This is a genomic window from Halarchaeum nitratireducens (assembly GCF_017874695.1).
GTDB lineage: Archaea > Halobacteriota > Halobacteria > Halobacteriales > Halobacteriaceae > Halarchaeum > Halarchaeum nitratireducens.
Map to the genome: position 1 here is coordinate 1 of NZ_JAGIKY010000003.1, position 110,915 is coordinate 110,915.

A 110,915-nucleotide genomic window follows, 5' to 3' on the forward strand; every position below is an offset into this window, starting at 1 on the left:
CCGACGACGCGAAATCGCTTCGTATCCAGCGACTGTGTCCCATTGTACGGCCCCCGTTTGAACTCGACTTCGACCTCCACATCGATGTATTTCCGATCGAGATCGTCGAGAACAGCTCGGAGCTGCTTGCCCTCTAAGGGAATGGCGCGACCGCGCCATTCCCGTAACTCCCTCGTAATCAGCGGATTCGCGTTCTGCTTCAGCCGACTCACGAAGTAGCCGTCGTTTTCGTCGATCAGCGCAAACCGGCGGTACTTGAAGTAGGCGAGATCGAACAACACGAGGCGATTCTCAAGCCACGGCCCTGTTTTGAACAAGGTGCTGTCGTGCGTTTTCTCGTTAGCAGTATCGAGCCGTTCAATCGTCTGCTCTGTGGCATTGTGGAGCAGGTGGAGCTTCGCTCCAGCCTGCTCCTCGTGGCGGGCTTCGAACTGATCTGAGAGAAATTCGTGTAACCGCAACACCGTTCCATCAGCGATCATCACGTCTCTAAATCGGTCGATATCAGCGTCAACAGCGTTAGGAACAGCGACCTCGTCGAGACCATGCTCGACGAGGTCGCGGAGATACTCCGCAAGCGTCGGTGTCAACCGCTGATAGAATCCACCCGGAGAGATCGTCTCATCGGCAGTCGAGTTGTAACAGCGTCTAAACCCGGCGAGTGTTCGGCTTTCGCCTGCGGCGAAGCCGAACACGAATGCCCAAACGAAGGCAGGGATCTGGAGTTTGCGGTCACGTTCGACCACGCCGAGTTCCTCGGCGTGCTCTTCGAGGAACTCAGAGGGAAACAGTGTAGTGAGTCGACGCATAATCCGAGATGAGGAGTCCTTGTCGTGCACAGACTGGACTTCCTCATTCCTTCCGAAAGGTGCCTCGATAAGCCGCCGCTATCACGCGGTTTCTCGCTTAACTAAAGACGGATGCTCGGCGGTGTCGGAAGCTAACAGATGCGGGACTGCTACAACGGGCTGACGCCTCAAACTACCGTCTCACTGACCTTGGAGAGCGATTTCTTGCGGGCGAAGCTGATGCTGATGACTTCACACTCGACAAACCGGACTAACAAACGCTGTCTCTCACCGTAGACCGAAGAGACTCGCACGAGAAGCGAGAGGAACAGAGCGCCCCGAGGGATATATCGGAACGAGTGAGGAACCGCAGAGACGCTAGTGTCTTCGGTTGCTGCAATAGGCGACTTAGCGCATCGAATTACGGTACATCTCCTCTCGGGCTCGTTGTCTATCTCGTTCCTCTTTCATCCTCTGCTCATACTCCTCCTGCTTGGCCAGCATCTTCGAGACGTACGCTTCTCTGTCGCATTTGAATGGTGTGCCGTGTCCTTCGGCTCTGGCCTCCCGTTTCAGCTTGGCCTTGTTTTCATCGTAGGTGAGCTCCGGGTCAACGTAATCCAGCCACCCGTCGATATCCCCAGTATCGGCAATTCGTTCTAGATGCCTCAGCAGACGGTCAACAACCATCGGGCGATACGCTCCCACCGCATCAGCCTCTTCCTTGCACGAATCGACTGACGACTGCCGCGCAAACCGCTCATACAATCCCAAACTCATTCTGTGTCTGGGTAAGTGACCAGCACAGAAGTAGTTTACTCAAATATCTGATAGTTTTGATAGCGGATTTTCCCGTAGTCGATTGTAAGCCCCTCGGTTGAGACAGTCCACGAATGATTTCCGTCTATGTTGTGCGATTCCAAACTGCAACCACTGTAGATGCGAAGCTGAAAGAATCCTCGACCAACACGTACCTGTGACGACTGACCCCTACATTCGGTGTTGCAGACTGGTCGATTGACGATTCCGGCGCGTCAAGCGCGGGTACTCTGAAAATATTTTCAGCTTCACGAGACTGGTGGCGAGAAAATGCAGAGCCGTGAGCCGCTAGAACTCGGGGAACGGGACTCCGTCAGGCCAGCGGAACTCCGAGTTCACCTCGACCGCCTTCGTGGTCCCCCCGCGTCCGGTTGTCTCAACGACTTCCCCGAAGCCGAGAGCCACCACGTCGTCAATACGGTCGCGGGCGGTCGGCCGGCTCACGTCCAGAATCGTCTCCACATCGCTTGCGGTGAGTGGGGCGTCCCGGTCCGGGCCGAGGAGCGCCCGGACGATTCCCCGACGTTTCGACGGCATGGTACTCAGGGCAACCCGTCCACATACTTCGACGTCTTCGAGTTCGAGATGGGTGCGACCGTGGATGAGCGCGTGACCACGGGCGAGGTCGTGGAGGAGCTGCCCGATTCGCTTCGGAGCCTCGCGTTGTGACTCTCTATTCGTGATTGAAGCGCGGGCGTAGATGACGACTTTGGCGAGATATTCAATCAGCTCCATGACTTCGTTCGGGCGCTCGTCGTCCCATGTGACGCTTGATGAGCCGCCGTGGAACTCCCAGAGGTCATGTAGGAATTCTTGGACGACATCTTGGCCACGTTCAATGGGTCGCCGTTCACCTCCGTCAACCACAGATGCCAGCCACCCATCATCGTACTCCTCCTCGGGCCACTCGACGAAGAGAAGGCGCTGCCCTACGTTGCCCATCATCCTCCACGCTCGCGGGCTAAGAGGTGTTGTCGCACCGATGAAGTTGAACCGGATATCATCGTACCCGGCCTTACCGTGGGTCGCAGTATGGCGGTAGAAGCCGTCACCGTCCATTATCCGTGCCATCGTCCCCCACCGGCTCTGAATTGTCTGCTCGCTCCCTCCAAATAATGTCTGGGCGTCGCGCACGGCGAGAGTCCGGCCTTCGAGTTGTGGGAGCAAGTCGGTATTAGTCGAGTTGCCTGTCGATTTTGAAGGCCCTGCGCTCACAAACGAGGCAGGAGTGATATCTGAACGACGACAAAACTGCTCGGTGAGCCCCCCGAACGTTTTGAGTAGCATCGTCTTGCCCACGCCCGACTGGCCCTCGACCATCATCGCTCGGGATGATTCGATGTCATCAAGCAGCAACGTCGCGTGGGTTGCCAATAACGGCTTCATCACCGTCCAGCCCTCTTCGTCGAACTCGTCACGGATGACCTCTCGCACGTCGTAGTCCGCAAGAGAAGGCTTCGTCGTCAGTTCGGGAGAGTCGTTTGAATTCCGGGCGCTTTCGCCGTCTGAGCGATTGATTTCAGACGAGCCGGTCGCGGCGCTCGTTGTTGCCGAGGTCGCCCCCTTGGAATTCTTCTTGGCACGCTCGTACCTGCGAGCGAGCTTCTGTTCACGACTCTCGAGTTCCAGACCGCGGGCCCGGTTGACTTCAGCCGTCGAGTACTCCCTGCGTGACGATTCGTACAGCTCTCTGAGTTCGTCGTCAGAATAATTCGAGAATTCCAATGAAAGCAAATTCGCGGGGAGGTCACGGGGCCATCCTCGTGGGCTTTCGTAAATCGGCCCAACCGTCTTTGCATTCTCTTCCTGTGCATCTCGTCCGTCGTAAGATTGGGTTTTAGCCATTTTCGACACCATGTGTGAAGCCTTCCAACGAATCGCTCGTAGCCCAACTGACCATCGAGGCTCCACGCCCGGAAGTGAGTGACCACCCCGGATTACATGTACGAGCCAAAAATGACCCCGTATGTAGGACGAAGGGTTGACACGGTAATCATTAGCAATCTTAATCTCACCCATCAACACCCGGTCAAATCGAGTTTTTTACTAGCTACGTTAGTAGCTAGCTTTTTTAGCTGTATACGAAGGGGAGTAGTGACCAGATTAGCTCATGGAGTTGAACAACGTATTTTCTCTAGCACCTGTCTTCCCCTACGCCGTTAAATAGCTCAAACCCAGTCTAACGCAGATGCTTACAGGCTAAGCAATAGCAGAGTGGAGGCGATGGAACACGGGGACCACAGATAACGAACGCAAGCACACCACCTTGTTCTTCGGTCTCCACGAAGTGAACACAGAGACAACGATTCGGACTAGTGGAGAGACGAGTCACACAGTAAGAAGGAGAATGTCTATATCAGCGATTTGTAGGATTTCGGAATAGAAAATTCGCCACCACACCTACCAACGTCTTCTCCGAGCGCCGTGGCATGCCTGACTACTGCCAACAGTGTGGTGCAAAGCTTGACGACGATGTCTCGTACTGTCCCGAGTGTGGAGTCGCAGTCGGAGACGACTACGAGACGACCGACAACGCGACCTCGACAGAGAACGACTCGTGGGACTGGTCGAATCCCCGTGGTCCGTTCCTGTCACCTCGTCGCGCCGTTGGTTCCCTGAACCTCCTCGGGTTCGTCTCGTTCCTGCTCGCCATCGGGCTCAACGCAGTGGGCCTGCCCATCACTGCGCTCCCGCATCCTCTCGATATAGCCCTCTTTGCGTTCTGGTTCGGCGTTATCGTCGTCGGGTTGCCGTTGTGGGGACTCCTACACGTCTCCGACAACGTGCTCGGATTTCTGAAGTACGAATAATCCCGACCTCAGAGACGTAAGCAGACTCCTCGCTCTGGGGAGGGAGGTTCTATCTGTTACATCGTAGGAGCCGGAGTCACGAACAGGGAGAGCGTTGCGCGTCTTGTCGGAGACTCGAACGCAGGCGTACCGGCGACCCTAGAGTCACGACAGGAACCTCGTTGAGCAGGACTTCAAGCAGAATTTTGCTGAAAGTTCGCCCTGTCAGATGTATCAACCCCTGAGACCGAAGACAATCGGTCGTCTCCACGGTGCAGTAGATGTCCGATAGAACACAGGGACCCGCCCCATCGACTTGCTTCACGACCGCGTCTCTTCGTGTCTCCCCGTATTGCTTCACGAGGGGGAGACTAGAGGTCGAGAGACTCGATGCACTCGAGATATTCTTGTCGGGCGTCGTCACGGTCAACGCGGGTGTAGACGTCCATCGTGCGGCTGTTGGCGTCTCCACGAATGTATTGGAGAACGTGGTCCTTCATGCCTTGATTTCTCATCAACGTCGTGAAAACTGTCCGGAACGTGTGAGGCGTAAATTTGCGGTGAAAGCGTGTCTCGCCGTCGTCCATCACGCCTGCTCTGACCGCAGCATCCCGAACGGCCCGCTGCACCTGCGTCGACTGCACGCGGCTACCCCGCACGCTCAGGAACAGGTACTCAGAGTCATTGTCAGGGCGGACGAGTCGATACCGCTTGATGGCGTGCTTCACCTCCTCGTCAACAGGGACGACCGTCTGACTCCCGCCCTTACGCTCACGGAGGCGAATGAATCCGTCGTCGAGCATCAGGTCGTCCTCTTCGATTTCGAGTGCCTCCCGAATCCGGCATCCGGTCTTTGCGAGAATGACGGCAATCGCCTTGTTTCGTGGGTCAGCGATATTGTGAACGATTTTCTTCGCGTTCTCCCACGTCGCGCAGTCAGGACGCTCACGGTACTTCTGCGGGATTTCTTCAAGGACGACCGCTGCGGGATTGCCGGTGATGTTCTCGAATCGCGGGCGCTTCATCGTCCATCCGTAGAACGAACTCAACGATTCGAGGTATCGCCGCTTCGTGTTCTGCGAGAGGTCGCGGGCGGCAAGCGTGCTGACGTAATCCTCGATATGCTCCGGCGTGACGTCTTCGGGTGCGAGGTCAGGGAACTCCTCATGGAAGAACGATTTCAGGGTTCGGGAGTAGGCGTTGAGCGTCCTCCGACTACGGCCCATGGCCTCCTTACGCTGGATGAAGTCGTTGACAGCATCGTGCTTGTTCTCGTAAATCTTCTCGCGGGTCTTTCCCGTCATGCTTCGACCGCCTCCGCGTCAGCGTCGTCGTGAGCGAGTCGCCAGCCATACCCTTGCTTATATTCGACCTTGTTCTCTTCCGCGAGGTCGAACAGTTGCTCCTCGACAGCATCCTTGACGATTCCGGTGAGGACGCCGCTCTCCGTAACTTCTCGGAGAATGGTTTCGAACTCCTGGTAGCGGTCGGTGAGGAACGCAGTGACGAACTCCTCGTGTTCGATATCGATTTCACCCGGCTCGGAGTTCCGAGCGTCTTCGAGGTCGTCCTGTAACTGCTCGACTTGCAGTTGGAGTTCTTCCACCTTCGACTCGTTCTGACTGTACGCGAGGAACCCTTCTTGACGGGCAGCACGGGCCTCCTGTATCAGTTCGTAGAGGTACTTCGACCGACTCCCGTAGCCTTGCTCTTCGGCCTCTTCCATCCACTCCTCGGCGTGCTTGCGACTCGGGTAGAGGGCGACGTAGGTCGTCTCTTCGGACAAGCCGACCTCGGTCTCCCACTCTGTCTGCTGTGGCTCTTCATCACTCATTCGTGTCTCACAACAGACAATTACGACTGGACGCTCCTAGGCCTATGGATAGCAACGATGGATATGGTGACTGTAGGAGGAAAGCATTTCAACAGAGAATACGGTGGAGGTGCCTTGTTGGTGTTCTTATGAAAGGTTCTATTATATGTGCGTGGGGTTTGTTCGTTATCAACGATGTTCTCGGTTCGGTCAACCCCTATACCCCGAGATGCTGTTTCTCGGTGGTTAGAATTCGAAGACGCAGATTCGTTTTCCCCTATCCGCGGCAACTGGACCCGAGTGTACCAATCAGGGGACAAGAGTCTTGAGACGGATTACGGAAGAGTACGGCAGGCATTCAATGTGCAGCCAGTGTTAGTTGATTTAGACGATATCGATGAATTCCTTGATGGAGACCCGAAATCGCAAGCCCCCCGTTTGGTGTTCCATGGTGGAACTCCTGCTTGGAGTTCTGAAAAAGGCGACCACTGGGACGACGAGTCTACAAAGACCGTTAACGGAGTCGAAGCACATCGTTTTCTAACGAAATTTCGCCATGATGCTCCGAGAGTTGAGCACGGGATTCTAAGCTTTCACACACTCGTCGAAGACGGCCTGAGAAACTTCCACTCCCACGAGACCGATGACCATGTCATTAGATTTGATGAAGAGGCGTGGGAGTCACGAATGGAGCAATCAGGATTTGTCACAGACAATCTACTCTCTATGGACATCCAAACGGGATATCTACTGGACTATCTTGATGCTCGTAATGCAGCTCTCGTGTTAGCATATTTCCAGTCGAGAAGCCTCCGAGAATCAACTATCTCAGTAGACGTTGACGATGACGGGTGGACGGAATGGGAGTTGGATGGATTTCCCGCAAAGAAGCTATCACGTTATGTTGATGGCTTGGAAGAACGGTATCCACATATAGAATTACACTGGTTCCATGCGATTTTGCCCTCGTCATCAAGCCGGAGCGCAGAAGAGGAGGCCAGTCAGAACCGGCAAATCCCATTTAGAACTATTCGAGGAGATTCCTATACCCCGGACGATGTTGAAAATCAGCGTGGATTCGAAGAGGCTGGGTTGAGGCGTCCCGCAGGTGGGGCAGAGAGTCTGGAAGAGGCGATGAGCTTCTACGATTGGGTCTTTTTCGACATGAGCGTATTAGAGAAATACATCAAGTCTGATGACGGGCATGTGAATTGGTGGTCTCGTCAAGGTGCGGATGTAGGTTGGAAGGATATTTTCTCGGAAAGGGTCTATCGGAACGACGAGTTTGAAGTCGCACTGCTGCTCGACGACTTGTCTCATATTCCTGACCAGGAGATACCACACTGGAAAACTCACAATATTGCACCATCTGGTAGTATCCCGGAAGAGGGAATTAAGAACTTTATATTGGCCGAGTTTGTGGATTCCGAGTCATACAGCAATAAGGTCCTGAATGCAATCTCTTCAGTGAATGATGCCGTTGAAGAGAGATACGACACCTCAATCTTTGAGCCCGTAGACGATACCGACCCTGTCCACCACGTAATCATGCCTGCCAGAAATGAGCGGGATGCTCTTTTGGACAGCATGGATGCACTAAACAAAGTGTTCTTTGAACGGATTGATACGGATAGTATTCGAGAAGTCCTCTCCACTGAGAGAGAAGACAATGTAACTGGTTCAAAATCGGCTCTTTTCGAGCTTACGGCTGAACATCTGGATGAAGAAGCAGCGGGAGAGATATTTGACCCAATAAATGGAGTCTATGATTTGAGAGTGGTCGCGGACCATCGTAGCGCAACGAGTAAATGGGACCGAGGGATGCGGTCGTTCGGGATATCAGCAGATGTAGACGATTACCGCGAAGCCTATTGCTATATTATGAATCAATTAGCTGAATCGCTCACCGACATCTGTGAGGCAATAGAATCGACGTAGTCTGCAACTGAAGGAAGTCCAGTATTCGACAACCGAGCAAATCCATCTCAACATCACATTCAGTTCAATCCCTGTGAGTATAACGACTGAACATATAGCAACTGGTCGGCCCAGAGCTTTTGAGACAGGTGTTTGAATCACGGTGTATGCCGAACCCACTCTTCTCGACGTACACACAGGGCGAGAATCGGGTTACATCAACGGTCATCGCCGTCCTTGAGCACGTCAACAATCAGTTAGCAGAGGATATTCTGGAAGCATTGACCGACGAATCGGACCTGTCGCTCGTCTCGTTCGATAATCAAGTGACGGGCGTCGACTCGGTTCCCGATGCTGCGATTAAGAGTTCGACCGCGCTCTGGTTCGAGACGAAGACGAGTCGGGACGCTGTGGACGAAGAACAACTGGAAAATCATCTTCATGCACTCGACGAGGATGAAGCAGAACTACAGCGTCTCATCGTTCTGACCCCTGATGCTCAACTCCCTGACGAGGTGGCTGAAATCGAAGACGAGCGTATCGTATGGGCCAACTTCGACTCACTCATTGATACCATCGAGACAGTTCTTGAACGAGACGTGGGGAATGCCGAGGCGAGTATGTCCGTACCCACAGAACGCGAGGCCTTCCTCCTGCGCGAACTGAGTCGCTTCCTCTACGACGAAGACCTCGTCAGCGGGAAGGAGGACCGCGTGTTGGTCGTCGCGGCTCGCAAGGCGTGGCCTGAGTATCAGGAGCACGGGCTATACTTCTGTCAGACGAATCGGTCGTTCAAGCCTGTCGACCATTTAGCGTTCTACACTGACGGAGAAATCAAAACGGCAGTTCCGACGGTGACGGATGCAATCGGGAGCATCGAACTCAATGAGGACACGGTACGAAGTCACCCGGACCTCTCGCAGTCACAACGTAAGCAACTGCTTGACGCAGTCACGCAGTTTCGCAAGGAGGATTCTGAACGGCATGGTGAGACGGAGAAGGTCATCTTCCTACGGGACGGTATCGAACTCGACCGCCCGGTGAAGAACGACAAGACTGCGAGTGATTCTGACCGAACGGTTGCATTTGTCCAAGGGCATCGATACGTCTCATTATCCGAGCTTCGGGAGAATCCAGAGTACACAACCCAATTGGAAGATGTCTAAGTCCCCGGAGGCGTTCCCGGAACGAAGTCCTGTACGCGCCCCTCTTCCAAGCTACGACTGAAGAACGCGCTCATCTTCTCACGCAGTGTTTCTTTCCGGGAGTCAATCCTGAGCGCGTACGCTTTCGTCTCTCCGACTTCCAAATCCTGCCAATTCTCCGGTTTTGGCTGATTTAGGGGAACGAGAAGACTTCCCGTTGTATCTACTTCTCCTTCGATAATCAATTCTCCCCGAATGACGCCAGCATCTTCCTCGATAAGCTCCAGCTCGACGACGACAATCGAATCCTTGAATCCCTCACCGTCCTCGCCTTCATCGAACATCAGTTCTTTCGCTCGTTCCTTGTCCATGGTCAGACGTTACAGTGAATCGGGCGCAGGTCCTTGTCGTTTGGATTATATCGAGGACGGTTCCCGGCGAACGTCTCGTCCGTAAGTGTCAGATTCCCCATCTTCGCTGTCGTGAAGAGACGCCAAAACGGGACACTCCGAGAGTTGCTCCCACCGGCAATCTGGTACCCCCGAAGTGACTCCTTACCCTTCTTACTTCGACCGTGGCAGTAGGGCTCCACTTTTCGGTAGTGACCGTCGTATCGGAACTCGATAACTCTCTTCTCACGAATCGCTTGGCAGATGATAGAACTCACGAGCTTTCACCAGTTCCAATACTCACCGCCACCGTCATGAATGTCCTCCAACCAGAGTGAAAGTAATAGCTATACCTAGGGCCCAGACAGGCGAGATATGAATATAACTCAGACATTTGTTGTGGAGTGTATGTCCAACAGGAATCGTTCAGTATGGCGTGAGTGTCCTGAGTGTGGTGAGAAACAGAAGGTGAAGCAGGGAGGGTGGGCAACGTGCCAAAGTTGCGGCGAGAGCTTCCACGTATAGCCGTCACCCGACATAATTGAGAGGAAGAGGAAGTTCGAATGACGAATTATTATCGGAGGTGGAGGAAGACAGTACACTATGGACTATAGAACGATACCAGAATTAGAGGATTATTTTGATGATGTGATTGAGACACAAAGGAGCGAGAAGCTGAAAGTTCTCGTGGACTATCTACGCGAGGTTTCTGAACTGATTGAAGACGGTCGTCTGTCAACAACTGACCCTGAGTACATTGCTTACCTCGATAGGTACTGTTCGCAATCAAAGCACGTATCGCGGATTCACAGAGACGACCTACTAGAATTGTTGATTCCCGAGAGTGAAACTTCGTCGCCAATGGATTTGGGCGACTCACCAATGGGACCTTTCCGCAGAGAGGTCGTCTTTGGCGCGTTCTATATGTTAATACGGGTTTCAATGGATGATACGGCTGACTTCTTCACCCTCAAACAATATTTGACTGAGTTCGAAAGAGAATTCTCCGATAGGCCGATTTATCAGTATCTACGTTCGGAAGTCTATCTTCGTGGGTTCAAGACGGAGCACTACCGAACAGCGATATCATCTGGTTATAGCATCATCGATGACTCCTGCACCAATCCAAGATTCTATTCTAACTTTGCGAAGGGGGTGGTATCCTTCTACTATAGCGGCCCAGCCGAACCCCTGAACATACAAACTCTATCAGGGGAACGTAGTGAAGTGCTATCTGTTGCTGAAGCATATTCGCAGAAGGCGGTTACCCTGTCCCCAGATGACCCGGAATTTCACGCAATCAGAAGCGAAATCTTAGAATTGATGGATGACTTTGCAGCCGCAGAAGAGGAAATCAACAAAGCTCTGGAATTACATTCAGGAGATGAGGATTCGGACGCTGGTGACGCCTACAACTACTACAAACAATTGAACAGCTTGAGAGAGGCTCGACGAAATGCTGAACGTGCCGACCGCGCTCTTGAAGAAGCAAAGAGTGAATTAGAGGAGTTCAAGTCTTCAACCGAAGAACTCGAAGGCGAACTCAAGGAGCGAATGGAGCGATTTCGAAATCAGACGCTTCGCTCAATCGGATTCTTTGCCGGCCTTATTGCAGTAGTGGTCACATCGGCACAGGCAATATTGAGTACACTATCTGTTGCCGAAGCAAGTCGGGTGTCTCTTGTTTTGACCGGAGGATTGGTGGTAGCGTTTTCGGGGCTCGGTGTCGTCTTGTCCGAAGAGAACAACTGGGCACGATTAGCCATCGTAGCCATTCTGGGTATTCTCCTCATTGGGGCTGGACTTCTCACGCCTCAGTTGGTCGATGGGACGCTTTCGATTTTAGGATAACCGTCCCGATGTCTGGAATACAATCACGGACTCAGCGGACTCTATAGCCGCGCTAAACACATTCGCTATGGATAGATTGTGAGTCGTGAGTGCCGAGGCCAGCTTTCTATCCATACATTTGCAGGAAGAAGTGTACGAACGTCAGAGAATCGTGTCTACTACCCTCTGAGAGAGGACAGTCGTAGTCAAAAGGCGAATAGAGTACACTCTGAGGCGTCACATAGGCCCCAGTCACTACTATCGAGGTTACGACTCCACTAGTCGAGATATGAGTTTCACAGTGAGAATCGATCACTTCCGTTCTCTCGTTCTTGAACCTCCGGAATAGAAGGTTGTCTAAAATGGCTCGTCCGAGTACGTTCCTTAGAATTGTATGAGTGACCGCTACCAGTGAACTGCAATTGGGTGGACAATGCTCCCTGCAGACTTGATTATGAAATCTTCATCGCTCAATTGCATATTGAATTCCCTCGAAACCTGCTTGAGTATGGTCCGCATCTCTTCTCCGGTCTGTTCCTGTGGAATGTACGTGTCGATAATATCCGTTACTGCTGCGGGGTCCCACTGTTCTTCATCCTGAATGAGGTTTTCTACTCGACCAAACACGGTATACTCCCTATCCTCGAAGAACGCCCTCTCCGGGTTACTTCTCATGTGATTTCGGTCAAGGGGAATACCAAATGGGTGACCGCCCACGTCAACTCGTAACGGAATCTTATCCCCCGCAAATCTCTGTATCAGGTTGAGCATGTTCTTCAACTCCTCAACGTCCTCTTTGGATATCTCTTCTTGCACCTGTTGGTCCTGATAATCAATCTCCTGCAAGTACTGTTGAGTTTCATTATCCATGATGTCGAGAAATGCTTTAAACGCTATCTCGAATTTGAACAGAGACATCGGTTTCAGTTTCCCAGACACCTCTACAACATCGCCTCTGGATAGCTCGTCTGGATTGCTCCCGTCATGTATGGAAATTCCCGCGTCCTCAATCTCGTCACGAAGTTCCTGAAATCGATAAGGGCCAGTAACGGTTATTCTCGTCTCTAAGTTGTCCGAATCGAGGTAGCTCCTTTTTCCGCCTGCCCCGAGACCTACACTCGGGATACCCACTTTCGCATTTCCACTCGTCTCCGTCTCCTCCCCTGATTGCTGTACGACCTCCTCAGGCACACCTCTGCCCATCGATGAAAGATGGTTGTTTATACTCACTTCGTTCAAATAGACAAACTCCTTGAGTTGATTTGTCATAGTTAGCCGGTCAGATGCTAATTGAATAAGGGTTGCTTTGGTACAGACTCATAAGGAATACTCAATCCTGCTCGAACGCCTCACGAGTGTCTCTCGTCGTAGACCCAAGAGACTCCCACGAGAAGCGGGGACAAGGGGGCGCCCCGAGGGATACATCAGAACTAGTGAGGAACCGCAGAGACAGTCAATCTCTCGTGTTAAAGAACTCGCGTGCCTCATCGGGGGTAAACGGCGCTTCATAATCCGGATTGTCTGAGCTCAGCTCCGCCGGTTCACGCCATCGGCCCTCGATGTCCGGGGGTTCCTCAAGTCGTGAATTCGTCCCAGGTTTCTCAAGTTGGTACTTTCGTTCCCCTGTTCTAGTATTTTCCCAGCCATGGCCACCTTGCGACCCGACGTATGGAATCCAAACCCCCGGAGGAGCTGGTTCGTCATTCCCCTCAATGCTCTGAATCAGAACGCCATCTTCCTGCCGCTTCTCCACATATACTGCCGGGTCGTTTTTATATTCGCGCAACTCATCGGCGAATTCACGCTGTTCGGCACGCTTTTTTCTACGCTTTTCCTCGGCTTTTCGAACGTTTGGCGGCTTGTACTCCTTGCCCTCGCGCCGTGCTTTGCGACGAAGATAGGCTTCCTCTTCGTACTGCTCCTGCTTTTGCATCATCTTCCACTTGCTCGAGAGATACTGGTTCCACGAACTCATCAACGGGGGTTAGTGACCACACCTGATTACGTGTACGAGCCAAAAATGCCCCCGCGCTTAGGAAGAAGTCTTACCAAGCTAAAAGATAGCACACTATGTTCTCCACCTCATCGACACCTGGTCAAATCGAGTTTTTTACTAGCTACTTACGTAGCTAGCTTTTTTAGCTGTATGCTGTACCAATAGACGAGAGTGATTGACCCCGTTGAAAGAGTCTCATAACGATATTTTCTCAAACACCTGTCTTCCCACTCGTTGTTAAATATATGATACCCGTCTGACGAGGGTACTTACAGTCTAAGCGATAGTAAAGACGAGAGGTTGGAACATGGGGGTCGGTAGTGACGAACGCAAGCACACCACCTTGCTCCTCGGGCTCCGCGAAGTGAATACAGAGACAACGATTCGGACTAGTGCTGAGACACGTCCCACAGCGAACAGGAGAGTATCTATATCTCTGAGCTGAGGGATTTCGGAATAGAATTTCCTCCACCACACCTACCAACGTCTTCTCCGAGCGCCGTGGCATGCCTGACTACTGCCAACAGTGTGGTTCAGAGCTTGCCGACGCCACTTCGTACTGTCCCGAGTGTGGAGCCGTAGCGGGAGACGACGACGAGACGACCGACAACGCGACCTCGACAGAGAACAACTCGTGGGACTGGTCGAATCCCCGTGGGCCGTTCCAGTCACCTCGTCGCGCCGTTGGTTCCCTGAACCTCCTCGGATTCCTCTCGTTCCTGTTCGCCATCGGGCTCAACGCAGTGGGCCTTCCCATCACTGCGCTCCCGCACCCTCTCGACATAGCACTCTTCAGCTACTGGTTCGGGGTGCTCGTCGTCGGACTACCGCTGTGGGGACTCTTGCATGTCACTGATAACGTCCTCGGATTCCTCAAACCGGATTGAGAAACGCTTCCTTTGAGACGAAGCAGACTCTTCGCTCTTGCAGGGCAGGTTCCATCTGTTACATCGTAGGGGCCGGGGTCACGAACAGGGAGAGCGTTGCGCGTCTTGTCGGAGACGCGAAGGCAGGTACACCGATGACCACTGATTAAGCAATGTGCAGTCGGAAACGGCGATTAGTTTCACTCCGCTCGGACAAGCATTATCTTGACACCCAACAAGTACGATGCATGTGGATTGATGTGCTTCCTGCGGTCGTCATCGAGAATTTGGACGTGATTGCATTGATACTACTCGGATTGCTGGTCGAGAAACAGTACATCAGCCGACCCGCCATCTGGGCGAACGTCGCAGCCATCAACATCCACCTATACGACTACTCATTCGTGAGCAACTGGCTCACCTGGTACGCGAATATCGGGCTTCTCGTTGCTGGCCTCGCCCTCTATACATACGGGTTCGACGAATCCCTTCCAGGATGGTACTACACGCTGTCCTGGGCGTACTCGTCAATCCCGGTCGCAGCCATAGCATACCTAACGTGGAGCGGTGCGCTCTGAGACAGTTAGAAGACACAATGATTCTCGTTTCCCTCAGACCGAAGACGTTCGTCGTCTCTCCCGGTGCAGTGGATGTCCGATAGAACACACCTGCCTACCTCGTCGACCGTTAGACGAACGAGTCTCTTCGCGTCTCCGCGTATTGCTCTACGAAGGGAGGGCTATAGTTCGAGTGACTGGATGCACTCAAGATATGACTGCCTCGCCTCATCCCGCGAGACACGGGTATAGACGTCCATCGTTCGGTTATTGCTGTCTCCTCTGATGTACTGCAATATGTGGTCCGGCATCTCGTTATTGCGCATCAGGGTCGTGAACACCGTGCGGAACGTGTGAGGCGTAAATTTGCGGTGAAAGCGTGTCTCGCCGTCGTCCATCACGCCTGCTCTGACCGCAGCATCCCGAACGGCCCGCTGCACCTGCGTCGACTGCACGCGGCTACCCCGCACGCTCAGGAACAGGTACTCAGAGTTATTGTCAGGGCGGACGAGTCGATACCGCTTGATGGCGTGCTTCACCTCCTCGTCAACAGGGACGACCGTCTGACTCCCGCCCTTACGCTCACGGAGGCGAATGAATCCGTCGTCGAGCATCAGGTCGTCCTCTTCGATTTCGAGCGCCTCCCGAATCCGGCATCCGGTCTTTGCGAGAATGACGGCAATCGCCTTGTTTCGTGGGTCAGCGATATTGTGAACGATTTTCTTCGCGTTCTCCCACGTCGCGCAGTCGGGACGTTCGCGGTACTTCTGTGGGATTTCTTCGAGGACGACCGCTGCGGGATTCCCAGTGATATCTTCGAAGCGTGGCCGCTTCATCGTCCACCCGTAGAACGACGACAGCGATTCGAGGTATCGCCGCTTCGTGTTCCGCGAAAGGTCGCGGTCGGCAAGCGTACCAACGTAGTCCTCGATATGTTCCACCTTGACGTCTTCGGGCGCGAGGTCAGGGAATTCCTCGTGGAAGAATGATTTCAGCGTTCGGGAGTAGGCGTTGAGCGTCCGGCGACTGCGACCCATCGCCTCCTTCCGTTGGATGAAGTCGTTGACCGCGTCGTGCTCGTTCTCGTAAATCTTCTCGCGGGTCTTGCCCGTCATGCTTTGACTGCCTCCGTGTCAGCGTCGTCGTGAGCGAGTCGCCAACCGTACCCCTGCTTATATTCGACCTTGTCCTCTTCTGCGAGGTCGAACAGCTGCTCCTCGACGGCATCCTTGACGATGCCCGTGAGGACGCCGCTTCCCGTGACTTCCCGGAGGATGCTTTCGAACTCCTGGTAGCGGTCAGTGAGGAACGCAGTGACGAACTCCTCGTGTTCGATATCGATTTCACCGGGTTCGGAGTTACGAGCGTCTTCGAGGTCGTCCTGCAACTGCTCGACTTGCAGTTGTAGTTCTTCGACCTTCGACTCGTTCTGACTGTACGCAAGGAACCCTTCTTGACGGGCAGCACGAGCCTCTTGTATCAGTTCGTATAGGTACTTTGACCGACTCCCGTAGCCTTGCTCCTCGGCCTCTTCCATCCACTCCTCGGCGTGCTTGCGATTCGGGTAGAGGGCGACGTAGGTCGTCTCCTCGGACAACCCGACCTCGGTTTCCCACTCGGTCTGCTGTGGCTCTTTGTCACTCATCCATGTCTCACAACAGACAATAACGACTGGAGGCACCTAGGCGTATGGATAGCAACGATGGATATGGCGACTGAGAGACTACAAACACAGGACGTGCTGGACAGACTATCCTGTTAAGTTAACAAGTTCCGAGCATACAATACCCTCCCGTTTGATATTCGAGTATGAAACTACCGAACACTCCTGACCGGAGTTGGCAGGGCATTCGCGAAAACGTCCTCGTCAACAATTCCATCGAGTGGGTTCAACAAGATGAGGTCCCACCGATACCGCCTGAACTAGATGCTCATACGGATGTCCTTCCCGGAGTCAGAGTACATCATCGAAGCTGGGCGAGTACAGATGATATTGCAGTCTGGGAACCGGGAAACACTAACATCTACTTCGTCACCCGATATGAGCTCGTAAAACAACTACTCGAAAACAAAGATGACATCCCGCAAGGAGCAATTGCCATTTTGCTTCTCGCCGGGGGCGCAGTCGTTGTCAAGCTCCTTTGGGATATTATTCAAAACCTCACTGACGGCGACTCGGGGGTAGCGTCCAGTAGTCCGGGAAGTACCACTCAGCGGCCGCCAAGTCCGGAGAATCGTCAGTACAATGTGTTCATCAGCCACGCATGGGACTACAACGACGAGTACGAGCGCGTAGTTGACTTTCTGAATGACTTCGATGAGTTGGACTGGCAGAACCACAGTGTTCCCCTGGATGACCCGCTTGACACAGTGAACGATGCTCACCTTCGGTCTCAACTGCGGGACCAGATACGCACCACTGCCGTCGTCCTCGTGCTCGCGGGAATGTATAGTGCGCACCGTGAATGGATTCAGAACGAGATTGAATTAGCAAATGAGTTTGACAAACCGATTGTAGGGATTCGTCCTCACGGCTCCGAGCAGACACCGAACGTAGTCGAAGACGCAGCAGTCGAGATGGTTGGTTGGCGGCAGAAATCAATCGTAGGGGCAATTGTTGAGCACACAAAATAACCGGTGTCTCACCTACTCACCTGTGTAGTCCCAATATTTCTGAGTCGGGCTTTTTCCTTTGAGTACGAGGAGAGCGTAGATGAGCCAGATGACAGTGAGGATACCGACACCCCACCAGTAGAAACTCAGCTCATCCAGAAGCGAGAGTGCCCCGAAGATTACCAATACTGCATAAAAGAACCCGAAGACACGCGGCCACCAGACCTCAACGGTGGTATGTTTGATATACACGTCTGGCTTTTCGCCCTCCTTGAGACGGTCCCATTCCATCTGAAATGGGTCATACGGAAGGTGTTCAGCCATTTGCCAGAGGACGCGGTACTTCCCGCTGTTCAGTTGTTTGTATGAGAGAATGTGAAAGGTCCAAAGGACGCAGAAGGGGAGGCCGATGGCTCCAATGAACAGTATCCCGACGGGAGTGATGAATCCGAGCTTTCCTCCGATTCCAGCGACACCCAATAGAGCAATGAGCAGCCGGAGATAGAAGCGATTGTTCTTGAGGCGGCGATTGCTTACTTGGTGAGTCGATTGACCGTAGAACTTCCACTGCTCAAGTGCCGTATTCTGGTCAATATCCTCACTTGCCGTCTCGGTACAGTCCTCTGCCTCGTCATCGCTCATGGAGATAAATCACGAATAGCATCAACAATAGAGTCGGTATTCCATCCGACCATCTGGTCCGCATGCCGCTCCACGTAATTTGAGGTGCTGTCACTTCCCCACGGCTCTACTCCCAAGATAGCCTTGTCTTCTTCCTCAGCAATCCGTATCTCTCGGCCAATCCAATCACTATAGGAAGAATAGAGCCCAGCGAGGGCGATAACAACAGAAGCAGGTTTAATCTGTCCTTTACGAAGTGCCTCTTCTAACTCCTCGTCGGTATCTGCATCAATCTCGTCCTCTTCGGGGATGCTATAATTCGTATATTCGAAATGGTTTGCCTCCTCAAGCAGTTCAATCAAATTCTCATATTCATCGCTATAATCCCAGGAGTGGGAGACGAATAGACGGTATTCTGTTCGTCTGTCGTCGCTGCTAAGAGTTATTGTTTCTATGTTCAGTGAATCGTCCGACATAATCCGAGCAAGACAGCCCACTGGTATAGTAGCTTCCCCACGGGTTGAGATAGTAGTGAGGCAGTTCTGACCACGGTATTAATTTAGAAGCCTGCAGTGGTCACGAGTGATGAAACAGAACGTGTTCGTGAGCAAGCCAAATGGCTTGAATGACCGTCAGGAACGATTCTGGGAGGCTATTGAGGCAACGGTGGAAGCCCGAAATATGAATATTCGGTCTATCGGCTATTCCGATTACTCATTCAAAACTCCGCTTCAGAAGGTTCGAGAGGTGATGAAAGAATGTGACGGCGCAATCATTCTGGGGTTTCAGCAGAAACGAGTGAAAGACGGCGAAAATAGAGCGGGGGAACCTCTTGACGAGCAATACTTACCGACACCCTGGAACCAGCTGGAAGCCGGTATGGCGTATATGTTGGACCATCTGATGCTGATAATCCTTGAAACAGGCGTAACAGACGAAGGGATTTTTGATGCAGAGAGTAGCGATAGGTATATTCTCAAAACGGACTGCTCGGTGGAGTGGCTAGAATCGGATGAATTTCTGGGCCCGCTCAATGAGTGGCGGGAAGTCATGCTCTCTCAGCGCGAATGAGACCAACTGCGAGTCTAAAGTACGTGCGAACTTTGATACTTGGAGGTTCGGAATAGTTCCGGATAACATGGCTGAGCGAGCGTTCATGGTTCGCGCCGGGAATGACAATGAGTTAGTCGAGGAATTCGAGTCTCGTTCTCTGGTCGCGGTCGGATGGAAGGAGCTGGGGGACGTTTCGGATATCCGGTCATACGAGGATATGAAGATCCGATTCAATTCGACCGACGAGTATTCCCAGCACAATAGTCGGCGTCTCGCTCAGAATGCGGGGCAAGTGAATCGATTCGCGCTTGAGATGAAGGAGGGGCATCTGGTTCTGAGCTACGACAAAACGGAGCGCGAGTATCTCATCGGCGAGGTCACAAGTGGTTACGAGTGGAAACCAGGCGACCACCCGCCGGGATACCCACACGTCAGGCGTGTCGAGTGGAAAGACACCGTTTCCCGCGACGAGTTCACGACCTCGACGAAGAACACACTCGGAAGCACGCTCACGGTGTTCTCCCTTGACGACTGCATTGATGAAATCACGGACGTTCTAAGCGGCGAGACACCCGATGAGAGCGAGGACGAGGAGGACACTGTACCATTCGTTGACGAAGTGGAGAATCAGGCAGACGAACTCATCTCCGACATTCTGGCGAACATGGACCCGTTCGTCTTCGAGGAGTTGGTCGCCGCAGTCCTACGAGCGATGGGATACCACGCGAAGAAGACGCGGGACAGTCAGGACCGCGGTATCGACGTGGTCGCTCACCCTGACTCGTTGGGATTCGAAGAGCCGTACATCAAGGCACAGGTGAAGCGCCAACAGAAGAAAGTCGGCTCCCCGGATATGAGAGCGTTCACCGGAACCCTCGGGAACGGCGAACGGGGCCTATTCGTCTCGACTGGTGGCTATACCAGCGAAGCGCAGGATGCAGCACGGAACGCCGAACAACGGGTCACACTCATCGACCGGGATGAGTTCATTGACCTCCTGATTCAGCACTACGACGACCTCGAATCCGAGTATCAGGCGACAGTACCGTTGAAGCAGATCTACATTCCCTCTCAAGACCCTCCACTCGAAGAATAACGATGAGTAACGCTGACAGTCTAGGTTTTCCTGGCCTTTATCCAACCACCTTGAGACTGTACTGATATGTCTGATAATCCGGTAAGTGGAATAGATATCCCCGAGATAGATTACGAGAGTATCGCCGGTTCGCTCCCATCACAAGACACTATCGACTCTGCTATCGATGCAATACAAAAGGCCCAGAAACGTCTTGAACGAGCTAAGAAAGAGGCGGAGAAACATATCGACATTGGCCCGCCATGGGACTACGAGCCGAGCGACTATTCCCCATCAAATGAAGCATACTATCACGCCTTCAAGTGGGCTCACGAGGGTCAACTCTCGTTACAAGAGACGGGAGATTCTGACCTAGGAACTATTGCGGAACGAATAGAGTATGGCTCTGAAATGTTTGCTGAAGATTCTAGTGATGACGATATTCAGGACTTCAATTCAGGAATATTGGCTCTAATATCGGCATTGGATGGGCTAATTATCTGGCTATGTGAGCACGACCCGAATATCACCACGAACAGAACCAATGCCAACGGAGAAGACATCTATCACAGTGGCCACAAAAAGGATGCCTTGGAAGACTGGTACGACCAGTACTCTATCTTCGGTGTCGAAAACGACCAGGGAAGTGCTTTCAAAGACAAGTGGGGTGACTTCTGGCAACACCGTCATCGTATAATGCACGGTGAGCCAGACGCATATTACGACGACAATGTTGGAGTCGCAACCCTGTTCTTTGTAGGGTTAACAGCTCACGTCGTTAAGAAGCGGTACGAAGCGTTGAACCCGTGACAATCAACATATAGGTATGAACGAAGAGGAGGTACGGCAAGCGGTATCAGTCGCTCTTGAGAGAGTCATAGATGAGGATACAGATTTACTGAGGTTCGATGTTAACGAGAGGAGCATCACTCATTGTCTCGGGATGTATCTGCAAGAGGCAGTCAGTGACCCTTGGGACGTAGATGTCGAGTACAACCGAATAGGCGAGGGCGGTGATGTGACTAAGCGGCTCCCAGAGGAGATGCTGCAAGACGATAGTCAGGGGACAGTCTATCCTGACGTAATAATCCATCAGCGGGGGTCAGAGGAAAACAATCTCCTCGTGATTGAAGCGAAGAAGTCGGGTAACTCAAGCGACGGTGACCGCCAGAAGATACGAGCATACCTGCAACACTTGGACTACGACTATGGATTGTTTGTGAGGTTCGATACTGGGCAGGATTTCGATGAGCTGGGGTACTCCTGCGAGTGGAGCTATCATGAGCAGTAAATGTCGGCTGTGCGGAGACGATCGTGAGTTACGGCAGAGCCATATTATTCCGAATTTCGTTATCAGGTGGCTCAAAGAGAGCGGAGCGACTCCATTTCTCCGTGGTGTCGATGATCCGGATACGCGTATCCAAGATAAGAAGGAGAAGCTGTTGTGTAGCGAGTGTGAGCAGCGAATAGGAGATTGGGAACAGCAGTTTGCGTCTCGCATCTTCTATCCGGTAATTCGGCAGCAAAAGACGGACTTCGAGTACGACTCTTGGCTGAAGCGGTTTACCATTTCACTCTCGTGGAGGTTCCTCGTCAGTAGCTTCTCGGCGATGGATGCTTGGGACTCGGACGAGCAGACTGCCTTGAGAGAAGCCGAACATCATTGGCGAGCTATTCTAAACGGTGATCAGCCGCTCTCGGCAGCCACTCGCTCTCATCACCTCATTTTACTGGGTGAGACGGAATCTGTACCAAGTGAAGCTCCTGAAGGCTGGGAATTCTACTCTTCGCGGGGTATCGACGCATCCGTCGTGACCGTGGACGATGGGATCTATATCTATAGCAAATTTCCTCAAATGTTCCTCCTATCGTGTGTTGATCCGCCAAGTGTTGACGGGCTTGGCGAGGCACGTATTGAGCAGACTGGGACGATTGAGACCCCGCAGGTAGTGCATTCACCATGGAGCAAGATTCCGTTTCGACGTGCTGAAATTATTACCGAGAATAAGGCCTCTCCACGTGAGCAGGAGAAAATAAAACAGCACATTCAGGAACATCCTGATAGTCTGGTTGACTCGAAAACCATTGAGACGTTCCGGCGCAAACTTGACCGGCAGGGACACAGCGAGCACGATCCAACAGCGTATCTAAATGACGACGAATGCCCAATATGTTCAACAAATCACCGTGTCGTGGACGCACTTCCGGCGCGTCCCTTGTCGCGCTCCGCAATCAACGAACTAAAAGATGCGGACAGGGTTGCATTCGCAAAGGGTGTCTTCATCAGTTTAGATGATTCGGCTGAACAGGATGTCGAAGACACAGGTACGGTTGTGCTGTCAACTTCGGACACAACACAGGTTGTTTCCCTCCTTGATCCAGGCTGGGTTGTCGATCGCGAGATAAATCATGTTGGACAAACAGACCCCTCTGAGTTTGGTTCTGCGATCTGGGAGTTAGTCAGCGACGAATATTCAGCGTGGATGGAAGAGTACGCCTCTGACCGAGATTTCACTATCAACTAAAACGCATGCAGCTGTTCCAAACAGAGTTTATCATTGGATCCTATATGCTACTATGAATATCGGTTGTCCCAGCTTCTCGTGAATTCATGACTTGGACGAACATTGCTAATTATTTGTTTTACCGCTTGTCTATCGGTTTCTGGGCCCCCCGATTCGTGCCAGTACCGCGAGACGATATCATCAAATGAGATCTTCCTGTCTTTTTGCTGGGCGAAACCCACTACAAACGATACAATCTGTTTCAAGGTGATTTCAGATTTCAGCGACATAGAGATCTCATCTGAGTCTCTCATTTCAGAATGGATTTGACACAAGTCCCGGATACGTTGTTGATCATCGTCGTTCAGATCCTCGTAATTTTCGTCCATATCAGCCAACCACTCCTTGACGGTCGATAAGTAGTCAACCGGGGTTACGGGTTCAGTTGGATTATGGGGTGGAGTGACCATCTTACTGGGAGGGATATCTTCTGGCCAAACATCTTCCTCCCAATTGTGGATGATCTCTCTGTATTCATCCTCAACCCAGAGTAATTCCTCCTCAGTAATAGCAAGATCTGGGTCGGAGAAAACAACATCTTCCTTCTGATGGAACCGCCAATTCAATGGGAGATATCCCTCTAAAAGGTCCGGGTGTGCGCCATCGATGAACGCTGCACGTTGGCGTTCAATCCGGGATACGTCGCTTGGAGATATGAATCTGACTTCACCTAGACGTTTCGGCGTACTAGAGCTGTAGCGATCCATCTCGTATGATTTGAATAAGCAAACTCGACCGACGTCCTCCGGATTTGAATTATAGCTTGCAAAGAAACAAGCGACAAGCGGTTCTGTTGTAACATCCAGCAGCCATGACCTGACAGCGGTATTCTCCAGCACTCCAGAATAATGCTTAGCAATGGCTAGTGCATCTTCTTGCGACACTTGAAGCTCAGATTGTAGGTGTCTGACAAGTGAAGATAATTTCCGTATCTCCTGGTCGACATCACCTACGTCGTAGCGAAATAGGCTGGGGCGGATGGTCCAATCGGCATCTCTTTGCCCGCGATAATACCATTCATCCCTATCACCCTGAACGGATTTCAGTAATAGAGCCAGTTCATATACGTCTTCAAGAGGCTCGCTTTTAGAAAACTCAAGACTACGGCGGAAAAAGTGCCGTTCAACGGGGTCGTCGAGATCTTTGTAGTTAAAATATGCCTCGCGCCATGAGCTCATTTCAATTTGAAGTGTGGAGTGGAAGCCTAATTGATTTACTCTTCCTACACTATCACAGAATGAGCAGCCTCGATAGACGCGCTAAACACATTCACTATGGATAGATTGTGAGTCGTGAGTGCCGAGGCCGACCTATTACCGACTCGCGAAGTGAGGCGCACTGTCCCCATAGAGCGCCGCCTGTTGGTGACCGGATAGGGCGATAGATAGCGTCCCGAGAGCGACAGCGCGCTCCCGGACGCGGTCCGGTTACTCCGTTCGTCCGCTCTGACCGTCTCGCGCTCCAAGGTAGCTGGGCGATTGTCACGTCTTCAGCGGTGGTTCGGGGACACCGGCGGTGAGCTCCCGGCACGCGGTCGTCGAACGGATACGACGACACCAGTTGGCTTCGCCGGGTGGGACTCCCCCGTACGCATTTGTGACGGTCGCCGAAACGACGTACATGGGTATCATTTGCGAGTTCGAGTTGGAGTTAGCGGATTTGCCGCTGTGTGCCATCGCAGAGGAACTGGACTCCAGGCTGATCGTCGACAACGTCGTCTCCAGGGCGACCGACGAGACGACACTCGTGTTCTCCGCGACGGGCGTCGAACCGAACGCGCTCGAGTCGGCATTGCTCGGCGACGAATCGGTCGTGGAGTCCGTTGCCATCGACTCGACTGTCGTCGAGTCCCGGTATCGGGTCGTTCTCGATACGGACTACGTCGAAATATACACTCAACTGGTCGCCCGGCAGACGTACCCGATGGGTGCGATCGTGACCGCGCACGGGTGGACGGTGAGCACGCAGTTCGCCGACCGAGCGGATCTCGAAGCCTTCCGGGACGCCTGTCAGTCTAGCAATGTCACGTTCCGTCCACATCGGGTCTGCGAGACGGAACACGGCGGCGACGACTACGGACTCACCGCCCCCCAGCGGGAGGCACTACTGGTGGCCTACCGACTGGGGTATTTCGCCGTCCCCCGCGAGGCAGACCTGACAGATCTTTCGGCGGAACTCGACGCGACCACGTCCGCGATCTCGGAGCGTCTCCGCCGTGGAACGCACCAGTTGATTGATCACACCCTCGCCAGTTCCGAACGGTGACGGTGGGCTCTCCGGAGCGTAGCTGTACTGTGACCATATCCAACCGCATATGAATTGCTGTACATGTGCGGGCAACGGTTAGGGAACTGACGCGCGTATCACTCGATAACGGGAACTCAACATGACTATCCACCAGCCCCCACACGTCACTGACCGCGACGCACACTTCGTCGGCGGCGGCATCGCGTCGCTCGCCGGCGCGGCGTTCCTCGTCCGGGACGGAAATATGCCCGGCGAGAACATCTCCGTCTACGAAAAGCTCGACGTCGTCGGTGGCGCGATGGACGGCGCCGGCGATCCGGACGAGGGCTACCTGGTTCGGGGTGGTAGGATGTTCAACTACCCGACGTACGAATGCACGTGGAACCTCTTCGAGTCCATCCCGTCGCTCGAAGACGACTCGCGCTCGGTCAAAGCCGTGATGGACGAGTTCAACGAAGCGCACCCCTCGTACGCGAAAACACGACTGATGCGCGAGGGCGAACGGATCGACGCGGGCGAGTACGGGCTGACGCGCCAGCACCGGCAGTCGATAGCTCGGTTGCTCCTCACGCCCGAACCGCGACTCGGAGACACACGTATCGAGGAGTGGTTCGACGAGTCGTTCCTGGAGACGAACTTCTGGTACGTCTGGGCGACCATCTTCGCGTTCCAGCCGTGGCACAGCGTCGCCGAAGTCCGGCGATACATGTACCGGTTCCTCCACGAATTCTCCCAGTTACACACCATGGAGGGCATTGACCGGACGAAGTACAACCAGTACGACTCGATGATTCTCCCGCTCCGGCAGTGGCTTGAGGACCGCGGCGTCAATTTCGAGTACGGTCACGAGGTGACGGACATGGACATCATCCCGTCGCGAACGGGGCGCACCGTCGAGCGCATCTACTGTGAGACCGACAGTGGAACCGAGTCAGTCGACGTTGACGCGTCGGATCTCGTGTTCGTGACGAACGGGTCGATGACCGACGGCTCGTCCGTCGGCGGGATGGACGAGGCCCCCGAACTGAACGAAACCGGCGCGTCCTGGGAGCTGTGGAAGTCCATCGCCGAGGACAACCCGCAGTTCGGGACTCCCTCTGTGTTCGCGGACAACGTCACGGAGACGAAGTGGGTGTCGTTCACAGTCACCCTGCACAACACCGAGCTGTTCGACCACATCGTCGATTTCACCGACGAGGAGCCAGGTAACGGGCTCGTCACCTACCTCGGATCGAACTGGCTGTTGTCGACGGTCGTCGCCGCGCAGCCCCACTTCGCGAACCAACCGGACGACGTGAAGGTCTTCTGGGGCTACGCACTGTTTCCGGATCGCCAAGGGAACTACGTGGAGAAGCCGATGTCGGAGTGTACCGGTCGGGAGATCCTTCAGGAGCTGTGTTACCACCTGCAGTGTGAAGACCGTCTCCCGGAGATACTCGACAACGTGACCTGCATCCCAGTGATGATGCCGTTCATCACGGCCCATTTCCAGCCCCGGGTACCCGGTGACCGGCCAGCGATCGTCCCGGACGGGTCGAACAATCTGGCGTTCCTCGGACAGTACGCCGAACAGCCGCGCGACGTCGTGTTCACCGTCGAGTACTCGGTTCGGTCGGCGATGACTGCTGTCTACGAGATGCTCGACGTCGACGAGACGGTCCCGCCGGTGACGAAACACTACCGGGACCCTTCCGTCCTCGTGGACGCCGTTCGCGCGGCGCACCGGTGAGGAGGAAAACGGGAACTCTCCCGTCGGTCGAAGGAGGCCGTCGTCCACGTCTACCTCGCCGGCCACTAAGCGATCGGAACTTCGACGTGCGCTACTCACGGACGCGTACCCCTCTCGACGGGAGGCGATGCGGGGTATCATAACCGTGGAGCGCGTAGTTCGTCGCGGGATGCATCGGATCTCGGCGCGGCTCGGCGGCGCGATCACGGCCTCGCTCGGCGTCGTTCTCACCGCGCTTCTCACCCACCACGCGTACACGTTTCGACACCTCCCGTTGCACACCGGGTTGGAGGCGGCTCCGCTGGCCGCCTCGCTCAGCGTCGTGGTCGCCGGCGTCGTGATCGCTCGCGGGGGGATCGTCTCTGAGCCGTTCGTCGGGCGTACCCTCCTGTGGATGGCGGCCGGGATCGTCGCCATCGGCGGGATGAACACGTGGATCGTCGCCGAGGTCCATCTCCTCGTGCCCGTCGATGGGTGGTACGACCCGGTGCGGGAGTTCCTCAGCGTCGTCCCCTTCGGCGTGCTGCTCGGCCTGATCGTCGGCATCTACGACGCGGGTCGCCTCGATCAACAACGCGACATCCGGCGGCTCAACCGAATCAACGAGACGCTCCGCATCACCACGCAGGAGCTCGTCGACAAGACCGACAGGGACGCCCTCGAACAGGCGGTCTGCGACCGTCTCACGGAGTCGGCCCCCTACGACGCGGTCTGGGTCGGTCGTTACGACCCGGACGCGGCGGTGGTCACGCCCTCGGCGTCGGCCGGCTTCGACGACGGATACATCGAGTCGTTCGAGGTCACCACCGACGAGACTGAGCTCGGGAAAGGGCCGGGCGGGCGCGCGATCAAGACCCGCGAACCCCAGTGGGTGTCGAACGTCTACGCGGACCCGACGATGGAGCCGTGGTGGGACGTCCTCGAAGATCAGGACGTCGAGTCGCTCGCGGTCATCCCGATCACGCACGGCGAGACCATCTACGGTTTCTTCAGTATCTACGCCGATCGGCCGAACGTCTTCGACGCGCGCGAGCGCGAGGTGCTCTCGGAACTCGGGGACTCCGTCGGGCACGCGATCGCCTCCATCGAGGCCCGCGAGCGACTCGCGCGACGCGAGCGCGAACTCGCGCGGCAGAACGAGCGCTTGGAGGAGTTCGCGGGCGTCGTCTCGCACGACCTCCGGAGTCCGCTGAACGTCGCGGAGGGGTACCTCGACCTCGCGCGCGAGTCCGGCGATGACGCCCACTTCGACCGCGTCGAGGCGGCGCTCGTCCGGATGAACGACCTCATCGACGACCTCCTCGCGCTCGCGCGGCAGGGCGAGGCCGTCGACGAGGTCGAACCCGTCCCCCTCCGCGACGTGGTCGAACGCGCGTGGTCGACGGCCGGCACGCCGGCGGCGACGCTCCGGATCGCCGACGACCTCGGTGTCGTCGCCTGCGATCGCAGTCGACTGCGCCAACTCCTCGAGAACCTCTTTCGCAACGCGATCACGCACGCGGCGAACGAGGACGACGCGGCCGACCTCACCGTCACGGTCGGTCGCCTCGACGAGGGGTTCTACGTCGCCGACGACGGGTCCGGCGTCCCCGCGGGCGAGCGCGAGCGGGTGTTCGACATCGGCTACACCACGGCGGACGGCGGGACGGGCTTCGGCCTCAATATCGTCCGACAGATCGCGGACGCTCACGGCTGGTCGGTCACCCTGACGACGAGCGAGGGCGGGGGCGCGCGCTTCGAGTTCGACGGCGTCGAGATGCGCGAGTCGACGTGATGTGACGGCCGGCCAAACCCTATACCGCCCCGACCCCTCTCCCGTCGTATGCGGCTCTTCTGGCACCGTCGTGATCGCCGCCTCCACGACAACCGCGGCCTCGCCGCGGCCGCGAGCGACGACACCGTCCTCCCCGTCGCGGTTCGTGACGCCACCGTCGGGCCGCCGCCCGACTCCCGAGCGCGCGCCTACCAGGCCGCGACCGACGCGGCGCTCCGCGACGCGTACCGCGAACGCGACAGCGACCTCCTCGTCCGCTCGGGCGACCCCGCGGCGATCCTCCCGTCGCTGGCGGACGAGTACGGCGCGGACGCCGTGTACTGGAACACCGCGTACGGCCGCGAGCGTCGCACGCGTGCCCAGCGAGTCGCCGACGCCTGCGCGGCCGCGGGGATCGACGTCGGCGTCCACGTGGATTCGGTGCTCGTCGCGCCGGACGCGCTCGGTGACGATCATCGCTCCCATCGGGCGTTCCTCGACGAGTGGGAGCCCATCGAGAAACCCGATCCCGCACCCGCGCCCGACGCGGACGCGCTCGCCGCCGTCGACGACGACGCGCCGATCCCGGACGCGGCGGCCGACGTCGACCTCCCCGAAGCGGGCCATGGTGCGGCACGCGAGCGCCTCGACGCGTTCGTCGCCGCGGGCATCGAGACGTACGCCGACACCCGCGACGACCTCGCGGCGGCGGTCGAGCGTCCCACGAGCGCGGTCTCTCGCATCTCGCCGTACCTCGCCGCGGGCGCGCTCGGGATCCGCGAGGCGTGGGCGGCCGCGGGCGACGCTCTCGACGCCGCCGACGGCGACGCCGTGCGAAACGTCGAGAAGTACCGGTACGAGCTCACGTGGCGCGAACGCCACTACCACCTCTTCGCGGCGAACCCGGGTCTCCGAACCGAGAGTTACCGCTCCTTCGACGCTCCGATCGCGTGGCGCGACGACGCGGACGACTTCTCGGCCTGGACGGCGGGCGAGACGGGCTACCCGCTCGTCGACGCCGGGATGCGCCAACTGGAGCGAGAGGGGTACGTCCACAACCGCCCGCGGCAGGTCGTCGCCTCCTTCCTCACGAAACACCTCCTCCACGACTGGCGCGACGGCGAACGTCACTTCGCGCGCCGTCTCGTCGACTACGACCCGGCGAGCAACGCCGCGATGTGGCAGTGGTGCGCCTCGACGGGCACCGACACCGTCGACGTCCGCGTCTTCGATCCCGTCGCACAGATGGACAAGTACGACGACGGCGCGGCGTTCGTGACCGAGTACGTCCCCGAGCTACGGGGCGTCCCCCCAGACGCGATCGTCGAGTGGCCGACGCTCGACGCCGCGACGCGCCGCGAGCTCGCACCGGCGTACCCGGACCCGATCGTCGAGCGCGACGCCGCCTACGAGCGCGCCCGACGCGTCTTCGAGACGGCGCTCGGGAAACGCTAGTACTCCGGCTCGCCGCCGATATCCCGGCGCCCGATCGTCCGCTAGCGCTACGACATCCGCTCGGTGTAGTCCCAGCTGTAGATCTCGTCCGGGTCGATCTCGATGCGCACCTCCTCGCGGTCGGCGTCGAGGAGGTGTCTGGCGAGGTCGGAGTCCGTCCCGCCGAGGTAGCGGGTGATGAGCGAGCGCAACAGGGTCTTCTCCGCGTCCGCCTCGACCGTCGCCGTCCCCGTCCCCCGAACGCCGTAGTAGGGCGGATCGTTCACCGAGACGTCGAAGGCGACGGCGTCGTCCGCCCGGAGGAAGTCGACGACGGCCGCGCTGGCACCCGTCGCGCACGCGAAGACGCCGTCCTCGTAGGCGAACCAGAGCGTCACGGTCCACATCGTGCCGTCCGGCCGGTGCGTCGTCAGTCTGATCGGGACCGTCGCGTCCCGGAGGAAGTCGGCGACGCCGGCGTCGTCCCACGCGCCGCGGAACTCTGTCATACCGGGGGTTCGCACGCGGGGATCGAAAAACCACCCGCCGGAACCGCGCGTCCACGGCGGGCACACGCGCCTCCTTTTGACACACGTTCTACGGTCCGCGGCACTCGCCTCTCGGGAGTCGTCGCCGCCCGCTCCCGGGCGAGCTGACGGCCGCGCTCGCGGAGCGAACGGCTTTTCCCGCCTTTGGCCGAACGGACGACATGGAACGGCTCCGCGAATCCCTCCACGAGGCCCCGATCGTCGACAAGGATGGCTATCACTACCTCGTCCACCCGATCAGCAACGGCGTGCCGATGCTCGAACCCGCGCTGCTGCGCGAGGTCGTCGTCGGCGTGACGCGCGCCGCGGACCTCGACGTCGACAAGATCGTCGCCCCGGAGGCGATGGGGATCCACATCGCTACCGCCGTCTCTCTCCAGACCGACGTTCCGCTCGTCGTCATCCGCAAGCGCGAATACGGCCTGGAGGGCGAGGTCGCGCTCCACCAGCAGACGGGCTACTCGGAGTCCGAGATGTTCATCAACGACGTCGAGGCGGGCGATCGCGTCCTGATCCTCGACGACCTGCTCTCGACCGGCGGGACGCTCGCCGCGATCTGCGGCGCGCTCGACGACATCGGCGCCGAGATCACGGACATCGTCGTCGCGCTCCGGAAGGTCGGCCCCTCCGCGCTCGACGACACCGACTACGAGGCCACCAGCCTCCTCGACATCACCGTCGACGAGACGGGCGTCACCGTCCACGAGTGAGCACACCCGTGCATACATATCGCGTCGCGTAGCGCACAAGTAGGGACGGACACGCAACACTTATCGGTGCGAGCGGGGACGGACGTGACACGAATGGCGTCCGAGACGGACACCGAGATCCACGTCCAGTACGGCCTCGACGACCGGCCGCCGTGGCCGCGTTCACTCCTCCTCGCCCTCCAGCACGTCGCGGTGATGATCGTGCCCGCGACCGCCGTCGCGTACATCGTCGGCGGCGCGGTCGGCGTGGGGGACGCGACCGCGTACATCGTCCAGATGGTCCTGCTCTTCTCCGGACTCGCCACGGTCGTTCAGGCCTACACCGTCGGGCCGGTCGGCGCGAAACTCCCCGTGGTCATGGGGACGAGCTTCACCTTCGTCGGCGCGGCCTCCACGATCGGGATCAACTACGGCCTCGCCGCGGTCTTCGGCGCGATCCTCGTCACCGGCTGGCTCGTCGAGGGGCTCATCGGCTGGCAGTTCGAGCGCATCCGCCCCTTCTTCCCGCCGCTCGTCACCGGCCTCGTCGTCGTCATCATCGGCCTCTACCTCGTCCCCGCGGCGATGGACAACGCCGCCGGCGGTGCGGGAAGCGCTCACTACGGCGCGGCGTACAACGTCGGCCTCGCCGCGCTCGTCCTCGGCATCGCCGTCGTCCTCAACCTCTTCACGCGCGGCGTCACGCGCCTCCTCAGCACGCTCGTCGCCATCGCCGTCGGCTACGTCGCCGCCGGCGTCCTCACCGTCATCGGAGTCGCCCCCGGCCTGCTCAGTTTCGACGCCGTCGCCGCCCAACCGTGGCTCGCCGTCCCGAACCCCGGACGCTTCGGCTTCGCCTTCGAACCCGTCCCGATCCTGACCTTCGCCTTCCTCTTCCTCGTCTCCGCGATGGAGACCGTCGGTGACCTGTCCAGCGTCACGTCGGCGGAGGGGCGCACGCCCGCCGACGAGGAGTTCCGCGGGGGCCTCTTCACCGACGGTCTCATGAGCTCCCTCGGCGCCGTCTTCGGCGCCTTTCCCGTCACCTCCTTCTCGCAGAATGCCGGCATCATCAACTTCACGGGCGTGATGAGCCGTCATGTCGTCGGGATCGCGGGCGTGATCCTCGCCGTGCTCGGGCTCAGCCCGAAGATCGGCGCGCTCGTCACCACCATCCCGAGCGCCGTCTTCGGCGGCGCCGTCCTCCTCATGGCGGGGATGGTCGCCGCGAGCGGCGCGCGTCTCATCACCCTCGACGTCACGCTCAACCGACGGAACATGGTCATCCTCGCCGTCGCGCTCGGTCTCGGACTCGGCGTCGCCACCACGCCCGAGGCCCTCGGCGGCCTCCCCGTTGCCGCCCGGACGTTCTTCGGCGAGCCGGTCATCGTCACCGCGCTCTCCGCGCTGTTGCTCAACACCTTCGTCCCCGGCGAGCAGAGCCCGCTCTTCGACGCCCACTGAGTGTTACCACGTCACTCGGAGGTGCTTTACGCGCCGGCCGTCTCACTGTCGTATGGACTACCAGATCGCGCTGGACCGGGCGTTCGACGCCCTCCCCGAGCGCCCCGCCGAAGCCGACGCCCGCCTCCAGATCCCCGCCCCCGAGGGCGAGACGGACGGCGCGTTCACCCGCCTGACGAACGTCCGCGCGATCGCCGACGCCGTCTCGCGCGATCCCACTCACCTCTTCCGAAACGTCCAGCGCGAGCTCGGCACGAACGGCCAGTTCGACGGCCAGCGCGCCCGATACAACGGCTCGTTCTCCGTCGCGGACTTCGACGCCGCGATCGACGCCTACGTCGCGGAGTTCGTCACCTGCACCGAGTGCGAGCGCCCGGACACGCGCCTCGTCACCGAGGACGGCGTCGAGATGCTCCGCTGTACGGCCTGCGGTGCGTTCCGCCCCGTCCAGAAGAAGACGGCGACGACCCACACCGCCCGCGAGACCGTCGACTCGGGCAAGACCTACGAACTGGAGATCACCGGCACGGGCCGCAAGGGCGACGGCGTCGCCGAGCGCGGGCGCTACACGGTGTTCGTCTCCGGCGCGCGCGAGGGGCAGACCGTCCGCGCGTACGTCGAGAGCACGAGCGGCGACCTCGCGTTCGCCCGCCTCGCGTAGGTACCGCTCCGCCGCCCCCGCCCCCACACCCACCTCCGCTCGCCCCGCCGGTCGCGACCGACAGTGGTTCTCACAGCGATTCGAGACCGAAACCCACTGTTTCCCTCGCGGGCGACTGACGGCTCCGGATAGTCACGATTATATCTCCGCATCGGTCACCGGTTGGTATGGCTTCCCGTGATGCGAGCGGCACGCCGCACCTCACGCTCCCCTTCGACGCGGCGACCGCGACGCGACTGGGATGGACGCTCGGTGACGCGATCACCGACGACAGCACGCGAACGGCGCGCCTGCGACACGTCGGTGGGACCGTCCGCGGCGCCGTCCACGACGTCGGCGGCGCGACCGTCGTCCTCGTCCGGACGCCCGCGGGCCGCGAGCGTTACTACGAACTCCCGACGCACGACGTCGACAGCGCGCTCACGGCGGCGGTCGAACGCGGCTTCCGCCGCCTCGACGACCCCGACGCCGCGCACGCCTGAGTCCGCGGGGGACTGACGCCGCGGCGCTCGACGCCATCCGACGTCGGGACGGGCCGACCCGATTCTCCCTTCAGGCCTAGTATTGTCAAAGGACATCTCAGGAACACGCCTATGAGTACCCACGTCCGGAGTATGCGTATGAGTGACACAGACGTGACGTACGTCGGGAAGGCCTGCGCGTACGTGACGCGCGGCGGCTCGGAGCTGCTGGTGTTCGAGGGTCCCGGCCACGACGGTCTCCAGATCCCGAAGGGGACCGTCGAGCCCGGCGAGGAGACCCGCGAGGCGCTCTACCGCGAGGTGATCGAGGAGAGCGGCGTCTCCACCTTCCACGGCGTCCACCACCTCAGCACGGACGTCTGGGTCCGCCGGGACGCCCGGCGATACGTTCGGCACTTCTACCACGCCCCCGTCCACGAGCCCCGGGACGCGTGGACGCACGTCGTCACGGGCGACGGCGAGGAGGTCGGTGCCGAGTTCGACTTCTCGTGGATCGACCTCTCGACGGCCGCCGACGCGACCTTCGCGCTCGACCTCGACGATTACCTGCACGCGCTCGCGCCCGCGAGCGGATCGCGCGCCCCGACGGTTCTCGCGGACGACTGAGCGTTCAGTTCGTCGTGACGACCTCGACGACGGCGTTGTGTTCGAGCACCGTGTCCTTGCCGAGCTGGCGCTTCGAGCGACAATCGATCCCGTGCAGGAAGCCCTCGCCGATGTCCGAGTGGATGTGGTAGGCGAAGTCCTCCGCCGTCGCGTCCTCCGGGAGGAGGAAGACGTCCGGGAACGGCCCCTGCGTCCAGTTGAGCCCGGCGTCGCCCGTGAAGACCGCCTTCAGTCCGAGCTCCTCGAACAGCGCGGTCTCCAGGGCCTCCTGGACGCCCGTCCCGCCGAACTCGGTCACGAACTCGCGGATCTCCTCCAAGCCCGCCTCCTGCCCCTCGCTGAGGTCGGCGACGATCTCGAAGTCGCCGTCGCCGGGCACGTAGTCGACGACGCCCTGCTCGGCCGCGTTCTTCAGCGCCTTCTCGGCGTGCACGCTACACGGGACGATGGTGACGTCCTCGTACTCGGGATCGTTCGTGATCTCCTCGTAGTTCGCCTGCCCCTCGGGCGTGTCGAGTTTGTTCGCGGCGACGACCATCGGCTTCGTCCGCTCGCGGATCGCCCGCGCGAGTTCGAGTTCGTCGTCGTCGTCCCACGTCTCGGGATCGAGTTCGAGGCCCTCGCTCAGGATGATCTGTTTGATCTCGTCCTTGTTGGTGCCGAAGGCGCTCATCTGTTCGGCGAGTTCGACCTCCAGTTCGACCTCCGTGGTGTGGGCCGTCTCGAAGCGCTCGATTCCCTTTCGGAGGATACCGAGGTACCACTGATCGAGCTCCGCTTCGAGGAAGTCGATGTCCTCGCGGGGGTCGTGACCCTCGGTGGGCTCGCCCTCGGGGTCGGTCTTCCCGGAGAAGTCGACGATGTGGACGAGGACGTCCGCCTCGTTGAGGTCCGTGAGGAACTGGTTGCCGAGGCCCTTCCCCTCGTGTGCGCCCGGGATGAGGCCGGCGACGTCGACGAGCTTCGTCGGGACGAAGCGCTTCCCGTCCTCGCAGTAGCCCGTGTTCGGCGCACAGGACTCGTCGAACTCGGGGGCCGCGCAGTCCGTGCGGACGTACGCCTCGCCGACCGCGGGGTCGATCGTCGTGAACGGGTACGCCCCCTCGGGCACGTCGTTCATCGTCGCCGCGTTGAAGAACGAGGACTTCCCCACGGAGGGTTTCCCCACCAGTCCGATCTTGTAGCTCATTAGGCACTCGAAGACTACCGCGGCCTAAATGGTCTTCTGAAGGGCGGTAGCGTGCCACGCTGTCGCACGTGCGGTCCCGAAACTTTTCGGTTCCGTCCTTCCTGAGCCGACGTATGGACCGACGCGACTACCTCGCCGCCCTGGGCGTCGCCGGTCTCGCCGGTCTCGCCGGCTGTAGCGCGCTCTCCGGACGCGACGGCCTCAGCGACGACCCGCCAGCGGACTGCGGGGTCCCCGAGAGCTTCGCCGCGAACCGCGGCGCCCTCCCCGCCGACGAGACGCCCGCGGACGGCATCCCGCCCGCCGTCGACGGCGACCCGCCCTCCCACGAGGTCGGCCCCGACGTGTTCCCCACCGCGACCGTCGACGGCGTCGACGTCCGCCTCGCCCCCGTCGAGGTCGCGCACTACTGGTGGCGCCGCGGTGCCGCCCGGTTCGCCGACGCCCGCGGGCGCGACGCCTACGACGGCGCGCACGTCTACGGCGCCGTGTGGAGTCCGGCCGACACGACCGACGCGAGCGCCGCGTGCGACCCCATCGACTACTGGCCGGACGGCGATCGAATCGTCTGCTACGGCGGTGGAACGGACGGGCACGGGCGCCAACGCGCCGCCGCGCTCGCCGCCGCCGACTACGACGAGGTGTACGCGATCCGCGACGGCTTCCCGACGTGGCGCCGCGCCGGCCATCCGGTCGCGGGTCGCGACGTCGATCCGGCCGACGCCACCGGCTGAGCCCGCGGGCTTTTTCTCGTCCCCCCGCGCCTCGGGCCGTGAGCGACCACCCGATACCGAAGGGGATGAACCGGGAGACCCTCGGTACCGTCGTCGCCGACTGGTACGCCGCCGGCGCGAGCGAGGGGGCGACGCGATCGCGGCCGAGCAGGCCGGCGATACGGTGGCGGTCCGACGGTGCAGCGACGCGGCGGACACGCTTTTGCGCGGTGCGTGACAATCCCGACGCATGAGCGAACGCATCGTCGTGATGGGTGCGGCCGGCCGCGACTTCCACGACTACGTCGCCGCCCTCCGGGACGACCCCGACCGGCGCGTCGTCGCGTTCACGCGCGCCCCGGGGCAGAACTTCGGCGAGACCGACGCGGGCGGGTACGAGGCCTTCCCCGCCGAACTCACGCCCGACGGCCGCGGCTCGATCCCGATCGTCCCCGAGGCCGATCTCGAAGACGCGATCGCCGAGCACGACGCCGGAACGGTCCTGTTCGCGTACTCGGACGTCGCCCACGAGGACGTGATGCACGCGGCCTCGCGCGCGCTCGCCGCCGGCGCGGACTTCGGGATGCTCGGCCCCGACAGCGTCCAACTCGACGTCGACGTCCCCGTCGTCGCCGTGAACGCCGTCCGCACGGGCTGCGGGAAGTCCGCCGTCGCGCGGGCGTTCGCGGACGAGCTCGACGCCCGGGGGTTCGACGTCGCCGTCGTCCGCGAGCCGATGCCGTACGGCGACCTCGCTGAAAAGCGCGTCGAGCGGTTCGCGGACGCGAGCGATCTCGACGGACTCACCGTCGAGGAACGCGAGGAGTACGCGGACCACGTCGCGGCGGGCCACGCCGTCTACGCGGGCGTCGACTACCGGGCGGTGTTCGACCGGGCGAGCGACGAGGCGGACGTGCTCGTCTGGGACGGCGGGAACAACGAACTCGCGTTCGCCCGCCCGGATCACCACCTCGTGCTCGTCGACGCGCTCCGACCCGAGCACGGCGAGCGCTACCACCCGGGCGAGGCGAACCTCCGGCGCGCCGACGCGGTCCTCGTGACGAAGGAGAACGCGGCGAGCGACGCCCAGACCGAGGCGGCGACCGACTCGGCGGCGCGCCTCGCGCCGACCGACGCGCCGATCCACCACGCCGACTCGGTCGTGCGCGCGGACGACCCGGACGCGATCGCCGGCCGCGACGCCCTCGTCGTCGAGGACGGCCCGACGCTCACGCACGGCGGCACCTCGCACGGTGCGGGCTACGCCGCCGCCCGGGACGCCGGCGCGGCGTCGATACTCGACCCCGAACCGCACGCCGTCGGTCAGATCGCGGACGTCTTCGCGTCGTACGATCACCTCGATCGGGTGCTCCCGGCGATGGGGTACAGCGAGGCCCAACTCGCGGACCTCGAGGCGACGATCGACGCCGTCGATCCGGACGTCGTCGTCGCGGGGACGCCCGTCGACCTCGACGTGGTCGTGGACGTCGACGCGCCCGTCGTCCGCGCGCGCTACGAGATCGAGTGCCGCGACGCGACGCCCGCGTCGCTCCTCGACGCGGGACTCGGCGGCGCTCTCGATTTCTGACCGAGTCGCGGGTAGGTTTATAGCGCATCGCCGGCTAGGTCCGGACAGGATGAGCGTCGTTCTGACGTTCACCATTCCGGGGAGCCAGTTCGCGCTCGGCCGCGCGATGCCGGAAGGGGGGATACGAGCAGAGCTCGACCGCGTCGTACCGCTAGCCGCAGACACGCCGCCGTTCCTCTGGGCGCACGCCGGCGGAGACGCGCTCGACGACTTCCAGACGCGTCTCGCCGGGGACCCGGACGTCGCCAGCGTGGAGACCGTCGACGCCTTCGACGACCAGCGCCTCTACCGCGTCGACTGGGCCGCCTCGGGGACCGGGGTCCTCTCGCACCTCCGCCGGACGTCGGCGAGCCTGAGCGGTGCGACCGGTACCCGCGACGCGTGGGAGTTCACCGCCCGGTTCCCCTCGCGGGAGGCCCTCTCGGAGTTCCACGACGCCTGCCGCGAGGCCGAGTTCGACCTGACGGTGACCGGCGTCGCACCCCTCGACCCGCTCGACGAGCCCGACGACGGCCTCACGGCGAACCAGCGCGAGACCCTCCGCCGCGCCCACGAGGCCGGTTTCTACGACATCCCCCGGGGGACGACGACGGTCGACCTCGCGGCCGATCTGGGCATCTCCGATCAGTCCCTCTCCGAGCGCCTCCGCCGCGCGCACGCCGCGCTCGTCGAACGGACGCTCCTGTAGCGGTGTGGCGTCCCCGCCGGCGCTGGGCGCTCAGACGCGCTTCGGGGCGTGCGCGGCCACTTCGACGCCGGGGCTGTACGCGACGTGGGGATCGCGGTCCGGCGTCTCGAAGCCGTTGACGGTGAAGAGGTCGTTCTCGCGGACGTCGTACGTCGCCTCCTGCACCCGCCACGGCTCGTGCTCGATCTCGCCGCGGAGCAGGGTCCCGCGCCCCTCGACGTAGAAGCGATAGCGTTCGAGGAGGAACTCCGTGAGCGATCCCGGCTCCGCGGGCTCGGGATCGCCCGTCGGGGTGTAGTCGGCGTCGAACTCGCAGGGCGGGGCGCCGGTGTGGGTGCGCTCGCTCTCGAACTCGACGGTATCGCCGCGTTTGACGATCCGCTGACTGGCGTCGTAGTACGGGAGTCGGAAGGTCGCGCGCGCGATGGCGACGCCGAGGCGGTCGGTGGCGTCGAGGTTGTAGAAGTAGATGCCGGGCCCGGCGTCGCCCGTGACGTACGTCCGGAGGTTCAGCTCGCCGAAGGTGGGACCGACGAACCGAGGGAACTTGTAGGGGCGGACGTCGCCCATCACGAAGGGGACGACGGAGAGGTAGGCGTCCCCGTCGTAGGTGTCGACGGCGACGCCGTCGGGAAGCGTCGCGGCGACGACGTCGGGATCGACGGCGTACGAGGCGACACACACGTCGCGCCAGTCCATCGAGATGACTCGCATACGCGCGTTTCGACCCGGTGCTCCTTCGTCGTGCCGGCCGTTACCGCGGCCACCGACAGCGTTATTAACTCTATAGGTGGATTTAGTAATCGTGCCGAGTACCCTCTCCGTTCGTTCCGTCCGCCGCCCCGCAGTCGCCCTCGGGGCCGTCGCCGTCGTCCTCCTGTGCGTGCTCTCCGCCGTCGCGCTCGCGGCCGGCCGCGACGGCAAGGTCGTCGGGATCGGCTGGGTCGCGTTCGCCGCGATGTCCGGCGGGGCGCTCCTCGGTGAGCGCGCGCACGACGGGAGCGCCCGCGGCCTCGTCTGGGGCTACGGGCTCGCCAGCGGCGCGATGGTGACGAGCGCCGCGGTCTTCCTCGTTCCGCAGGCCGTCGGCTACCAGCCGAAACTCGCCGGCTTCGGGCTCGCGGCCGGCGTCGTCGCCGGCTTCGGTGCTCACACCATCGGCCACCGGCTCTCCCACCGACGGCTTCCGATCGACCGCACGGCGGCGCAGCTCACCGCGCACGCGCTCGCGGCCGGCGTCATCATCGGCGCCGTCTACGCCACGATGCCGGAGCTGGGCGCCGTTCTCGGGCTCGCCATCGTTTCGCACAAGGGCCCCGCGGGCTACGCGGCCGCGCGTCGCCTCCGTCTCGACGGTCGCCCGGTCAGCCCCGTGTTACTGCCGGCGGCGGCCGTCGGAATCGCCGCCGTCGCCGTCTCGCTCCTTCACGTCCCGCCGAACCCCGGCGTCGACGCCGTCGTCTTCGGCTTCGCCGCGGGGGTCTTCCTCCACATCGCCATGGACTTCCTCCCGGACTGCGAGGTCGGCGGTGAGATCCACGACGCGGTCACCCACGATCACGACGGTCACGACCACGCGCTCCTCGACGCCCTCCGGACGCACGCCGTCGTCAGCACGGTCATCGGCGGGGCCTGCGTCCTCGTGGCGAGCGTCGGACTCGGGGTCGTCTGAGGCGTTCCGCGGCCGGCGACGAGACGAGAGGAACATCCTTATATGGTTGGACGGATTTGACGCACGTACACGATGTCATCTAACGACATTCCCGGTGCGAGTCCGGGGGAACGGGTTCTTCCAGGGCACATTAGCCCACAATAACGACGAGATCGACGACGCACGGATTTTCGACACGACGCTCCGCGACGGCGAGCAGACGCCACGCACGTCGTTCGACTACGACGACAAGCGCGAGATAGCGGCGCTGCTCGACGGGATGGGAGTCCACGTCATCGAGGCCGGCTTCCCCGCGAACTCCGAGGCGGAGTTCGAGGCCGTCCGCGACGTCGCTGAGGCGACCGACGCCACGACCTGCGGGCTGGCGCGCGTCGTCGAGTCCGACGTCGAGGCCGCCATCGACGCGGGTGTCGACATGGTGCACGTCTTCGCGTCCACCAGCGACATCCAGATCGAGGACTCGATGCACACCACCCGCGAGGAGGTCATCACTCGCTCGGTCGCCGCGGTCGAGCAGGTCGCGGACGCCGGTGTCGAAGTCATGTACTCCCCGATGGACGTCACCCGGACCGACCCCGAGTACCTCGCCGAGGTATTGGAGGCGGTCGATTCGGCGGGCGTCGATTGGGTGAACCTCCCCGACACCGTCGGGATCGCCACCCCGAGTCGGTTTGCCGACCTCGTCCAGTACGTGCGCAAGCACACGGACGCCCGGATCGACGTGCACTGTCACGACGACTTCGGGATGGCGACCGCGAACGCCGTCGAGGGGATCGTCGCCGGGGCCGATCAGGCGCAGGTGAGCGTCAACGGCATCGGCGAGCGCGCCGGGAACGCCTCCTTGGAGGAGGTCGTCATGGCCATCGAGAGCCTCTACGGCGTCGACACCGGTATCGACACGACCGGGATCGCCGAGCTCTCCGAGGTGGTCGCCGAGAAGTCCGGCGTTCCGATCCCCGACAACAAGCCCGTCGTGGGGAAGAACGCCTTCAGCCACGAGTCCGGCATCCACGCCGCGGGCGTCATCGAGAACTCGGAGACGTTCGAGCCCGGCGTGATGACCCCCGAGATGATCGGCGCGGAGCGTTCGATCGTCCTCGGGAAACACACGGGGACGAACGCGGTCCGCCAACACCTGGAGGAGGCCGGCTACGCGCCGACCGACGACGAGGTCGTGGCGGTCACCAAGCGCGTGAAGGAGCACGCCGCCGGCAAACGCCGCGTCACCACGGACGACCTCCACGAGTTCGCGGCGGACGTCGGCATCGAGCGCGAATCGGCCGAAGTGAGGGCCTGAGACGTCATGCCCTCGTTCGGCAACGCTTGCGCGGCCGGGAAGGTTCAAATAGGAGCGACGCCTACGTCCGATAACCATGCGACGACCGACCGCGCAGACCGGCCGACCCCGTGGCAGCGTCGTCGCCGCCGTCCCGACGTTCATCGTAGGGGCGTAAGCCCCCTCTCTCCTCATCCTCCCCGACCGTCAGTACCGGCCGATCGACCGACCAGCGACCGCACCACACACACCACACAATGAGCGAGAGCGAACCAGAACGAACCACTGAGCGCGAGGCGGAGACGCTACCGACGGGTGCGTCGTCCGTCGTGACCGCACTAGAGGACGCCGGCGTGACGGCCGCCTTCGGCGTGCAGGGCGGGGCGATCATGCCCATCTACGACGCGCTCTACCAGAGCGACATCCACCACGTCACGATGGCGCACGAACAGGGCGCGGCCCACGCCGCCGACGCGTACGGCGCCGTCACGGGCGAGCCGGGCGTCTGCCTGGCGACGTCCGGCCCCGGCGCCACCAACCTCGTCACCGGCATCGCCGACGCCGACATGGACTCGGAGCCGATGCTGGCCCTGACGGGGCAGGTGGCGACCGACATGGTCGGCAACGACGCCTTCCAGGAGGCGGACACGACGGGGATCACCCGTCCGGTGACGAAATCGAGCTACTTCGCGAGCGATCCGGACACCGTCGGCGACACCGTCGGTGAGGCGTTCGCGCTCGCCCGCGACGGCCGACAGGGGCCGACGCTCGTCGACCTCCCGAAGGACGTCTCGAACGCCGAGGACGTCGCGCGCCCCGGTCCCGCGGAGGGGCCGGAGACGCACGTCGTCCCCGACGAGGCCGACGCCGAGGAGGTGAGCCGCGCCGCGCACGCGCTCGCGGACGCGGAGCGACCCGCGATCCTCGCCGGCGGCGGCGTCATCAAGGGCGAGGCGACCGACGAGCTGCGGCAGTTCGCCATCGACCACGGCATCCCGGTCATCACGACGATGCCGGGCGTCGGCGCCTTCGACGAGACCCACGACCTCGCCATGGAGATGGCGGGCATGCACGGCACCGGCTACGCGAACATGGCGATCACGCACTGCGACGTGCTACTCGGCGTCGGCACGCGCTTCGACGATCGCCTCACCGGCGGCGTCGACACGTTCGCGCCCGAGGCCGAGGTCATCCACGTCGACATCGACGCCTCGGAGATCTCGAAGAACGTCCACGCGGACTACCCGCTCGTCGGCGACGCGAGCACGGTGTTGCGCCAGCTCGACGACGCGCTGCCGCGCGCCCCGGACGCTGAGGGGTGGCGCGACCAGTGTCGTCACTGGAAGGAGGAGTACCCCATGGACTACGACGCCCCCGAGGACGAACCGCTCAAGCCCCAGTTCGTCGTCGAGGCCTTCGACGAGGCGACGGACGCCGGCGCCATCGTCACGACGGGCGTCGGCCAACACCAGATGTGGGCCGTCCAGTACTGGACGTTCACCGAGCCCCGGACGTGGATCTCCAGTCACGGCCTCGGGACGATGGGGTACGGCCTCCCCGCCGCCATCGGCGCGAAGGTCGCCGCCCCCGACCAAGAGGTCGTCTGCTTCGACGGCGACGGCTCCTTCCTGATGACGGTCCAGGGGCTCTCCGTCGCGGTCCGCGAGAACCTCGATCTGACCGTCTGCGTCCTGAACAACGAGGCGGTCGGGATGGTCCGACAGTGGCAGGACGCCTTCTTCGAGGGCCGCCGGATGGCCTCCGAGTACCCGTGGGGGCCGGACTTCGCCACGCTCGCCGAGGCGTTCGGCGCGGAGGGCTTCACGCTCGACGACTACGACGACGTCGCGGACACGATCGCGGCCGCGCGCGACTACGACGGCCCGAGCGTCATCGACTGTCACATCGACCCCCGAGAGGACGTCTACCCGATGGTCGCGAGCGGCGGCGCGAATGGTCGCTTCGCCCTGCAGGAGGAGCACCTATGAGCACGACGTACACCGACCCGACCGGAGGTGAGCGGCGATGACCGGCGAACTCCCCGGGCCCGCGCCCGAGGAGCGCCCGCACCCGTCGGGCCGCCGGAATAAACAGGGCATCCGCATCGACCCGCAGGCGGAGGCCGAACCCGAGGTCAGACGCGAGGTGCTGTCGGCGCTCGTCGATCACGAGCCCGGCGTCCTCGCCGAGGTCTCCGGGCTGTTCGCGCGCCGCCAGTTCAACATCGAGAGCCTGACGGTCGGCCCGACGGCCGCCGAGGGCCTCGCGCGCATGACCATCGTCGTCGAGGAGACCGGTCCCGGCGTCGAGCAGGTCAAGCGCCAGCTCCGGAAGCTCGTCCCCGTCCACGCGGTCCGCGAACTCGAGGCCGCGACCGAGCGCGAGCTCGCGCTCATCAAGGTCGGCGACGACGACCCCGCGGGCGTCGCGGCCGTCGCGGAGATGTACGGCGGCGAGGCCGTCGAGGCCGGCCCGGAGGTCGTGACGGTCGAGCTGACCGGCACGGAACGTGAGATCGACGCCGCGGTCGAGGCGTTCGAACGATTCGGCGTGCGCGAGGTCGCCCGCACGGGCACCGCCGCGCTCGCCGGCGGCACCGAGTTCACCGCATACGACGACACTACTACCGATGACTGACGACACAGAGTTCACCCAGCCCGTATATCACGAAGAAGACACGAACGCGGAGTACATCGCGGACAAGACCGTCGCCGTCCTCGGCTACGGCAGTCAGGGCCACGCCCACGCCCAAAACCTCCACGAGTCCGGCGTCGACGTCGTCGTCGGCCTCCGCGAGGGCTCCGCCTCCCGGAGCGCCGCCGAGGATGACGGCCTGCGCGTCGCGACGCCCGTCGAGGCCGCCGCCGAGGCCGACGTCGTGAGTATCCTCGTCCCCGACACCGTCCAGCCCGCCGTCTACGACCAGATCGAGGACGAACTCGAGGCCGGCGACACCCTCCAGTTCGCGCACGGCTTTAACATCCACTACGGCCAGATCGAACCGAAAGGAGGCATCGACGTGACGATGGTCGCGCCGAAGTCCCCGGGCCACCTCGTCCGCCGGAACTACGAGGCCGGCGAAGGCACGCCCGGCCTCGTCGCCGTCTACCAGGACGAGACGGGCGACGCGAAGGGGGAAGCGCTCGCGTACGCGAGCGCCATCGGCTGCGCGCGAGCCGGTGTCATCGAGACGACGTTCCGCGAGGAGACCGAGACCGACCTCTTCGGCGAGCAGGCCGTCCTCTGCGGGGGGGCGACCGCGCTCGTCAAGCAGGGCTACGAGGTCCTCGTGGACGCGGGCTACAGCCCCGAGATGGCGTACTTCGAGGTACTGAACGAGCTGAAGCTCATCGTCGACCTGATGTACGAGGGCGGGCTGACGGAGATGTGGGACTCCGTCTCCGACACCGCCGAGTACGGCGGGCTGACGCAGGGCCCCGTCGTCGTCGACGAGACAGCTCGCGAGAACATGGAGGAGGTCCTCGAGCAGGTCCAGAACGGCGAGTTCGCCCAGGAGTGGATCACCGAGAACCAGGCCAACCGGCCGAAGTACAAGCAGCTTCGCGCCCGCGAGGAGAACCACGACATCGAGGAGGTCGGCGAACGCCTCCGCGAGCTCTTCGCGTGGGCCGAGGAGGAGTCCGAGGACGAAGAGGAGGTCGCCGAGGTGTCTGCGGATGACTGAGGCCACGACGGCCGTCCCGACGGAGGGGCGCGTATGAGCGAGGGCACGCTCTACGACAAGGTCTGGGACGAGCACACCGTCACGACGCTCCCGACGGGCCAGACCCAGCTCTTCGTCGGCCTCCACCTCATCCACGAGGTGACGAGCCCGCAGGCGTTCGGGATGCTGCGCGAGCGCGACATCGACGTCGCCTACCCCGAGTTGACGCACGCGACCGTCGACCACATCGTCCCGACGGACGACCGCTCGCGGCCGTTCAAGAACGACGCCGCCGAGCGGATGATGGAGGAACTCGAGGAGAACGTCCGGGACGCCGGCATCGAGTTCGACGACCCGACGACGGGCAACCAGGGGATCGTCCACGTCATCGGGCCGGAGCAGGGCATCACGACGCCCGGCAAGACCATCGTCTGTGGCGACTCGCACACGGCGACGCACGGCGCGTTCGGCGCCGTCGCGTTCGGCATCGGCACCTCGCAGATTCGGGACGTCCTCGCGACGCAGTGTATCGCGATGGAGAAGCAGAAGGTCCGACGCATCGAGGTCGAGGGCGAACTCGGCCCCGGCGTCGAGGCGAAGGACATCATCCTCGAGATCATCCGCCGACTCGGAACCGACGGCGGTGTCGGCTACGTCTACGAGTACGGCGGCGAGGCCATCGAGAACCTCGGGATGGAGGGCCGCATGTCCATCTGCAACATGTCCATCGAGGGCGGCGCGCGCGCCGGCTACGTCAACCCCGACGAGACCACCTACGAGTGGCTCGCGGAGACCGACGAGTACGCCGACGACCCCGAGAAGTTCGAGCGCCACAAGGAGTACTGGGAGTCCATCCGCACGGACGAGACGGCGGAGTACGACGACGTCGTCACCATCGACGCCTCCGACCTCGAACCGGTCGTCACGTGGGGGACCACGCCCGGACAGGGGATCGGTATCACCGACCCCATCCCGGACCCCGAGGAGATGGAGTCCGGCGACGCGGACGTCGCGCGACGCGCGCAGGAGCACATGCGCGTCGAACCCGGCGAGACGATGGCGGGCTACGACATCGACGTTGCCTTCCTCGGCTCGTGTACGAACGCCCGCCTCCCGGACCTCCGCGCGGCCGCGAAGGTCGTCGAGGGCCGCGAGGTCGACGACGACGTGCGCGCGTTCGTCGTCCCCGGCAGCCAGCGCGTGAAGGCTGCCGCGGAGGCCGAGGGCCTCGACGAGATCTTCACGGAGGCCGGCTTCGACTGGCGCGACGCCGGCTGTTCGATGTGTCTCGGGATGAACGACGACCAACTGCAGGGCGATGAGGCCTGCGCGTCGTCGTCGAACCGGAACTTCATCGGCCGGCAGGGCTCGAAGGACGGCCGTACCGTCCTGATGAACCCGCGCATGGTCGCCGCCGCCGCCGTCACCGGGGAAGTGACTGACGTCCGCGAGATGGCGGGGGTGACCCTGGCGTGAGCGACGTCGAGGAGGGGCCCGCCGACACCGTCGAGGAAGTGACGGGGACCGGCATTCCGATCCGCGGGAACGACATCGACACGGACCAGATCATCCCGGCGCGCTTCATGAAGGTCGTCACGTTCGACGGCCTCGGCGAGTACGCCTTCTTCGATCAGCGCTTCGACGACGAGGACAACCAGAAGAACCACCCGTTCAACGAGGAGCGCTTCCAGGGCGCGAACGTCCTCGTGGTGAACTCGAACTTCGGCTGTGGATCCTCGCGCGAGCACGCCCCGCAGGCGCTGATGCGCTGGGGGATCGACGCGATCGTCGGGGAGTCCTTCGCGGAGATCTTCGCCGGCAACTGCCTCGCGCTCGGGATCCCGACGCTGACCGCGGATCACGAGTCGATCAACGCCCTCCAGCAGTGGGTGGACGATCACCCGGACGAGGAGCTCCACGTCGACGTCGTGCGCGAAACGGTCGAGTACGGCAGCAACGAGCTGAACGCGACCGTCGATAAGGCCCAGCACAAGGCGCTCGTCGAAGGCGTCTGGGACACGACGGCGCTGATGGAGGCGAACGCGGCCGCGACGCGTGACGTCGCGGAGTCCCTCCCGTACATCGAGTCCGAATCGCTCCCCCGGGTGGAGTCGGATGACTGAGGAGATCGTCGTCATCCCCGGCGACGGCATCGGCCAGGAGGTCGTTCCCGCCGCGGTCGACGTCCTGCAGGCCACGGGCGTCGACTTCGAGTTCGTCGAGGCCACCGCGGGCGATCACGTCGCCGAGGAGGGCGGCGATCCGCTTCCCGAGGAGACGCGCGACCTCGCCGCGAACGCCGACGCGACGCTGTTCGGCGCGGCCGGCGAGAGCGCCGCCGACGTCATCCTCCCGCTGCGTGACGCCGTCGGCTCCTTCGTCAACGTCCGGCCCGCGCGGACGTATCCGGGCGTCGACGCGCTCAAACCCGGGATGGACGTCGTCTTCCTCCGCGAGAACACGGAGGGCGTCTACGCCGGTCACGAGGCCCGACTCACGGACGACGTCTCGACGCTGACGCGCGTCGTCTCGCAGTCCGCGAGCGAGCGCCTCGCCGAGTACGCCTGCGAGTTCGCCCCCGAGGGCTTCACGGTCGCACACAAGGCGAACGTGATGCGCGAGACGGACGGCCTCTTCCGCGATACGGTCCAGCGCGTCGCCGAGGAGAACGGCGTCGAGACGGACGCGGCGCTGATGGACGCGCTCGCCATGCACCTCTGTCTGCGTCCCGAAGAGTACGAGGTCGTCGTCTGCCCGAACCTCGCTGGCGACGTCCTCTCCGACCTCTCCGCCGGCCTCGTCGGTGGCCTCGGCCTCCTCCCCTCCGCCAATATCGGCGAGGAGCGCGGGCTCTTCGAGCCCGTCCACGGTACCGCACCGGACATCGCCGGGCAGGGCGTCGCCAACCCCTGCGCGACCGTCCTCTCGGCCGCGATGCTCCTCGACTACCTCGACTACGGGGACGAAGCCGACGACGTCCGGGACGCCGTCGAGGGCGTGCTCGCGCACGGGCCGCGGACGCCCGACCTCGGCGGCGACGCCGCGACGGCGGACGTGACGAACGCCATCGTCGAGCGCCTCTAAACGCGCTTTCCGACTCTCAGCGCTCGATTATCTCCGCGCCGCGCCCCACCGAGGAGCGATAGGCTCGCGCGTCGACGCCGGCCTCTTCGAAGGCTTCGACCATCGCGGAGGCGACGGCGCGCTGACGCGAGGGGTGACACGCTGCGAGGATCGCCGGCCCCGCGCCGCTGACCGTGACGCCGGTCGCGCCCGCGTCCGCCGCGGCCGCGCAGACGTCGTCGTAGCCGTCGATGAGTCTCGCGCGCGCGGGCGTCACGACGCGCTCGTCCATCCCGCGTCCGACGAGCGCCGGGTCGTCGCGTTGCATCCCCGCCGTGAGCGTCGCGGCGCTCCCGACCGTGTGAACGACGTCCGCCATCTCGGCCGAGCGCGGGACGACGCCGCGCGCGTCGCGCGTCGACACCACGATCTCCGGGAGGCACGCCACCAGGGGGACCGTCGCGTCGATACTGAGCACGCCGTCGTCGCGGACGATCGTGAACCCGCCGAGGATCGACGGCGCGACGTTGTCCGCGTGCGCCTCCCCCGAGACCGCGGCCTCGCCCTCCGCGGCGACGCGGACGAGGTCTTCCGCCGTGTGCCCGCGTTCGTAGAGCGCGTCGAGCGCGACCGCGGCCGCCGCCGCCGACGCCGCGCTGGACCCCAGTCCCGAGGAGGGACGGACGCCCTTGTCGATGTGGATGTGCGCCGGCGCGTCGAGCTCGCGGGCGACGACGCCCGCCGTGTTCTTCGCCGGATCCTCCGGGATGTACTGCGCGCCGGCCCCCGAGACTTCGATCATCGTCTCCTCGGCCCGTTCGACCGTGACGACGTCCGCGGGGCGGTCGAGCGCGACGCCGAACACGTCGAACCCGCTCCCGAGGTTCGCACTCGTCGCAGGCGCACGGACCGTAAGCATGCCGTGGCGTACCGTGTGGGGGCTGAAAAGCGTAGCGAACCATCTCTTTCCCGCTCGGGACGGCGAAGCCGACCGCTCGCGGCAAAAACACGGGTGAAAAAGAGCCGTCGGCCTCGCCGACGGTGAACCGCTCGCTTCGCTCGCGGACGCTAAACTCGCACGTGGACCAACCGAACCACGGAGGCTAGCGGCCGCGAGCGAGCGGCTTGGAAAGCCCGAACGAAGCGGTTCACTCGCCGTAGGCGAGGTCAAGAGCCGACCATCGGGAGGCTCGCGGACTTTTGGCCGAGCTTTTGCAGCGCTTGGCGCGGCTTCGCCGCGCCTGCGCTTGCAAAAGGTCGTTCCGAAACCCTAACCCCGGCTCTCCCTGAATCGGTGGTATGATCGGGATCGTTGGCGGCGGGATCGCGGGGCTGGCGGCGGCGCGACGACTGCAGGCCGCGGGCCGCGAGGTGACGGTGTTCGAGGCGTCCGAGGAGGTCGGCGGGCTCGCGGCGACGTACGAGACGGGCGGAGATCGCTTGGAGAAGTTCTACCACCACCTCTCGGGCTCCGAGGAGACGATCGTCGAACTGATCGAGGAGCTGGGCCTCGGCGACGACCTGACGTGGCCGATCGGGAAGAACGCCTACTACATCGACGGGACGATCCACCCGATGGACAAGCCGTGGGAGATCCTCTCCTTTCCCTACTGGAGTCTCTACGACACGTTCCGGCTGGGGATGCTCGTCCTCGACGTCGACGTTCGCGGGGGGATCCCGACGTTCGACTCCTACGAGGACCTCCGCGAGTACGAGGACGTTCCGGTGAAGGAGTTCTGCATCGAGCACACGACGCGGAACGTCTACGAGACGTTCTTCGAGCCGCTCTTGGAGGCGAAGTTCGGCGAGCGCGCGGAGGACGTCTCGGCGGCGTGGCTGCTCGGTCGCATCAAGTTCCGCGGGGAGCGCGACCTGCTGAAGGGCGAACCCCTCGGGTATCTCCGCGGGGGATTCGGCCGCCTGCTGGACGCGCTCCTCCGGGACGTCGGGAGCGACACCGTGGAGACGAACACCCGGGTGACCGACCTCTCGTTCGGCGAAGCGGGCGTGGAGACGCTCACCGCCGAATCCGGGGACGGGACGACCGAGACGCACGAGGTCGAGTCGGTCGTCGTCGCGGCGATGCCGAACGTCCTCGAAGGACTCACGGGCTACGAGTGCGACATCGAGTTCCAGGGGACGGTCTGCTCCGTGATCTCCATGTCGGAGTCGCTCACGGACACGTACTGGCTGAACGTCGCGGACGACGCGCCCTTCGGCGCGCTGATCGAGCACACGAACTTCATCGACGAATCGCACTACGGCGGCGAACACCTCCTCTACGTCCCGAAGTACGTCCAGAGCCCCGAGGATCCCGTGTGGGCGATGGACGACGACGAGGTGGCCGACACGTGGATCGAGGGGATCGAGGCGCTGTTCCCCGACTTCGATCGCGAGTCGGTCAACTGGGTGCGGACGGCGCGCAACCCCCGGACGGCGCCGATCTACGAGCGCGGCTACCTCGACATGGTGGTGCCCTACGACCTCGCGGACGACGGCGCACCGGGCGTCTACTACGCGGGGATGGCGAGCGAGGCGCAGTATCCCGAGCGCTCGCTGAACGGTGGGATCGTCGCCGGCTACGAGGTCGCCGACCGAATCACGGAGCGCTGACGGGTACCGTCGGTGGGCGCTCGGGCGCCAGTGCCGGGCCGCTCAGCGCTCGCCCGCACCGGGCGCGTCGTCGACGTCGACGCCCTCGGGTACCGCTTGGCTCCCGCGTTTCGTCTCGCCGTCGCCGTCTTCGACGTAGACGTCGTCGGCGAATCCGGCTTCGGCGTGCGGGAACTCCCCCTCCTCCAGGCGGTCGGGCGTGGCGGTGGCCTCGGGGAGTCCGCCTTCGGGGGCGAACTCACCCAGTGGGTCCTCGACGGTGATCCCGTGCGCCTCGAAGAAGTCGCGGTGGCGCTCGTAGTGGGCGTCGATCTCCTCCGGGGGGTACTCCATCATCTCCGCCCAGCCGTGGTTGTAGAAGTCGAAGGTGGCGACGACGTGCGTCATCTCGCGGGCCGTCGCCTCGTCGAACCCGTCCTGCAGGGCGGTGAGGTACATCTCGGTGCTGGCGTCGAAGAACGCTTCGAGGTGGGGGATCCGCTCCTCGCGGTACTCGGGGTCGGCCCACCCGCCGAAGACGGAGACGTGGATGTCGACGAGCTTCTCGTGGACGACGTCGCCGACGCCGGGCATCTCTAAGGCCTTCTGCGCCGCGAAGTGCGTGACGTTCTGCCGCAGCTTCATACGCGGACTATGGGATGCGACGTACAAAGACCCACCCATCGCGGTGATTCCGTGACACACAGCGGTAACGAGTGCCGGAACCGACAACGGATAGCAATCGACTTTAACCCGGAACGCACAGTGCCAGTTATGAGTCAGTCGTTCGTGATCATCGGTGACGGGGTCGCGGGGAGTTCCGCGGCGGAAACGATCCGCGAGCGCGAACCCGACGCCGACGTCACCATCCTCACCGACGAGGGCGAGGCCCTCTACAACCGCATCCTCATCAAGGAGTTCGCCAAGGGGAAACTCCCCGAGGCGCCGATCTCCATCCACGACGAGTCGTGGTACGACGAGCGCGACATCGACCTGCGGCTCAACACGCTCGTCACGGACATCGACACCGACGCTCACGTCGTCCACACGCACGAGGGCGACGACTTGGAGTACGACGCGGTGCTCGTCGCGACCGGCGGGACACCCACACAGCTCCCCGTCGAGAACAGCGACGCCGACGGCATCCACCACTTCTGGACGTTCGAGGACGCCCGTCGCATCCGGGAGCACACCGAGAAGGCGGACTCGGGCGTCATCGTCGGCGCGGGCCTCCTCGGGATCGACCTCGCGGCCATCTGCGCCGGGCAGGACATCGACGCGAAATACCTGATGCGCGGCAACCGCTGGTGGCGCTACGCCCTCAGCGAGGACGGCGCGGAGATCATCCACGACGCGCTCGCCGAGAAGGGGATCGAGCCGGTCTTCGAGTCCGGCGCGTCGGGCTTCGAGACGGACGACGACGGGCACGTCGTCGCGACGCTCGGCGGCGACGGCGGGCGCTACGAATCGGACTTCGTCGGCATCGCCATCGGCCTCAACTTCAACGTCGAGTTCCTCCAAGATACGGGCGTGACGATCGATAACGGCATCGTCGTCGACGAGTACATGCGCACCGACGCCGAGGACGTCTACGCGGCCGGCGACATCACGCGCTTCTACGACACGATCCGCGACACGCACGCGCAGAACGGCTCGTGGGGCTCCGCGAAACAGCAGGGGTCCGTCGCGGGGCACGCGATGACCGCCGACGACGTCGAGGACGACGTCGAGGCGTTCCGCTGGGTCTCCTCCTACTCCATCACGCACTTCGACTTCCCGTTCCTCTCCTTTGGCTTCCCGACGGACGGCGACGAGCACGCAGAACGGCGCTACTCGGAGACGGAGTGGCGGCGTCTCGCCTTCGAGGACGGGAAGCTCATCGGCGGCGTCCTCATCGGCGACCTCGCCCCGCAGTCGAAGTACAAACAGCTCATCCGCGCCGAGGCGGACGTCGCCGACCAATCCGACGTCCTCCTCCAGCAGAACTTCGAGCTCGAAGAGCTCGACGTCGATCTGTAGGGAGTCACGGCGAAACGCGCTTTTTTCGCGTACGCCGCCGCGCGGACGGCGCCGATGCGATCGGTGAGAGGACGCGCGACGGGATCGCCACACCGCGCGGTGTCGGCCCCGCGTGCGTGGGCGCTATCGCCCCGACCGAAGCCGTTTTCCACGCGAGCGGCCCTTTCGTACCTATGAGCATGAGCGGCGGGAGCACGGACATGACGCTCGCCTTCGAGCTGGCCGCGCTCAAGCGACTCGTGAAGCCCGGGACCGCGTTCGCCGACGCCCGACAGTGGACGGAGTACGTCGGCGTCGTGAGCGACGAACCGACGTACGTCGTCACGAACTTCACGCGCAAGCGCCGGATCAGACAGGACTTCTTCTCCGGCCCGAAGGACAAACGCGAGAGCTTGGAGAACGTAAAGAGCCAGTTCGAGACCGATCGGCACGTCTTCGTCGGCACGAGCGAGGCCGACGAGGCGCTCGCCGCCGAGACGGGATGGGAGTATCTCGCCGTCGAGGACGCCGCCGAGGCCGCCGGGTGGGAGCTCGGCGACCCCGCGGAGGCCGAGGCAGAGGGCGGCGAACCCGAACGCGACGACTGGCCGTAGATGACCGATACGGGACCGCGCGTGCCGGACGCCGGCGGCGACGGCGACCGCGGTGGATCGGGAGACGACGCCGCCCCGGACGACGGGACCGTGGCGCTCCCCTGCGGTGAGACGGTCCACCGCTCGGCGTTCGACCTCGGGATGCGCGAGTACGAGTGCGCCTGCGGCGAGCGCCACGCCGTCGTGATGGACATGCATCCGCCCTCGCGTTTCGTGCCGGAGGCCGTCGTCGACGTCCTGCGCGAGACGGTGAGCGTGGGGGAGGACGACGCCTTCGAGGCGTTCGGCACCCCCCACCTGATGGGGAGCGTGCTGGAGGAGTTCCCGGACGACGTGACCGTCGTCGACGCGACCGACGACGGGCGGGTCGGCTACGCGATGCTGTGGGCGACGGCCTTCGACGCGCGGACGCTCCACGAGCACGTCGTCGAGCTCGTCGTCGAGCTGATGGAGCACGCGGTGAGCCACGCGCGCGACGACGCCGCGCGGGGCGACTTCGAGGAGCAGATGCTCGATTTCGACGTGGCGGAGTTCGTCGAGCGCTACCGGCGAAACCGCGACTGGCGGGACGAGTACGACGCGCCCGCGTGAGGCGCACAGGGGGAAGCGCGAACGGGCGTCACGCGCGGCCCCGCCGCCGTCGCCGCTGATTACGATTTTCGAAATCCGGTTACGAGATTTGCACCGTTTCGGTTCGCTTATTACGATGTACGCACTCGTCTCCGATAGACATGAGTGACGACCGGACCGTCCTCCTCATCGGAAGCGGCCCGATACAGATCGGTCAGGCGGCAGAGTTCGACTACTCCGGCGCGCAGGCGTGTCGCGCCCTGCAGGAGGAAGGGGCCCGAGTCGTCCTCGTCAACTCCAACCCCGCCACGATCATGACGGACCCCGAGATGGCGGACGAGGTGTACATCGAACCCATCACCACCGACGCCATCGCGGAGGTCATCGCCGAAGAGGAACCCGACGGCGTGATCGCCGGCCTCGGCGGGCAGACGGGGCTGAACGTCACCGCCGAACTGGCCGAAGAGGGGGTCCTCGACGAGTACGATGTCGAGATCATGGGGACGCCCCTCGACACCATCTACGCGACGGAGGACCGCGAGCTCTTCCGCCAGCGGATGCACGACCTCGGCCAGCCGGTCGCGCGCTCGACCACCATCAGCCTCGACGAGGGCGAGAGCGTCCAGGACCTCGACGCGGACGCGCTCGGCGAGCGCGTCGAGGACGCCGTCGAATCGGTCGGCGGACTGCCGGTCATCATGCGGACCACGTACACGCTGGGCGGCTCCGGTTCCGGCGTCGTCGAGGACATGGAGGTCCTCAAAGAGCGCGTTCGCAAGGGCCTGCGCCTCTCCCGGAACGACGAGGTGCTCATCACCGAATCCATCGCCGGCTGGGTCGAACTCGAGTACGAGGTGATGCGCGACGCCGGCGACTCCACGGTCATCATCTGCAACATGGAGAACATCGACCCGATGGGCATCCACACCGGGGAGTCTACGGTCGTCACGCCGTCGCAGGTCATCCCGGACGACGGTCACCAGGAGATGCGCGACGCGGCCCTGGAGGTCATCCGCGATCTCGGTATCGAGGGCGGCTGTAACATCCAGTTCGCGTGGCGCGACGACGGCACGCCGGGCGGCGAGTATCGCGTGGTGGAGGTGAACCCGCGCGTCTCGCGCTCCTCCGCGCTCGCCTCGAAGGCGACCGGCTACCCCATCGCGCGCGTCACCGCGAAGGTCGCGCTCGGCAAGCGCCTCCACGAGATCACGAACGAGATCACGGGCGAGACGACGGCCGCCTTCGAGCCCGCGATCGACTACGTCGTCACGAAGGTGCCGCGCTGGCCCAAGGACAAGTTCGACAACGTGGACTTCACGCTCGGCACCGCGATGAAGAGCACGGGCGAGGCGATGGCGATCGGACGCACCTTCGAGGAGTCGCTGTTGAAGGCGATGCGTTCGAGCGAGTACGAACCCGATGTCGACTGGGAGAGCCTCTCGGACGACGAGCTCGCCGAGACGTACGTCGCGCGCCCGAGCCCGGATCGCCCCTACGCGATTTTCGAGGCGTTCGACCGCGGCTTCACGATCGACGAAGTCGTCGATCTCACCGGCATAGAGGAGTGGTACGTCGAGCGCTTCGCGCGGATCGCCGACGCCGCCGACGGCGCGAAAGACGGCGCGTTCACCGACGCCGCCATCGAGGGCTTCACGAACCACGAGATCACGGCGCTCGCCGGCGGCGCGTTCGACGACACGCACCCGTCGTGGTTGCCCGCGGACGTCGAGGCCGAGGCCTCCGCCGACGGGCCCGAAGCGCGCCCCGACGGCGCGGGCGTGAGCGTCGCGGACGTCGAGGCCGACGTCCCCGGGCGCACCTACAAGCAGGTCGACACCTGCGCGGGCGAGTTCGAGGCCCAGACGCCGTACTACTACTCCTCGCGCAAGCCCGAGTGGTTCAGCGGACCCTTCGAGGGCGAGTCCGCGGGCGGCGAGCTCCGCGTCGATCACGACACCGACTCGGTCGTCGTCGTCGGCGGCGGCCCCATCCGCATCGGACAGGGCGTCGAGTTCGACTACTGTTCCGTCCACGCCGTCCGCGCGCTGCGCGAGGAGGGCGTCGAGGCCCACGTCGTCAACAACAACCCGGAGACGGTCTCGACCGACTACGACACCAGCGATGGCCTGTTCTTCGAGCCGATCACCGCCGAGGAGGTCGCGGACGTCGTCGAGGCCACCGGCGCCGACGGCGTGATGGTCCAGTTCGGCGGCCAGACGTCCGTCAACGTCGCGGACGAGCTCGAAGCCGAGATCGACCGTCGCGGGCTCGACGCGGAGATCCTCGGGACGAGCGTCGAGGCGATGGACTTAGCGGAGGACCGCGATCGCTTCAACGTCCTGATGGACGGCCTCGGAATCAGCCAGCCGGACGGCGGCACGGCGACGAGCAAAGCGGAGGCCCTCGACCTCGCGCACGACCTCGGGTACCCCGTGCTCGTTCGCCCCTCCTACGTCCTCGGTGGGCGCGCGATGGACGTCGTCCACAGCGACGCGGAGCTCGAGGGGTACATCGAGGAGGCCGTCCGGGTCGCCCCCGACAAGCCGATCCTCGTCGACGAGTTCCTCGCGGACGCCGTCGAGCTCGACGTTGACGCCGTCTCGGACGGCGAGGACGTCCTCATCGGCGGCGTAATGGAGCACGTCGAGGCCGCCGGCGTCCACAGCGGTGACTCGGCCTGCGTCATCCCGCCGCGCAACCTCGACGACGAGACGCTCGGTCGCGTCCGCGAGGTCGTCGAGGAGATCGCGCGCGCGCTCGAAACCGTCGGCCTGCTCAACGTCCAGCTCGCCGTGAAGGACGGCGAAGTCTACGTGCTGGAGGCGAACCCCCGCTCATCGCGCACCGTTCCGTTCGTCTCGAAGGCGACCGGCGTCCCCATCGCCAAGCTCGCCGCGAAGGTCATGGCGGGCGACTCGCTCGCCGACCTCGGCGTCGAGGAGGGCGTCCCCGAGCAGTTCAGCGTCAAGGAGGTCGTCCTCCCGTTCGATCGCTTCGAGGGCGCGGACCCGCGTCTCGGTCCCGAGATGAAGTCCACGGGCGAGGTCATGGGGACCGCCCGGAGCTTCGGGAAGGCCTACGAGAAGGCCCAATCCGCGGCCGGCAACCCGCTTCCCGAGGGCGGCGTCGCCGTCGTGGACTTCGACCTCGACGGCTTCGACGACTACTACGACGTCCGCGCGTTCGACGACGTCCCCGAGGCGATCCGGCAGAACGACCTCGACCTCTACGTGGGCGACGACGTCCACGCGCTCCAGACCGCCATCGAGGAGGAACTCCCCTACATCTCCACGATCGCCAGCGCCGAGGCGAGCCTCGAAGCCCTCGCCCACCGCGACGACGACCTCGATGTCGCCTCCGTCAGCTCCCGCCCCATCACGAACACCACGTGGGGCGGCGACTGACGCCTCGCGGGCGGTACCTCGTCTCCTCCCACGACGGCTCTTTTCGCGGATCGTCCCCAGACGGCCAGCGCGACTCGCGCGGCGTCATCGAGCGCCGTCGCTCGCCGCGCGAGTCGGGACAGGAAACTTCGGAGGACCGCCGGAATCCGAGAGAGCCGCGCGTTCGAGCGCTTACGCGGTGACTTGCCGGCTCTCCGCGAGTTCGAGAACTTCGTCGAAGAAGTCGAGGGTGTCGTGCGGGCCGGGGTTCGCCTCGGGGTGGTACTGGCGGGTGAGGATGCCGTACTCGGTGCTGTCGAGGCCTTCGGGGGTGTCGTCGTTGACGTTCACCTGCGTGACGGTGAGGTCGCCGGGCTCGGCGACCGTGTAGCCGTGGTTCTGCGTCGTCATGACGACCCGTCCCGTATCGTGGTCGAGGACGGGCTGGTTGACCCCGCGGTGACCGAAGTCCATCTTCTCCGTCGTCCCGCCGAGGGCGCGCGCGACGACCTGCTGGCCGAGGCAGATGCCCGCGATGGGGAGCTCGCCGGTGAAGTGCTCGACGAGGGTCCGGGCCGCCTCGAAGTTCGCGGGATCGCCGGGGCCGTTCGAGATGAAGAGGACGTCCGGATCGAGCGCCTCGACGTCCTCGGGCGTGGTGTCGTAGGGGAGGACGTGCACGTCGGCGTTCCGCGCGGTGAGCGAGTCGACGATGGAGCCCTTCGCGCCACAGTCGATCAGCGCGACGCGTGCACCGGATCCCTCGTGGTGGATCGGCTCGTCGACGCTGACGTCCGCGCCGATGTCCGTGATGTCGCTCATGTGCGGGCACGTGTCGAGTTGCGCCTTCGCCTCCTCGGGCGAGGCGTCGGGGCCGGCGGAGACGCCGACCTTCATCGCGCCGCGGTCGCGGATGTCCGTGACGAGATCGCGCGTGTCGACGTGGTCGACGGCGGGAACGCCCTCCGACTCGAGCCATTCGGCGACGTCGTCGGTCATCTCGCGCGCGACGACGGCGTAGGGGTGGACGCGATCAGACTCGAAGCGCTCCTCTCGGACGCCGTAGTTCCCGATGAGGGGGTAGGAGAAGGTGAGCACCTGGGCCTCGTAGGAGGGGTCGGTGAGACTCTCCTCGTACCCGGTGTAGGCGGTCGTGAACACGAGTTCGCCCTGGGCCGCACCCGGGGCGCGTGCACGCGCTTCGACTACGTCCCCCGTTTCGAGGGCGAGGTAGGCGTCCGACATTACGAGAAGCGAACGCACCTCCCGACAATAAGCCTTGCTTTCGTAGCGTCGTTACGAAATTCGTAACTCCTTTCGCACGCCACGCCGTCCGTCCCGTATGGACGACCTCGACCGGCAGATCCTGGACGTCCTCCGACGCGACGCCAGGACCCCCTACACCGAGATCGGTGACGAACTCGGCGTCAGCGAGGGTACCATCCGCAACCGCGTCGAGCGCTTGCAGGAGGACGGCGTCATCGAGCGCTTCACCATCTCGACCAGCACGGGGAACGTCAAGGCGATGATCGAAGTCGACGTCGCCGTCGACGTCGACACTCACCGCGTCGGCGATCAGATCGCCGAGTGGCCCGAAGTCGATTTCGTCTGGCAGGTCTCCGGCGAACTCGACATCGTCGTCGTCGTCGACGCAGACGACACCGGCCGCGTCAACGAACTCATCACCAAGACGCGCGAACTCGACGACGTTACGACGACGAAGACGCGACTCATACTGGACGAAACCCTGTAAATCGACCTTTTGCCGCGCTCGTGGTTCGAGAGACGGTGTCGCCGTCTCTCATCATCATGAAAGCGCGAAGCGCCTTTCGAATGACTTCGCTCGCTGGCAAAAGCTCGGCCAAAAGCGGCGTCGGCCACCTTCGGTGGTCTCGCCGCCTCGCGCCTCCGGCGCGAGTGAACCGGCGACCTACCGGGTCCTAACGACCGCTCGCTCGCGGATGCTATCCTCCGTGGTTCGTTCGGTCTATGTGTGTATCGGACGATACCAGTATCATCGTATTGTAAGGCCTGTGTGCGGACGAACTGACTATATGTTGGGATACTAGACAAACCGTATGAACCGCGCCCTCCCTGTCGCACTCGGTGTCGGCGTCCTCGTCGCTGCCGCCGTCTACGCTTTGCTCGTCTCTGATTGGTACGTTGCGGGCTGTCTCGGTGGAACATACGCAGGAGTAGCGTACTTCGCGTCTGCCTACTCTAGTACCGTCTTCCGGTATCGAACGAGATTCACCGAGCGCACGGACAAGGTCGGTGATTTCATTGGTCTCATGGGGGTCAACCTTGGCATTCTTGCGTTCATCGCTTACCTCAACACGTCCACTCGCGTGACAGCCGCCCTCGTCATCTGGTACACTGGAGCCGTGGCATTCATCCTCTTTGCAACGCACGTCCGCCACGAAGTCGGCGCGTAAGACCGAGGGTCTACATCGAACCCTCCACGCGGTAGTGTTCGGCGACCGAGCGGGTCGATAGACCCCGGTAGGTCGCCGATTCCCTCGCGCGTTAGCGCGAGGCCGAGGAGGGACCGGAGATCCCGACGTTGGCTTTTGGTCGAGCTTTTGCAAGCGCAGGCGCGGCTTCGCCGCGCCGAGTGCTGCAAAAGGTCGTTTAGAAGAACTCGTCGAGGCCGCTCTGCATGTCGTCGTCCTCGGCGTCGTCGCTCTTCGTGTCCGTCTCCTGTTCGTCGACGAAGACGTCGGCCTTGTCGCCCGTTTCGTCGGTTTCCGCTGTATCCTCTTTCGCCTCGACGTCGGCGTCGACGTCCGTCTGCCCGGCGAACGCGCCCCCGGAGTGTTCGACGGCGGCTTCGGCCTTCGACGCCTCGGCGTCGGCGACGATGTCCGCCACCTTGTTCGTGTCCTTCCCGCTGCCGGTGACGAACGCGACGTGCTCTGCCTCCAGGTCGTAGGCGGCGGCCATCGCCACGGTGAGCTCGCGGGGCTTGCAGTGATGCGTCATCGCGGCGAGGAACGGCATGACCTCGCGGCGGGCGCTCGCCATCGAGCACCCCGATTTCTCGGCGATCTTGCGGGCGACGTAGTCGCGGGTGTTCCGCGTGCCTTTCGTCCGGCCGAGCTTCGACCAGTAGGACGGGGGGCCGTAGCGCGTCCACCCGCCCTTGGGCTCGCGGCGGGCGGCGGCGACGCCGGCGGCGACGTTGTCGGTCGCGTAGCGCCAGTAGGAGTAGTCCTGCGTGGCGCGCACGCGCCCGAGCCACTTATCGGCGTTCGCGAGGAAACCGTAGGCGTCCGCGAGCTCGGCCCCGCCGTAGTCCTTCGGGACGTTGTCCTCCACCCAGTTGAGGAGGTCGTCCGGCGTCTCGTCGACGTCGTAGGCGGCGTAGAGCGACTCCTGTGCGCCCTTCTCTTTGATGACGTCGTCGAGGAAGTCGAAGATGCCCTCGGTGGTGTCTCGATCACCGGTGACGATGTCGTCCTCGGTGAGGACTTCGCGTTCCTCGGCGAGCGCCTGGAGGTCGTTGATCGCCGACCGGAGGTCTCCCGCGTTCTTCTGGGCGAGCGCCGAGAGCGCGGCGTCCTCGTACTCGACGCCCTCGCGTCGACAGACGTCGCGGAGGACGGGGACGATGGAGCGCTTGCCGACGTCGCGGAACTCGATCTCCTGACAGGCGTTCCGGAGGGCGTTCGACATGTCGTAGTACTCGTTGGCGATGAGCACCATCGGCTGGGTCGCTTCCTTGACGAGGCGCGTGACGGCGCGCGCGCCCCCGCGATCGGCGTTCCCGTGGATGTTGTCCGCTTCGTCCATGATGACGAGCTTTCGACCGCCGGTGCCACCGCCGAGCGTGCCGGATTTCGCGGCCTCGCCAGCGACGCGCTCGATGACGTCCTTCGTGCGCGTGTCGCTCGCGTTCAACTCGATCGCGTCCCACCCCATGTCGTTGGCGAGCGCGTGCGCCGCGGAGGTCTTCCCCACGCCGGGGCTCCCGTGGACGACGACGGCTTCCCGGTGATCGTCCCACGTCTCCGCCCACTGCTTGAGGTCGTCGCGGGCCGAGTCGTTCCCGCGGACCTCCGAGAGCGTCGTCGGGCGGTACTTCTCCGTCCAGTCTACCATTACGCGAGAAGAGACGCGAACCGCGGTTAGGTGTTCCGGGACGGGCCGGATCGAACGCGCCGGCTACTCGGAGTGCGCGGCGACGTACGTCACCGGGCACGGCGAGTCGAGGATGATGTCTTGGGCGGTGCTGCCGAAGACGGCTTTCCCCGTCGGCGAGCGCGGCCGCCCGCAGACGAAGACCTGATCCGCGCCGACTTCGCCGGCGGCCGCGACGACCTCCTCCGCGACCTTTCCGACCGCGCCGTGGACCTCGTAGTCGATCCCGTGCTCGTCGAGCGTCGCGCCGAGGCGCTCGATCGTCTCGTGGTCCGCCAAGACGTCGTCGGCGTCGTCTCGGCTCGCCCCCTCGTGGCCGAGGCGCTCGGCGGCGTCGAGGAACTCCTCGCCCGTGACGACGTAGGTCAGCACGACCGTCGCCTCGGCCGGTCCGGCGACCCGCATCGCGGCGTCGAGCAGCCGATCCGCGTTCTCGTCGGTTATCGCCGGACTGAGCGCGACCAGTACCGTGTCGAGCGTCGGTTCCATGTCACTCCGTCCATCACGGATCGACATAATACTACGCCCCCGGGAGCGGTCGTGCGTGACGACGCGCGTTTCGCCCGACTGCGACGGATCGAGACCGCGTTCGCTGCCCGTCGATCGACGCGACCGGAGCTCCCGCGACGGACCACCGCGGCGCTTCGGAACCGCCTCGACCTGTCGCTTCGACCGGCGCCCGTCCGGAGGAGGGGCCGCTTCGCACGACCGGGAAGGCCTGTCTTCGCACACAAAACCCTCTGTTCGTACGCGAGAGACGGTATCCAGCGATTCGACCAAGCGGCGCGCCACCACGTCGAGCGTGACAACAGTTATTACCCATGCGCACAAATATCGTGATAGATGGTATCGAGTGCCATACCACCGTCGGACGAAGCGCGCGAGATATTCACCGACCTCGGGTACGAGGTGACCGGCGACGCGGAGAACAGCTTCCGCGCCGCACGCGAGTGGAAGGAGATCGACGTGCTCGCCGTGACCGACGAGGTGCGAACCGACGGGGACGATCGGATGCGCTGTTTCGTCACGTGGAACGATCACGTCGAGCGCCTCGAACGCGCGCTCTCGACCGAGGAGCACGACGCCGAGTGGGCGGTCATCGGCGTCGCCGAGGACGGCGACTACGAGGTCGCGCGCGCTCCGCCGACGGCGTAACGCACCGATACCACCACACCGGGCCGTAGCTATTTGTCCGGTCCACCCGACGATCCGTGCGTGCTATCGCTCACGACTATCGTCACGGACACCCTCTCGCGGTTCATCGATGGGATCGTCGCCGCGCTCCCGAAGCTCATCACGGGGATCGTCTTCCTCCTCCTCGCCGCCGTCGGCATCCGAATCGCGGTGTGGGCGGCCGCGAGCGTCGTCTCGCGAACGACCGACCAGCCGATCTACGTCCAGTTCGTCCGCACGATCGTCGGCGTCTTCCTCTGGTTCGGCGCGCTCCTCGCGTTCCTCACGCTCGTCGGGCTCCCCGGGATCGCGGCCGCGCTCGGCACCGCCTCGGGCTTCCTCGCGCTCGGCGTCTCTTACGCCCTCAGCGGGATGCTCGCGGACGCCGTCGCCGGCGTCTACCTCCTGCGCGATCCCGACTTCAACCCCGGCGACCGCGTCGTGGCCGGCGACACCGACGGGACGGTGACGGAGATCGAACTCCGGAAGACCCGCTTCGCGGTCGACGACGGTGTCGTCGTGCGCGCGAACGCCGAGGTCGAGAAGAAGTGGACGAAGAAGACGGAATCGGAGTGAGCCGTGTCACACCGGCGGGGAGCATATACCCGCTCGACGCCTTTCGGGAGCTATGTTCGTCGGACACGAGACGATCGCGTTCGCCCTCGTCGCGCTCGCCGCCGTCCGCTACGGTCTCGGACGCAAGCGCGCGCTCGCGCTCGGCGTCGCCGCCGGCTGTTTCGCCGCCGTCCCCGACGTCGACATGGCCTACGCCCCGCTCGGCCTCCTCACCGTCCAGAGCGCCGACGCGCTCGCCGCCGCCAACGCCTTCTGGGGCGCGAGCACCGAGGTCCACCGCGCCGTCACGCACTCGCTCGTCGTCGCGCCGTTCGCCGCCGCCGTCTTCGCGCTCACCGCCGCTCGGCGGCGCCGCGAGCGAGCGCTCGCCGGGCTGGGCGCGCTCGCGCTGTCCGTGGGCACGCTCGCCGTCTCCGGCGTCCTCGCCGGCGCCGTGATGGCGCTCTACGTCCTCGCGGGCATCGCCGTCGCGCTCGTCGCCGCCAGCCGCCTCGAACTCGGATCGCGCGCGCTCGCGGCGACCGCGCTCGTCGGCCTCCTCACGCACCCCTTCGGCGACCTCCTGACGGGGACGCCGCCGGACTTCCTCTACCCGCTCCCGTGGCACCTGCTCGCCGCGCGCCCCGCGCCGTTCGCCGACCCGACGCTCGACCTGCTCGCGGCGTTCGCGCTCGAACTCGCCTGCCTCTGGGCGGGCGTCTACGCCTATCACCGCGTCTCGGGGGCGCCGATCCGCGAGCACTTACACGGCCGGGCCGCCGCCGGCGCCGCGTACGCGCTCGCCGCGCTCGTCATCACGCCGCCGACGCTCGACGTCTCGTATCACTTCGTCTTCAGCGTCGTCGCCGTCGGCACCGTCGGTGTCGTCGAACCCACGAACCGTCGCCTCCCCGACCTCCCGAGCGCCGCCGTCACCGGTCTCGCGGCCGTCACCGTCGCCGGCGTCGGCTACACGCTCGCCTACCTGCTCCTCTGAGCGGGCCCGCCCGACACTTTTGTAACACGGCCCTGCGAAGCGTCGTAGAACGATGGACGGCACGCGACTCGGTCGGGTACTCGAGACCGAGCGGACGAACGCCGCGCTCTCGTGGGCGCTCGTCGCGCTCGTCGTCGCCGTCGCGGGCGCGAGTCTCTGGGAGGGAGACCTCGCGTGGAGCGCGTTCTGCGCGGGCGTCGCGGCGCTCGCCGTCGTCCCCCCGGCCGCGTATCGGAATCACCGCGTGATGCTCCCCTGGGAGGTGCTCGTCGTCGCGTTCCTCCCCGTCCTCGGGCACGCGCTCGCCACGTGGTGGCTGACGAGCGCCATTGCCACCTACCTCTCCGTGGCGGCGCTCGCGCTCGTCCTCGTCGTCGAACTCGACGTCTTCACGGCCGTTCGGATGACGGATCACGTCGCCGCGTTCGCCGTCGTCGTCGCCACGATGGCCATCGCGGGCCTCTGGGCGGTCGTCCAGTGGCTCAGCGACGTCTATCTCGGGACGACGCTCGTCTACGTTTCCCGCCCCGTTACGCCCGCCGTCGACGCCGCGTCCCTCGACGCGCTCATGTGGGACTTCGTCGCCGCGACCGCCTGCGGCGTCGTCGGCGCCGGGCTCTTCGTCCTCTACTTCCAGCGCCGCGTCCGCGCCGACGCGCGCTTCGCGGCGGAGGTGCGCGAATGAGGATCCGCGATCGCCTCGGGATCTCGAAGCACCGGCAGGCGCAACTCGCGCACGTCCTCCAGCTCTGTCTCGTCGGCTTCGTCTTCGTCGGCCTCTACGAGGGGCAACTCGGCGTCGTTGTCAACGCCGCCGTCGGCCTCGGCGTCTCCACACTCCCGGCCGTCCTCGAACGCGACTACGGCGTCCCGATGGACCCCGCCCTCGTCCTCTGGGTGACGCTCGCCGTCTTCCTCCACGCCCTCGGCACCGTCGGCGTCCCGGGGACGGGCTCGTTCTACGGGAACGTCTGGTGGTGGGACCACCTCACGCACACCCTCTCGTCGTCTGTCGTGGCCGCGGCCGGCTACGCCGCCGTCCGCGCCATCGACGAGCACACCGACGCCGTCTACTTCCCGCCCGCGTTCCTCTTCGTCCTCCTCTTCGTCATCACGCTCGCCTTCGGCGTCTTCTGGGAGATCGTCGAGTTCGCCATCTCCGAGGTCGCGGCCCTCGCCGGGGTCACGAGCGTCCTCACGCAGTACGGCGTCACCGACACGATGCTCGATCTCCTCTTCGACACCGCCGGCGCGCTCGTCGTCGCCGTCGGCGGGACGACGTATCTCTCCGGCGTCGTCGATACCCTCGCCGCGCGTCTCGACGCCCGCAGCGAGGAGTGATCCGTCGGCGGCCACGTTTAAGACGACGGCGGATGAAAGATCGGTATGGTCTACAAGAAGATCGACCTCGTCGGGACCAGCACCGAGAGCTTCGACGACGCCGTCGACGACGCGCTCGACCGAGCCGAGGAGACGCTCGACAACGTCTCGTGGGCCGAAGTCGTCGAACAACGCGTCGGCATCGAGGGGCACGACGACCGCCAGTATCAGGTCGAAGTCGAAGTCGCGTTCGGCCTCGACGACTGACTCGGCTGACGCGACGCGCATCCTTCCCCGATTTTTCCTTCTCCCTTTTCGGTGCTCACGGCTCCGCGCTACCCCGTCTAAATCACGCCACTCACGCTTCGCCCATGCTCTGTGTCCGTCGTTCCGCGAGCCCGCGCTATGTTCGTCCTCGCGCTACTCACGGGTCGTGCCCCCGCTCGTCCTTCCGCGGTTTCTCGCTATCCCTCGGAACCGCGCGCTACTCGAACCCCCGACCCCCGCTCACGTAGTCGGGACGCGTCGGCGGCTCCGCCTCGCTTCTCCCTTCGAGCACCGGGAGGTCGAGGATGCAGTAGTAGGCGCGGTACGCCCGCGCGACCGTCGTCGTGACGGCGCGAACGGCGTCGTCGAAGTCCTCGGCCGCGAAACGCCCGCCGGGGAAGAGTCGCCGGTGGACGTAGAAGTCCGCCAGCGCACCGTTGCGCGTGTAGTGGGGTTCGTAGATCGCGTCTGTCGTCTCGCACTCCGCCTCGATCGTCTCGACGGCCTCACGCATCCCGTCGGCCTCGTCGACGACGGCGCGCGCGGCGACGTGACGCTCCGGTTCGTCGCCGTCCTCGTACGCGACGTCCCGCGACGCGTACTCCTCGACGTCGGCGTCGCCGAGTTCGAAGGCGAGCGCTTGGACGGGCGAGTGGTGGGAGGTGACGTAGAGGTACTCAGCGCTCGCCGGGCCGTACACCAAGAAGGGCTCGTCGTCGACCGTGGTGAAGCGATAGCCGCGACAGTCGGCACCGTGGCGATCCGTGAACGATTCGAGCGTCCCCTCGTGGGTGTGGCGGGCGGCCTCGGCGTAGCCCGCGACGACTCCGAGGGCGTCCGCGCGCGTGCTGGGCATACCCGCGAAAGGGGGAGCGCGCCTAAATCAGGTCCGGAAGGACTCGCCGCACCCGCACTCGGCCTCGACGTTCGGGTTCTCGACGTTGAAACCGGCGGCCTGCAGGCCGCTCTCGTAGTCGAGTCGGCTGCCCGCGATATACTGCTCGCTCGCCGGGTCGACGAAGACGCGCAGGCCGTGGGCCTCGACGATGGTGTCGTCCTCCTCGGGCGCGTCGTCGAACCGCATCCCGTAGGAGAGCCCGGCGCAGCCGCCCTGCTGGACGAAGAGGCGCAGGCCCGCGACGTCCGTGTCCAGCCCCTCGCCGTCGAGCAGCGAGAGCGCCTGCTCGGCGGCGTCCTCCGTCACGCGGACCGTCTCGGCCGGTGATCCGCTGTCGGCAGTCGTACTCATACACGTGGCAACGTCGCCCAGATGGTTAACTGTGGCGTCGGATGGGCCATCCGCCGGTACCCCGGACGGAGCGGCCGGACAACGACGCCGCGCGGGAGGCGCGTGCGTCTCCGATCAGCGACCCGCCGCGGCGGCTTCACGATCGTCCGACTCGCTCAGCGCCGCGGTCGTCGACCGGCGTCGTCTCCGGGAGCCAGAGTCTGACCGTCGTCCCGTCGTCGGTCCGCTCGAAGGTGACGTCGCCGCCGAGGCGACGCAGACACCAGACGACCGTCCACAGCCCGAGCCCGCTCCCGTGTTCGAGGTCGCTCTCCGTCCCGTTCGTCAGCACCTCGACCTCGGCCGCCGGGATCCCGGGTCCGTCGTCGTGCACCGCGAGGACGACCGCGTACTCGTCGCCGTCGGCGGTCGACGCGTCGATCTCGACGGACGGCGTCGAGTCGATCGCGTGCTCGATGGCGTTCTCGACGACGTTCTCCAACGCGAAGGCGAGGTGTCGCCGGTCGGTGGCGACGACGAGGTCGTCGGGTCCGCGCCCCGTGATCGCCGCCCGCTCGTCGAACTCCTCGACGACTTCCGCGACGACGTCCGTGACGGCGACGTCCGCGATAGCGAGGTCGCGACGTCGGAGCCGATCGAAGCGGCGCGCCTTCTCGCCGATGGCGGCCAGCGCCGCCCCGCTCTCGTGGGCGGTGGCGGTGAGCGTCCGTATCTTCGGGTCGTCGGCCTCCTCCTCGATGACCGCGGTCGACCCGAGAACGGTCGTCAGTTTGTTCCGGAGGTTGTGCCGGAGGACGCGGTTGAACACCTCCAGTCGCTGTTCGTTCTCGCGCTCGGCGGTGACGTCGCGGAACAACAGCGTGTGACCGACGACGGCGTCCCCCGAGACGAGCGGCGAGCGGTGGACCGCGAACACGTACCGTCCGTCGTCGGTCGTGACGGTGATCGAGTGGTCGTCCCCGTCCCGGACCGCGTCGAGGTCGACGGTGAGGACGGCCGCGGCGTCGCGGCCGATCGTCGCCGCTTCGTCCCCGTCGACGAGGACGTCGAGCGCGGCGGCGTTGACGTCGACGATCCGGCCGGCGTCGTCGACGACCACGACGGGGTCCGGGAGCGCGTCGATCGCCTGTTCGTCCACGACCCGGCCGGCTTTCGGACTGGCGTCGAACAGCTGCTTGCCGGCGAACGCGTACGCGTCGAGGCCCGCGTGGACCACCGAGAGGGGGACCGCCCAGATGAGCGTCGAGGCCGGCCCGAGATCGAGGACCCACACCGCGACGCCGACGCCGGGCGGGACCGTGCTGAGCGCGACGGCGACGGCCTCGCTCCGGTAGAGCGGGCCGTAGCTGAGTATCGTCTCGACGAGCAGGTAGACGCCGACGGCCACGTACGCCATGTCGACCGCGAGGGTGGCGAGCGCGCCCGACCGGAGGGTGTAGTCGAGCGTGACGACGCCGAGGACGCGGACGGGGGTGGGATCGGTCCAGAAGAGGTCGTGGAACGACGACGTGAGGAGGAGGAGGCTCCCGAGCGCCGGGACGACGGCGAGGGCGGCGAACGCCATCCACCCCCGCGAGCCGACGCGCCCCGTGTATTCGAGCGCGAACCCGAGGAAGAGATAGCCGAGCCACACGAGCGCGAGGACGCACACCACCTCGAAGGCGACGCGCCACGTCGGCGCGGTGACGAACAGCCCCACGCTGTACGCGAGACACCCAACCGCTTGCGTGGCGATCGTTGCGAGGAGCCAGTCGACGCTCGGCCGACCGCGGCGGGGGAGGAGGTACGCGGTGAGCGCCGCCAGCGAGACCGCCGCGGCGACCGACGCGACGGCGACCGGCGGGACCGGCTGCGAGAGCGCGTTCATCGGGGGGACCCCTCCTGATCGCCGGCGCGACGCGGACGCGTCCCCACGTCAGACGTGTGTGGTCCCGCTGACGGGGCGCACGGACGCGCTCGGACGCGGCGCGGGCGTCGGCGGCGAGAACGGCGATCGAACGGCGCGGCGTCGGCCGGCGCGCCCGCCCGTGACCGACGCGCGTCTCGCGTCACTCCGTGTCCGCGAAGCGCGCGTCGACGCTGTTCGCGTGTCCCTCCAGTCCCTCCGCGTTCGCGAGGGTCGTCACGGTGTCGCGCAGGTCCGCGAGCGCGTCCCGATCGAGGCGCTGGACGGTGCTCGCGCGGAGGAACGTATCGACGCTCAGCCCGCCCTTCACGCGCGCGCCGGCGTTCGTCGGGAGGACGTGGTTCGTCCCCGTCGCGTAATCGCCCGCCGCGACGGGCGTGTACGGCCCGAGGAAGACGCTCCCCGCGTCGTCGATCCGATCCAGGATCCCCTCGTCGTCGGCCGCTTGGATCGAGAGGTGCTCGGCGGCGTACTCCTCCGCGAACAGCACGGCCTCGCTCATCGAGCGCGCGTGGAAGACGCCGCTGGCGTCGGCGTCGAGCGCCGACTCGATGACGTCCGCTCGCTCCCGGTCGGCGATCCCGTCCGCGACGGCCTCGCTGATCGCCTCCGCGGTCGCCTCGTCGTCCGTCACGGCGACCACGGACGCCTCGGGGTCGTGCTCGGCCTGCGCGAGCAGGTCGGCGGCGACGTACTCGGGCTCACAGGTCTCGTCCGCCACGACGCAGACCTCCGAGGGGCCCGCGAGGAAGTCGATCTCGACGTCCCCGCGAACCTCGGCCTTCCCCGCGGTCACCCACTTGTTGCCGGGCCCGACGATCAGCTGCGTGCGGTCGACGGTCTCCGTCCCGTAGGCGAGCGCGGCGATGGCCTGCGCCCCGCCCGCGGCGTACACGCGATCCGCGCCCGCCGCGTGGCAGGCCGCGAGCGTCACGGGGTGCATCTCCTCCGCGGGCGGGGTCGCGACCGCGACCTGCTCGACGCCCGCGACCTTGGCGGGCACCACGGTCATGATGACGCTGGACGGGTACGTCGCCGCCCCGCCGGGGGCGTACGCGCCGACGCGCTCGATCGGGCGGAACCGACGGCCGAGTTCGCGTCCGTCGACCGTCTCCGTCCAGTCCTCGGGGAGCTGGCGCTCGTGGAACGCCCGGACGTTCCCGATCGCCGTCTCGATCGCCTCGCGGACGTCGTCGTCGATGTCGTCGTACGCGCGCGCCGCTTGATCCGTGACGTCGACGTTTCCGACCTCGACGCCGTCGAACTCGCTGGAGAACTCGCGGAGCGCGGCGTCGCCCTCCGCGCGGACGCGCGAGACGATGTCGCGGACGTCGTCGCGCACCGCGTCGATGCCGGCGTCGCGCTCGAACAGCGCGCGCCGTCGCGCCGGCCCGAGAGCCGCGAGCGCCTCGGCTTCGATGGTCATATCGGATCTCTCGGGCGGGCGGCGGTAAACCGTTACGCTACCGCGGAACGCGGACGGCGGAGGCGCGCACCCGCCGAGGCCACCACCTTCTTCCGAGCGGCAACCGCGTCAGTTGATCATGGGCACGTCTCGCGGGAACGGGGGATCGAACGCCAATCGGGCTGGGGAGACGCCGGTGGGGACGGGTCACCCCGAGACAGTCACGGACGAGACGACGGTGACGGAGGAGGGGACGGAGCTCGAACGCTCCATCGGCCTCGCCGGCGGGCTCTCGATCGGCGTCGGGACGATGATCGGTGCGGGCATCTTCGTCTTCCCGGGGCTCGCCGCGGGCCGCGCCGGGCCGGCGGCGGCCGGGTCGTTCACCATCGGCGCCGTCATCGCCCTGCTGGTCGCCCTCCCCGCCTCCGAGCTGGCGACCGCGATGCCGAAATCCGGCGGGGGGTACTACTTCATCTCGCGGGCGCTCGGCGCGCTTCCGGGCGCGGTCGTCGGCATCAGCATCTGGCTCGGGCTCGTCTTCGCCACCGCGTTCTACCTCGTCGGCTTCGGCAACTACGCGGCGGAGATGCTCCAGCAGGCCGGGCTCGGCACCTCGATCGGCGGTATCGGCGTCATCACGCCGCTCGCGCTCGTCTTCGGCGTGCTCCTCACCGCCCTCAACCTCGTCGGGACGGAGAACGCCGCGAAGCTGCAGAACTACGTCGTCGGCCTCCTGCTCTCCATCCTCGTCGCCTTCCTCGGATACGGCGGCCTCGACGCGATCGGCGTCTTCGGGACGCAGACGACGCCCGAGGCGTTCGCGCCGTTCGGCGTCGCCCCCGTGTTCACCACCGCGGCGCTCGTCTTCACCTCCTACCTCGGCTTCGCGCAGGTCGCGACCGTCGCCGGCGACATCAAGAAACCGGGGCGGAACCTCCCGCTGGCGATGGTCGGTAGCGTCCTCGCCGTCGGCGTGCTCTACGTCGCAACCATCTTCGTGGCGACCAGCGCGATGGGCTCCGCGGCGCTCCGTGACGCCGGTGAGACCGCCATCGTCAGCGTCGCGGATCAGTTCCTCGGGACGGCCGGCGTCGTCGCCATCCTCCTCGCGGGCCTCCTCGCTACCGTCTCCTCCGCGAACGCCTCCATCCTCTCGACGTCGCGCGCCGTCTTCGCCGTCAGCAAGGACGCGCTCATCCCGGCGTTCGCCAGCCACATGAACCTCCGGTACGGGACGCCACACGTCGCGCTGGCGATGGCGGGCGGGCCCGTGCTCGTCCTCGTCGCGCTCGGGGAGACCGAGGTGCTCGCCGAGGTCGCGTCGTTCCTCCACCTCGTCATGTACGGGCTGATGTGCGTCGCGCTCGTCGCGATGCGTCGGAACGAACCCGAGTGGTACGACCCGGACTTCCGCGTGCCCGCCTACCGGCTCGTCGCGGGCCTCGGCGCGCTCGCGAGCTTCGGCCTCATCTTCTTCATGCAACTCGCCTCCCAGGTCATCGGCGTCGTCATCATGATCGCGGCCGCCGGGTGGTACAAGTACTACGCGAGCGACGTGACGCTCAAGGGGGTGTTGTAACATGTCAGATCTCTCGATCCGCGAACCGCCGACGGTGCTCGTCCCCGTCGAGGTGCTGGAAGGGGAGTCGATCAGCGACTCGCTCGCGGCGTTCCTCGCGCCCGCGAACGTCGTCGTCCTCGGTTACCACGTCCTCCCGGAGCAAACGCCGACCGAACAGGCGAGTCTGCAGTTCGAGGACCGCGCACAGGAGGCCGTCTCGGACCTCGCCGCCGTCTTTCGGGCGGCCGACGGCGCGGACGTCGAGACGCGCGTTGCGTTCACCCACGATCGGGAGCAGACCGTCGAGCGCGTCGCCACCGAGGTCGGCGCGACCGCCGTCCTCCTCCCGAACCCCGTGGGGGCGGTCTCGGACGTGGTCGTCCCGTTCCGCGGCGCGATCGACGCCGACCGCCTCGCGGACCTCGTCGCTACGCTCCTCGCCGACGGCGAGGGCACCGTGACGCTCTGGGGGATCGAGAGCGACGGCTTCGACGCCGCGGCGACCGTCGAACGCGCCCGTTCGAGCCTCCGGGAGCGCGGTCTCGACGCCGCGCGGATCACGACCGAGACCACCGCCGCCGAGTCGCCCATCCGCGACATCGTGGTGCGCTCCGCCGACTTCGACGTCATCGTGATGGGCGAGGGCGACGACTCGCTCTGGTCCGCGCTCTTCGGCGGGGAGAGCGAGCGCGTGGCGGACGGTGCCGTCGCGCCCGTCCTCGTCGTCCGCGACCGCGAGACGGAGTAAGACCGCGACCCGTCCGCTGGCGCCGACGTTCGTGCGACCGATCGGAATCGGTCGCCGCGCGATTCCCGCCCGTCCCGTACGCGAGGCCGACTTCCGGGACCCGTAGCCAGTGCGCGGAGCGGACGCTATACGAGACGTAATGTGCTGCCCGGAACACTAACGACCGGCCTCATCCCGGGGCGGCGTGCCGCGTCGGCCGGGAAACCCTCGTGCCGGGCAGGATCGCCGCGAGGTCAGTTGGGCCCCGCGGGGGGCGTGACGTGCCCTACGCGCGCGGTCCCTCTCGGGAGCCGCGTGTATGCCGCGCGCCCGGGTTCTCCACGCGTCATCGCGCCCGGAGCGGGCGGGCTCGGGTGGGGACTTGAGGCGCGCGAGAGGGCCTACGCGGGGCGCGCGTTTGAGGCCTCCGCCTTACGCCCGCGCGTCGACGTCGCGTGCGTCCTCGTCGATACGGGCCTCGCTCGCCACCTCGGCGGGCGAGAGGGGCCCACGGTTGTCGAGGACCACGCGGGCGAGCTTCGCGTGGCACGAGAGTTGGACGGTGCCGCTCATACCGCGACGTTGCCGATGCCCGCCAAAAACCCTTGCCTTACCGGCGAGGACGGTGTCAGCCGTGGGTACGGGCGAGGCTCGTGGCGCTCTCACTCACGCGACAGGCGGGTGCACCGTCGGTAGACGTTCGTCCACCGATCCCGTCCCGACGCAAAGCTTGATAACGTATGCCACGGTACTAGTGCGTATGGAACAGAAAGTCCTCGACGTTGATCGGTACGTACCGAGCGACTACCTCAAGCGCAAGCTCCTCTCCGGGGAGATCGAGACGCTGACGCTCCACGAGCGCGTCGCGGACCCCGGCGACACCTTCGAGGTACAGGGTGCGACGTTCGAGATAACGGCCGTCGAAGTACGCGACGCGGCCGACCTCGACGTCCCCGACGAGGACGGGAACGCCGTCGTCCACTTCTTCGAGCGCGTGGCGTAGGGCCTAGAGCCAGCCCTCGCGGTCGAGCAGTTCGCCGTTGAGGACGGAGGCGCCCGCGGCCCCCCGGAGCGTGTTGTGCGCGAGCGTGTTGTACTGGACGCCCGCGGGCGTCTCCTGCACGCCGCCGGCCGCGACCGCCATGCCGTCCCCGAGGAACCGATCGAGGCGCGGCTGCGGGCGATCCGGTTCGTCGAAGGACTCGATCAGCGGATCGGGCGCGCTCGGGAGGTCCTGCGTCGCCGCGTCGTCGAAGGCATCGTAGACGTCCGCCACCGTCGGATCGTCGCCGAGTTCGGCCCAGACGTTCTCCAGGTGGCCGTCGAGCGTCGCCACGCGGTTACACGAGGCCGACACCTCGACGTCGTGCCACTGGACCCGGCTCCCGTCGAACTCCCCGAGGAGCTTGCGCGATTCGGTCTCCATCTTCTCCTCCTCGCCGCCGATGTACGGGATGACGTTGTCGAGGATCTCCATGGACGTCACGCCGGAGTAGCCCGCGCCGGAGACGGCCTGGAGGGTGGAGACGTGCACGCGCTCCAGCCCGAAGGCGTCGAGCGCGGCGAGCGTCGGGACCATCGTGATCGTCGAGCAGTTCGGGTTCTTCACGAGCGCGCCGTCCCACCCTCGCTCGTCGCGCTGGACGTCGATGAGGTCGAGGTGGTCGGGGTTGACCTCGGGGATGACGAGCGGGACGTCGTCGGCGGCGCGCTCGTTCGAGGAGTTCGAGGAGACGACGTATCCCGCCTCGCAGAAGTCCGACTCGACGCGCTCGGCGACCGACGAGGGCAGCGAGGAGAAGATCAGATCGACGTCGTCGGGGACGGCCGCGGGCGTCGTCTCGACGACGTCGACGTCCGCGACCGCGTCCGGGATCGGCGTGTCGACGCGCCACTTCGCGGCCTCGTGGTAGGGGCTCCCGGCCGACTCGGCCGAGGCGGTCAGGGCGGCGATCTCGAACGTCGGGTGCTCGGAGAGCAACTGGATGAACCGCTGTCCGACGGCACCAGTCGCTCCGAGTACGGCAACGCGTGTCATTACCTCACAGAAGACGTGAGGACGACAAAGTGGCTTCGGTTTGGACGCTCAGTTCCGCTTGTGCGTGATGTAGCCCGCGATCCGGTTGCGGACCTCCTTGGACTCGATGTTCGTGAGCTCGGAGACCGCGTCCTTGTTGTGCTCGAAGTCCTGACGGCTGAACGCGTCCGGGTATCGTTCGAGGAGGATGTTCCCCGTCTTCTTGACGTAGTCGGGCTTGATGGCCATGGTCGCAGTTCGACCGGGGAGCGTTAAAACGTTCTGTCTTCGACTCTCCCGCCGACTCCCGCCGACCGCCCCCGCGCGTCCGCGAACCACTCGGTGACGGCGTTGCGTACCCGCGCGCGCACCATCGAGTCGTCGCTCGGCCGACCGATCGAGACCGCGTCCGCGCCGTACGCGAGGTACTCGCGCACCGTCTCACGGTCCCGCACGCCGTTGTTGGCGATCAGGACCCCGTCGAAGGCCGCGCGGACGCTCGCCACGACGCCCTCCGCGTCCATCGCGTCGACGTGCAGGACGGTCGCGCCCGCCTCGTCGAGGGCGCCCGCGAGCGCCGGCAGATCGACGCCCGACACCGCCGCGCGGACCTTCACGCTCGTCGTCGCGCCTTCGTCGCTCGCCGCCGCGACGATGTCACACAGCCGATCGGTGTCCGCGAGCAGCGTCTCGCCCGCGCCCGCCGCGCACATCTCGGATTGGCGACAGTGCGCGTTCACCTCCAGGAGCGCGTCGCGCGCCGCGCAGACGCGGGCGACGGGGCGGATCGCCTCCGGCGTCGTCGCACGGACGTTCACCCCCGCGTCGATCGGTGCGTCCGCGAGGCGTTCGAGCTCGTCGGCGACGAACGCCACGGGATCGTCCGGCAGGAACTCCTCTCGGTTCCGGTCGGCGACCATGCGCTCCGCCGCCGCTCTGGTGGGGTCGTCGACCGCGATCCCGCCGAGGAACGCGAGGCCGGCCTCGCCGCTCGCGTCGCGCGCCCACTCGGCGTCCGCCTCCCCGGAGAGGCTGGCGAGCGCGACCTGCGGGCGGAAGTCCGCGCCGGTATCTCGGTCCGCGTTCGCGTCCGTCTCCGCGTCCGACTCACCCATCGACGGCCTCCAGCGCGTCCGCGCAGGCGCGAGCGACGCGCGCCGCGTCCGCGTCGTCGTCCATGCGCGTGTCCGTGCGGACGACCGGCCGATCGAGCGCCGTCCCGTCCTCGGTATCGAGCACGAACGCGTCCGCGAAGTCGTAGGCCTCGGCGACGCCCGCCGTGCTGGGCTCGCGGCCCGTCGCGCGCATGAGGTCGTCCGCCGGTCCGCTGAACACCTCGTCCTCCACGAACGGCGAGACGGCGACCACGGGCGTCTCGCGGAGCGCCTCGCGCACGCCGTCGAGGGCGAGCAGCGGTCCGAGGCTCGTCACGGGGTTCGACGGCCCGACGATCACGGGCTCGCGGAGCGCCTCGCGCACCGCGTCGGTCGGTTCGGCCTCGTCAGCGCCGCGGAACTCCACGGCCGCGACGTCGACGTCGGCGCGCCGGTCCACCCAGAACTCCTGGAAGTGCATGACCTCATCGCCGGTCCCCCGCGCGTCGCCGTGCGACGCGTCGCTCGCGGTGTCACCGCTCGCGCTGTGTGCAGCCTCGCTTCGGTCGGCCGCGTGGCTCACGGCGTCGCCGTTCGCGCGGTCCGCGTCGCTGCGCGACGCGTGGATCAGCGTCGCCACCGGGTCGTCGCTCATCGGGAGGAGGGTGAGATCGAGGTCGAAGGCGTCCGCGAGCGTCCGCGTGACCTCCGTGAGGCTCTTGCCCTCGTCGAGGAGGCTCGTCCGTAAGAGGTGGACGGCGCGGTCCCGATCGCCGATCGTCATGAACTCGCGCGCCCCGGAGAAGCGCCGCCAGCGCGCGACGTCGCGGCCCGCGGTCTGCGCCTCGGCGTCGAGGTAGCGCGGCCCCGAATCGAGGCCCGCGCGCTCCGCGAGCGAGTCGAGCTCGTCGTGCGTCTCGTGGGTGTCGCCCTCGATCCCCCACCAGAACTCCCGGTCGAGGACGCCGCCGCGATCGAAGAGCACCGTGTCGAGGTCCGGCGAGACGAGGACGCCACCGAGTTCGACGTCGTCGCCCGTGTTGGCGACCACCGTCGTCTCCGCCGGGTCGAAGATCTCGGCCGCGCCGGCGAGGAGCTTGGGGGTCCCGGTCCCCCCGGAGAGGAACGTCGGCATGGATCCCGAGAGGAACGGCGAGCGGTAAACGCTTGCGTCAGCGGTGGGCGACGAGCGCGGTGACTACTCCGCGATCACGCGGTCGTCGTCGTGGTCGTCGTATCGCTGCTCGTCGACGTCTCGGTCGCAGTCGCGGACGTCGAAGTCGTCGTTTCGTTGCTCGCCGTCTCGTTGGCGAAGCGCTGTTCGGCCTGACTCAGCCACGCGGGCGTCGGATCGGTCGAGCCGATCGCGGTGTAGGTCCGCGTCGAGTCGAGCGTGGCCTGTTCGGTCGACACGTGGAACTGCTGGCGCTTCACGACCCCGTCGCTCGTGATGCCGAGCTGGACGGTGACGTTCGCCTCGCTGGCGTTCCCGAAGGCGGAGGTGTTCGCGATCGGCAGCGTCTCGGGGTGCGCGACGTACGTGTGGAGCGTCGATCCGTCGAACGTCGTCGTCCCGTCGTACGTGAAGTTCGTGCGCTCCGTGACCGAGGCCACACCGGGCGACGCGTACGCGCTCGCGTTCGCCGAGCGCAACGCGCCCTGCGCGAACGCCGTGCGGTTGCCGGTGGCGATGCGGGTGTAGGCGGTCCCGTTCGGTCCCTGATACACCTGACTGTCCCGCGCTCCCTGCATGATTCGCAGGGAGTACGCGTTCGTGTCGAGGTCCGCGCGCACCGCGGTCAGACGCGAGGCGGACTGGCCGCTCGCGTAGCTGGCGTTCGACTGAACGCGGTAGGTGAAGCTCCCCGCGTCGCGGACCGCGTCGGCGTGTACCCGGTCGATCTGCGTTCCGTTCAGCGGCGTCTGGTAGGGCTGGGCGGTCGTCGCGTCGCCGCTCGTCCCTTGCGGACCGGAGATCGCGCTACAGCCCGCGAGGGCCACTAGCGCGACGAGACAGAGAGCGGCAAACACTTTCCTGTGGCGCACGCCCGGAAGTCGGGACGCCCTCCGGTATAAGCTGTCGATCCGTCGCACGCCCCCGGCCGTTTTTGTAGGGCGGCGCGCGAACCACCGACCGTGACGACGATCAAGGACAGCGTCCACGACCACATCGAGGTGCGCGGCGTCGCGGCCGCCCTCCTCGATACGCCGCCCGTCCAGCGCCTCCGGCGCGTCCACCAGCTCGGCACCGCGAGCCTCGTCTACCCCGCCGCGAACCACACCCGCTTCGAGCACAGCCTCGGGGTCTACCACCTCGCCCGCGAGGCGCTCGACAGCCTCGACGTGGACGGCGCCCGGGCGAAACGCGTTCGCGCCGCCGCGATCCTCCACGATGCCGGCCACGGCCCGTTCAGCCACGCGATCGAGGACCTGATCCACGACCGGACCGGGAAGTACCACGACGACGTCGACGACCTGCTCGGCTCGGGGGACGTCGCCCGCGTCCTCGATGAGCACGGCCTCGATCCCGCGCGCGTCGCGGCGATGGTGCGCGGCGAGGGCGACCTCGCGGGGATCGTCGCGGGCGAACTCGACGTGGACCGCATGGACTACCTCGTGCGCGACGCCCACCACACCGGCGTCCCGTACGGGACGATCGACCACGGGCGTCTCGTGCGCGCGCTCACCCGCCACGACGGCGCACTCGTGCTCGACGAGGGGAACGTTCAGAGCGCCGAATCGCTCCTGCTCGCGCGCGCCCTGATGAACCCGACCGTCTACAACCACCACGTCGCGCGGATCTCGACGGCGATGCTCCGCCGCGCCGCCGAGCGCCTGCTGGCGACCACGGAGACGACGCCCGAGACCCTCCGCCGGATGGACGATCCCGCGCTCCGGACGGCGCTCCGCGACCGCGACGCGAGCGCCGCCTTCGCCCGACGCCTCGATCGACGCGACCTCTACAAGCGCGCCGTCTGGGCGGAGATGGCCGACGTCGCGGACGATCCGTTCGCGGACGACCCCGTCCTCGACGCCGACGGGGGCGAGGTCCGCGGGTACGAGCGCGAGATCGCCGCCCGGGCCGGCGTGGACCGCGACGCGGTCCTCCTCGACGTCCGCGAGCGCCCGACGATGCGCGAATCCGACTCGCGCGTCCTCGTCAACGGGGAGGTCCGGCGGCTCGACGAGCAGTCGACGCTCGTGCGCGCGCTCCAGATGGCCCAGCGCGAACAGTGGCGCCTCGGCGTCTACGCGCCCCCCGACGAGGTGGACGCCGTCGGCCGCGCCGCCGTCGACGTCCTCGGTCTCGACATCGACGGCGCGCTCGTCAACGAGACGACGCGCGGCCAGTACAACCTCGGTGACTTCGGGGAGAACTAAACCGATGTACCACGCAGACGACCCATGGAGCTAGAGGGAACGATCCTCGCGGGCCGCGACTTCGCGGCCGTCGAGGGGCGCGTCGTCGTCGAGGACGGAGAGATCGTCGCCGTCGAGGAGGCGAGCGTGGACAGCGACGACATCGTCCTCCCGGCGTTCGTGAACGCGCACACGCACATCGGGGACTCGATCGCGAAGGACGCCGGGCGCGGGCTCTCCCTCGAAGAGCTCGTCGCGCCGCCCGACGGACTGAAACACCGCCTCCTGCGCGAGGCGGACCGCACGGCCCTCGTCGAGGGGATGCGCCGCTCGCTGTCCTTCATGGCGGAGTCGGGGACCGCGGCGACGCTGGAGTTCCGCGAGGGCGGCGTGCCGGGCGTGGAAGCGCTGCGCGACGCGAGCGACGGGATCGAGATCGACGCGCTCGCGTTCGGGCGCGACGACCCCGACGTCCTCGACGTTTCCGATGGGTACGGCGCGAGCGGCGCGAACGACGCCGACTTCGCGGTCGAGCGCGGCCGGGCGCGCGACGCCGGCAAACCCTTCGCCATCCACGCCGGCGAGGTCGACGCGACCGACATCCACCCCGCGATCGACCTCGACCCCGACCTGCTCGTCCACATGGTCCACGCCGACGACGAGCACCTCGCGCGCGTCGCGGACGACGGGATCCCGATCGCCGTCTGCCCGCGCTCCAACCTCGTGACCGACGTCGGCCTCCCGGACGTCCCCGGCCTCCTCGCGCACACGACGGTCGCGCTCGGGACGGACAACGTGATGTTGAACTCGCCGTCGATGTTCCGCGAGATGGCCTATACGGCCAAACGCTACGACGTGACGGCCGTCGATGTCCTGCGGATGGCGACGACCGCCGGCGCGGAGATCGCCGGGCGAAACGACGGCCTGATCGAGGCGGGACGGGACGCGAACCTCCTCGTCCTCGACGGCGACACGCACAACCTCGCCGGCTACCGCGATCCCGTGCGCGCGGCGGTGCGGCGCGCGGGCGCGAGCGACGTGAAGCGCGTCCTCCACGCCTGACTCGCACTCGCACTACTCCGCGGGGCGGAGGTGTTCGCAGTCGCCGGCGTGGACGATCCGGCGCTCGGCTCCGGTGTCGACGACGAGCGCGCCGGTGTCCGTCACGTCGACGGCCTCGCCGACGATCGTCTCCGAGGGGAGCGTGACGCGCACGCGACGGCCGAGCGTCGCCGCGTGCTCGCGCCACGCCGCACGGGCCGCGTCCGGATCGTCGCGCAGGTCGTCGAAGCGTTCCAACACGCGCTGGACGAGCACGCGGCGATCGACGGGGTCGCCGCCGCGCTCGACGAGGAGGCTCGTCGCGTCCGCCGGCAGCGCGTCGCCCGCCACGTTCGCGTTCAGCCCGAGGCCGGAGATCACCCACGACACCCGCTCGGCCTCGCCCTCCATCTCGGTGAGGATCCCCGCGAGCTTCCGCCCGCCGCGCTCGGCGTCGGGGTCGAGGACGAGGAGGTCGTTCGGCCACTTGATCCGCGCGTCGACGCCCGCCTCGCGGACGGCCCCGCAGGCGGCGGCGCCGGCGGCGATCGTGAGCAGCGAGACGCGCGAGGGGGCGAGCGCCGGCCGGCAGACGACGCTCAGCCAGACGCCGCCCGACGGTGACGACCACGCGCGATCGAGACGGCCGCGACCGCCCGTCTGCTCGTCGGCGAGGACGACGACGTCCGTCGCGCCGTCGGCCGCGAGCTCGCGCGCACGATCGTTCGTGCTCGGGATGCTGTCGTGATACTCGACCTCGAAGGGCGCTTCACAGCCGTACTCGACGGCGAGCCCGCCGAACTCCGGAATCGCGTCGAGGACGTATCCCTCGTCGGTGCTCTCGATGGCGAAGCCGGCCTCGCGCAGCGACTCGACGTGCTTCCACACCGCGGCCCGCGAGACGCCGAGGCGGTCGGCGAGCGCGGGGCCGGCGACGGGACCGGCCGCGAGCGCGTCGAGGACCGCGCGGCGCGTGTCGTTCATGCTCGCGGGTAGGTGATCCGGCGATAAGAACGCCTCCCCTCGCGGTCGGTCGGGCGGACCGACCGCGAGACTCCACGGCGTGCGTCCAGTACGATCGGCGCCGCTCGCTCACGCATCGCTCGCTCAGCGCCCGCTCGTTCCCGTTCGGCCACGCCCTCGCTCGTTCAGCTGTGCCTCAGTCGATGACGACGAGCGTATCGCCCATGTCGACGCTCTCCCCCTCCGCGACGGGGACCTGTGAGACGGTCCCGCCGTGGGACGCGACGACGTCGTTCTCCATCTTCATCGCCTCTAAGACGACGAGGACGTCGCCGGGTTCGACGACGTCGCCGGGTTCGACGTCGACGGAGAGGATCGTCCCCTGCATCTCCGCCGCGACGGTCTCGCCGCCGCCCTCGACGACCGTCTCTCCCTCGTCGTCCGCCACGTGCGCGGGCGGCTCGGCGCCGTCGTCGTCGCCGATCCCGTCGAGGTCGACGTCGCGGAGCGCGGGTGCGTCGTGGGATTCGAGGGACACCTCGAAGCGCTTGCCGTTCACCTCGACGGTGAACTCGCGCTCGTTCGTCTCCGCGTCGTCCACCGGGGCGCTCGCTTCGCTCCCCCAGCGCTCTTGGGCTTCGAGGAGACGCGTCTCGTCGAAGCGCTCGTCGAGGTACGTCGTCGTGTGTTCGCCGGCGACGAAGCGCTCGTCGTCGAGCATCAGCCGGTGGAAGGGGACGACGGTGACGATGCCCTCGATCTCGTACTCGGCGAGCGCACGCCTCGCTCGCGCGATGCACTCGGCGCGATCGCTCCCCGAGACGATCAGCTTCGCCACCATCGAATCGTAGTCGGTGACGAGGTCGTCGCCCTGCCGGAGCGCGTCGTCGACGCGGACGCCCGGCCCGCCCGGCGGGTCGTACGTCTCCAGCGTGCCGCCGGTCGCGGGCGCGAAGTCGTCCGCGGCGTTCTCGGCGTTGATCCGGAACTCAATCGCGTGGCCCTCGACGTCCACGTCGTCCTGCGCGAAGTCGATCTCCTCACCCGCGGCGACGCGGAGTTGCCACTTCACGATGTCGATGCCGGTGATCTCCTCGGTGACGGTGTGCTCGACCTGGATGCGGGTGTTCACTTCGAGGAAGTAGAACTCGCCGTCGGCGACGAGGAACTCGACCGTCCCGGCGTTCACGTAGTCGGCGGCCGCGACGCCGCGGCGGGCGGCCGCGTGGATCTCCTCGCGGAGGTCGCCCTCAAGGGTGGGGCTCGGCCCCTCCTCGATGATCTTCTGGTGGCGTCGCTGCAGGGAGCAGTCGCGCTCGCCGAGGTGCCGGACGGTCCCGTGCTCGTCCGCGAGGACCTGTACCTCGATGTGTTTCGGGTCCGCGAGGTAGCGTTCGAGGTAGACGGCGTCGTTCCCGAAGTAGGCCTCGCCCTCGCGTCTCGCGGCGTCGAGTTGCGCCTCGATCTCGCTCGCCGCCTCGACGACCTTCATGCCGCGTCCGCCGCCACCCCCCTCGGCCTTGATGGCGATCGGGTAGCCGTGGCGATCGCCGAACGCCCGGACCTCGTCGGGGTCCGTGACGGGCTCCGTGGTGCCGGGGACGATCGGGACGTCCGCGTCGTCCATCACCTCGCGCGCGCCGGTCTTCTCGCCGAGTCGGCGCATCGACTCGGACGATGGGCCGACCCACGTCACGCCGTCGGTGTCCTCGACGCGCGCCGCGAAGTCGGCGTTCTCCGCGAGGAAGCCGTATCCCGGGTGGATCGCGTCGGCGCCCGACTCCTTCGCGGCCGCGACGATGGCCTCGCCGTCGAGGTACGACTCGGCGGCGCGGGCCGGTCCGACGCGGTAGGCCTCGTCCGCGTACCGGACGTGGCCGGCGTGCTTGTCGGCCTCCGAGTAGACCGCGACCGTCTCGACACCGAGGTCCGCGCACGCCCGCATCACGCGCACGGCTATCTCCCCCCGGTTCGCGACGAGCACCTTCTCGAACATACGACCACTTCCGACAGCGATCACGTTAGCGTGTCGATTCGTGTTATCGACGATCGTCGGGACGGCGAGGCGACACCCCTATGTCCCCGAGGGCGCTCCCGGCGGAGGGACATGGCTCTCAGCGACCGACTCGCCGACGCCTTCGACCTGGACGCGCACGACACCGACCTCCGCACCGAGGTCCTCGCCGGACTCACGACGTTCCTCACGATGTCCTACATCGTCGTCGTCAACCCGGCGATCCTCGTCGCCGCCATCGACACGGGCGCGGGAGAAGCCGCGACGATGCAGATGCTCGCCGTCGTCACCGCCCTCTCCGCCGGCGTCGCCACGCTCGTGATGGCGCTCTACGCGAACCGGCCGTTCGGGCTCGCGCCCGGGATGGGTCTCAACGCCTTCTTCGCGTTCACCGTCGTCGGCGCGATGGGTATCCCCTGGGAGACGGCGCTCGCCGCCATCGTCGTCGAGGGCGTGTTGTTCGTCCTCCTCACGCTCGTCGGCGCGCGCGAGTACGTCATCCGGCTCTTCCCCGAGCCCGTGAAGTTCGCCGTCGGCGCGGCGCTCGGGCTCTTCCTCGCCATCATCGGCCTCGAAAAGACCTTCATCGTCGTCGCTGACCCCTCCACGCTCCTCACGCTCGGACGCATCGCCGCCGATCCCGTGGCGCTCATCAGCGTCCTCGGGCTCTTTCTCACCTTCGGCCTCTACGTTCGCGGCGTCACGGGCAGCATCGTCGTCGGCGTCGCCGTGACGAGCCTCCTCGGGTGGGGCGCGGCCGCCCTCGGCGTCGTCAGCCCGCACGAGTCGGTCCCGCTCGCGCCGAGCCTCCCCGCGCCCACGTGGGACGTCTCGCCGCTCGTCGGCGCGTTCCTCCGCGGCCTCGCGGACGTCGACGCCCTCGCGTTCACGCTCGTCGTCCTCACCTTCTTCTTCGTCGACTTCCTCGAAACCGCGGGGACGCTCGTCGGCGTCGGACAGGCCGGCGGCTTCCTCGACGAGGACGGCGACCTCCCCGAGATGGAAAAGCCCCTGATGGCGGACGCGATCGGCACGACGGTCGGCGGGATGCTCGGTACCTCGACCGTCACGACGTACGTCGAGTCTGCGACCGGCATCGAGGAGGGCGGCCGGACGGGGCTGACCGCGCTCGTCGTCGCGCTCTGCTTCTTCGCCGCCGTCGCGTTCGTTCCGTTCGCCGCCGCGATCCCGCAGTACGCGAGCCACATCGCCCTCGTCGTCGTCGCCGTCCTCATGCTCGGCAACGTCGCCGAGGTCGACTGGCACGACCCGACGCACGCCGTCCCGGCCGGACTGACGGTCATCGTCATGCCCTTCACCTACTCCATCGCGTACGGAATCGCCGCCGGCGTCATCGCCTACCCCGTGATGAAGGCGTTCGCGGGCGAGCGCGGCGACGTCCACCGCGGTCAGTGGGCACTCGCCGTCCTCTTCGCCGGCTACTTCGCCCTCCGGACGGGCGGCGTGCTCGGAAGCGTGTGACCCCTCAGAAGCGGTCCGCGCGCCCCGCCGCGCTCCACGCGTCCGTGGGCGCGCCGTCCGGCACCCGCCCGCCGCGGCCGTCCGCGCCCGTCGCCGCCAACCGCCCGGCGAAGCGCCACTTCGCGCCGTCCCACGTTTCGTTCTCCCCGTCGTCGCTCGCCGCCGCGGCGGCCGCGAGCGCCGCGCGTTCCCCGTCGAGATACGCGCTCACGGCCGCGATCGCCGCGGCCGCCTCCGCGTCGCTCGCCGCCGGCGGTGCCTCGACGGTCGCGTTCATAGCGGGATGTTGCCGTGTTTCTTGTCCGGGCCGTCCTCGCGCTTCGTCGCGAGCATTTCGAGGTCGCTGATGAGGCGCACGCGGGTCTCCGCGGGCTCGATGACGTCGTCGAGGAACCCCCGGTCGGCGGCCGTGTAGGGGTTGGCGAACTCCTCTCTGTACTCCTCGACGAGCGCGTCGCGGAGCTCGTCCGGGTCGTCGGCTTCCGCGAGCTCCGAGCGATAGAGGACGTTGACGGCGCCTCGCGGGCCCATCACGGCGATTTCGGCCGTGGGCCACGCGTAGTTGACGTCCGCGCCGAGGTGCTTCGACGCCATCACGTCGTACGCGCCGCCGTAGGCCTTGCGCGTGATGACGGTCAGCAGGGGCACCGAGGCCTCGCTGTACGCGTAGAGGAGCTTCGCGCCGTGGCGGATGATCCCTTCGTGCTCCTGATCGGTCCCGGGCAGGAACCCCGGGACGTCCACGAACGAGACGACGGGGACGTTGAAGGAGTCGCAAAAGCGCACGAACCGACTCGCCTTCTCGGAGGCGTCGATGTCGAGCGTCCCCGCGTTCACGCGCGGTTGGTTCGCCACGATCCCCACGGAGCGCCCGTCGAGGCGCGCGAATCCCACGACGAGGTTCTTCGCGTAGTCGGGTTGGACCTCGAAGAACGACCCCTCGTCCATCACCTCGTCGACGACGTCCGTCGCGTCGTACGGCTTGCGCGGTTCGTCCGGAACGATGTCTTCGAGGGCCTCGGGGCGCCGCTCCGGGTCGTCCCACGGATCCACCCGTGGCGGGTCCTCGACGTTGTTCTGCGGGAGGTAGGAGAGCAGTCGCTTGATGTTATCGAGGGCGGACTCCTCCGTCTCCTCGGCGAAGTGCGCGACGCCGGACGTCGCGGTGTGGGTCGTCGCGCCGCCGAGCTCGTCGAAACCGACCTCCTCGCCCGTGACGGTCTCGATGACGTCCGGGCCGGTGATGAACATGTGACTCGTCTCCTTCACCATGAAGACGAAGTCCGTGAGCGCCGGCGAGTAGACCGCGCCGCCCGCACAGGGTCCCATGATCGCCGAGATCTGGGGGACGACGCCGCTCGCCTCCTGGTTCTTGCGGAAGATCTCCCCCACGCCGCCGAGGGACTCGACGCCCTCCTGGATGCGCGCGCCGGCGGAGTCGTTGAGGCCGACGACGGGCGCGCCGACCTCCATCGCTTTATCCATGACCTTACAGACCTTCTCGCAGAACACCTCGCCGAGCGACCCGCCGTAGGCCGTGAAGTCGTGGGCGAAGACGAACGTCTTCCGCCCGTTCACCTCGCCGTAGCCGGTGACGACGCCGTCTCCGGGGAGTTTGTTCTCCTCCATCCCGAAGTTGTGCGAGCGGTGCGTCCGCAGCGCGTCGAACTCCCGGAAGGTCCCGTCGTCGAGGAAGTAGTCGATGCGTTCGCGCGCCGTCATCTTGCCCTTCTCGTGTTGGGACTCGATGCGGGATTCGCCGCCGCCCTTCTCGGCGCGGCGTTTGCGCTCGCGCAACTCCTCGATGCGCTCGTCCATCGTCATCTGTTGAATCCCGTTTCACCGGTCGTCGTCAAAAGGTCACCGACACCGACCGCCGGGTCAGAAGACGGAGTCGGGGCGTCGGAGACCGAGGACGGCGATCACCGTCAGGACGACCGCGGCGGCGAGCACGGCCGTCGAGGACGCGACGGTGACGCCGAGCACGGAGAGGGGGGCCGCGGAGACGCCGAGCGTGCTGAGCAGCCGGCTGATGACGGTGAACAGCAGGAAGATCGGGATCGGGACGCCGACGAAGAGGAGCCACGGCGACCCGAGGGCGCGCCCGAGGGGGCCCGCGCCGGCTTCGTACTCCGACAGCGCGTTCTTCCCGAGCACCCACCCGACGAAGAGGAGGAAGCCCGCGAGGCCCGTGGGCATTAGGAGGTTCACGAGCGTGTCCGCGAAGAGGCTGAAGACGCTCGCGTCGAGCGCGCAGACCGCGGCGCCGACGGCGACGACGCCGGCCATGACGCCGGTCGCCCGCCCGCGCGAGAAGTCGCGTTCGTCGACGAGGTAGGCGACGGGGATCTCGAGCATGCTGATCGAGGAGGAGAGCGCCGCGAGGAGGACGACCGCGAAGAAGACGACGCCGAGGACGCGCCCGAAGAGGCCGAGCGTCGAGAACGCGCTCGCCACCGAGACGAAGATCGCGCCGGGACCGCCGCTCCCGACATCGAGCCCGAAGCTGAACAGCAGCGGGAAGACGAGCAGGCCTGCGAGGACGCCGACCGCCGTGTTGAGGACGGCGATGGTCGTGGCGTCGAAGGGGAGCGAGCGCTCCTCGCCGAGGTAGGAGGCGTACGTGATCATCGTCCCCGTCCCGACGGAGAGCGTGAACATCGCCTGTCCGACGGCCGCGGGGAGGATGTCGAGGAAGTGCGTTCGGAGGTACGCGAGGTCGGGCGAGAGGAAGAACGTCAGCCCGTCCATCGAGCCGGGGCGCGTGAACGTCCACGCGATGAGCGCGATGAGGAAGACGACGATGGCGGGCATCATCAGCTTCGTCGCGCGCTCGATGCCGCGCTCGACGCCGCCGTAGACGATGACCGCCGTCGCGGCGAGGAAGAGCAGCGCGAAGCCGAAGGCCGGCAGCCCGTAGTTCACGGAGCCGAAGTAGGCGCCGGGGTCGGCGAAGTAGCCGCCCGTGATCGAGGCGGCGGTGTAGCGGACGAACCAGCCGCCCACGACGGTGTAAAACGAGACCAAGAGAACGGTCGTACAGACCGCGAGCAATCCGAACGCCCCCCAGAGGCGCGAGCCACCGGAGAGCGAGCGGAGCGCGCCGACCGGGTTGCGTTTCGATCGGCGCCCGATGACGAATGCCCCGAGGAGTCCGGGGACGCCGACCAGCACGATGATACAGAGATAGAGGAGGAGGAACGCGCTACCGCCGTTGTTCGCGGTCATCCACGGGAATCGCCAGACGTTCCCGAGGCCGACCGCCGAACCGACCGCGGCGAGGATGAACCCCACCTGTGTCTTCCACGTCTCTCGTGTCATGGGACGCCGTAGCGTGCAGGTGCTCAAGAGGGTTTCGTATAGCTACGCGCCCGGCGGCTCGACGAAAACGGACGAACACCGGCGCTCGGTGCGCCGCGGTGTCCCCTCAGAAGTACGCGCCGGTCACGATACCGCTGTAGAAGTTCGTCACGCCGAGGTAGAGCGTGTAGGCGACGACGATGGGGATGACGACGCGCACCCACCAGAGCCAGAGCGTCGTCGCGCCCTCCCCGAGCGTGGTGCCGCGTCCGAGCTCGTCGACGGACTCGCGGTTGGCGACCCACCCGGCGAAGAGCGCGATGAACAGCACCGCGACCGGGAGGAGGATGTTGAATACGAAGTCGTTGAACAGCCCGACGTAGCCGTAGGCGGGCGCGATGCCGATGACGAAGCTGACGACGCCGACGCCGACGGCGACCTTCGGGCGGTCGACCCCGTAGCGATCGACGACGTACGACGACGGCGCCTCGAGCAGGCTGATCGAGGAGGAGAGCGCCGCGAACAGCAGGACGATGAAGAAGACGAGACCGATGATCTGGCCGGCGGGGAGCTGGCCGAACGCGCCGGCGAGGGCGACGAAGGCGGTGCCGGCACCGCCGGAGGCGCCGCCGACGCCGCTCGTCGCGGCGAGGATCGGGAAGACGGCGAAGCCGGCGAGCAGCGCGACGACCGTGTTGAGCACGACGATGATCGCGCTGTCGGCGGGGAGACTGTCGTCACGGCCGAGGTAGGAGGCGTACGCGATCATCACGCCGAACCCGAGCGAGAGGGTGAAGAACGCCTGTCCCATCGCGGAGGGAACGATCGAGGTGAAGTTGTTGGCGATGACGCCGAAGTCCGGCGAGAGGTAGTACGCGTACCCGGCGGCGGAGCCGGAGAGCGTCGACGCCCACGCGGCGAGGCCGACGAGCAGGACGAGGATCGCGGGGATCATGAACTTGGTCGCCCGCTCGATCCCGTCCGCGACGCCGCCCGCGACGATGGCGATCGTGATCGCCATGAAGACGGCGTGTGCGCCGATAGCCACCGTTCCCGAGGAGACGGAGCCGAAGAAGGTGCCGGCCTGTCCGAGGTAGCCGCCGGTGACGCTCCCGACGATGTAGCTGATCACCCAGCCGCCGACGACGCTGTAGAACGAGAGCGTAATGAACGACGCGACGACGCCGATCGCGCCGGCGAACGTCCAGTTACCGTACCCCAACTCCGAGAAGGCCGAGACCGCGTTCTGTTTCGAGCGACGCCCGATGACGAACTCGATGAGCATCGTCGGGAAGCCGATGAGGAAGACCGCGAGCAGGTAGACGACGAGGAACGCCGCCCCGCCGTTCGATGCGGTCTGGAACGGGAACGACCAGATGTTGCCCAGCCCGACCGCGCTACCCACCGCGGCGAAGATGAACCCGACGCGTGACGTCCACGTCTCTCGTTGTGCCATGTCTACTCACGTGATGATGCGGGGGACTTATTAAGGGTACGCTTCCGCGGACCTTAGCGCCGGCTCAGGGCTCCACGACGAGCTTGCCGAAGAAGGAGTCCTCGACGACGGCGCGGTGCGCGTCGGCGGCCTCGTCGAGACCGTAGGTGCGCTCGATCTCGGGCGCGAGGCGACCGTCCGCGAGCAGTCCGGCGAGCCGGTCGAGCACGGCGCCGATGTCGGGCGTGTTGTACATGCTCATCAGCGAGACGGTGAGCTCCTTCGCGCGTGCGCTCGGAACGTCGGGGATCGTCGCCGCGGGTTCGGTGTCGCCGAGCCCGACGACGCGTGCGCCGTGGGCCGCGACGTCCGCGTCGAGGCCGACGTAGTCGTTCAGCCGGTGGTCGACGATCACGTCGGGCGCGCCCACCTCGGTGACGGCCGCGGCGAGGTCGTCGCGGCCGTAGTCGAGGACGGCGTCCGCGCCCAGCGTCCGTAGGCGGTCGTGGTACGCGTCGCTCGCGGTCGTCGTGACCGTCGCGCCCGCCGCGTCCGCGATCTGGACGGCCGCGTGGCCGACGCCGCCCGACCCGCCGTGGATCAGGCATGTCTCCGCGGGCTCGACGTCGGCGTGATCGACGAGCGCGCGCCACGCGGTGACGCCGACGACGGCGATCGCCGCGCCCTCCGCGAACGAGACGCCGTCGGGCAGCGCGGCGAGGTCCCCCGCGGGAACCGTGGCGTACTCGGCGTACGACCCGCGGCCGCTCGCGCCGATCCCCGTCCCGAAGACGCGATCGCCCGCCCGCCACGCGCCGACGCCCGGACCGACGGCGTCGACGACGCCCGCGACGTCGTCGCCCGGGATCGCGGGCAGACCGGGGAGCTCGTAGTCGCCCGCCCGATAGTAGGTGTCGACGGGGTTGACGGCCGCGGCCGCGACGTCGATCCGGACCTCGCCGTGGCCGGGTTCGGGCGTCGGGACGTCCTCGTCGACCTGCAGTACCTCCGGGCCGCCGGTCTCGTGGTAGCGGACAGCGCGCATACGGCCCCTATCGGCGGGGCGGCGAATAAGTGTGATCGATGGCGCGGCGGTCGGGAACCGATCCCTCGCGGTCGCTCGGCCTCACACGGGGGCGCCGCCCGGCGCCCCGTCCCACGCTTCGAGCGCCATCGCGGCCATGGCGGCGGTGAGCAGGACCCCCCAGACGAACGCGAGCATGCCGAGTCGCGGGAGGCCGAGCGCCGCCTGCACGACGAGCGTCGCGGGAAGGAGCCACTGGCCGATGACGAACCACCAGACGGCGACGCTCCGGCGCGTCCCGCTTGTGCCGTAGTGATCGACCGCGAGACCCGTGACGACGGCGAGGATTCCGAGGACGTCGAAGTGGGCGTGCGCGCCGACCAGTTGTCCCCAGTACGGCGGCACGCCGACGACGTGTCCCGCGACGTTTCCGATCCCCCAGAGCATCTGTACGGTCAGCCCCACGAATCCGGACGCCATGAGAACTCTCGGCATCGCGCGACAGTAGACGGATCGTATCATGTATCTTTTGTGCCGGGTGCGTCGCTCGACGGGCGGTGTGTGGCGCTCAGTCACGTTCCGATACTACTAACTCACCATCTCGGGAACCTACGGACGAGTTACACATGAGGCTGCACGAGTACCAGGCGAAGGACGTCTTCGCCGACGCGGGTGTCCCGACGCCCCCGTCCGCGCTCGCGACGACGGTCGACGAGGCCGTCGAGCACGCGGAGGAGATCGGGTATCCGGTGGCGGTGAAGGCACAGGTCCACGTCGGCGGACGTGGGAAGGCCGGCGGCATCAAGCTCGTCGAGAACGCCGAGGAGGCCCGCGAGGCCGCCGACGCGATCCTTGGCATGGACCTCAAGGGCTACCACGTCGACAAGGTCCTCGTTGAGGGGGCGGTCGACTTCAAGAACGAGCTCTACGTCGGGATCACGATGGATCGCGGCGAGGGCAAGCCCGTCGCCATGGTATCCACGCAGGGCGGCGTGAACATCGAGGAGGTGGCCGCGGAGAACCCCGAGGCCATCGCCCGCGAGCACATCGACCCCGCGTTCGGGATGCACCCCTATCAGGCCCGGAAGGCCGTCTACGACGCGGGCGTCCCGAAGGCGGTCGCACGCGACGTCGCGAGCGTCCTCACGACGCTCTACGACCTCTGGGAGAACAACGACGCGAGCGACGCCGAGATCAACCCCCTGATGATCACGGAGGACGACGAGGTCATCGCGGCCGACGCCGTCCTCAACGTCGACGACGACGCGCTCTTCCGTCACCCCGACCTCGCCGAGATGGAGGACGAGGCCGCGGAGGACGCCCTCGAAGCCAAGGCCAACGAGTACGGCTTCGACTACGTCCGCTTGGACGGGAACGTCGGCATCATCGGCAACGGCGCCGGCCTCGTCATGACGACGCTCGACCTCGTCGACTACTACGGCGGGAAGCCCGCGAACTTCCTCGACATCGGCGGCGGCGCGAAGGCCGAGCGCGTCGTGAACGCCCTCGACATGGTGTTCAGCGACGACAACGTCGACGCGGTCGTCTTCAACATCTTTGGCGGCATCACGCGTGGCGACGAGGTCGCCAAGGGCATCAACGAGGCCCTCGGCCAGTTCGACGAGATCCCGAAACCGGTCGTCGTCCGACTCGCCGGAACGAACGCCGAAGAGGGCCGTGAGATCCTCAACGACGAGCTCGTCACGGTCGAAGAGACGCTCGAAGGGGCGGTCCAGCGGACCGTCGAATACGCGGAGGACGAACAATGAGCATTCTAGTCGACGAAGACACCCGCGTCGTCGTGCAGGGTATCACGGGCGGCGAGGGTAAGTTCCACACCGAACAGATGATCGAGTACGGGACGAACGTCGTCGCCGGCACGTCGCCCGGCAAAGGCGGTCAGGAGGTCGCCGGCGTCCCGGTCTATGACACCGTGGAGGAAGCCGTCGAAGCGGAGGACGCCGACGCCTCGGTCGTCTTCGTCCCGCCCGCGTTCGCCGCGGACGCCATCTTCGAGGCCCTCGACACGGACCTCGACCTCGTCGTCGCCATCACGGAGGGCATCCCGACACAGGACATGGCGAAGGTCAACAAGCGCCTCGATGAGGTCGACACGCGCCTACAGGGCCCGAACTGCCCCGGCATCATCACGCCCGGCGAGTCGAAACTCGGCATCCTCCCGGGGAACATCTTCTCCGAGGGGAACGTCGGTCTCGTCTCGCGCTCCGGCACCCTCACCTACCAGGTCGTCGACTCGCTCACCCAGCGCGGCATCGGGCAGACGACCGCCATCGGCATCGGCGGCGACCCCATCATCGGCACGTCGTTCATCGACGCGCTCGAACTCTTCGAGAACGACCCCGACACCGACGCCGTGGTCATGTGCGGCGAAATCGGCGGCGAGGACGAGGAGGAGGCCGCCGCGTACATCGCCGAGCACATGGACACGCCCGTCGCGGGCTTCATCGCCGGCCGCACCGCGCCCCCAGGCAAGCGCATGGGGCACGCCGGCGCCATCGTCTCCGGCTCCGGGACGGGAACCGCCGCGTCCAAGATCGACGCGCTCAACGACGCCGGCGTTCCCGTGGGTGACACCCCCGAGGAAGTCGCCGACGACGTCGAAGATCTGCTGTAAGCGACGCGGCGCACCCGCCGGCCGTTCTCCGTTTTCGCGTTCGGTTTCTCCGCTCTGCCGGCCGGTCGCTCCCCTCGCATCGGGCGTTTCGTCTCGACCGACCGGGGACGACACGCCTCGGGCCGCACCGACCCGGGAAGTTAAAGGTGTCCCCGTCCCCACGCTCGCTCATGCCGGCCGACACCACTGCGGGGCGTCTCCCCGGATTCTTCTACCGATTCGCTCACCCGGCGCTCGCCGTCGTCAGCACCGTCGGGAGCCTCTTCTGGCTCGTCGGCTTCGCCCTCGCCGGCGCCGGCGTCGCGCTCCGCGCGAGCGATCCCGCGACCGCGTACCCCCTGTTTTTCTACGGGTCGATCGCCAGCCTCGTCGGCATCGCCGCCATCGGCGCCGTCGTCGGCTATCTCGTCGTCCTCTGGCTCCTCCGTGACGTCCTCGGCGTGCTCGACCGGGAGAAACCCGAACCGGGCGCGCGCCGCTAGCGACGCATCAGAACCGTTAATCCATCGAGGTGATACGCTCTCGCATGGAGACTACCCATCGCGTCGTCGCGGCCGACGCGCGGGACCTCGGCGCCCTCGACGACGACAGCGTCGATCTCGTCGTCACCTCCCCGCCCTACCCGATGGTCGAGATGTGGGACGACCTCTTCTGCGATCTCGATCCCGCCGTCGGCGACGCGCTCGACGCCGGCGACGGTCAGCGCGCCTACGACGCGATGCACCGGATTCTCGACGACGTCTGGGACGAGATCGCGCGCGTCCTCGCCCCCGGCGGGCTCGCGTGCCTCGACGTCGGCGACGCGACTCGAACCGTCGAGAACTACCGGGTCTACCGCAACCACGCTCGCGTCGCCGACGCGTTCGCCGAGCGCGGCTTCCATCCCCTCCCGGGGGTCCTCTGGCGCAAACCCACCAACACCGCCGCGAAGTTCATGGGGAGCGGGACCCTCCCACCCAACGCCTACGTCACCCTCGAGCACGAACACGTGCTCGTCCTCCGCAACGGCCCCGAACCCCGGGATTTCCCGCCCCACGACCCCGACCGCTACGCCGCCGCGTACTTCTGGGAGGAACGCAATCGTTGGTTCAGCGACGTCTGGACCGACGTCCGGGGCCGCCGACAGTCGCTTCCCGCCGCACGCGGCGAGCGCGAGCGCTCCGCCGCCTACCCCTTCGAGATCCCGTATCGGCTCATCAATATGTTCAGCGTCCGGGGCGACACCGTCCTCGATCCCTTCTGGGGGACCGGCACGACGACGCTCGCCGCGATGGCCGCCGCGCGCCACTCCGTCGGCTACGAACTCGACGACGGCCTCGTCGAGGGGTTCGCGAAGCGCGCCGCCGACGTCGAAACGTTCAGCGCTGACGTCGCCCGCGACCGACTGGAGCGCCACCGCGAGTTCGTCCGCGAGAGCGACGCCGCCTTCGACTACGACGCCACCCACTACGACGTCCCCGTGAAGACCAAACGCGAACGCGACATCCGCCTCTACCGCGTCAGTGACGTCGAACGCGAAGCGTGGGGCTACCGAACGAAACACGATCCGATCAGAGGGTGAGTCGGAACCGCGACCCCCTTCACGAGCGGCAAGGAACCGAGTGGGTCGGGGCGGATTCGAACCGCCGGCCTGCTCCGTGTGAAGGAGCCGTCATAACCGGACTAGACCACCGACCCGCACGACGTGGTAGCGGCAGGGCGGACTTAAGGCTGCTTATTCGACCCCGAGCGCCGACGCGGTCCCACACACCGTGTCAGTACGTGGGTTCGTCTTCGGGGACGCCGTTGCGGGCGTTGAGGAGTCTGGCGAGCGTGAACAGCGCGTCCGAGAGGCGGTTGAGGTAGACGACGACGGTCTCGTTGATCGCCTCGTCCTCGGCGAGCGCGACGGCGCGGCGTTCGGCGCGCCGGGCGACCGAGCGAGCGTGATGAAGGGACGCGCCGGACTCGCTCCCTCCGGGGAGGACGAAGTTGGTGAGCGGCTCGAGTTCGTCGTCGGCGTCGTCGATCCAGCCCTCGACGGTCTCGACGTGTGCGTCGGTGATTCGAGGGTCCTCGTCGGGGTCGGGATTGGCGAGGTCGGCCTGCGCGACGTGGAGGTGATGCTGTGCGTCGTGGAGGGCGCGATCGACGTCGTCGTAGCCCGTCGGGAGCGCGACGCCGAGGAGGCTGTTCACCTCGTCGACGGTGCCGTAGGCCTCGATCCGGGGGTTCGTCTTGGAGACGCGTTCCGCTCCGCGGAGGTCGGTGCGGCCTTCGTCGCCGCGGCCGGTGTAGATGGTCACGTCCCCGCCTCGGCGTCCGCGAGCGTTCGTTCGACGTACGTACAGATGTTCTCGGATTCGGGCATCGTGACGCCGCGTTCGTCGTCGACGAGGACGGGGACGGCCCGCTGGCCGCTGATTCGCTTGACCGCGTCGCGCTCGGAGTGCAGGGCCGCCGTCCACACCGTCTCGTAGTCGATGTCGTTCGCGTCGAGGGCGTCGTGCACCCGCTCGCAGTAGGGACACCCCTCCAGCGCGTAGAGCGTGATACTCACGCCGACGTGTGCGTGTCGCGGGGCAAAGAAGGTCCCGCCTGTGCGTCGTCCGCGGCGTCGCACGCCCACGCCCGCTCGGTGCGGCGAGTGCCTTTATGCGTCCGTCTCTCCTCGATAGAGGCGTGCGATACAGCGCGTTCGGGGCGACGTTCGACATCGACACGAGCCCGCTGGACGTCGCGGAGTCGTCGCTCCGCGCACAGCTCGCGTCGTACGAACGCGGGGGGCGAACGGCGTTCGACGTCGGCGTGACTTACGCCGAGGGGTTCACGGGCGAGGTGATGGCCGCGATGGCGGCGATCCCGTACGGGGAGACACGGACGTACGGCGACCTCGCGGCGACGCTCGATAGCGCGGCGGTCGCGGTCGGGCAGGCCTGCGGGCGCAACGCCGTCCCGATCGTCGTCCCGTGCCATCGCGTCGTCGCGGCGGACGGTCTCGGGGGGTTCTCGATCGACCACCCGGACGCGCTCGGGGTGAAGCGGCGCCTGCTCGAACACGAGGGCGCACTCGACGGCTCGCGGCAGGCGACGCTACCGGTGTAGCGCGCTCGGTCCCGATACGTTAAACACCCTCGCGCGTCGACCCGGAGGCATGGCCACGGAGCTCGATCACGACTGTCCGGAGTGCGAGGAGGAGCAGACGTTCTACCGCGCGGCGGCGACCAACCTCCACCTCGGGCTGAAGACGAAGTGGTACTGCCCGGAGTGCGACTACGGGTTCGTCCGCGTGAACGGCGACATCGACTCGTCGACGGCGTAAGAAGGACCGTTTTTCGCGCTCGCGCGTCAGTCCCGCGTGGCGTGCTCGTAGAACGCGATGGCCGCGCCGAGCAGCGTGAGGTTCTGCAGGAACGACGTGAGCTCCTCGCCGCGCGACTCCTCATCGACGTTCCAGAAGTCGTGCATGACCGGCGTGACGCCGAGGAAGAACCCGGCGATGCTGGCGGCGGCGAGCCGGGGGAGCTTCCAGAAGCCGATGCTCGCGCTCCCGCCGAGGAGGAGCGCGCTCGCCGCGGGGACGAGCTTGTCGGGGGCCGGGACGCCCTTCGCGTCCGCGTAGGCGATGCGACCGTCGAGGTTGGTGAGGTTCCGGATGGCGAGGATCGCGAGACCGCTCGCAAAGAGGAGGCGACTCAATCGTGACGGGACAGTGCCCGTGTCGTCAGCGTCCGTCATCGGCGTAACCGGAGGGTATCGATCGGTATAGTCGTCTCCCTCTCCGAGAGTACCGCCGGTATCGGTCGCCGTGTCGCGGGCCGCGCGCCGCGTGACGGAGAGCCTAGTACTCGGGATCCCGCGGTCCGCGCTCGACGACGCCGGGGTCCGCGCTCCCGACGGCGTTCGGGTCGCTCGCCGTGAGGGAGTCGTGGAGGTCCGGGATGTCGGCGAGCGACGGGCCGGTGTCGTCGCTCGGGGGACGCGGTGCCGGACCGGCGCCGCCCGCCGAACGCGCCGCCCGTCGCGCGCGGTCGGTCGCGTCCTCGTTCGCGGCGTCGTCGCGCTTCGCGGCGACGCGGTCGCGCGAGCGATCGAGATCCGCGGCCTCGTAGTGTTCGACGGCGGCGTCGAGGTGCGTCTCCACCGCCCCGTCGTCCTCGCGGCGGGCGAGGAGCGCGAGGCGCTCGTGACGCTGACCGCGGAGGTGATGTCGGATCTCGTCGGCGCGCGTCTCCGGGATGTCGTACGCCGCGAGCGCGTCGAGACCGTCCTCCAACACCCCGACGGCCCCGGCGTGGTCGCCCGCGGCCGAACGCGCGTTCGACGCCACGACCGTCCGACTGTAGAGCGGGTCCCAGGGCGCCACGTCGTCGTCCGGGCAGGACGCGGCGACGTCGCGGGCGCGCTCGAAGGCTGCGATGGCGAGCGCGTGGTTCGTCGCGCTCTGGTGGCGGTGGCCGACGGCGCGCGCTCGCTCGTAGCGCGCGCGGACGCGGATCCAGTCGAGGTCGGCGGGGACGGCGGCGAGCGCACCCTCGTAGCAGAGCTCGTCCGCGCGGGCGTCCGTTCTGCCGGTCTCGCCCGTCCAGTAACAGGCGTTGGCGAGCACGTACCGGAAGGTCTCCCGCGAGCGGCGGCTCGCGGGGCCGCAGAGCGCGCGCCACGCCGCACCGCGTTCGCGGTACTCGGCGGTGACCGCTCGGTCCTTCAGCCGAGCGTAGTCGTCGTCGCCGCTCTCGTGCGCCCCCGCGACGTCGCGGGCGTCGTCGATCCCGCGGTCGCGGGCGAGCGCGGCGAGCCAGTACGCTCGGAAGCGGCCGTCGCCGCGGTGCGCGAGTCGGACGAGGTCGTAGCCGAGGGCCCGGACGGTGTCGAGGCCGTGGACCGCGACCAGATCACCGAGGGCGTCGAGCGCGTCCACCTCGCCGATCTCGGCCGCCGAATCGAGGCCGTCGACGAGCGCCTCGAAGGCTTCGGGACCGGTGACCGCGAGGCCGTTGGTACCGCGCGCGGCGGCGCGACAGAGCGCGTATCGGCGGGCGTGCAGCTCGTCGGAGGCCGTCCCGCTCGCGTCGGCGAGCGCGTCGACGAGCGCGACGATCCCCTCGGTGTCGAGGGCGTGCGCGCAGGCGTGGACGGCGGCGACGGCGGTTCCACGGGCCGCGACGAGCGAGCGCGCGGCGTCACCGTCGCCGCGGAGGGCGTCGGTCAGGGCGGCGCCGAGCGTCGGGCCGAGGAGGGGGATCGCGCTCCGGCCGTCCTCGGCGGTCAGTCGGAGGCGGACGACGCCCGCGCCGTCGGGCACGACGACGATGAGGCGATCGTCGCCGTCCCCGTCCTCGCGCGTCATGCGCACGCGCTCGTCGGGCGTCGACGCCGTGACGTCGCTGGGTAGTCGGCAGTCGTAGCGCCGGCGCGCGTCGTCGCCGCTCTCGTGCGCCCCGGCGACGCGCGAAACCGTGGCGTCGCGGCCGTCGGCGAGCGTGTGCGTCCAGCGGAAGCGTTGCGCCATTCGTCTCCCCGAACGGGCTCGTCGGGTTTCACCCCCTCGGATCGCGCCCGACCCCCGGTGGCCGCGGCGCGACGTGCCGATTCCCCGGAGCACAATGGGGACGGGGCGCATAGATGAGGTATGATCGAAGACGACAGCGTCGCGCTCGTCACGGGTGCATCGTCGGGGATCGGTGCGGAGACCGCCGTCCAGCTCGCCGAGGCCGGCGCGGACGTCGCGCTCGCCGCGCGCCGCGAGGGGCGCCTTCGAGAGGTCGCGGACCGCGTCGAGGCGACGGGCAGCGAGGCGCTCGTCGTCCCCGCGGACGTCAGCGAGCGCGACGAGGTCGTTCGCATGGTCGCCGACACCGTCGACGAGCTCGGCGGGCTCGACGTCCTCGTGAACAACGCGGGCGTGATGCTCCTCGAAGCCGTCGCGGACGCCGACCCGTCGAACTGGCGGACGATGATCGAGGTGAACCTCATCGGGCTGATGAACGCCACGAAGGAGGCGCTCCCGCACCTCCGCGAGGGCGGCCACGTGATCAACGTCTCGTCGGTCGCGGGCCGCGTCGCGGGCGAGACGTCGAGTGGATACAGCGCCACGAAGTTCGGCGTCAACGCCTTCACCGAGGGGCTCCGCCAGGAGGAGGCCGACAACGGCCTGCGGACGACGCTGATCGAACCCGGATTCGTCGAGACCGAGCTCGCCGATCACATCCCCGACGAGGACATCCAGGACCACACCGAGGAGATGCTCGCGGAGATGGACGTCCTCCAGCCCGCGGACATCGCGCGCGCCATCGTCTACGCGACCGATCAGCCCGAACACGTGAGCGTCAACGAGCTCATGGTGCGTCCGACCGGCCAGGGACAGCCGTAACGCCACGGCGCGTCCGTCCCTCGGACGGTACGGGACACGCGTCGTCGTGCTCGGAGCGGGCTTTCGCCACCGCTTTACTCGCGGGCCGCCCAGTGAGCGGTATGGAACGGCTCCGTGACGCCCTGACGGGCGGCGAGGCGGGCGTCGCGCTCTTCGTCGACGGCCCGAACGTCCTGCGCGACGAGTTCGACGTCGACTTGGACGACGTACTGCACGCGGCCCGCGAGGAGGGACGGCTCGTCGTCTCGCGGCTCTACCTCGACGAACACGCGACGCCCGGCCTCATCCAGGCGGGCGAGGCGCGCGGCTACGACGTCCGCGTCACGAGCGGTGACGTGGACGTGAAACTCGCCGTCGACGCGACCGAACTCGTCCTGAGCGAGCACGTCGACCTGCTCGCCATCGCCTCGCGCGACACCGACTTCAAGCCCGTCCTGGAGAAGGCCGGGGAGAACGGCGTCGGGACGCTCGCAATCGCGCCGGGCGAACACGGCCGCTCGGACGCCCTGCGAAACGCCGCGGACGACGCGCTCGTCCTCGAAGAACCGGGCGGGGAGTAGGTCCGACGCCCCGAGCGGCGACGCGGCCGATGACGCGAGCGACGACGCGATCCGGAGCGTCGAGCGGCCGAACGGGTCGGGTTTTTCCTCGTGGAACCCCGACCATCGGTATGCGCGATCTAGGGACCCCCGTCCTCGACGACCACCTGCACCTCGACCGCGACGGCGCGCGCGGCATCGACGCCGTCCGGGAGTTCGCGCGAGCGGGCGGTACGCACCTGCTCGTCGTGAACAAGCCCTCGTGGCACCTCGGCGTCGAGGCGGACGTCGGCGCGGACTTCCGGCCGGTCTTCGAGGAGACCCTCGGGATCGTCGCGGACGCCACCGCGGAACTCCGCGGGCGGGCGTGGCCCGTCCTCGGGGTGCATCCCGGACTGCTCTCGCGGCTCGTCGACGAGCGCGGCTTCGCGCCCGACGAGGCCGCCGAACTGCTGTGCGCGGGCCTCGACGTCGCCGCGGAGTACGCCGCCGACGGCGAGGCGGTCGCGCTGAAGTCCGGGCGCCCACACTACGAGGTGAGCGACGAGGTGTGGGACGCCTCGAACCGCGTGCTGCGCCACGCCCTCGACTGCGCGGCGGAGACGGGCGTCGCCCTCCAGTTGCACACCGAGGCCACGGAGGATCTGACGGACGTCGCGGCGTGGGCGGAGGCGGCCGGCGTGCCGCCAGAACGCGTCGTGAAACACTACGCGAGCGGGACGCTCGCGGGCGTGACGAAGAGCGTGATGTGCGAGAAGGAGTACCTGAACGAGGCGGTCGCGTCGGACGAGCCGTTCTTGATGGAGACGGACTACGTGGACGACGCCGACCGGCCGGGCGCGGTGATGGGGCCGAAGACGGTGCCCCGGCGGGTAGCGTGGCTCCAGGAGCGCGGCGACGATGCGGCGGTGCGCCGGGCGCACGTCGAGACGCCCGACGCGGTTTACGGCATCGACACCACCGCGACGCTCGACTGACGGCGCGAGGCGGGCGTGCGAGCGCGTGACGCGCCGTCGCGCATAGGAAAGGCATTTGTCCCGCGCTCCGGACGTATGGGGTATGAGCGACACCGAGGAGGAGTTCTACTCCGCCGAACGCTGGCAAAACTGGCTCGATCGACTCCGCGACGAGGACCTCGATCCCGAGGACGAGGACTCCGCGCGCCTGCTCTACAACCTCCAAGACGACGTCGCCATCGCCGTGGCGAAGATCGTCTCCGCCCACCAGGACGACGAGATCACGCAGGACGAGGCGGTCGCGGAACTCGAATCCATCCGCGAGGTCGTCCTCGCCGAACCCGAGTTCGACGACGAGGACAAGCGGATGCTCGTCGAGGGCGTCCAGACGAGCCTCGTCGCCGTCTTCTACTCTGCGGACGTCTACGTCTCCAACGGCGCCGCGGAGGACGCCAGCGTCCAGGAGTACGTCGAGGCGGCCGCGGCCGCCGAGCAGGACGAGGAGTTCGATCGCGCACTCGATCTCGTTGCGGGCGCGGGGTCGCGCCTCTTCGAGGGCGACGAGATCGACCTCTCCATCACGGAGGAACTGGAGTACGGCCCGCTGACGGACTGGCTGAGCGGACTCGACAGCCTCCAGAGCGCCCTCGCCGACCCGGAGGTCATCGAGGACGACGAGGAGTCGGCGTAACCGCCGGGTTTACGACTACGCCGGCCGAAAGCCGTGCCAATGAGCGATCGGAGGGCCGTCGCCGGACTCATCGGCGCGGTGTTACTGTTCGGCATCCTCGTCATCTCCCTCTCCCTCTATCAGGCCCAGGTCGTTCCAAGCGAGAACCAACGCGCGGAGTTCGAACACAGCCAGCAGGTCCAAAACCAACTGGAGGACGTCCGAAACGCGATCCTCCGAACGGCGTGGTCGGGGAACAGCCAGCCGACCTCGGTGACGCTCGGTACACGCTACCCCAGCCGGACCGTCGCGGTCAATCCGCCGCCCGCGACGGGCCAATTAGCGACGGCGGAGTTGGGGAACGTCACGGTCACGAACGTTCGCGCGGCGAGCGGGCCGGAGGGGTTACAAGCGTACTTGCAGAGTAAGGGCCACACTCTCACCTACCCGACGAGCGCGCTCGTCTACACGCCGGACTACAACGAGTACCGGAACGCGCCGACGACCGTCTACGAGAACACCCTCCTCTACAACACCTTCACGAGCGGCGGCGATCCGCGCTCCCTCCCGCTCACGAACGACTCGCTCGTCTCGGCGTCGGGCGATCGCGTCTCGCTCGTCGTCCTCCAGGGCGACTACGGCGAGACCGGGATCGGAAGCGCGACGGTCGATCCCGAGTCGGTGAGCAGGCCGAGCGGCGGCACCTACGTGAACGGCTCGTTGAACGTCTCGCTCCCGACGCGCTACCCGGTGAGCGGGACGGGTACGACGTGGAGCGACCTGCTCCCGCGGAGCGAACTTGGAGGTGACGGCCGTGTGAACGTCTCGGCGACGAACGCGACCCTCCGAATCGGGGCCGTGAGTGTGGGGGGTGAAGCGACGAGCGAGCCGGCGTACGTCACGCGGGAATCGGCGCAAGCGTTGCGGGTGTCCAGCGGTGAGACCATCAGCCTCAGTGTACAGGCGCACGACCAGTACCTCAATCCTTACGCGGGAATGATAATAAACGCGAGTACAGATGGCGGAGAGATCCAAGATACGAGCCAGATTACAAACAGGAACGGAAAAGCGAGATTCGACTACACGGCTCCGGAAACGAGCGGTACGTACAGTGTGAACGTCTCGTTCGGGCCGAACGGGACCGACGGCCCACGAGTGCAGCGGACGAACTTCACGGTGACCGTTCCCAGCAGTACGAGTGATGACGAAAATAACGATCCCAACGATAGAGAGACGTTAATTTACAACGGCGACGCCGGGCCGTACAACGGAGGAAGTACGATTCAATTTACGATGACTGCGTCTGAAGCCGCCACAATCACGAAGATCAGCGTTTCCCTCCCGTCGAGCGATGCGACTCGGCTTCAGGATCAGAGTAGTGGGCAGCCGGAAATACACATCGGAGATGGCTACTACGACGCCAACGACGATAACACAGCGAACAACGACCTCACCTACTATCCTCTCGGCGAAACCGTCTCGCTGACGAGCGATGCAACGATCGAGGCGAGCGAAGAAACCGTCGTACGTCTACAACGGTTCCAGAAGCCAAGTGGTACCGGACAAGGAAACGGCTGGCCCCCTTGGGGTAATCCCGGACAAGGTAACGACAGGGTCGAACCGGTTGACGTGCAGAACGAGCCTGTCCGAATCACGTTCACGTTCTCCGACGGATCGACGCAAACGCTCTCGTTCCAGAACGGTGCATATTGAGGGTCTCTCACCTCCGAATCAGGTGTGAATAACCCGATTCTATCGGCATCATTGAGCCCAGGAATCACTAATCACTTGGCCTCCGACCAGACGGTCCTTCGTATTCACCGTACCCTTTAGGCTCTCTGCCGACTAACGCGACGGCATGAGCGACGAGCGCACGGTCGCCGGGTTGATCGGCGATACTGTTGTTCGGGATGCTCGTGATCGCGCTGTCGCTCTATCAGGCGCAGGTCGTGCCGGCGTCGAACGCGCGGGCGGCGTTCCGGCACAGCCAGACCGTCCAGAATCAGCTCGTCGAGGTGCGAAACGCGATCCTGCGGACGTCGTGGTCGGGCGACGCCCGGCCCGGCCCGTCCCGGTGACGCTCGGGACGCGCTATCCCGGTCAGACGAACGGGCGGAACCCGCCGCCGGCGACCGGACGGTTGGCGACGGAGAACTTCTCGGGGCGCTCGGAGATCGTCGTCCTACGCGGCGACTACGCGGAGAAGGCGTCGGGAGCGTCGCGCTCGATCCCGCGCCGGTGAGCACGCCGCAGGGCGGACTGATCGCGCGGGGGCCCGTGCGCGTCTCCGTTCCGACCGCGTTCCCGGTGGCCGCGGGGACGAGCGCGACGGCGTCGTGGCAGCGGCTGCTCTGCGGCGACGGCGTGACCGTGTCCCCGTCACGAAGCGACGTCTACGCGTCGTAGCGTCCGCGGCGTTCGTCACCCGTCGAAGCACCTATCGACAGACACATACGCCAGTTTCGTGAATGACAGCCCATGACAGCCGTCGGCATCGACGCGGTCGAGGTCTGGACCGGTAAGTTGTCGCTCGACCTCGCCGAGACGTTCGCCCCGGAGCAGGGCGACGATCCGGCGAAGTACACGAAGGGATTGGGGCTCCGCGAGAGTTCGTTCCCCGACGCCCACGAGGACATCGTGACGATGGGCGCGAACGCCGCGTACCGACTGATGGAACGTAAGGGACTCGCTCCCGACGACGTCGGCCGGATCGACGTCGCCACCGAGTCCGCGTTCGACAACTCGAAGCCCGTCTCCACCTACATCGCGGGCTGCCTCGAACAGGTGTACGAGGGCGACTTCCACCACGCGAACAAGGGCGAGCGGAAGTTCGCCTGCATCGCGGGCACCCAGAGTCTGGACGACGCGTGCAACTGGATCCGCGCGGGGCGACACCGGGGGCGGGGCGCGCTCGTGATCGCGAGCGACACCGCCCTCTACGAGCGCGGCGACGCGGGCGAGGCGACGCAGGGCGCGGGCGCGGTGGCGATGTGGGTCACCGAGGACCCCTCGCTCGTCGCGCTCTCCGTCGAACAGGGGTACGGGTCGGCCGACGAGACGGACTTCCTGAAGCCCAATCAGCAGTTCCCGAGCGTCGACGGGAAGCGCTCGATCAAGGTCTATCTCGCGCGGATGCGCGAGGCGCTGGAGGACTTCGAGAGCGTCGCGGGCCGCGTCGAGCCCGACGACTACGCGTACGCGCCGTTCCACACGCCGTATCCGGGGATGGTACGCAAGGCCGCGCTCTTGGCGTACCGACACACGATCCGCGGGACGGACGTCGAGGACGCCCTCGCCGCGGACATCGGTCGCCAGCCGCGCCGCGAGGCGTTCGACGACGAGGGCGCGTTCGAGGACGCCGTCAGCGACTACACGGACGCGCTGAAAGAGCGTCCGGAGTACCGCGAGTGGTACGACGCGCGCATCCAGCCGACGCTGGCGCTCAGCGAGCGCGTCGGCAACTGGTACACGGGGTCGGTCCACCTCGCACGCCTCTCGGCGCTCCGCCACGCCGCGCAGAGCGGGCGCGACCTCGCGGACGAGGAACTGCTCGTCGCCTCCTACGGGTCGGGCGCGCAGGCGGAGGTGCACGCCGAGACGGTCCGCGAGGGGTGGCGCGAGGAGATCGACGCGCTCTCGATCTTCGATCGCCTCGGGGCTCGGTACGACCTCACGTTCTCGGAGTACGAGCGGGTCCACGACCGTCACAACCACGCGAAGCAGTCCGAGATGGCGGCGTTCACCACCCCCGAGGACGAGTTCGTCTTCGACGGCTGGGGGCCGATGAACGAGCGGACGTACCGATACGTGGACTGACGCGGTTGACGCGATCGCGTGGGCTGACGAGACCGCGTGAGAACGAGCGGGCGGAAGCGTGGCGCGGAACGGAACCGGAACCGAGACGCGCCGAGCGCCGGTCGGAACGACGGCGCGCTCGACGCTTAGTCGGCGATCGAGCGGAGCGCGTCGAGCATCTCGTCGACCGGGGTGGTACAGACGGCGAGGGAGAACCCGTCGCGCTGGGCGAGTCGCGGGGCGTGCTCCCAGAGGTCCGCCTCGTCCAGCCCGTGGAGGAGAACGGCGTTCGGCGTCGGGTTGACGACGCGGAGCGCGACGAGCGGCGACTCGCCGCGCGTGACGCCGGTGAAGCCGAGAATGCGGTTCGTCGACTGGCCGTAGAGCCGGTAGAACTCGTCGCTGGTGAGTCGAGTGATGGCCTTGATGCTGTCGATGATGGTGTGTCCGCTCACGCGGTCGCGATCGCCGGAGACGATCTCGGTCGCGCCGATGGCGTCGTAGACGTCCGCGAGCGGGACGGTCGCCGGATACTCGCGGAGGTCGAGGACGACGTCGCTCTCGAAGCCCGCGGAGAGGACGCGGGCGTACTGCCGGATCCGATCGCCGCCACGGCGCTCGTCGATGTCGAGGAGGGCGACGACGAGCCGGGAGACGAGACCGATCCCCGGGCTCTCACGGCGTCCGCTCTCGTAGTCGGAGATGACGGAGGAGGAGACGTCGAGCTGGTCGGCCAGCTCGGTCTGCGAGACGTCGAAGTCGGTGCGCCACTTGCGCAGTGTCGCGCCGGGATCGTCGCTGAGCGTGATCTCGCCCGCGATACGCTCCGCGAGGCCGGCGCGCGCGTCCGAATCCATACGCCCCTCAACCCGATACGTGACCTAATGCGTGTCGGAGCGGGTTCGACAGGTGCCGATACACCCTCGACCGGCTCAGTCGCTCGTGAGCGCGGCGAGGGCGCCGCCGATGGCCCCGAAAGCGACGGGGTAGACGACGCCGGCGAGGACGAGCCCGAGGGCGACCGCGGGCCCCATCCACGCGCCGTCGGTCGTGACCCGGACGGCGAAGACGCCGATCCACGCCGGGATCGCGTAGCCGAGCGAGACGACGGTCCCGCAGAGCGCGCCGTCGCGGGGCGCGGCGAGGCCGACGTAGCGGACGAGGACGACGCCCGCGACGAGGAGGAACAGCGGCGGGAGGACGTAGAGCAACTGGGGGGCGTTGCCGCTCGCGATGAGGTTCGTCGTCGCCCGCCCGCCGCCGAGCGCCGGGCGCGTGAGGTCGACGAAGTGCGCGTTGTAGAAGAGCCAGCCGACGACCTTCCACGCGGGGATCGCCTGCCCGCCGACGAGTTCGATGATCGCGTTGAGCCCTTCGAGGTTCTCGCGCACCCGGTTCGCCTGCCAGAGGTAGACGACGAGGAACTCGAGAGCGAAGGCGACGGCTCCGGTGACGGCCGCGGGGAGCCACGGGACGGCGCGCGACGTGTCGTGTGCCATGACCCGCACTTCGTCGGGTGGCACGAAAGGCGTTGCGTCGGTTTCGAGCGCCAAACGATCTCGCGGGATGCCGGACGCGTGGCGCGCTCGACAGCCACCAAGCTGAAACCGGGTCCGGCCGAACCGTCGGACACGATGGTCGACGTCTCGCGTCGACGGGTCCTCGGTGCCGCGACCGGAGCCGCGCTCGCGTGGGGGACGACGGGAACCGCGAGCGCCGCCGGAACGGGATCGGGGCGCGACTGGCAGCCGGTGGACTCGCCGACCGACCGGGCGCTCCACGGCGTCGCGCGCGCGGGCGATCGGACGTACGCGGTCGGCGGCGGCGGCGTCATCCTCGAACGCACCCCCGACGCGGGCGAGTGGCGCGTCCTCACGGCGAACGGCCCGGACGGGAACGGATCGAACCTCCACGCCGCCGCGAGTGACGGCGAGCGCGTCTGGATCGCGGGCGCCAGCGGCGCGCTCGCGGTCGTCGACGCCGCGACGGGCGACGTCACCACCCACCGCGCGCCGGACGACGTGACGAATCAGTTCACGAGCGTCGCGCTCGAACCGGGCGACGGGACGAGCGTCTACGTCGCCGATAGCTCCGGGCACGTCCACGTCTCGACCGGGGAGCGCGAGCGCGAGCGCGATTGGACGCACGCGACGCCCGGAAGCGGGGCGGCGATTCGGGACGCGACGGCCGCCGACGGACGCGTCGTCGCGGTCGACTCGAACGGGGACGTCTTCGAGACGCGCGATGGGGCATCGTGGGACCGGATCGGAATCGACGACGCGGACGCGACGCTGCGCGGCGTCACCGTCGCCGGCGGAACGGTGCACGCCGTCGGCGGCGCGCTCTACAGCGAGACGGCGGACGGATGGGACGACGCCGATCCCTGCGAGGCGACGCTCGCCGCCGTCGAAATCGGTTCGTGTGGCTGCGTCTCCGCCGTCGGGGCCGACGGGACCGTGCTCCACCGTCCCGGACGCGACATCCCTGCGGGGGCGACGCTGGCGAGATGGCTCGGGCGTTGGGAGACGACGCGACCCGTCCAGACGGAACTCGACGCGCTCGTCCTCGGCACACCGGCTATCGCCGTCGGGGCAAACGGCACGATCATCGAGCGCTGACGACTCGACGCGACAGTGGGCGACGCGCGTCCCCCGTTCTCGATCGACGGTCGACGGGCGACGCCGCCCGAGCGACCCCCGGACCCCGAACGGGCGGCGATCGGAGACGACGCGGCTCCACAAGAGTGATGCCCCGAGGCGACCCAGCGACCGTATGGCTCTCAGTATCGATCCCGGTCAACTCGGGCTCCACTTCGGCTCTGGTGCCGTCATCGGCGGCGTCACGGGGTTCGCCGCGAAGAAGGTCGCGAAGCTCATCGCCGTCCTCATCGGCATCGAGCTCGCCCTCTTCGCCTTCCTCGAATCGCGCGGGATCCTCGTCGTGAAGTGGGACCGCCTCAGCGCCGGCCTCCTCAGCGCCGGTCAAGACGCCGCGTCGTCGACGCCGCCCTCGTGGCTGATGTCGATCCTCTCGACGCTCTCCATCTCCGCCGGCTTCACCGGCGGGTTCCTCGTCGGCTTCCGAAAGGGGTAGGCCGAGCACGTCCGCGATCCGCGAGTCCGGAACGTCGGCCGCGTCGTGCGGTCTCGACCGTACCCGTGTCCTTTCTCGCCGCCGTGACGCTCCCTCGATCGATCGCGCGCCGATCGGTCACCTCGTTGATCGATCAGCGCGTTCGCAGGTCGTCCTTGTCCTTGATGACGCGCGTCTCCCCCTCGCCGCTCGTGACCTCCGCGACGAGGTCGTAGAGCTCGTTTCGCATCCCCGCGGGGAAGGTGAGGACGCCGACCCACGAACCGTCCGACTGCCACTCCTCGCGTTCGAGCTCGCCGAACTCCCGGATCTGCGCCTGGCCGGAGCCCGCGTAATCCGCGGGGAGGCTGACCGCGACCGTCACCTCCTCGAAGCGGATCGGGATGACCGGCCGGAGCGCGTCGAGCGCGTCGTCGACCTGCGCCTCCACGGGCTCCATCGGGTCGACCGTGAACCCCGCCTGTTCGAGCGCGGACTCGATGCGCTCCGGCGGGTGGGGCGCGTTGTCCATCTGCGGGTTCACGGCGTTGCGCGCGATGGTGTTGACGAGCTGTCTGCGCTTTCGCTCCTGCATCTCCTCGCGTTGCTCGGCCGTGATCTGGATCTCACCCCGCTCGATGACCTCGGGGATGATCTCCATCGGATCCGTCGTCCCGAAGACGGTCTCCAAGTCCTCCTCCGCGGGCCGATCGCCCCGCGAGGCGTTCTCGAAGACGTCGCGCGCGGCGATGACGTCCTCCAGTTCGCCGTCGAACTCCCCGCGCTTGATGGCGAGTGCGGCGTCCGGGTCGACGAGCACCTCGAAGCGCTCGCCGTGCGACTCCAAACGGGCCGTCACGGCCTCGTCGAGCGAAATCATGTCCGACAGTTGCGGCGGACGGTTGAAGGCCTTTCCGGGGAAGACGTGGTTCCGGAGGAGCCACGAGTACGCGAGCGGTGAAACCGCGAGTCGTGAGCGGCGCGATTCCATCCTCCGGTACGGATATGACAGGGGCGTTCAAACGGTCGACCGCTGGCGCAGTTGCGCCAGCGAGAGACATGTCTGTAGGTTTGCTTTCGATTTTGGCGGTTTTGCTAGCTCTGTTTGGAGGGTCGCTGTTCCTCCTCAATAGCGTCCGTGACAACTGGGACACGCTGGATATGGAGATTGATATATTCAGATTCGTTCGTTTCCAGTTGCGTGCCAGTCGTTCCGACGGGGACTGAAGCCGCTCGGAAGACTGGGGCCCACCGGGGGCCGTTTCGTGGTCTCGTCTCAGAGCGTCGCCACTCCGCGGTCTGAAAAAACGGGGGAGGTGTGGTGGGTTATTCGGACTGCTCGTCCGCGTCCGCGTCCGCGTCGCCCTCGTCGTCCTCAGCGAGGAGGTCGTTCTCGACGAGGTACTCCTCGATCTCGTCGTTGGTGAGCTCGATGAACGAGCCGGATTCGGCGTCCACGGTGGCGACGCCGATCCCCTCAGGCGTCAGGCCGTCCTCGTGGACCTCGCCGAGGCCGGCGAGTGCGAGGCCGACGGCGTCTTCCAGTGCGACGTCCTCGCTGTACTCGTCTTCGAGGTGCTGTTGGATGTCGTCGCGGCCCGACCCGATAGCGAGCGCCTTCCACTCGTTGGGCGTGCCCGAGGGATCGGTCTCGTAGAGACGGGGTTCGCCGTCCTCGATGCCGCCGATGAGGAGCGCGACGCCGAACGGGCGCGCACCGCCGACCTGCGTGTACTGCTGGATGTGGTCGGTGATGTCCTTCGTGAGGCTCTCGACGCCGATCGGCTCGTCGTAGCGCACGCGGTTGACCTGCGAGTCGCGGCGCGCGAAGTCGATGAGCTGGCGGGCGTCGGCGACGTGCCCCGCGGACGCGATGCCGATGTGGTTGTCGGCCTTGTGGATCTTCTCGACGCTCGTCTCCTCCATCAGGGGCGAGCGGATGCGCTTGTCGACGACGAGCACCACGCCGTCCTTCGCGCGGACGCCGATCGAGGCCGATCCGCGCTTGACGGCCTCACGCGCGTACTCGACCTGATAGAGTCGGCCGTCGGGTGAGAAGATAGTGATACCTCGGTCGTACGCTTGCTGTTGGGCTTGTCCCTGCATGATGTGTCACTCCAAATCAGCGCGAGTCGCGCCCACGAACCCACCGTCGACGGTGACGTCGACCAGGCCGTCGCGGCTGACGGCCTGTGCGGTGGCGTTCCTGAACACGACGGCTTCCTCTGCCGAATTTTCACGCGCGCGTCCTAAATACCTTTCTTCACCGGCACGGACCGTGCCCGAGACGCCCCGTACGCGGACCCCTACGGGGTCGTCGCGCACGGCGTCGACGCACGCGAGCGCCGCCCGCGCTTCCGAGACGTACCCCCGGCGCGCGCGGACGACCGCCTCGCCCTCCCCGG

Annotated in this window: 115 protein-coding genes, 1 tRNA gene and 2 pseudogenes (1 of these 118 running past the window's edge); 69 read left to right on the forward strand and 49 right to left on the reverse strand. The window is 65.8% G+C overall.

Going from position 1 to position 110,915, the window contains the following annotated elements:
• Window positions 1-809, reverse strand: a pseudogene (locus J2754_RS03710) (IS4-like element ISH8 family transposase); the annotation flags it as partial.
• 113 nt (window positions 810-922) lie between these two features.
• Between J2754_RS03710 and J2754_RS16685 the strand changes: the two are divergent.
• Window positions 923-1,063, forward strand: a pseudogene (locus J2754_RS16685) (MarR family transcriptional regulator); the annotation flags it as partial.
• Between the two features lie 133 nt (window positions 1,064-1,196).
• Here the strand turns inward: J2754_RS16685 and J2754_RS03715 are convergent.
• Together J2754_RS03715 and J2754_RS03720 are read right to left on the reverse strand one after the other, a co-directional pair.
• Window positions 1,197-1,478 (reverse strand): hypothetical protein, encoded by a 282-nt coding sequence (locus J2754_RS03715; RefSeq protein WP_049910351.1) that lies wholly within the window; start codon window positions 1,476-1,478, stop codon window positions 1,197-1,199.
• Between the two features lie 417 nt (window positions 1,479-1,895).
• Window positions 1,896-3,332, reverse strand: coding sequence for a hypothetical protein (locus J2754_RS03720; RefSeq protein WP_211086723.1), 1,437 nt, complete (start codon window positions 3,330-3,332; stop codon window positions 1,896-1,898).
• A gap of 704 nt (window positions 3,333-4,036) precedes the next feature.
• On the opposite strand from J2754_RS03720, the gene J2754_RS03725 reads away from it, so the two are divergent.
• Complete coding sequence (locus tag J2754_RS03725) at window positions 4,037-4,417, forward strand: zinc ribbon domain-containing protein (protein ID WP_211086724.1); 381 nt, start codon at window positions 4,037-4,039, stop codon at window positions 4,415-4,417.
• A gap of 350 nt (window positions 4,418-4,767) precedes the next feature.
• On the opposite strand, the gene J2754_RS03730 is transcribed toward J2754_RS03725, so the two are convergent.
• Both J2754_RS03730 and J2754_RS03735 read right to left on the reverse strand, forming a co-directional pair.
• Window positions 4,768-5,700 carry a tyrosine-type recombinase/integrase gene (locus J2754_RS03730; RefSeq protein WP_211086725.1) on the reverse strand — a complete coding sequence of 311 codons (933 nt, stop codon included), beginning with the start codon at window positions 5,698-5,700 and terminating at the stop codon, window positions 4,768-4,770.
• A complete protein-coding gene (locus J2754_RS03735; RefSeq protein WP_211086726.1) occupies window positions 5,697-6,230 on the reverse strand; it encodes a hypothetical protein in 534 nt (177 codons plus the stop codon). The genes J2754_RS03730 and J2754_RS03735 overlap by 4 nt, the downstream gene beginning before the upstream one ends.
• 279 nt (window positions 6,231-6,509) lie before the next feature.
• Here J2754_RS03735 and J2754_RS03740 point away from each other — a divergent pair, with 279 nt between their 5' ends.
• Window positions 6,510-8,147: a hypothetical protein gene (locus tag J2754_RS03740; RefSeq protein WP_211086727.1), complete on the forward strand. Its 1,638-nt coding sequence runs from the start codon at window positions 6,510-6,512 to the stop codon at window positions 8,145-8,147.
• A gap of 146 nt (window positions 8,148-8,293) precedes the next feature.
• Window positions 8,294-9,292: a hypothetical protein gene (locus tag J2754_RS03745; protein WP_245332885.1), complete on the forward strand. Its 999-nt coding sequence runs from the start codon at window positions 8,294-8,296 to the stop codon at window positions 9,290-9,292.
• Here the strand turns inward: J2754_RS03745 and J2754_RS03750 are convergent.
• Window positions 9,289-9,642, reverse strand: coding sequence for a hypothetical protein (locus J2754_RS03750; protein ID WP_211086728.1), 354 nt, complete (start codon window positions 9,640-9,642; stop codon window positions 9,289-9,291). The genes J2754_RS03745 and J2754_RS03750 overlap by 4 nt on opposite strands.
• Window positions 9,643-10,263: 621 nt before the next feature.
• Here J2754_RS03750 and J2754_RS03755 point away from each other — a divergent pair.
• On the forward strand, window positions 10,264-11,511 hold the full coding sequence (locus J2754_RS03755) for a hypothetical protein (RefSeq protein ID WP_211086729.1): 1,248 nt from the start codon (window positions 10,264-10,266) through the stop codon (window positions 11,509-11,511).
• 384 nt (window positions 11,512-11,895) lie between these two features.
• Here J2754_RS03755 and J2754_RS03760 read toward each other — a convergent pair whose 3' ends face one another.
• Entirely contained in the window at window positions 11,896-12,759 is an 864-nt protein-coding gene (locus J2754_RS03760; RefSeq protein WP_188876888.1) for a DUF6414 family protein, read from the reverse strand.
• A 184-nt stretch (window positions 12,760-12,943) separates the two neighbouring features.
• A complete protein-coding gene (locus J2754_RS03765; protein ID WP_188876889.1) occupies window positions 12,944-13,465 on the reverse strand; it encodes a hypothetical protein in 522 nt (173 codons plus the stop codon).
• A gap of 527 nt (window positions 13,466-13,992) precedes the next feature.
• Between J2754_RS03765 and J2754_RS03770 the strand changes: the two genes are divergently transcribed.
• Both J2754_RS03770 and J2754_RS03775 read left to right on the forward strand, forming a co-directional pair.
• Window positions 13,993-14,373 carry a zinc ribbon domain-containing protein gene (locus J2754_RS03770; RefSeq protein WP_188876890.1) on the forward strand — a complete coding sequence of 127 codons (381 nt, stop codon included), beginning with the start codon at window positions 13,993-13,995 and terminating at the stop codon, window positions 14,371-14,373.
• A gap of 227 nt (window positions 14,374-14,600) precedes the next feature.
• A complete protein-coding gene (locus J2754_RS03775; RefSeq protein ID WP_188876891.1) occupies window positions 14,601-14,930 on the forward strand; it encodes a hypothetical protein in 330 nt (109 codons plus the stop codon).
• Between the two features lie 161 nt (window positions 14,931-15,091).
• Here the strand turns inward: J2754_RS03775 and J2754_RS03780 are convergent, their stop codons facing one another.
• Entirely contained in the window at window positions 15,092-16,024 is a 933-nt protein-coding gene (locus tag J2754_RS03780; protein WP_188876892.1) for a tyrosine-type recombinase/integrase, read from the reverse strand.
• Window positions 16,021-16,554, reverse strand: a complete 534-nt coding sequence (locus tag J2754_RS03785; protein ID WP_188876893.1) for a hypothetical protein — start codon at window positions 16,552-16,554, stop codon at window positions 16,021-16,023. The genes J2754_RS03780 and J2754_RS03785 overlap by 4 nt, the downstream gene beginning before the upstream one ends.
• A 164-nt stretch (window positions 16,555-16,718) precedes the next feature.
• On the opposite strand from J2754_RS03785, the gene J2754_RS16065 reads away from it, so the two are divergent.
• Window positions 16,719-17,543: a TIR domain-containing protein gene (locus tag J2754_RS16065; protein WP_229772761.1), complete on the forward strand. Its 825-nt coding sequence runs from the start codon at window positions 16,719-16,721 to the stop codon at window positions 17,541-17,543.
• Between the two features lie 12 nt (window positions 17,544-17,555).
• On the opposite strand, the gene J2754_RS03795 is transcribed toward J2754_RS16065, so the two are convergent.
• Window positions 17,556-18,164 carry a phage holin family protein gene (locus tag J2754_RS03795; protein WP_188876894.1) on the reverse strand — a complete coding sequence of 203 codons (609 nt, stop codon included), beginning with the start codon at window positions 18,162-18,164 and terminating at the stop codon, window positions 17,556-17,558.
• On the reverse strand, window positions 18,161-18,619 hold the full coding sequence (locus J2754_RS03800) for a TIR domain-containing protein (protein ID WP_188876895.1): 459 nt from the start codon (window positions 18,617-18,619) through the stop codon (window positions 18,161-18,163). The genes J2754_RS03795 and J2754_RS03800 overlap by 4 nt, the downstream gene beginning before the upstream one ends.
• A gap of 109 nt (window positions 18,620-18,728) precedes the next feature.
• Here J2754_RS03800 and J2754_RS03805 point away from each other — a divergent pair, with 109 nt between their 5' ends.
• The 5 genes from J2754_RS03805 (at window position 18,729) to J2754_RS03825 (ending at window position 22,796) form a co-directional block, all read left to right on the forward strand.
• Window positions 18,729-19,214: a hypothetical protein gene (locus J2754_RS03805; RefSeq protein WP_211086730.1), complete on the forward strand. Its 486-nt coding sequence runs from the start codon at window positions 18,729-18,731 to the stop codon at window positions 19,212-19,214.
• A 67-nt stretch (window positions 19,215-19,281) separates the two neighbouring features.
• On the forward strand, window positions 19,282-20,292 hold the full coding sequence (locus J2754_RS03810; protein WP_188876897.1) for a restriction endonuclease: 1,011 nt from the start codon (window positions 19,282-19,284) through the stop codon (window positions 20,290-20,292).
• A gap of 66 nt (window positions 20,293-20,358) precedes the next feature.
• Window positions 20,359-21,081 (forward strand): hypothetical protein, encoded by a 723-nt coding sequence (locus tag J2754_RS03815; RefSeq protein WP_188876898.1) that lies wholly within the window; start codon window positions 20,359-20,361, stop codon window positions 21,079-21,081.
• 16 nt (window positions 21,082-21,097) lie between these two features.
• Window positions 21,098-21,562, forward strand: a complete 465-nt coding sequence (locus J2754_RS03820; RefSeq protein ID WP_188876899.1) for a hypothetical protein — start codon at window positions 21,098-21,100, stop codon at window positions 21,560-21,562.
• Window positions 21,552-22,796 (forward strand): DUF7964 domain-containing protein, encoded by a 1,245-nt coding sequence (locus tag J2754_RS03825; RefSeq protein ID WP_211086731.1) that lies wholly within the window; start codon window positions 21,552-21,554, stop codon window positions 22,794-22,796. The genes J2754_RS03820 and J2754_RS03825 overlap by 11 nt, the downstream gene beginning before the upstream one ends.
• Window positions 22,797-22,846: 50 nt before the next feature.
• On the opposite strand, the gene J2754_RS03830 is transcribed toward J2754_RS03825, so the two are convergent.
• Entirely contained in the window at window positions 22,847-24,013 is a 1,167-nt protein-coding gene (locus tag J2754_RS03830; protein ID WP_188877943.1) for an FRG domain-containing protein, read from the reverse strand.
• Window positions 24,014-24,455: 442 nt separating this feature from the next.
• Between J2754_RS03830 and J2754_RS03835 the strand changes: the two genes are divergently transcribed.
• The 4 genes from J2754_RS03835 (at window position 24,456) to J2754_RS03850 (ending at window position 30,019) form a co-directional block, all read left to right on the forward strand.
• Complete coding sequence (locus tag J2754_RS03835) at window positions 24,456-25,100, forward strand: helix-turn-helix domain-containing protein (RefSeq protein ID WP_188878431.1); 645 nt, start codon at window positions 24,456-24,458, stop codon at window positions 25,098-25,100.
• A gap of 121 nt (window positions 25,101-25,221) precedes the next feature.
• A complete protein-coding gene (locus J2754_RS03840) occupies window positions 25,222-26,811 on the forward strand; it encodes an oleate hydratase (RefSeq protein ID WP_211086732.1) in 1,590 nt (529 codons plus the stop codon).
• 169 nt (window positions 26,812-26,980) lie between these two features.
• Entirely contained in the window at window positions 26,981-28,585 is a 1,605-nt protein-coding gene (locus J2754_RS16070; protein ID WP_245332886.1) for a receiver/sensor box histidine kinase, read from the forward strand.
• Between the two features lie 48 nt (window positions 28,586-28,633).
• Window positions 28,634-30,019: a cryptochrome/photolyase family protein gene (locus tag J2754_RS03850; protein ID WP_211086733.1), complete on the forward strand. Its 1,386-nt coding sequence runs from the start codon at window positions 28,634-28,636 to the stop codon at window positions 30,017-30,019.
• A gap of 47 nt (window positions 30,020-30,066) precedes the next feature.
• Here J2754_RS03850 and J2754_RS03855 read toward each other — a convergent pair whose 3' ends face one another.
• Complete coding sequence (locus J2754_RS03855; RefSeq protein ID WP_188877950.1) at window positions 30,067-30,507, reverse strand: pyridoxamine 5'-phosphate oxidase family protein; 441 nt, start codon at window positions 30,505-30,507, stop codon at window positions 30,067-30,069.
• Between the two features lie 200 nt (window positions 30,508-30,707).
• Between J2754_RS03855 and hpt the strand changes: the two genes are divergently transcribed.
• The 5 genes from hpt to J2754_RS03880 all read left to right on the forward strand — a co-directional run bounded on the left by hpt (window position 30,708) and on the right by J2754_RS03880 (window position 34,448).
• Window positions 30,708-31,256 (forward strand): hypoxanthine/guanine phosphoribosyltransferase, encoded by a 549-nt coding sequence (gene hpt, locus J2754_RS03860; RefSeq protein WP_188877952.1) that lies wholly within the window; start codon window positions 30,708-30,710, stop codon window positions 31,254-31,256.
• A gap of 93 nt (window positions 31,257-31,349) precedes the next feature.
• Window positions 31,350-32,699, forward strand: coding sequence for a uracil-xanthine permease family protein (locus tag J2754_RS03865; RefSeq protein ID WP_211086734.1), 1,350 nt, complete (start codon window positions 31,350-31,352; stop codon window positions 32,697-32,699).
• A 52-nt stretch (window positions 32,700-32,751) separates the two neighbouring features.
• Entirely contained in the window at window positions 32,752-33,360 is a 609-nt protein-coding gene (locus J2754_RS03870) for a translation initiation factor IF-2 subunit beta (RefSeq protein ID WP_211086735.1), read from the forward strand.
• Window positions 33,361-33,527: 167 nt separating this feature from the next.
• On the forward strand, window positions 33,528-33,842 hold the full coding sequence (locus tag J2754_RS03875) for a hypothetical protein (protein ID WP_188877957.1): 315 nt from the start codon (window positions 33,528-33,530) through the stop codon (window positions 33,840-33,842).
• Window positions 33,843-33,980: 138 nt separating this feature from the next.
• Window positions 33,981-34,448 carry an NUDIX hydrolase gene (locus tag J2754_RS03880; protein ID WP_188877959.1) on the forward strand — a complete coding sequence of 156 codons (468 nt, stop codon included), beginning with the start codon at window positions 33,981-33,983 and terminating at the stop codon, window positions 34,446-34,448.
• Window positions 34,449-34,452: 4 nt separating this feature from the next.
• On the opposite strand, the gene J2754_RS03885 is transcribed toward J2754_RS03880, so the two are convergent.
• The gene (locus tag J2754_RS03885) at window positions 34,453-35,637 is read right to left on the reverse strand and encodes a redox-regulated ATPase YchF (protein ID WP_188877960.1); all 1,185 of its coding nucleotides are present in this window, start codon (window positions 35,635-35,637) and stop codon (window positions 34,453-34,455) included.
• 113 nt (window positions 35,638-35,750) lie between these two features.
• Here J2754_RS03885 and J2754_RS03890 point away from each other — a divergent pair, with 113 nt between their 5' ends.
• The 3 genes from J2754_RS03890 (at window position 35,751) to J2754_RS03900 (ending at window position 38,626) form a co-directional block, all read left to right on the forward strand.
• Window positions 35,751-36,371, forward strand: coding sequence for a rhodanese-like domain-containing protein (locus tag J2754_RS03890; protein WP_211086736.1), 621 nt, complete (start codon window positions 35,751-35,753; stop codon window positions 36,369-36,371).
• A 229-nt stretch (window positions 36,372-36,600) separates the two neighbouring features.
• Window positions 36,601-37,938, forward strand: coding sequence for a GTPase (locus tag J2754_RS03895; protein ID WP_211086737.1), 1,338 nt, complete (start codon window positions 36,601-36,603; stop codon window positions 37,936-37,938).
• A 49-nt stretch (window positions 37,939-37,987) separates the two neighbouring features.
• Window positions 37,988-38,626, forward strand: coding sequence for a helix-turn-helix domain-containing protein (locus J2754_RS03900; RefSeq protein WP_188877964.1), 639 nt, complete (start codon window positions 37,988-37,990; stop codon window positions 38,624-38,626).
• Window positions 38,627-38,656: 30 nt separating this feature from the next.
• Here the strand turns inward: J2754_RS03900 and J2754_RS03905 are convergent, their stop codons facing one another.
• Window positions 38,657-39,340, reverse strand: coding sequence for a YqjF family protein (locus J2754_RS03905; RefSeq protein ID WP_211086738.1), 684 nt, complete (start codon window positions 39,338-39,340; stop codon window positions 38,657-38,659).
• Between the two features lie 91 nt (window positions 39,341-39,431).
• Between J2754_RS03905 and J2754_RS03910 the strand changes: the two genes are divergently transcribed.
• From J2754_RS03910 to J2754_RS03945, 8 genes are all read left to right on the forward strand, one after another.
• A complete protein-coding gene (locus tag J2754_RS03910) occupies window positions 39,432-40,298 on the forward strand; it encodes a ZIP family metal transporter (protein WP_425350958.1) in 867 nt (288 codons plus the stop codon).
• A 94-nt stretch (window positions 40,299-40,392) separates the two neighbouring features.
• Entirely contained in the window at window positions 40,393-41,595 is a 1,203-nt protein-coding gene (locus J2754_RS03915) for a LeuA family protein (RefSeq protein WP_188877969.1), read from the forward strand.
• A gap of 236 nt (window positions 41,596-41,831) precedes the next feature.
• Window positions 41,832-43,562 (forward strand): biosynthetic-type acetolactate synthase large subunit, encoded by a 1,731-nt coding sequence (gene ilvB / locus J2754_RS03920; RefSeq protein WP_211086739.1) that lies wholly within the window; start codon window positions 41,832-41,834, stop codon window positions 43,560-43,562.
• Window positions 43,563-43,599: 37 nt separating this feature from the next.
• On the forward strand, window positions 43,600-44,211 hold the full coding sequence (gene ilvN / locus J2754_RS03925; RefSeq protein ID WP_211086740.1) for an acetolactate synthase small subunit: 612 nt from the start codon (window positions 43,600-43,602) through the stop codon (window positions 44,209-44,211).
• On the forward strand, window positions 44,204-45,259 hold the full coding sequence (ilvC, locus tag J2754_RS03930) for a ketol-acid reductoisomerase (RefSeq protein ID WP_188877974.1): 1,056 nt from the start codon (window positions 44,204-44,206) through the stop codon (window positions 45,257-45,259). Before ilvN ends, ilvC begins: the two co-directional genes overlap by 8 nt.
• A gap of 33 nt (window positions 45,260-45,292) precedes the next feature.
• Window positions 45,293-46,714, forward strand: a complete 1,422-nt coding sequence (gene leuC, locus J2754_RS03935) for a 3-isopropylmalate dehydratase large subunit (RefSeq protein ID WP_188877975.1) — start codon at window positions 45,293-45,295, stop codon at window positions 46,712-46,714.
• Window positions 46,711-47,361 (forward strand): 3-isopropylmalate dehydratase small subunit, encoded by a 651-nt coding sequence (leuD, locus tag J2754_RS03940; RefSeq protein WP_188877976.1) that lies wholly within the window; start codon window positions 46,711-46,713, stop codon window positions 47,359-47,361. Before leuC ends, leuD begins: the two co-directional genes overlap by 4 nt.
• Window positions 47,354-48,322, forward strand: a complete 969-nt coding sequence (locus J2754_RS03945) for an isocitrate/isopropylmalate dehydrogenase family protein (RefSeq protein WP_211086741.1) — start codon at window positions 47,354-47,356, stop codon at window positions 48,320-48,322. Before leuD ends, J2754_RS03945 begins: the two co-directional genes overlap by 8 nt.
• 16 nt (window positions 48,323-48,338) lie before the next feature.
• Here J2754_RS03945 and J2754_RS03950 read toward each other — a convergent pair whose 3' ends face one another.
• Window positions 48,339-49,220 (reverse strand): homoserine kinase, encoded by an 882-nt coding sequence (locus tag J2754_RS03950; protein ID WP_211086742.1) that lies wholly within the window; start codon window positions 49,218-49,220, stop codon window positions 48,339-48,341.
• A gap of 380 nt (window positions 49,221-49,600) precedes the next feature.
• Between J2754_RS03950 and J2754_RS03955 the strand changes: the two genes are divergently transcribed.
• Window positions 49,601-50,914 carry an NAD(P)/FAD-dependent oxidoreductase gene (locus J2754_RS03955; protein ID WP_211086743.1) on the forward strand — a complete coding sequence of 438 codons (1,314 nt, stop codon included), beginning with the start codon at window positions 49,601-49,603 and terminating at the stop codon, window positions 50,912-50,914.
• Between the two features lie 42 nt (window positions 50,915-50,956).
• Here the strand turns inward: J2754_RS03955 and J2754_RS03960 are convergent, their stop codons facing one another.
• On the reverse strand, window positions 50,957-51,538 hold the full coding sequence (locus J2754_RS03960) for a DUF6149 family protein (RefSeq protein WP_188877981.1): 582 nt from the start codon (window positions 51,536-51,538) through the stop codon (window positions 50,957-50,959).
• 129 nt (window positions 51,539-51,667) lie between these two features.
• Here J2754_RS03960 and J2754_RS03965 point away from each other — a divergent pair, with 129 nt between their 5' ends.
• The 4 genes from J2754_RS03965 (at window position 51,668) to carB (ending at window position 57,479) form a co-directional block, all read left to right on the forward strand.
• Complete coding sequence (locus tag J2754_RS03965) at window positions 51,668-52,912, forward strand: NAD(P)/FAD-dependent oxidoreductase (protein WP_211086744.1); 1,245 nt, start codon at window positions 51,668-51,670, stop codon at window positions 52,910-52,912.
• 173 nt (window positions 52,913-53,085) lie between these two features.
• On the forward strand, window positions 53,086-53,505 hold the full coding sequence (locus J2754_RS03970; RefSeq protein ID WP_188877984.1) for a DUF7124 domain-containing protein: 420 nt from the start codon (window positions 53,086-53,088) through the stop codon (window positions 53,503-53,505).
• Window positions 53,506-54,096, forward strand: a complete 591-nt coding sequence (locus tag J2754_RS03975) for a DUF5815 family protein (RefSeq protein ID WP_229772820.1) — start codon at window positions 53,506-53,508, stop codon at window positions 54,094-54,096. It abuts the gene before it with no gap.
• A gap of 140 nt (window positions 54,097-54,236) precedes the next feature.
• Window positions 54,237-57,479 carry a carbamoyl-phosphate synthase large subunit gene (gene carB, locus J2754_RS03980; protein ID WP_211086745.1) on the forward strand — a complete coding sequence of 1,081 codons (3,243 nt, stop codon included), beginning with the start codon at window positions 54,237-54,239 and terminating at the stop codon, window positions 57,477-57,479.
• A 171-nt stretch (window positions 57,480-57,650) separates the two neighbouring features.
• On the opposite strand, the gene carA is transcribed toward carB, so the two are convergent.
• Entirely contained in the window at window positions 57,651-58,703 is a 1,053-nt protein-coding gene (carA, locus tag J2754_RS03985) for a glutamine-hydrolyzing carbamoyl-phosphate synthase small subunit (protein WP_188877986.1), read from the reverse strand.
• A gap of 97 nt (window positions 58,704-58,800) precedes the next feature.
• On the opposite strand from carA, the gene J2754_RS03990 reads away from it, so the two are divergent.
• Entirely contained in the window at window positions 58,801-59,211 is a 411-nt protein-coding gene (locus tag J2754_RS03990) for an Lrp/AsnC family transcriptional regulator (protein ID WP_188877988.1), read from the forward strand.
• Window positions 59,212-59,536: 325 nt separating this feature from the next.
• Entirely contained in the window at window positions 59,537-59,893 is a 357-nt protein-coding gene (locus J2754_RS03995; protein ID WP_188877989.1) for a hypothetical protein, read from the forward strand.
• A gap of 196 nt (window positions 59,894-60,089) precedes the next feature.
• On the opposite strand, the gene J2754_RS04000 is transcribed toward J2754_RS03995, so the two are convergent.
• The gene (locus tag J2754_RS04000) at window positions 60,090-61,559 is read right to left on the reverse strand and encodes a replication factor C large subunit (RefSeq protein ID WP_211086746.1); all 1,470 of its coding nucleotides are present in this window, start codon (window positions 61,557-61,559) and stop codon (window positions 60,090-60,092) included.
• A gap of 63 nt (window positions 61,560-61,622) precedes the next feature.
• Window positions 61,623-62,087 (reverse strand): universal stress protein, encoded by a 465-nt coding sequence (locus J2754_RS04005; protein WP_211086747.1) that lies wholly within the window; start codon window positions 62,085-62,087, stop codon window positions 61,623-61,625.
• Window positions 62,088-62,441: 354 nt separating this feature from the next.
• Here J2754_RS04005 and J2754_RS04010 point away from each other — a divergent pair, with 354 nt between their 5' ends.
• Genes J2754_RS04010 through J2754_RS04035 form a run of 6 tightly spaced genes read left to right on the forward strand, consistent with a single transcriptional unit; the run spans window position 62,442 to window position 65,910 of the window.
• On the forward strand, window positions 62,442-62,753 hold the full coding sequence (locus tag J2754_RS04010) for a DUF7116 family protein (RefSeq protein ID WP_211086748.1): 312 nt from the start codon (window positions 62,442-62,444) through the stop codon (window positions 62,751-62,753).
• A gap of 60 nt (window positions 62,754-62,813) precedes the next feature.
• Complete coding sequence (locus J2754_RS04015) at window positions 62,814-63,347, forward strand: mechanosensitive ion channel domain-containing protein (protein WP_188877995.1); 534 nt, start codon at window positions 62,814-62,816, stop codon at window positions 63,345-63,347.
• 52 nt (window positions 63,348-63,399) lie between these two features.
• Window positions 63,400-64,323 (forward strand): metal-dependent hydrolase, encoded by a 924-nt coding sequence (locus tag J2754_RS04020; RefSeq protein WP_211086749.1) that lies wholly within the window; start codon window positions 63,400-63,402, stop codon window positions 64,321-64,323.
• Window positions 64,324-64,375: 52 nt separating this feature from the next.
• The gene (locus J2754_RS04025) at window positions 64,376-65,008 is read left to right on the forward strand and encodes a hypothetical protein (RefSeq protein WP_188877999.1); all 633 of its coding nucleotides are present in this window, start codon (window positions 64,376-64,378) and stop codon (window positions 65,006-65,008) included.
• Window positions 65,005-65,664 (forward strand): DUF2238 domain-containing protein, encoded by a 660-nt coding sequence (locus J2754_RS04030; protein ID WP_188878001.1) that lies wholly within the window; start codon window positions 65,005-65,007, stop codon window positions 65,662-65,664. The genes J2754_RS04025 and J2754_RS04030 overlap by 4 nt, the downstream gene beginning before the upstream one ends.
• A gap of 45 nt (window positions 65,665-65,709) precedes the next feature.
• Window positions 65,710-65,910, forward strand: a complete 201-nt coding sequence (locus tag J2754_RS04035) for a dodecin (protein WP_188878003.1) — start codon at window positions 65,710-65,712, stop codon at window positions 65,908-65,910.
• 217 nt (window positions 65,911-66,127) lie between these two features.
• Here J2754_RS04035 and J2754_RS04040 read toward each other — a convergent pair whose 3' ends face one another.
• From J2754_RS04040 to hisD, 4 genes are all read right to left on the reverse strand, one after another.
• Window positions 66,128-66,766 (reverse strand): hypothetical protein, encoded by a 639-nt coding sequence (locus J2754_RS04040; RefSeq protein ID WP_211086750.1) that lies wholly within the window; start codon window positions 66,764-66,766, stop codon window positions 66,128-66,130.
• A gap of 27 nt (window positions 66,767-66,793) precedes the next feature.
• Window positions 66,794-67,159 (reverse strand): HesB/IscA family protein, encoded by a 366-nt coding sequence (locus J2754_RS04045; protein WP_188878006.1) that lies wholly within the window; start codon window positions 67,157-67,159, stop codon window positions 66,794-66,796.
• Window positions 67,160-67,295: 136 nt separating this feature from the next.
• Window positions 67,296-69,026 (reverse strand): histidine kinase N-terminal 7TM domain-containing protein, encoded by a 1,731-nt coding sequence (locus J2754_RS04050; protein WP_211086751.1) that lies wholly within the window; start codon window positions 69,024-69,026, stop codon window positions 67,296-67,298.
• A gap of 181 nt (window positions 69,027-69,207) precedes the next feature.
• Window positions 69,208-70,485, reverse strand: coding sequence for a histidinol dehydrogenase (hisD, locus tag J2754_RS04055; RefSeq protein WP_188878434.1), 1,278 nt, complete (start codon window positions 70,483-70,485; stop codon window positions 69,208-69,210).
• Between the two features lie 124 nt (window positions 70,486-70,609).
• Between hisD and J2754_RS04060 the strand changes: the two genes are divergently transcribed.
• Both J2754_RS04060 and J2754_RS04065 read left to right on the forward strand, forming a co-directional pair.
• Window positions 70,610-72,052: an APC family permease gene (locus J2754_RS04060; RefSeq protein WP_211086753.1), complete on the forward strand. Its 1,443-nt coding sequence runs from the start codon at window positions 70,610-70,612 to the stop codon at window positions 72,050-72,052.
• A gap of 1 nt (window position 72,053) precedes the next feature.
• Complete coding sequence (locus J2754_RS04065) at window positions 72,054-72,782, forward strand: universal stress protein (protein ID WP_211086754.1); 729 nt, start codon at window positions 72,054-72,056, stop codon at window positions 72,780-72,782.
• Window positions 72,783-73,193: 411 nt separating this feature from the next.
• Here the strand turns inward: J2754_RS04065 and J2754_RS04070 are convergent, their stop codons facing one another.
• Complete coding sequence (locus tag J2754_RS04070) at window positions 73,194-73,334, reverse strand: hypothetical protein (protein ID WP_211086864.1); 141 nt, start codon at window positions 73,332-73,334, stop codon at window positions 73,194-73,196.
• A gap of 187 nt (window positions 73,335-73,521) precedes the next feature.
• Between J2754_RS04070 and J2754_RS04075 the strand changes: the two genes are divergently transcribed.
• Window positions 73,522-73,764, forward strand: coding sequence for a hypothetical protein (locus tag J2754_RS04075; RefSeq protein WP_188878012.1), 243 nt, complete (start codon window positions 73,522-73,524; stop codon window positions 73,762-73,764).
• A gap of 3 nt (window positions 73,765-73,767) precedes the next feature.
• On the opposite strand, the gene asd is transcribed toward J2754_RS04075, so the two are convergent.
• The 5 genes from asd to J2754_RS04100 all read right to left on the reverse strand — a co-directional run bounded on the left by asd (window position 73,768) and on the right by J2754_RS04100 (window position 78,110).
• Window positions 73,768-74,799 (reverse strand): aspartate-semialdehyde dehydrogenase, encoded by a 1,032-nt coding sequence (gene asd, locus J2754_RS04080; protein ID WP_211086755.1) that lies wholly within the window; start codon window positions 74,797-74,799, stop codon window positions 73,768-73,770.
• A gap of 48 nt (window positions 74,800-74,847) precedes the next feature.
• Complete coding sequence (locus J2754_RS04085; protein WP_188869039.1) at window positions 74,848-75,027, reverse strand: 30S ribosomal protein S17e; 180 nt, start codon at window positions 75,025-75,027, stop codon at window positions 74,848-74,850.
• Between the two features lie 23 nt (window positions 75,028-75,050).
• Window positions 75,051-75,893, reverse strand: coding sequence for a tRNA-dihydrouridine synthase (locus J2754_RS04090; protein ID WP_188878015.1), 843 nt, complete (start codon window positions 75,891-75,893; stop codon window positions 75,051-75,053).
• The gene (locus J2754_RS04095; RefSeq protein WP_188878017.1) at window positions 75,886-77,007 is read right to left on the reverse strand and encodes a 2-phospho-L-lactate transferase CofD family protein; all 1,122 of its coding nucleotides are present in this window, start codon (window positions 77,005-77,007) and stop codon (window positions 75,886-75,888) included. Before J2754_RS04095 ends, J2754_RS04090 begins: the two co-directional genes overlap by 8 nt.
• Before the next feature lie 74 nt (window positions 77,008-77,081).
• Window positions 77,082-78,110: a DUF7537 family lipoprotein gene (locus tag J2754_RS04100; RefSeq protein WP_425350959.1), complete on the reverse strand. Its 1,029-nt coding sequence runs from the start codon at window positions 78,108-78,110 to the stop codon at window positions 77,082-77,084.
• Between J2754_RS04100 and J2754_RS04105 the strand changes: the two genes are divergently transcribed.
• Together J2754_RS04105 and J2754_RS04110 are read left to right on the forward strand one after the other, a co-directional pair.
• Complete coding sequence (locus J2754_RS04105; RefSeq protein ID WP_188878020.1) at window positions 78,009-79,253, forward strand: HD domain-containing protein; 1,245 nt, start codon at window positions 78,009-78,011, stop codon at window positions 79,251-79,253. The two genes, J2754_RS04100 and J2754_RS04105, sit on opposite strands and share 102 nt — an antisense overlap.
• Window positions 79,254-79,277: 24 nt before the next feature.
• Window positions 79,278-80,294, forward strand: coding sequence for an amidohydrolase family protein (locus J2754_RS04110; protein ID WP_211086756.1), 1,017 nt, complete (start codon window positions 79,278-79,280; stop codon window positions 80,292-80,294).
• Between the two features lie 12 nt (window positions 80,295-80,306).
• On the opposite strand, the gene J2754_RS04115 is transcribed toward J2754_RS04110, so the two are convergent.
• Together J2754_RS04115 and J2754_RS04120 are read right to left on the reverse strand one after the other, a co-directional pair.
• Window positions 80,307-81,257: a biotin--[acetyl-CoA-carboxylase] ligase gene (locus tag J2754_RS04115; protein ID WP_211086757.1), complete on the reverse strand. Its 951-nt coding sequence runs from the start codon at window positions 81,255-81,257 to the stop codon at window positions 80,307-80,309.
• A 175-nt stretch (window positions 81,258-81,432) separates the two neighbouring features.
• Entirely contained in the window at window positions 81,433-83,232 is a 1,800-nt protein-coding gene (locus tag J2754_RS04120; RefSeq protein ID WP_211086758.1) for an acetyl-CoA carboxylase biotin carboxylase subunit, read from the reverse strand.
• A 111-nt stretch (window positions 83,233-83,343) separates the two neighbouring features.
• Here J2754_RS04120 and J2754_RS04125 point away from each other — a divergent pair, with 111 nt between their 5' ends.
• Window positions 83,344-84,732: an NCS2 family permease gene (locus tag J2754_RS04125; protein WP_188878024.1), complete on the forward strand. Its 1,389-nt coding sequence runs from the start codon at window positions 83,344-83,346 to the stop codon at window positions 84,730-84,732.
• A 4-nt stretch (window positions 84,733-84,736) separates the two neighbouring features.
• Here J2754_RS04125 and J2754_RS04130 read toward each other — a convergent pair whose 3' ends face one another.
• The 6 genes from J2754_RS04130 to J2754_RS04155 form a co-directional block, all read right to left on the reverse strand.
• Window positions 84,737-85,009 (reverse strand): DUF8022 family protein, encoded by a 273-nt coding sequence (locus J2754_RS04130; RefSeq protein WP_188878025.1) that lies wholly within the window; start codon window positions 85,007-85,009, stop codon window positions 84,737-84,739.
• Entirely contained in the window at window positions 85,006-86,550 is a 1,545-nt protein-coding gene (locus J2754_RS04135) for an acyl-CoA carboxylase subunit beta (RefSeq protein WP_188878435.1), read from the reverse strand. Before J2754_RS04135 ends, J2754_RS04130 begins: the two co-directional genes overlap by 4 nt.
• 63 nt (window positions 86,551-86,613) lie before the next feature.
• The gene (locus J2754_RS04140; RefSeq protein ID WP_188878026.1) at window positions 86,614-88,053 is read right to left on the reverse strand and encodes a sodium-dependent transporter; all 1,440 of its coding nucleotides are present in this window, start codon (window positions 88,051-88,053) and stop codon (window positions 86,614-86,616) included.
• Between the two features lie 106 nt (window positions 88,054-88,159).
• Window positions 88,160-89,488: a sodium-dependent transporter gene (locus J2754_RS04145; RefSeq protein ID WP_188878027.1), complete on the reverse strand. Its 1,329-nt coding sequence runs from the start codon at window positions 89,486-89,488 to the stop codon at window positions 88,160-88,162.
• Between the two features lie 64 nt (window positions 89,489-89,552).
• On the reverse strand, window positions 89,553-90,512 hold the full coding sequence (locus tag J2754_RS04150) for an NADPH:quinone reductase (protein ID WP_211086760.1): 960 nt from the start codon (window positions 90,510-90,512) through the stop codon (window positions 89,553-89,555).
• 81 nt (window positions 90,513-90,593) lie between these two features.
• Window positions 90,594-90,986, reverse strand: a complete 393-nt coding sequence (locus J2754_RS04155; RefSeq protein WP_211086761.1) for a DUF8059 family membrane protein — start codon at window positions 90,984-90,986, stop codon at window positions 90,594-90,596.
• A gap of 131 nt (window positions 90,987-91,117) precedes the next feature.
• Between J2754_RS04155 and sucC the strand changes: the two genes are divergently transcribed.
• The 4 genes from sucC (at window position 91,118) to J2754_RS04175 (ending at window position 94,687) form a co-directional block, all read left to right on the forward strand.
• Window positions 91,118-92,260 carry an ADP-forming succinate--CoA ligase subunit beta gene (gene sucC, locus J2754_RS04160; RefSeq protein WP_188878030.1) on the forward strand — a complete coding sequence of 381 codons (1,143 nt, stop codon included), beginning with the start codon at window positions 91,118-91,120 and terminating at the stop codon, window positions 92,258-92,260.
• Window positions 92,257-93,126, forward strand: a complete 870-nt coding sequence (gene sucD, locus J2754_RS04165; RefSeq protein ID WP_188878031.1) for a succinate--CoA ligase subunit alpha — start codon at window positions 92,257-92,259, stop codon at window positions 93,124-93,126. Before sucC ends, sucD begins: the two co-directional genes overlap by 4 nt.
• 170 nt (window positions 93,127-93,296) lie before the next feature.
• Window positions 93,297-93,608 carry a hypothetical protein gene (locus J2754_RS04170; RefSeq protein WP_188878033.1) on the forward strand — a complete coding sequence of 104 codons (312 nt, stop codon included), beginning with the start codon at window positions 93,297-93,299 and terminating at the stop codon, window positions 93,606-93,608.
• A 44-nt stretch (window positions 93,609-93,652) separates the two neighbouring features.
• Window positions 93,653-94,687, forward strand: coding sequence for a DNA-methyltransferase (locus J2754_RS04175; RefSeq protein ID WP_188878035.1), 1,035 nt, complete (start codon window positions 93,653-93,655; stop codon window positions 94,685-94,687).
• Window positions 94,688-94,728: 41 nt separating this feature from the next.
• On the opposite strand, the gene J2754_RS04180 is transcribed toward J2754_RS04175, so the two are convergent.
• The 3 genes from J2754_RS04180 to J2754_RS04190 form a co-directional block, all read right to left on the reverse strand.
• A tRNA-Val gene (locus tag J2754_RS04180) sits at window positions 94,729-94,803 on the reverse strand.
• 77 nt (window positions 94,804-94,880) lie between these two features.
• Window positions 94,881-95,411, reverse strand: a complete 531-nt coding sequence (locus J2754_RS04185) for a cob(I)yrinic acid a,c-diamide adenosyltransferase (RefSeq protein WP_188878036.1) — start codon at window positions 95,409-95,411, stop codon at window positions 94,881-94,883.
• Window positions 95,408-95,665, reverse strand: a complete 258-nt coding sequence (locus J2754_RS04190; RefSeq protein ID WP_188878037.1) for a glutaredoxin family protein — start codon at window positions 95,663-95,665, stop codon at window positions 95,408-95,410. The genes J2754_RS04185 and J2754_RS04190 overlap by 4 nt, the downstream gene beginning before the upstream one ends.
• A 122-nt stretch (window positions 95,666-95,787) precedes the next feature.
• Between J2754_RS04190 and J2754_RS04195 the strand changes: the two genes are divergently transcribed.
• A complete protein-coding gene (locus tag J2754_RS04195; RefSeq protein ID WP_229772821.1) occupies window positions 95,788-96,210 on the forward strand; it encodes a methylated-DNA--[protein]-cysteine S-methyltransferase in 423 nt (140 codons plus the stop codon).
• A gap of 49 nt (window positions 96,211-96,259) precedes the next feature.
• Window positions 96,260-96,427, forward strand: coding sequence for a DUF7838 family putative zinc beta-ribbon protein (locus J2754_RS04200; RefSeq protein WP_188878039.1), 168 nt, complete (start codon window positions 96,260-96,262; stop codon window positions 96,425-96,427).
• Between the two features lie 26 nt (window positions 96,428-96,453).
• On the opposite strand, the gene J2754_RS04205 is transcribed toward J2754_RS04200, so the two are convergent.
• Window positions 96,454-96,843, reverse strand: a complete 390-nt coding sequence (locus J2754_RS04205) for a DoxX family protein (RefSeq protein ID WP_188878040.1) — start codon at window positions 96,841-96,843, stop codon at window positions 96,454-96,456.
• 103 nt (window positions 96,844-96,946) lie between these two features.
• Window positions 96,947-98,617 carry a hypothetical protein gene (locus J2754_RS04210; protein ID WP_211086762.1) on the reverse strand — a complete coding sequence of 557 codons (1,671 nt, stop codon included), beginning with the start codon at window positions 98,615-98,617 and terminating at the stop codon, window positions 96,947-96,949.
• A gap of 120 nt (window positions 98,618-98,737) precedes the next feature.
• On the opposite strand from J2754_RS04210, the gene J2754_RS04215 reads away from it, so the two are divergent.
• The 9 genes from J2754_RS04215 to hmgB all read left to right on the forward strand — a co-directional run bounded on the left by J2754_RS04215 (window position 98,738) and on the right by hmgB (window position 105,459).
• On the forward strand, window positions 98,738-99,478 hold the full coding sequence (locus tag J2754_RS04215) for an SDR family oxidoreductase (protein ID WP_188878042.1): 741 nt from the start codon (window positions 98,738-98,740) through the stop codon (window positions 99,476-99,478).
• Window positions 99,479-99,579: 101 nt separating this feature from the next.
• Complete coding sequence (locus J2754_RS04220; protein ID WP_188878043.1) at window positions 99,580-100,038, forward strand: NYN domain-containing protein; 459 nt, start codon at window positions 99,580-99,582, stop codon at window positions 100,036-100,038.
• A gap of 110 nt (window positions 100,039-100,148) precedes the next feature.
• Window positions 100,149-100,994 carry a TatD family hydrolase gene (locus J2754_RS04225; protein WP_188878044.1) on the forward strand — a complete coding sequence of 282 codons (846 nt, stop codon included), beginning with the start codon at window positions 100,149-100,151 and terminating at the stop codon, window positions 100,992-100,994.
• An 82-nt stretch (window positions 100,995-101,076) separates the two neighbouring features.
• Entirely contained in the window at window positions 101,077-101,664 is a 588-nt protein-coding gene (locus tag J2754_RS04230; RefSeq protein ID WP_188878045.1) for a DUF2150 family protein, read from the forward strand.
• A 39-nt stretch (window positions 101,665-101,703) separates the two neighbouring features.
• Window positions 101,704-103,356 carry an Ig-like domain-containing protein gene (locus J2754_RS04235; protein ID WP_188878046.1) on the forward strand — a complete coding sequence of 551 codons (1,653 nt, stop codon included), beginning with the start codon at window positions 101,704-101,706 and terminating at the stop codon, window positions 103,354-103,356.
• A 203-nt stretch (window positions 103,357-103,559) separates the two neighbouring features.
• A complete protein-coding gene (locus J2754_RS04240; protein ID WP_188878047.1) occupies window positions 103,560-103,721 on the forward strand; it encodes a hypothetical protein in 162 nt (53 codons plus the stop codon).
• Window positions 103,718-103,885 (forward strand): hypothetical protein, encoded by a 168-nt coding sequence (locus tag J2754_RS04245; RefSeq protein ID WP_188878048.1) that lies wholly within the window; start codon window positions 103,718-103,720, stop codon window positions 103,883-103,885. Before J2754_RS04240 ends, J2754_RS04245 begins: the two co-directional genes overlap by 4 nt.
• Window positions 103,882-104,049 (forward strand): hypothetical protein, encoded by a 168-nt coding sequence (locus J2754_RS04250; protein ID WP_188878049.1) that lies wholly within the window; start codon window positions 103,882-103,884, stop codon window positions 104,047-104,049. Before J2754_RS04245 ends, J2754_RS04250 begins: the two co-directional genes overlap by 4 nt.
• 72 nt (window positions 104,050-104,121) lie before the next feature.
• Window positions 104,122-105,459: a hydroxymethylglutaryl-CoA synthase gene (gene hmgB / locus J2754_RS04255; RefSeq protein ID WP_188878050.1), complete on the forward strand. Its 1,338-nt coding sequence runs from the start codon at window positions 104,122-104,124 to the stop codon at window positions 105,457-105,459.
• Between the two features lie 125 nt (window positions 105,460-105,584).
• On the opposite strand, the gene J2754_RS04260 is transcribed toward hmgB, so the two are convergent.
• The gene (locus tag J2754_RS04260; RefSeq protein WP_188878051.1) at window positions 105,585-106,295 is read right to left on the reverse strand and encodes a helix-turn-helix domain-containing protein; all 711 of its coding nucleotides are present in this window, start codon (window positions 106,293-106,295) and stop codon (window positions 105,585-105,587) included.
• Window positions 106,296-106,370: 75 nt separating this feature from the next.
• Window positions 106,371-106,937: a DUF7978 family protein gene (locus tag J2754_RS04265; protein ID WP_188878052.1), complete on the reverse strand. Its 567-nt coding sequence runs from the start codon at window positions 106,935-106,937 to the stop codon at window positions 106,371-106,373.
• A 135-nt stretch (window positions 106,938-107,072) separates the two neighbouring features.
• Between J2754_RS04265 and J2754_RS04270 the strand changes: the two genes are divergently transcribed.
• On the forward strand, window positions 107,073-108,056 hold the full coding sequence (locus J2754_RS04270) for a hypothetical protein (protein WP_211086763.1): 984 nt from the start codon (window positions 107,073-107,075) through the stop codon (window positions 108,054-108,056).
• A gap of 154 nt (window positions 108,057-108,210) precedes the next feature.
• Entirely contained in the window at window positions 108,211-108,531 is a 321-nt protein-coding gene (locus J2754_RS04275; RefSeq protein ID WP_188878054.1) for an FUN14 domain-containing protein, read from the forward strand.
• Between the two features lie 133 nt (window positions 108,532-108,664).
• Here J2754_RS04275 and J2754_RS04280 read toward each other — a convergent pair whose 3' ends face one another.
• The 3 genes from J2754_RS04280 to J2754_RS04290 all read right to left on the reverse strand — a co-directional run.
• Window positions 108,665-109,390 carry a ribosome assembly factor SBDS gene (locus tag J2754_RS04280; protein WP_188878055.1) on the reverse strand — a complete coding sequence of 242 codons (726 nt, stop codon included), beginning with the start codon at window positions 109,388-109,390 and terminating at the stop codon, window positions 108,665-108,667.
• A gap of 446 nt (window positions 109,391-109,836) precedes the next feature.
• Window positions 109,837-110,616 carry an archaeal proteasome endopeptidase complex subunit alpha gene (gene psmA, locus J2754_RS04285; RefSeq protein ID WP_188878056.1) on the reverse strand — a complete coding sequence of 260 codons (780 nt, stop codon included), beginning with the start codon at window positions 110,614-110,616 and terminating at the stop codon, window positions 109,837-109,839.
• A gap of 6 nt (window positions 110,617-110,622) precedes the next feature.
• A protein-coding gene (locus tag J2754_RS04290) for an Rpp14/Pop5 family protein (protein WP_211086764.1) crosses the window boundary here: on the reverse strand, window positions 110,623-110,915 show its 3' portion. 187 nt of this gene lie beyond the right edge of the window; 293 of the gene's 480 nt are visible here — the last part of the coding sequence; its start codon lies off the right edge, out of view — the gene reads right to left on this strand; the stop codon is at window positions 110,623-110,625.

What these genes read in the sequence shown, in the direction of transcription:
- J2754_RS03715 (WP_049910351.1), bottom strand. Translation starts at nt 1,478, where the DNA reads ATGGTTGTTGACCGTCTGCTGAGGCATCTAGAACGAATTGCCGATACT.
- J2754_RS03725 (WP_211086724.1), top strand. Translation starts at nt 4,037, where the DNA reads ATGCCTGACTACTGCCAACAGTGTGGTGCAAAGCTTGACGACGATGTC.
- J2754_RS03730 (WP_211086725.1), bottom strand. Translation starts at nt 5,700, where the DNA reads ATGACGGGAAAGACCCGCGAGAAGATTTACGAGAACAAGCACGATGCT.
- J2754_RS03735 (WP_211086726.1), bottom strand. Translation starts at nt 6,230, where the DNA reads ATGAGTGATGAAGAGCCACAGCAGACAGAGTGGGAGACCGAGGTCGGC.
- J2754_RS03745 (WP_245332885.1), top strand. Translation starts at nt 8,294, where the DNA reads ATGCCGAACCCACTCTTCTCGACGTACACACAGGGCGAGAATCGGGTT.
- J2754_RS03750 (WP_211086728.1), bottom strand. Translation starts at nt 9,642, where the DNA reads ATGGACAAGGAACGAGCGAAAGAACTGATGTTCGATGAAGGCGAGGAC.
- J2754_RS03755 (WP_211086729.1), top strand. Translation starts at nt 10,264, where the DNA reads ATGGACTATAGAACGATACCAGAATTAGAGGATTATTTTGATGATGTG.
- J2754_RS03760 (WP_188876888.1), bottom strand. Translation starts at nt 12,759, where the DNA reads ATGACAAATCAACTCAAGGAGTTTGTCTATTTGAACGAAGTGAGTATA.
- J2754_RS03765 (WP_188876889.1), bottom strand. Translation starts at nt 13,465, where the DNA reads ATGAGTTCGTGGAACCAGTATCTCTCGAGCAAGTGGAAGATGATGCAA.
- J2754_RS03770 (WP_188876890.1), top strand. Translation starts at nt 13,993, where the DNA reads ATGCCTGACTACTGCCAACAGTGTGGTTCAGAGCTTGCCGACGCCACT.
- J2754_RS03775 (WP_188876891.1), top strand. Translation starts at nt 14,601, where the DNA reads ATGTGGATTGATGTGCTTCCTGCGGTCGTCATCGAGAATTTGGACGTG.
- J2754_RS03780 (WP_188876892.1), bottom strand. Translation starts at nt 16,024, where the DNA reads ATGACGGGCAAGACCCGCGAGAAGATTTACGAGAACGAGCACGACGCG.
- J2754_RS03785 (WP_188876893.1), bottom strand. Translation starts at nt 16,554, where the DNA reads ATGAGTGACAAAGAGCCACAGCAGACCGAGTGGGAAACCGAGGTCGGG.
- J2754_RS16065 (WP_229772761.1), top strand. Translation starts at nt 16,719, where the DNA reads ATGAAACTACCGAACACTCCTGACCGGAGTTGGCAGGGCATTCGCGAA.
- J2754_RS03795 (WP_188876894.1), bottom strand. Translation starts at nt 18,164, where the DNA reads ATGAGCGATGACGAGGCAGAGGACTGTACCGAGACGGCAAGTGAGGAT.
- J2754_RS03800 (WP_188876895.1), bottom strand. Translation starts at nt 18,619, where the DNA reads ATGTCGGACGATTCACTGAACATAGAAACAATAACTCTTAGCAGCGAC.
- J2754_RS03805 (WP_211086730.1), top strand. Translation starts at nt 18,729, where the DNA reads ATGAAACAGAACGTGTTCGTGAGCAAGCCAAATGGCTTGAATGACCGT.
- J2754_RS03810 (WP_188876897.1), top strand. Translation starts at nt 19,282, where the DNA reads ATGGCTGAGCGAGCGTTCATGGTTCGCGCCGGGAATGACAATGAGTTA.
- J2754_RS03815 (WP_188876898.1), top strand. Translation starts at nt 20,359, where the DNA reads ATGTCTGATAATCCGGTAAGTGGAATAGATATCCCCGAGATAGATTAC.
- J2754_RS03820 (WP_188876899.1), top strand. Translation starts at nt 21,098, where the DNA reads ATGAACGAAGAGGAGGTACGGCAAGCGGTATCAGTCGCTCTTGAGAGA.
- J2754_RS03825 (WP_211086731.1), top strand. Translation starts at nt 21,552, where the DNA reads ATGAGCAGTAAATGTCGGCTGTGCGGAGACGATCGTGAGTTACGGCAG.
- J2754_RS03830 (WP_188877943.1), bottom strand. Translation starts at nt 24,013, where the DNA reads ATGAGCTCATGGCGCGAGGCATATTTTAACTACAAAGATCTCGACGAC.
- J2754_RS03835 (WP_188878431.1), top strand. Translation starts at nt 24,456, where the DNA reads ATGGGTATCATTTGCGAGTTCGAGTTGGAGTTAGCGGATTTGCCGCTG.
- J2754_RS03840 (WP_211086732.1), top strand. Translation starts at nt 25,222, where the DNA reads ATGACTATCCACCAGCCCCCACACGTCACTGACCGCGACGCACACTTC.
- J2754_RS16070 (WP_245332886.1), top strand. Translation starts at nt 26,981, where the DNA reads ATGCATCGGATCTCGGCGCGGCTCGGCGGCGCGATCACGGCCTCGCTC.
- J2754_RS03850 (WP_211086733.1), top strand. Translation starts at nt 28,634, where the DNA reads ATGCGGCTCTTCTGGCACCGTCGTGATCGCCGCCTCCACGACAACCGC.
- J2754_RS03855 (WP_188877950.1), bottom strand. Translation starts at nt 30,507, where the DNA reads ATGACAGAGTTCCGCGGCGCGTGGGACGACGCCGGCGTCGCCGACTTC.
- hpt (WP_188877952.1), top strand. Translation starts at nt 30,708, where the DNA reads ATGGAACGGCTCCGCGAATCCCTCCACGAGGCCCCGATCGTCGACAAG.
- J2754_RS03865 (WP_211086734.1), top strand. Translation starts at nt 31,350, where the DNA reads ATGGCGTCCGAGACGGACACCGAGATCCACGTCCAGTACGGCCTCGAC.
- J2754_RS03870 (WP_211086735.1), top strand. Translation starts at nt 32,752, where the DNA reads ATGGACTACCAGATCGCGCTGGACCGGGCGTTCGACGCCCTCCCCGAG.
- J2754_RS03875 (WP_188877957.1), top strand. Translation starts at nt 33,528, where the DNA reads ATGGCTTCCCGTGATGCGAGCGGCACGCCGCACCTCACGCTCCCCTTC.
- J2754_RS03880 (WP_188877959.1), top strand. Translation starts at nt 33,981, where the DNA reads ATGAGTGACACAGACGTGACGTACGTCGGGAAGGCCTGCGCGTACGTG.
- J2754_RS03885 (WP_188877960.1), bottom strand. Translation starts at nt 35,637, where the DNA reads ATGAGCTACAAGATCGGACTGGTGGGGAAACCCTCCGTGGGGAAGTCC.
- J2754_RS03890 (WP_211086736.1), top strand. Translation starts at nt 35,751, where the DNA reads ATGGACCGACGCGACTACCTCGCCGCCCTGGGCGTCGCCGGTCTCGCC.
- J2754_RS03895 (WP_211086737.1), top strand. Translation starts at nt 36,601, where the DNA reads ATGAGCGAACGCATCGTCGTGATGGGTGCGGCCGGCCGCGACTTCCAC.
- J2754_RS03900 (WP_188877964.1), top strand. Translation starts at nt 37,988, where the DNA reads ATGAGCGTCGTTCTGACGTTCACCATTCCGGGGAGCCAGTTCGCGCTC.
- J2754_RS03905 (WP_211086738.1), bottom strand. Translation starts at nt 39,340, where the DNA reads ATGCGAGTCATCTCGATGGACTGGCGCGACGTGTGTGTCGCCTCGTAC.
- ilvB (WP_211086739.1), top strand. Translation starts at nt 41,832, where the DNA reads ATGAGCGAGAGCGAACCAGAACGAACCACTGAGCGCGAGGCGGAGACG.
- ilvN (WP_211086740.1), top strand. Translation starts at nt 43,600, where the DNA reads ATGACCGGCGAACTCCCCGGGCCCGCGCCCGAGGAGCGCCCGCACCCG.
- ilvC (WP_188877974.1), top strand. Translation starts at nt 44,204, where the DNA reads ATGACTGACGACACAGAGTTCACCCAGCCCGTATATCACGAAGAAGAC.
- leuC (WP_188877975.1), top strand. Translation starts at nt 45,293, where the DNA reads ATGAGCGAGGGCACGCTCTACGACAAGGTCTGGGACGAGCACACCGTC.
- J2754_RS03945 (WP_211086741.1), top strand. Translation starts at nt 47,354, where the DNA reads ATGACTGAGGAGATCGTCGTCATCCCCGGCGACGGCATCGGCCAGGAG.
- J2754_RS03950 (WP_211086742.1), bottom strand. Translation starts at nt 49,220, where the DNA reads ATGCTTACGGTCCGTGCGCCTGCGACGAGTGCGAACCTCGGGAGCGGG.
- J2754_RS03955 (WP_211086743.1), top strand. Translation starts at nt 49,601, where the DNA reads ATGATCGGGATCGTTGGCGGCGGGATCGCGGGGCTGGCGGCGGCGCGA.
- J2754_RS03960 (WP_188877981.1), bottom strand. Translation starts at nt 51,538, where the DNA reads ATGAAGCTGCGGCAGAACGTCACGCACTTCGCGGCGCAGAAGGCCTTA.
- J2754_RS03965 (WP_211086744.1), top strand. Translation starts at nt 51,668, where the DNA reads ATGAGTCAGTCGTTCGTGATCATCGGTGACGGGGTCGCGGGGAGTTCC.
- J2754_RS03970 (WP_188877984.1), top strand. Translation starts at nt 53,086, where the DNA reads ATGAGCATGAGCGGCGGGAGCACGGACATGACGCTCGCCTTCGAGCTG.
- J2754_RS03975 (WP_229772820.1), top strand. Translation starts at nt 53,506, where the DNA reads ATGACCGATACGGGACCGCGCGTGCCGGACGCCGGCGGCGACGGCGAC.
- carB (WP_211086745.1), top strand. Translation starts at nt 54,237, where the DNA reads ATGAGTGACGACCGGACCGTCCTCCTCATCGGAAGCGGCCCGATACAG.
- carA (WP_188877986.1), bottom strand. Translation starts at nt 58,703, where the DNA reads ATGTCGGACGCCTACCTCGCCCTCGAAACGGGGGACGTAGTCGAAGCG.
- J2754_RS03990 (WP_188877988.1), top strand. Translation starts at nt 58,801, where the DNA reads ATGGACGACCTCGACCGGCAGATCCTGGACGTCCTCCGACGCGACGCC.
- J2754_RS03995 (WP_188877989.1), top strand. Translation starts at nt 59,537, where the DNA reads ATGAACCGCGCCCTCCCTGTCGCACTCGGTGTCGGCGTCCTCGTCGCT.
- J2754_RS04000 (WP_211086746.1), bottom strand. Translation starts at nt 61,559, where the DNA reads ATGGTAGACTGGACGGAGAAGTACCGCCCGACGACGCTCTCGGAGGTC.
- J2754_RS04005 (WP_211086747.1), bottom strand. Translation starts at nt 62,087, where the DNA reads ATGGAACCGACGCTCGACACGGTACTGGTCGCGCTCAGTCCGGCGATA.
- J2754_RS04010 (WP_211086748.1), top strand. Translation starts at nt 62,442, where the DNA reads ATGGTATCGAGTGCCATACCACCGTCGGACGAAGCGCGCGAGATATTC.
- J2754_RS04020 (WP_211086749.1), top strand. Translation starts at nt 63,400, where the DNA reads ATGTTCGTCGGACACGAGACGATCGCGTTCGCCCTCGTCGCGCTCGCC.
- J2754_RS04025 (WP_188877999.1), top strand. Translation starts at nt 64,376, where the DNA reads ATGGACGGCACGCGACTCGGTCGGGTACTCGAGACCGAGCGGACGAAC.
- J2754_RS04030 (WP_188878001.1), top strand. Translation starts at nt 65,005, where the DNA reads ATGAGGATCCGCGATCGCCTCGGGATCTCGAAGCACCGGCAGGCGCAA.
- J2754_RS04035 (WP_188878003.1), top strand. Translation starts at nt 65,710, where the DNA reads ATGGTCTACAAGAAGATCGACCTCGTCGGGACCAGCACCGAGAGCTTC.
- J2754_RS04040 (WP_211086750.1), bottom strand. Translation starts at nt 66,766, where the DNA reads ATGCCCAGCACGCGCGCGGACGCCCTCGGAGTCGTCGCGGGCTACGCC.
- J2754_RS04045 (WP_188878006.1), bottom strand. Translation starts at nt 67,159, where the DNA reads ATGAGTACGACTGCCGACAGCGGATCACCGGCCGAGACGGTCCGCGTG.
- J2754_RS04050 (WP_211086751.1), bottom strand. Translation starts at nt 69,026, where the DNA reads ATGAACGCGCTCTCGCAGCCGGTCCCGCCGGTCGCCGTCGCGTCGGTC.
- J2754_RS04060 (WP_211086753.1), top strand. Translation starts at nt 70,610, where the DNA reads ATGGGCACGTCTCGCGGGAACGGGGGATCGAACGCCAATCGGGCTGGG.
- J2754_RS04065 (WP_211086754.1), top strand. Translation starts at nt 72,054, where the DNA reads ATGTCAGATCTCTCGATCCGCGAACCGCCGACGGTGCTCGTCCCCGTC.
- J2754_RS04070 (WP_211086864.1), bottom strand. Translation starts at nt 73,334, where the DNA reads ATGAGCGGCACCGTCCAACTCTCGTGCCACGCGAAGCTCGCCCGCGTG.
- J2754_RS04075 (WP_188878012.1), top strand. Translation starts at nt 73,522, where the DNA reads ATGGAACAGAAAGTCCTCGACGTTGATCGGTACGTACCGAGCGACTAC.
- asd (WP_211086755.1), bottom strand. Translation starts at nt 74,799, where the DNA reads ATGACACGCGTTGCCGTACTCGGAGCGACTGGTGCCGTCGGACAGCGG.
- J2754_RS04085 (WP_188869039.1), bottom strand. Translation starts at nt 75,027, where the DNA reads ATGGCCATCAAGCCCGACTACGTCAAGAAGACGGGGAACATCCTCCTC.
- J2754_RS04090 (WP_188878015.1), bottom strand. Translation starts at nt 75,893, where the DNA reads ATGGGTGAGTCGGACGCGGAGACGGACGCGAACGCGGACCGAGATACC.
- J2754_RS04095 (WP_188878017.1), bottom strand. Translation starts at nt 77,007, where the DNA reads ATGCCGACGTTCCTCTCCGGGGGGACCGGGACCCCCAAGCTCCTCGCC.
- J2754_RS04110 (WP_211086756.1), top strand. Translation starts at nt 79,278, where the DNA reads ATGGAGCTAGAGGGAACGATCCTCGCGGGCCGCGACTTCGCGGCCGTC.
- J2754_RS04115 (WP_211086757.1), bottom strand. Translation starts at nt 81,257, where the DNA reads ATGAACGACACGCGCCGCGCGGTCCTCGACGCGCTCGCGGCCGGTCCC.
- J2754_RS04120 (WP_211086758.1), bottom strand. Translation starts at nt 83,232, where the DNA reads ATGTTCGAGAAGGTGCTCGTCGCGAACCGGGGGGAGATAGCCGTGCGC.
- J2754_RS04125 (WP_188878024.1), top strand. Translation starts at nt 83,344, where the DNA reads ATGGCTCTCAGCGACCGACTCGCCGACGCCTTCGACCTGGACGCGCAC.
- J2754_RS04130 (WP_188878025.1), bottom strand. Translation starts at nt 85,009, where the DNA reads ATGAACGCGACCGTCGAGGCACCGCCGGCGGCGAGCGACGCGGAGGCG.
- J2754_RS04135 (WP_188878435.1), bottom strand. Translation starts at nt 86,550, where the DNA reads ATGGACGAGCGCATCGAGGAGTTGCGCGAGCGCAAACGCCGCGCCGAG.
- J2754_RS04140 (WP_188878026.1), bottom strand. Translation starts at nt 88,053, where the DNA reads ATGACACGAGAGACGTGGAAGACACAGGTGGGGTTCATCCTCGCCGCG.
- J2754_RS04145 (WP_188878027.1), bottom strand. Translation starts at nt 89,488, where the DNA reads ATGGCACAACGAGAGACGTGGACGTCACGCGTCGGGTTCATCTTCGCC.
- J2754_RS04150 (WP_211086760.1), bottom strand. Translation starts at nt 90,512, where the DNA reads ATGCGCGCTGTCCGCTACCACGAGACCGGCGGCCCGGAGGTACTGCAG.
- J2754_RS04155 (WP_211086761.1), bottom strand. Translation starts at nt 90,986, where the DNA reads ATGCCGAGAGTTCTCATGGCGTCCGGATTCGTGGGGCTGACCGTACAG.
- sucC (WP_188878030.1), top strand. Translation starts at nt 91,118, where the DNA reads ATGAGGCTGCACGAGTACCAGGCGAAGGACGTCTTCGCCGACGCGGGT.
- sucD (WP_188878031.1), top strand. Translation starts at nt 92,257, where the DNA reads ATGAGCATTCTAGTCGACGAAGACACCCGCGTCGTCGTGCAGGGTATC.
- J2754_RS04170 (WP_188878033.1), top strand. Translation starts at nt 93,297, where the DNA reads ATGCCGGCCGACACCACTGCGGGGCGTCTCCCCGGATTCTTCTACCGA.
- J2754_RS04175 (WP_188878035.1), top strand. Translation starts at nt 93,653, where the DNA reads ATGGAGACTACCCATCGCGTCGTCGCGGCCGACGCGCGGGACCTCGGC.
- J2754_RS04200 (WP_188878039.1), top strand. Translation starts at nt 96,260, where the DNA reads ATGGCCACGGAGCTCGATCACGACTGTCCGGAGTGCGAGGAGGAGCAG.
- J2754_RS04205 (WP_188878040.1), bottom strand. Translation starts at nt 96,843, where the DNA reads ATGACGGACGCTGACGACACGGGCACTGTCCCGTCACGATTGAGTCGC.
- J2754_RS04210 (WP_211086762.1), bottom strand. Translation starts at nt 98,617, where the DNA reads ATGGCGCAACGCTTCCGCTGGACGCACACGCTCGCCGACGGCCGCGAC.
- J2754_RS04215 (WP_188878042.1), top strand. Translation starts at nt 98,738, where the DNA reads ATGATCGAAGACGACAGCGTCGCGCTCGTCACGGGTGCATCGTCGGGG.
- J2754_RS04220 (WP_188878043.1), top strand. Translation starts at nt 99,580, where the DNA reads ATGGAACGGCTCCGTGACGCCCTGACGGGCGGCGAGGCGGGCGTCGCG.
- J2754_RS04225 (WP_188878044.1), top strand. Translation starts at nt 100,149, where the DNA reads ATGCGCGATCTAGGGACCCCCGTCCTCGACGACCACCTGCACCTCGAC.
- J2754_RS04230 (WP_188878045.1), top strand. Translation starts at nt 101,077, where the DNA reads ATGAGCGACACCGAGGAGGAGTTCTACTCCGCCGAACGCTGGCAAAAC.
- J2754_RS04235 (WP_188878046.1), top strand. Translation starts at nt 101,704, where the DNA reads ATGAGCGATCGGAGGGCCGTCGCCGGACTCATCGGCGCGGTGTTACTG.
- hmgB (WP_188878050.1), top strand. Translation starts at nt 104,122, where the DNA reads ATGACAGCCGTCGGCATCGACGCGGTCGAGGTCTGGACCGGTAAGTTG.
- J2754_RS04260 (WP_188878051.1), bottom strand. Translation starts at nt 106,295, where the DNA reads ATGGATTCGGACGCGCGCGCCGGCCTCGCGGAGCGTATCGCGGGCGAG.
- J2754_RS04265 (WP_188878052.1), bottom strand. Translation starts at nt 106,937, where the DNA reads ATGGCACACGACACGTCGCGCGCCGTCCCGTGGCTCCCCGCGGCCGTC.
- J2754_RS04270 (WP_211086763.1), top strand. Translation starts at nt 107,073, where the DNA reads ATGGTCGACGTCTCGCGTCGACGGGTCCTCGGTGCCGCGACCGGAGCC.
- J2754_RS04275 (WP_188878054.1), top strand. Translation starts at nt 108,211, where the DNA reads ATGGCTCTCAGTATCGATCCCGGTCAACTCGGGCTCCACTTCGGCTCT.
- J2754_RS04280 (WP_188878055.1), bottom strand. Translation starts at nt 109,390, where the DNA reads ATGATTTCGCTCGACGAGGCCGTGACGGCCCGTTTGGAGTCGCACGGC.
- psmA (WP_188878056.1), bottom strand. Translation starts at nt 110,616, where the DNA reads ATGCAGGGACAAGCCCAACAGCAAGCGTACGACCGAGGTATCACTATC.